Consider the following 113,093-nt stretch of genomic DNA (forward strand, 5'->3'; position numbering starts at 1 on the left):
TTCGGCACCGCGATCGTGCTTATCACCCACGACCTCGGCGTCGTGGCGGAGATGGCCGACGAGGTCGTCGTCATGTACTCCGGCTCGGCGATGGAGCGGTCGGCGCGCCGCACGATCTTCTACTCGCCGCACCACCCCTACACCCGCGGGCTGCTCGCCTCGCTGCCGACCGTCGGCAGCGGGCGCACCCGGCTGACCCCCATCGCGGGCACCCCGCCGTCGCTCATTGACCCGCCGCAGCGCTGCCCCTTCGCGCCGCGCTGCCGAGAGGCCTTCGACCGCTGCTGGTCGGAGCGCCCGCCGCTCGCGCCCGTCGAGGGGCCGGGGCACGTCTCGGCGTGCTTCCTGCCCGCCGACAGCCGAGCCGCGCTCACCGAGAGGAGCAGCGCATGACCGACACCCGCACCGAGCCGTCGGCACCGACGTCCCGGCACGAGCTGGGCCGTCCCCTGCTGGTGGCCGAGCACGTCACGAAGACCTTCCCCGTCCGCTCCTCCGGCTGGTGGCGCTCGACGGCCGGGGAGGTGCACGCCGTCGACGACGTGTCCCTCGAGATCCGGACCGGCGAGACCCTCGGCCTCGTCGGCGAGACCGGCTGCGGCAAGTCGACCCTCGCCCGGTGCCTCGCCCGCCTCTACGACCTCTCGGGCGGCACCGTCACCTTCGACGGCCGCGAGATCACCGACCTCGGCCGGCGACAGCTGCGCGAGGTGCGGCGTGACGTGCAGGTGATCTTCCAGGACCCGTACGGCTCCCTCAACCCACGCCGCCGGGTCGGCTCGATCATCGGGGACCCGTTCGCCATCCACGGCCAGGGCACCGGGGCCCAGGTGCGCCGCAAGGTGCAGGCCCTCATGGAACGCGTGGGGCTCAACCCCGAGCACTACAACCGTTTCCCGGCGGAGTTCTCCGGCGGGCAGCGACAGCGCATCGGGGTGGCGCGCGCCCTCGCCCTGCAGCCCCGGCTGCTCATCTGCGACGAGCCCGTCTCGGCCCTCGACGTCTCCATCCAGGCCCAGGTCATCAACCTGCTCATCGACCTGCAGGACGAGTTCGACCTGACGTACCTGTTCATCTCGCACGACCTGTCCGTCGTGCGGCACGTCAGCGACCGCATCGCCGTCATGTACCTCGGCCGCGTCGTCGAGGTGTCGCCCGCCGAGACGCTGTTCTCGGCCACGCGGCACCCGTACTCGCGGGCCCTGCTGTCGGCGCTGCCGGTGCCCGACCCGGACGTCGCCGACAGCCGTGAGCGCATCGTGCTGAGCGGCGACCTGCCCTCGCCCACCGACCCCCCGAGCGGATGCCGGTTCCACACCCGGTGCCCCCGTGCCACCCACGAGTGCTCCGTCACCGACCCCGGCCTCGCCTCGGTGCTCGGCGACGACGGGTCGCACCTCACCGCGTGCCTCCACCCGCTCGGGGTCGGCGAGAGCCTGGCCCGCCAGGGCGCCGACGGCGCCGACGACCACGGAGGTGAGGCCGCATGAGCACCACCCTTCCCGCCGACGAGGACGTCGCCGGCGCGGCGTCCGCACCCGGTCCGGAGGGCCACGCCGCCATCGAGGGACGCAGCCCGTGGCTGCTCGCGTGGCAGCGGCTGCGCCGCGACCGGGTCGCCATGGTGGCGCTGGTCGTCATCGTGCTCATCGTGCTGCTGGCGGTGCTCGCACCGCTCGTGGCCACCCTCACCGGGCACCCGGTCGACGAGCAGTACCGGCAGACCGGCCTCACCCCGGACGGCCTGCCCACCGCACCGTCGTCGCAGTTCTGGCTCGGCACCGACGACCTCGGCCGCGACATCCTCGTGCGCATCGCCTACGGGGCCAGGATCTCCCTCATCGTCGGCCTCTTCGCCACCCTCATCACGGTGGTGATCGGGGTCGTCATCGGGCTCGCCGCCGGGTTCCTCGGCGGGGTCGTCGACACGGTCCTCGCGCGGCTCATCGACGTCGTGCTGTCGGTGCCGTTCCTGCTCGTGGCCATCGCCCTCGTCTCGATCACGGGGCCGAGCCTGGTCGTGACGATCGTCGTCATCGGCTTCTTCAGCTGGGCCTCGGTCGCCCGCATCGTGCGCGGGCAGGTGCTGTCGCTCCGAGAGCGCGAGTTCGTCGAGGCCGCAAGGTCGCTCGGCGCGTCGGACGCCCGCATCATGTTCGTCGACATCCTGCCCAACGTGCTGGCGCCGGTCATCGTCTACACGTCGCTGCTCATCCCCGTCGTCATCGTCGTCGAGGCGACCCTGTCGTTCCTCGGGCTCGGTCTGCCGCCACCCACGGCCGACTGGGGCGGGATGATCAGCGAGTCGCAGAACTACTACACGACCGCGTGGTGGTTCGTCGTCTTCCCCGGCCTCGCGCTGCTCGTGACGACGCTCGCCTTCAACCTCTTCGGTGACGGGGTGCGTGACGCCTTCGACCCCCGCAGCGAGCAGCTCGTCGCCGCCTCCCGCAGCGGCCGCCGCCGCCGGCGCGACCGCAGCGCGGGTGAGGCCGCCCCGGGGACGCCACCCACCGGCATCCACCCGGACGACGGGGCGCGACGCGACGACAGGCAGGCCCGACCATGATCCGTTTCCTCGTGCGACGTCTCGTGCTCGGCCTGCTCGTGCTCTGGCTCATCACGGTGGCGGTGTTCGCGCTGTTCTTCGTCGCCCCCAACGACGTGGCCCGCACCCTCGCCGGGCGCCAGGCCACCCCGGAGACGGTCGCGCTCATCTCGCACCGGCTCGGGCTCGACCAGCCGGTGTGGAAGCAGTACCTCGACTTCGTGTGGAAGGCGCTGCACGGCGACCTCGGCTACGACTACTACCACCAGGTGCCGGTGACGACGATCATCGGGCAGGCCCTGCCGGTGACGTTGTCCGTCGTCGTCGGGGGTGCGGTCATCTGGCTCGTGCTCGGTGTCTTCAACGGCGTCGTCTCGGCCGTACGGCCCCGGTCGGTGGTCGACCGCTCGCTCACCGTCGTCAGCCTGTTCTTCTACTCGATGCCGACGTTCCTGCTCGGTCTGCTGCTGCTCTACCTGCTCTACTTCCGGCTCACGCTGGCGGGGGTGGCCGCCTTCCCGGCGGGGGGCTACGCCAACCTCGGCGACGGGCTCGGGCAGTGGCTGCTGCACATGGTGCTCCCATGGTTCACCCTCGCGCTCGTCTCGGCGGCCACGTACACCCGGCTCACCCGCGCCTCGATGCTCGACGTGCTCGGCGAGGACTTCGTGCGCACCGCGAGGTCCAAGGGCATCGGCGAGCGACGCGTCGTCGTGCGGCACGCCCTGCGCGCGGCGCTGACGCCGGTCGTGACGCAGTTCGGCATCGACGTCGGCACCCTGCTCGGGGGCGTCGTCGTCACCGAGACGGTGTTCTCGCTGCCGGGGCTGGGCAAGACCGCCATCGACGCCATCAACCAGCAGGACCTCCCCGTCATCATCGGGATCGTGCTGTTCGCGTCGGCCGCGGTGGTCGTGGCCAACATCGTCGTCGACGTGCTCTACGCCGTGCTCGACCCGCGGGTGCGCCTCCACTGACGCTGGCGCGCGGCTGCCACAATGAGGGGGCCGGCCGCGCGCCACCGCCGGCCCGACGGCCTCTGCCCACCCCACTCCCCCACGGACGGTCATGATCGACAGACCCACCTTCAGCGCCTCCCGCCGCGGCTACAGCCCGGAGGAGGTGGACGAGTTCATCGAGACCCAGAACCGCACGCTCCAGGCGGTCAAGAAGGATGCCGCGTCACGTTCCGTCGAGCTGTCCAAGCAGAACGCGGCCCTGGCCGACCTGCGCACGAAGGTGGCCCAGCAGGAGAAGGCGCTGGCCGAGCTGCGACGCCGGTCCGGCGCCACGCAGAGCCGCACGTACGCCGAGGTGGGTGAGCGCATCGGGCAGATGCTCTCCCTCGCCGAGGAGGAGGCGTCCGAGCTCGTCGCGCGTGCCTCCGCCGAGGCGCAGGCGCTGCGTGAGCGCGCGGCCGCCGAGGCCGACCAGCTGCGCAGCACGGCGACCCAGCAGGCACAGCAGGCCCGCCAGCGCGCCGAGGAGCAGTCGACCTCGCTCGTCGAGCAGGCCACCCGCGAGGCGCGCTCGATCGTGGCCGAGGCCCAGAGCCTCGTCGCGACGCAGCGCCAGGAGGCGGCCGCCGAGTACGAGGCCCACCGGGCCAGGGCGAGCACCGCCTCGGCCGATCTCGAGCAGACCCTGGCCGCGCGCCGCCAGCAGGCCGACGCCGAGTACGCGACCCGTCAGACCGCGATGGCCGAGGCCGTCGCCGCCGCCGAGCAGCACGCGACCTCGCTGCGCGACCGGGCGGAGCGCGACACCTCCGACATGCAGCAGCGCGCCCGTGGCGTCCTCGAGACCGCCCGCCAGCAGGCCGACCAGATCGTGGCCGAGGCCCGCGACCACGCCTCGCGGGTGCGGGAGGAGTCCGACCGGGAGCTCGCCGCCGCCGCGGCCCGGCGCGACAGCATCACCGCCCAGCTGACGAACGTGCGCCAGATGCTCGCCACCCTCGGCGGGTCGGCCGGCGTCGAGGGCGTCCCCGGGGTCCCCGTCCCGGACGCCACATCGGACGCCACGTCGACCGACGACGCGGACTCCGGACCGGCCGTCGGTGACGACGCCGACGCGACGGATGCCGCGGCGTCGGCTGACGAGGACGGCGACGTCCCCGACACCGCAGACAGGGATAGCGCAGCGCCGGAGTCGGCCGGCACCCCGTCACAGCAGGCGGCCCCGACCGAGGTCCTGCCCAAGGTCAGGTCGCGGCGGTAGCCCACGTACAGCCGACCCCGTGGAGGACCCTCGTCGCCCCGGCGGCGCAGATCCTCCACGGGGGTCGTGCCCCACCGCCGACGGGGGTCAGTCGGGGGGCTGCAGCTCGCCGGTGAGCAGGTCCGGGTGGCCGGGGTGCTGCTCGTCGGTCGTGGGCGCGTTCGTCGTGGGGTCCGCGTCGCTGAGCAGCCGCTCGAGCAGTGGGCCGGCGATGCGTCGGAACGTGCGCCGCGGGCGGTCGCGGTCGAGCACCGCCACCTCGAGCATCGAGGCGTCGAGGTCACGGCGCACGGCGGTGCCTGCGGACGGGGCACCGCCGTTGGCCACACCCGCCGTGCCCACCGCCGCGACAGCGGCCCCTCCACCGTTGGCCGCCGGCCCGGACGCGGCCGACCCGAGCACGTCGACGGCGACGCGCAGGGCCTCGCCGAGCGGCATCCCGGGGTGCCAGAGGCCACCGAGGCGCTCCTCGGCCTGGTCGCTGGCCCCGCCCATGGCCACGAAGCCCTGTTCGTCGGCGACCGAGCCGTCGTAGGTGAGCCGGAAGATCTGGTCGTCGGCGGACGACGCGCCGACCTCGGCCACGACGATCTCGATCTCGAACGGCTTCTGCTCCTGGGTGAAGACCGCGCCGATGGTCTGCGCGTAGCTGTTGGCCAAGGCCCGCGCCGTCACGTCGGCCCGGTCGTAGGAGTAGCCGCGCAGGTCGGCGTACCGGATGCCGGCGACGCGCAGGCTCTCGAACTCGTTGTACCGGCCGACGGCGGCGAAGGCGATGCGGTCGTAGATCTCCGACACCTTGTGCAGCGCCCGCGACGGGTTCTCGGCGACGAAGGCGATGCCCTTGTCGTAGCCGAGCACGATGACCGAGCGACCGCGCGCGATCCCCTTGCGCGCGAAGTCGGCCCGGTCCTTCATCAGCTGCTCGGGCGGGACGTAGTACGGCATGCTCATCGCGCACCTCCGGGGTTGTCACGGCGGGCGGCGACGACCTGGGCGACGTGCTCCTCGAGAACGGCGTCGCCGACGAAGCGGGCGCCCTCGACGTCGACGACGCTGACGGTCGGCCAGATCCGGCGGCCCAGGTCGGGCCCACCCGTGGCGGAGTCGTCGTCGGCGGCGTCGTAGAGCGCCTCGATCGCGACGTGCACGGCGTCCTGCTCGCTGAGGCCCGGACGCCACAGCTTCTTCAGCGCGCCGCGCGCGAAGAGCGAGCCCGAGCCGGTGGAGTGGTGCCCGCCCTCGACGTAGCAGCCGCCGGTGACGTCGTAGGAGTAGATGCGTCCGCGCGCGGACTCGAGGTCGAAGCCGGCATAGGTCGGCACGACGGTGAGCCCCTGCATGGCCAGACCGAGGTTGCCGCGGATCATCGACGCGAGCCGGTTGGCCTTGCCCTCGAGGGACATGATCGCGCCCTCGATCTTCTCGTAGTGCTCGAGCTCGACCTGGTAGAGCCGGACGAGCTCGATGGCGATGCCGGCCGTGCCCGCGATGCCGACCACGCTGTAGTCGTCGGCGAGGAACACCTTCTCCATGTCGCGGTTGGCGATGATGTTGCCCATCGTCGCGCGGCGGTCGCCGGCCATGATGACGCCGCTCTCGTGCAGCAGCGACACGATGGTCGTGCCGTGGGGCGCGTCGATGCTGGCCCCGGCGGGCAGGGCCCGGCCTGACGGCAGCAGCTCAGGCCGGATGGAGCCGACGAACTCCGCGAACGACGACGAGCCCGTGCTGAGGTAGGCGTCGTCGAGCCGACGGGCCGGTGAGGGGCGACCGGGCACCGGGGTCACTGGCCGCCCTTCTGCACGAAGCCGCGCACGAACTCCTCGGCGTTCGACTCGAGCACGCCGTCGATCTCGTCGAGCACGCTGTCGATGTCGTCGTCGAGGCCCTCCTTGACGGCCGCCCCGGCGGGCGCCGCGGGCGGGGCCTCGGGGGCCTCCGGCGGCTCCTCGTCACGGCGCTGCGGCTTGGCGTGTTCCTGACCCGGCATGACAACCTCCACTGGCGGTGCGGCGACTAGGAAACGACCCTAACCCGTGCGACTGCGCGAGCCGCGGAGGTGTCCGGGCCACGCCCGGCGCCCGACCCGCGTCCGACCCTGCTCAGTCCGGGGTGGCCAGCCCGCGCAGCAGCTCCTCGACGTCGACGGACTGCTCCAGCAGGGTGCCGACCTGCGCCCGGGTGCCGCGCTCCGGCTCGAGGATGGGGACCCGCTGCAGGTTCGAGCGGCCCGGGACGTCGAAGACGACCGAGTCCCAGCTCGCCGAGAACACGTGCTCCGAGAACCGGCGCACGCAGCTGCCGCGGAACCACGCGCGGGTGTCCTCGGGAGGGGTGCCCCGCGCTTCACGTACCTGCTCGGGCGTGACGAGGTCGACGAGGCGGCCCCGGTCGCGCAGCCGGTGCACGAGCCCCTTCTCCGGCCGCACGTCGGCCCACTGGATGTCGATGGCGGCGAGGCGGTGGTCGTCCCACGCCAGCCCGTCGCGCTGCCGGTAGCCCTCGAGCAGCTGCAGCTTGGCCACCCAGTCGAGCAGTCCGGCGCACGACATGACGTCGGTGCCGAGGCGGGTGAGCACCTGCTCCCACCACGACATCACCTCGGCGGTGGCCTCCTCCTCCGGGTCGTCGCCGCGGGCGTCGAGCCAGGCCCGGGCCGCCTCGAGGTACATCCACTGCACGTCGAGGGCCGTCACCGTGCGCCCGTCGGTGAGCTCGACCGTGGCCGTCAGAGTCGGGTCGTGCGACACCCGCTGCAGCGCCGACACGGGGCGTCGCACCGACCAGTCGTCGCGCAGCCAGCCGTCCTCGATCATGCCGAGCACGAGCGAGGTCGTGCCGGTCTTGAGCAGCGTCGCGACGTCGAGGTGGTTGGCGTCGCCGATGATGACGTGCAGCCGTCGGTAGCGGTCGGCGACCGCGTGCGGCTCGTCACGGGTGTTGATGATCGGCCGTTTCAGCGTCGTCTCGAGGCCCACCTCGGTCTCGAAGAAGTCAGACCGCTGCGACAGCTGGTACCCCGTCCCCCGGCTGTCGACGCCGATGCCCACCCGGCCGGCGCCGGTGACGACCTGCCGGGTGACGAAGAACGGGATGAGATGCTTGACGATCGCCGGAAAGGGGGTCCGGCGCGACATGAGGTAGTTCTCGTGCGTGCCGTAGCTCTGGCCCTTGCCGTCGGCGTTGTTCTTGTAGAGGTTCACCGGCTGCTGCCCGGGCCGTTCGGCGAGCAGCCGCACCGACTCGAGGGCGATGGCGTCGCCGGCCCGGTCCCACACGATCGCGTCGCGCGGGGTCGTGACCTCCGGCGAGCTGTACTCCGGGTGCGCGTGGTCGACGTAGTACCGCGCGCCGTTCGGCAGCACGACGTTGGCGAGGGTCGGGTCCTCGGCGTCGGTGAGCTGGCTCGGGTCGGCCGCCTGCCGGTCGAGCTGCCAGCCGCGGGCGTCTCGCAGCGGGTCCTCGAAGGCGTAGTCCCAGCTCGACTGGTTCGACCGGATGCCGTTGGCCGCGGCGTACACGCTGACGACCTGCCCCGACAGGAACATCGGGTTCGCCATCGGGTCGCCCGGCACCGAGATCCCGAACTCGGTCTCCAGGCCCATGATGCGGCGAACGGTCATGTGCCCGACAGTAACCCGCGCACCCGGGCGCACCTCGACGGCATCCACGGATGCCGGTGGGCCCGGGTGCGCGTCACGATGCGTCACGGCCCGGCTCGGGCGGTGGGCGGGGTGCACGGCAGCGGGACCCGCCCGCGACGTTCAGAGGGCCTTGACCTTCTGGAGCCGGTTGAGCGACCACCAGCCGAACGGGATCGGCAGCCAGTACGTCGCGAGGCGGTAGAGGAGCACCGCCGGCACGGCGATGGCGATCGGCACGCCGATGGTCGTCAGGCCGTAGCTGAGCGCGGCCTCGATGCCACCCAGACCCCCGGGCGTCGGGACGGCGGACCCGATGATGGCGCCCGCGAAGTAGACGACGGCGACAGCGGCCACGGAGGGCTCCTGACCGAACGCCCGGGTCGCGCACACGAGCGCCCCGACGAACGAGGCGTCGAGCAGCAGCGCGCCGCCGAGCAGCTTGACCGTGCGACGCGGGGTCTGGAAGACGGCCAGCACCTGCGGCACCGCCTGACGGATCTGCGGCAGCACCCGCTTCGAGACGAAGGCGCGCACCTTGGGCACGGCGAGCAGCCCGAGCACGACGATGACGACGACCGGGATGACGGCGACGAGCTTGGGCGACGGGCTGAACGACAGCTGCAGCCCGGTGCCGGCGAGCACGCTGCCGATGACGAGCAGCACGAAGTACGAGCAGAACTGGGCCGCCTGGGCGAGGCCGACGCTGGCCGCAGCGACGGCGGGCTTGAGGCCGGACCGCTGCAGGTAGCGGGTGTTGAGGGCGATGTTGCCGATGGCGGCCGGGGCGACGAGGCCACTGAAGGCGACGGCCAGCTGGGTCATCAAGGTGCGGTGGAAGCGCAGGGGCACGCTGGCCGCGCCCGACAGTGCGACCGAGGCCCCCGCGAACGTCGCGAAGGCGAAGGCGACACAGCCGAGGGCCCAGGCCCAGTTGGCCGAGCTGACGACGTCGCCGAGGTTGACCTGCGCGAGCTGGGTCAGCACGAAGTAGCCCGCCACACCGCCGCCGACGAGGGTGACGATGGTGCGCAGGGTGACCCGCCGCAGCTCGACGGTCTCAGGCTGCTCCGTCTCGGGCCGGAGCGACGCCAGTCGTTCGCGCAGGGCGCCGAGCAGGGGCTTGTGATCGTCGTCGCCCAGCAGCTCGCGGGTGCTCGGCGTCAGGGCGATCTTCTGCAGCAGCGGCAGCGCGCGCACGACGGCATCCTCACCGAGGACCGCGACCGCGGAGGCGACGGAACGCTCGGCGCCCACCTGCAGGGCGACGGTCGTCAGCAGCTGCGCGAGGTCGATGCGCAGCGTGACGTCGTCGGCCGCAAGGTCGCCGGCGCCGTTGCGGCGCAGGCCCGCCCGACCGTCGGGGGTGAGCAGCACCGCGTCGGGGCCGAGCGAGCGGTGCGCGATGTGCCGGCGCTGCAGCTCGGCGGCCATGGTCCACACCGCCCGCAGCTGCTCGTCGGTGAGGCCACCCTGCTCCTCGCGCAGCCGGTCGATGCGGGTGCCCACCGGCTCGACGAACGCGATGGCGGCCGCGAACGGCCCGACCTCGCACGACCCGACGGGGCGCGGTGCCGGGATGCCGGCCTGGTCGAGCAGCAGGCCCATGAGGGTGCGGTGCTCCAGCTCGGAGCGCAGCGTGAGCGAGGGGGCGCGGGTGAAGCCGTTGCGCAGCCGCAGCACGCGCAGCAGGCGTCGCCCGGAGGCGAGCCCGAAGGTGTCGCGGTCGATGACCCGCACGTCGACGGGGCCGGCGGGCACGTGCTCGCCGGGGTGCGGCTGGTCGTCGGCCGTCGTGGCGCCCAGGTAGCGCCGGTCGCCGTCGACGTTGGCGTCGACGAGCTCGAGCCGGGTGAGCGGGATGCCCGTGTCGACGAGGGCCTGGGCCACCTGGTCGCCCGGCGGGCGCGTCGACACCGCGCCGAAGCCGAGGCGGAAGGCGAGACCGATGAGCCAGCCGAGCAGCAGCGAGGTGAGCAGGGCGGCGAGTGTGACGGTCTGCGAGAGCATCGCGGTCACGACGGTGGCGACGACGACCGCGGTCGCGATGGGCGAGACCCACTTGCGGCCGACGATGTCGGCGACCGTGAGCAGCGCGACGAGGGAGACGATGACGACGTCGAGCGGGTCGGTGCGCCCGCCGGTCTCGGTCGGCCTGGTGAGCACGGTGCGCAGGAGGTCTGGGTGCCCGTCGAGGACGAGCTGCGACACGACGATGACGAGGATGCCGGCCAGCACCGCCGCCGCGAGCGCCTGCACGAGCTGCAGCGGGCGTCGCCGGAGCAGCAGGTCGGCGCCGACGCCGAACGGCAGCAGCACGATGCCGAAGCCGCTCACCCAGCCGAGCAGGGTGAGCAGCACGGCCGGGAGGCCGCTCGTGGCCTGGACGAGGTCCTGCTCGACGGCCCCCCGCGTGTCGACGCCGAACTCGGCGACGAGCAGCCCCAGCAGCATGAGCAGGGCGACCGCCAGCAGGCGCACGGCGTCAGCCGGTCGCCGCACTCGCGCGGGGATCGGCGGCTCGACGACCTCGACCCCATGACCGGACACGCCCCCCATAGTGCCCGACGGGGTCGCGAACCGGCCGCAGGCTTCCCGTCGACGGGTGTCGCGGGACCCACGGCGACCCTCCCGACCGCGGCGACCGGCCCCCAGTCGATCCGACCCGCCCGGACCGGCCCCGCCCGCCCAGCCACCGTGCAGCCCCGCCTGCGAGACTGCGCGGATGGCCTCCCGCACCCGCCGCGCCGCCGGCCTGCCCCTGCGCACCCGCCTGCTCGCCGCCGCCCTGACCCGGGCCCGTGGCCCGATCGACGACCTCGACGCCGCGCGCCTGGCCCGACTGAGGTCCGGCGACCTCCCGACGGTGCCGCCCTTCACGTGGGTGACCGGTGCCGTGCCGCGTGACCTCACCGTCGGCGGCGACGGCTTCACCGCCCGGGACGGGGTGACCGTCCCGGTGCGCACCTACCGCCCGTCGACCGCCCGGGCCGGTGACGCGCTGCCGGTGCTCGTGTGGTTCCACGGCGGCGGTTGGATGCTCGGCGACGCCAAGGGCTACGACCCGCTGTGCGCCCACCTGGCCCACGCCTGCGACGTCGTCGTCCTCAGCGTCGACTACCGCCGCTCGCCCGAGCACCGGGCGCCGAAGGCGGTGCTCGACTGCGTCGACGCGGTGCGGTGGGCGACCACCGAGGCCGGCCGTCTCGGCATCCGGGCCCACGACCTCGGGGTGGCGGGCGACTCCGCAGGCGGCAACCTGGCCGCCGTCGTCAGTGCCGTCGTGCGCGACGAGGGCGGGGCCCGCATCCGTCACCAGGCGCTGCTCTACCCCGCCACCGACGCGACGATGAGCCAGCCGTCGGTCCGCGAGAACGCCGACGCCGCGGTGCTGACCCGGCGCGACATGCAGGTGTACCTCGGCGCCTACCTCGGAACTGGCCCCGCGGCGCTCGCGGCCACCGACCCCCTCGTCTCGCCCCTGCACGCGCCCGACCACCGCGGGCTGCCGCCGACCCTCGTACAGACGGCCGACCTCGACCCGCTACGCGACGACGGGCGGGCCTACGCCCAGGCGCTGGAGCGTGCCGGCGTGCCTGTGCGCCTGACGAACTACCGCCGGATGCCGCACGGCTATGCGAGCTTCCCGCATCTCACGGCCGCCGGCCGCCAGGCCCGCGACGAGCTCGTCGACTGGGTGACCGACCACACGCGGGTCGGCTAGGGTGCGGGTGCCGTCGACCACTCGAGAGAGCTGACCCCAGTGAACGATGTCGTCGTCTTCAGCGGCTCGGCCCACCCGGCCCTCGCCGACCGCATCTGCAACCACCTCGGCGTGACCCGCTCCCCCGTCGACATCAAGCGGTTCAGCAACGACTGCCTGCAGGCGCAGCTGCTCGCGAACTGCCGCCAGCGCGACGTCTACATCGTGCAGCCGCTCGTGCCGCCGACGCAGGAGCACCTCATGGAGCTGCTGCTCATGATCGACGCGGCGCGCGGAGCCTCGGCAGCCCAGATCACGGCGGTCATGCCGCACTACGCGTACGCGCGGTCGGACAAGAAGGACGCCCCGCGTATCTCGCTCGGCGGACGGCTCGTCGCCGACATGATCTCGACCGCGGGCTGCCACCGGGTGCTGACGATGGCGCTGCACGCACCTCAGGTGCACGGCTTCTTCTCGACCCCCGTCGACCACCTCACGGCCATCGGCGTGCTCGCCGAGCACTTCCGCGGTCGCGACCTCGACGACTCGATCGTCGTCAGCCCCGACCTCGGCAACGCCAAGGTCGCCACCCAGTTCGCGCGACTGCTCGGGCTGCCGGTGGCCGCCGGCTCGAAGCAGCGGGTGGCCGACGACCGCGTCGTCATCGACTCGATCGTGGGCGACGTGTCGGGCCGGCGGGCCATCATCCTCGACGACGAGATCGCGACGGGCGGCTCGATGCTCGAGCTGCTCGACCGCCTCGCTGACGCCGGGGCGACCGAGGCCGCCGTCGTCTGCACCCACGGGCTGTTCGCCGGCAAGGCCGTCGAGCGCCTCCGGGGCCACCCCTTCGTCACCGAGGTCGTGACGACCGACACCGTGCCGCCACCCTCGGGCTGGCCCGAGCTGACCGTGCGATCGGTGTCGGCCCTGTTCGCCGAGGCGATCAGCCGCATCCACCAGGGTCGGTCGGTCAGCTCGCTCTTCGAGGGCGTCGACCCGACGCACGCACCGCCGCAGGCGAAGCTGCCGTTCGACGGGGCCTCGTGAGCGCCGAGCGTGGCGCTGACGGGTCGGTCGACGGCGGCTCCCGTCGTGCTCTGCGCCGGTCACCGGTCGAGGTCACGCCACCGGTCGCGCTGCTGGTCGACGTCGTGCTCGTCGTCGTCTTCGCGGCCGTCGGCCGGGCCTCGCACGAGGAAGGCAACCCGGTGCTCGGTGCGCTCGCGACGGCGTGGCCGTTCCTCGTCGGCACGCTCCTCGGCTGGGCCGTCGTGCGGGTCTCACGGCGGCAGTGGCCCCTCGGGGTCTCGCCCGGTGTGACCGTCTGGGTCGCCACCGTGCTCGTGGGCATGGTGCTGCGTCAGGCGACCGGGTCCGGCACGGCCCTCTCGTTCGTCGTCGTCGCGTCCGTCGTGCTCGCCGTCTTCCTGCTCGGCTGGCGCGCGGCCGCCGCTCTGCTCGGTCGACGGTCCGGCCGAAGCGCACACATCCAGGCCTGAGGCGCCGCCGGCTCGGTCCGGCGACCGCAGGCCCGCCGGCTCGGTCCGGCGACCGCAGGCCCGTCGGCCCGGTCCGGCGGAAGCCGGCCCACCGGCACCCGGCGCGCTTCACGCGACACGACGCCCCGGTGTGCGGGCACCGGGGCGTCGGGACGAGGCAGGGGCGGGACCCCTCCCGTCAGAGGTACTGGCCGGTGTTCGCCGTCGCGATGGAGCGGCCCGGCTCGGAACCGTCCTTGCCCTTGATGAGGGTGCGGATGTAGACGATGCGCTCGCCCTTCTTGCCGGAGATGCGCGCCCAGTCGTCGGGGTTCGTCGTGTTCGGCAGGTCCTCGTTCTCCTTGAACTCGTCGACGCAGCTGGCGAGGACGTGCTCGACGCGGATGCCCTTCTGGCCCGTCGTGAGGAAGTCCTTGATGGCCAGCTTCTTGGCGCGGTCGACGATGTTCTGGATCATGGCGCCGCTGTTGAAGTCCTTGAAGTAGAGGACCTCCTTGTCGCCGCCCTGGTAGGTGACCTCGAGGAACCGGTTCTCCTCGACCTCGGAGTACATCCGCTCGACGGCGGCGGTGATCATCTCCTGCACCGTCGCGTCACGGTCGCCCCCGTGCTCGGCGAGGTCGTGCTCGTGCAGCGGCAGCTGGTCGGTGAGGTACTTGCTGAAGATGTCGCGGGCGCTCTCGGCGTCGGGGCGCTCGATCTTGATCTTGGCGTCGAGCCGGCCCGGGCGAAGGATCGCCGGGTCGATCATGTCCTCACGGTTGGAGGCGCCGATGACGATGACGTTCTCGAGGCGCTCGACGCCGTCGATCTCGGCGAGCAGCTGCGGGACGATCGTCGTCTCGACGTCGCTGCTGACCCCCGACCCGCGCGTGCGGAACAGCGAGTCCATCTCGTCGAAGAAGACGACGACGGGCGTCCCCTCGGACGCCTTCTCGCGGGCGCGCTGGAAGATGAGGCGGATGTGCCGCTCGGTCTCCCCCACGTACTTGTTGAGCAGCTCGGGGCCCTTGATGTTGAGGAAGTAGCTCTTCTCGGTCTGCACGCCGGAGCGCGCTGCGATCTGCCGGGCGAGCGAGGCGGCGACGGCCTTGGCGATGAGCGTCTTGCCGCAGCCGGGAGGGCCGTAGAGCAGGACCCCCTTGGGCGGCTTGAGGGCGTGCTCGCGGAACAGCTCGGGGTGCAGGAACGGCAGTTCGACGGCGTCGCGGATCTGCTCGATCTGGCCGACGAGGCCACCGATGTCCTCGTAGGCGACGTCGGGCACCTCCTCGAGCACGAGCTCCTCGACCTCGAGCTTCGGGACGACCTCGTGGACGAAGTTCGACCTCGAGTCGAGGGTGAGGGAGTCCCCGACCCGGATGCGCTCGGACGCGAGGGGGTTGGCGAGGCGGCAGACCCGCTCCTCGTCGCCGTGGGTGACGACGACGACGCGGTCGTCGCCGAGACGGTCCTTGACGGTGACGACCTCGCCGACCCGCTCGAACCCGTGGGCCGAGACGACGTTGAGGGCCTCGTTGAGCATCACCTCTCGGCCGAGACCGAGGTCGGCGGAGTCGACGCTGGGGCTCACGGCCACGCGCATCTTGCGGCCACCGGTGAGGATGTCGACGGTGCCGTCCTCGGCGGTGTCGAGCACGATGCCGTAGGTGCTGGGCGGCTGGGCGAGGCGGTCGACCTCCTTCTTGAGGTTGACGATCTGCTCGCGCGCCTCCTTGAGGGTGCGCACGAGCCGCTCGTTCTGCGTCGACAGGGTCGACAGCGAGGTCTGCACGTGCGCGAGCCGGGCCTCGAGCTCACGGGTGCGCATCGGCGAGTGCCGGGCCGCCTCGCGCAGCGCCGCCACCTCCGAACGCAGGGCGTCGACCTCGTGGGCGCCGGTCTGCTCGCGGGGCTCGCCGGAACCGGCGTGCTCGCCGTGGTCAGGACCGCGGTGGACGTCGGACATGTCGGCCTCCTCATCCGTCACTGTGGCACCGTGACGTTTCGACCCTAACCCGCGCCCGCGGCGTTTAGTCGGACGTTCCAGCCACTGACCGCCGCAGGCGCCGGATCGTCTTGTCGCTCTTGACCCGTTCGCCCAGCGCCTCGGGGGTCCACGCGTCGACGGGCACGTCCATCGCGTTCGTCGAGCCGGGCGTCCGTGCCGGTCGCCCACGGTCGGAGGCCGTCTCGGACACGGTGTCGGACACGGTGTCCGACACCGAGTCGGATGCCGTGTCGGAGCCGTCCGTGAGGACGTCGGGACCGTCGGTACCGGAGTCGGGCTCACCGGTCGGGGCGGAGTCGCCGTACGCCCCCTTCGCCGGGCGGCGCTTGCGCTCGGGTGGGGTGACGCCGGGCGCCAGCCGCCGGGTGGTGATGAGGAACCCGGTGTGGCCGTGCATGCGGTGCTCCGGCCGGACGGCGAGCCCCTCGAGGTGCCAGCCGCGCACGAGCGACTCCCACGCCGACGGCTCGGTGTACCCGCCGTGCAGGCGGATCCCCTCGGCGACCCGGCTCAGCTGGGTGGTCGTGGCGACGTAGCAGATCAGCACCCCGCCGGGCACGAGCGCGTCCGCGACGGCCTCGAGACACTCCCAGGGGGCGAGCATGTCGAGCACGACACGGTCGACGCTGCCCGCCTCGACGTGCCGCGGCAGCGACTCGACGAGGTCGCCGACGGTCACGGTCCACGCCGGGTGGTCGCCCCCGAAGAAGGCCCGGCCGTTGCCCTGCGCGATGGCGGCGAAGTCGTCACGGCGCTCGAACGACAGGAGCCGGCCGTGCTCGCCGATGGCCCGCAGCAGCGACATCGACAGGGCGCCGGAGCCGACCCCGGCCTCGACGACCGTCGCCCCCGGGAAGATGTCGGCCATCTGCACGATCTGGCCGGAGTCCTTCGGGTAGACGACCGCCGCGCCGCGCGGCATCGACATGACGTAGTCGCTGAGCAGCGGCCGCAGGGCGAGGTACTCGACACCGGCCGTGTTCGTCACGACGGAGCCGTCGGGGGCACCGATGAGGTCGTCGTGGCGCAGGAACCCGCGGTGGGTGTGGAACTCACGGCCGGGCTCGAGCGTGATGGTGTGCAGCCGGCCCTTGGGGTCGGTCAGCTGCACCCGCTCGCCGACCTCCAGCACGCCTCGACGGGCGTGCGCCGCCGTCGCCGGAGCGGCCGTCCCCGGCTCGGCGGAGTCGGCCGGAGGTGTCGCGGCCCGGGTGGTGTCGGCGGTCATGGGAGCCGAGTCTAGGTGCCCACCGACGCTCCCCCGACCAGCCGACGGACGCTCGCCGCCTCGACCTCGTACCGGCTCTGGCGACCCGTCGGGCCGCCGTAGAACCGGCGCCGCAGCGAGCCCGTCACCTCGACGTCCTGCCCGGCCGGCAGCCGCAGCGCCGTCCGACGCGAGACCGCCGACCAGCACACGACGTCGATGGTGTCGACGCCCGGTGCCCGGGCGCGGGCAGGCCGTGCGACGACCACCCGCAGCGTCACGATGACGTCGCCGCTCGGTAGCTCGCGCTGTTCCGCCGCGGCGGACAGCCGCCCGTGCAGCACGATCTCGTTGCGCGACGGCCGCAGCACGTCGTCGCCCGCCTGCTCCCGCGCCCTGGCCGTCCGACCGACCCCAGCGCCCGGCTCCGGCTTCACCGTCCGTGTCCCCATGTCCCCTCCTGACCCGACCCCGGCGGGGTCGACCGGGTCAGTCCACCGCGCTCGCGCCACCGGGCGGCGCCGACGGACCTCCGCCTGTGGACGGCGCACCATCCGCCCGGCCAGGGGCCGGGGGTGTGGACGACGGGTCAGCCGCGCCCGCGGCGGGCGAGCTGGGCCCCGACGACCTCGTTGATGCGATGGGCCGAGGCCAGGCCCCGCACCCGGCGCGACTGCTCGTCGACGACGACGGCCACGGGCAGCTCGAGCTCGCTCATGACCCGCACGAGGTCGGTGAGCACGGCGTCGGGCGGTAGCGCGACCACCCACCCGCGCGGCTGGGCCACGACGACGGCGGACACCGGCACCGACGAGCGTCGCTCGGGCGGCACCCCGGCCACGGACGCCGGGTCGACGAGCCCGACCGGCCAGCCGCCCGTGTCGGTGGCGGCCACCCACGCGGGGAGGTCGGCGGCGGCGACCGGCGGGCGACCGGCATCCGCCGAGGTCGGCAACGCGGCCGCCCGGGTCACCGAGGGGTCGGCCTGCGCGATCGGCGTCGCCCCCGGCACGAGCAGGACGGGCTCGAGCACCGAGTCGACCGGCCCGGCGGTCGCGTCGTGGATGCGCCCCGCCCGGATGGACGCCGTGGCGCCCCGCCAGAGGAAGAAGGCGATCATGCCGGTCCACACGAGCGAGAGCGTCGTCGGCTGCTGGCCCTCGTAGAGCGGCTTGCCGACGAACCAGAGCACGCTGCCGACGGCGACGAGACGACCGAGCCACCCGGCCGCGGTCAGGCCCGTCCCCTTGCTGCCCGTCGCGCGCCAGACGAGCGAGCTGACGATCTGGCCGCCGTCGAGCGGCAGCCCCGGCAGCAGGTTGAAGAGGCCGACGAAGAGGTTGACGTACGCGCTGGCCCCGAGCAGGCTGCCGAGCAGGTCAGAGCCCACCAGCGGCTGCACGAGCCACGACAGCAGCGCCAGCACGAGGTTCGACAGCGGTCCGACGGCGGCGACGATCGCGGTCGTCACGGGCGTGACCGAGGTCGAGTCGTAGACGGTGTGCCCGCCCCACACGTCGGCGACGATGCGGTCGACGGCGTGCCCGCGCGCGCGGGCCGCGAGGGCGTGGGCGGCCTCGTGCACGAGGACGGACACGAGCAGCAGGATGCCGGTGCACGCGGCCACGAGCAGCGCGAAGCCGAGCGAGCGGCCGGACGAGGTGAGCGTCGGCGCGACGACGGCGAGGAGCACCACGACGATGACCGGCCAGGAGCGCGCGATGTAGACGGGGGTGCCGCCCACCCGCCCGATGCGCCAGCCGTGCGACCGGGCCGGCTGCGCCTGCGTGCTCATGGGTCGAGCCTAAGCCCCGGGCTGGGGGTCGCCCGTCCACAGCCCGTGGTCCGGCTGTGCGGTTGCTGGACGGTTTCCACAGTCGACCCGGCCGGGTTCGTGCCCTGTCGGTGGGTCGCCCTACAGTCGTCGCCATGGCCGCAGCACTGTCCCCGAGTCGCGCATCCGACTTCATGACGTGCCCGCTGCTCTACCGCTTCCGCGTCGTCGACCGCCTGCCGTCGAAGCCGACGACCGCCACCGCCCGGGGCACCCTCGTCCACGCCGTGCTCGAACGGCTCTTCGACCTCCCCAGCGACGAGCGCACCCTCGACGCCGCCGTCGGCCTCGTCCCGGGCGAGTGGCAGCGGCTCGTCGAGACCGAGCCGGAGATGCTCGAGCTGCTCGCCGACCGCGACGGTGACACGACCGAGTGGTTCGCCGGGGCCGGTTCGCTGCTGCGCACGTGGTTCGGCCTCGAGGACCCCACCCGTCTCGAGCCGGCCGAGCGCGAGCTCTACGTCGAGACCGAGATCGACGGGCTCACCCTGCGCGGCTACGTCGACCGGCTCGACGTCGCCCCGAGCGGGGCCATGCGGGTCGTCGACTACAAGACCGGGCGGGCGCCCTCGGAGCACTTCGAGGCCAAGGCGCTGTTCCAGATGAAGTTCTACGCCCTCGTGCTCTGGCGCCTGCGCGGCGAGATCCCCCGCCGGCTGCAGCTCGTCTACCTCGGCAACGGCGAGATCCTCGCCATCGAGCCCGAGGAGCGCGACCTGCTCGCCGTCGAGCGCAAGGTGAAGGCGCTGTGGGCGGCCATCCAGCATGCGGCCGAGACAGGTGACTGGCGGCCCAACCCGAGCCGGCTGTGCGACTGGTGCGACCACCGCGCCCTGTGCCCCGCGTGGGGCGGCACGCCTCCCCCGCTGCCCGACGACGCCGCCACCCGCGCGGTCGACCCCGCCCTGGCGGGCGCCGCGCAGGTCGTCGAGACCGGCGTCGACGCCTGACGCGGCAGCGACCGCAGGGGTCGCCACCCCGGACGGGTCACCCCCCGTCGGGCTCCTCACCGATGTCCTCGTTCCACACGTCCGGATGCCGGTGCACGAAGTCGGCCATCATCGCGACGCACCCCGGGTCGTCGAGCACCACGACCTCGACGCCGTGCTCGGCCAACCACTCGTGGCCGCCGCTGAAGGTGCGGGCCTCGCCGACGACGACCCGCGAGATGCCGAACTGCCGCACGAGGCCGGAGCAGTACCAGCACGGGGAGAGCGTCGTCACCATCGTCGTGCCGGCGTAGCTCGCCTGGCGCCCGGCCCGCCGGAAGGCGTCGGTCTCGCCGTGCACCGACGGGTCGTCGTCCTGCACCCGCCGGTTGCGTCCGCTCCCGAGCAGCTCGCCCGACGCCGAGAACAGGGCGGCTCCGATGGGCACGCCACCCTCGGCCTCGCCCTCCCGCGCCTGGGCGACCGCCACCTCGAGCCACCGTCGGGCGGTGTCGAGATCGAGCGTCGAGCGCGTCGGCGTGCTGCTGGTCGCGTCGGTCGTCTCGTCGGTCGCGGCACCCGTCGCCCCACCCGTCGCCCCACCCGTCGTCGTGCCGGTCGTCGTGCCGGTCGACGGGGGCGCCGACGGGCCGGCGTCGTCGGTCTCGTGGAACGAGGGCAGGTACGAGACGCCGACGAGCAGCCCCTCGGGGCTGAGCAGGCGTGCCGTGGTCTGGCCCCACGGTTCGACCTTCGCCTCCGCGACGACCTCGAGCCCGCGCCGACGCAGCTCGGCCGCCGCCTCCCCCACGGCCTCGGGCGTGGCCACCTCGAGCTCGAGCCAAGCCTGCGGCACCACCCGGTCGGCGGGCCACGACGTGGTGCCGAAGGTCGACTCGGCCGCCTGCGACAGCGGCCACAGGGCGAAGGTCCGGGCGCCGCCGAGGTCGCGGGCGTGGAAGTAGTCGGGCCCGACCTCGTCGAAGACGATGCCGAAGGCCTCGGCCCAGAAAGCCTGTGAGGCGGAGGAATCCGTGACGACGGGGCCGAACCCCGCGATGTACTCGACGTCCATGGACCGCCACGCTACCGAGCGGGTCGGCCCCGGGACAGTGGCCGGGCGTGCCGCACGAGGGCGCAGCCCGGCGGTGTCGCGGTGGCGTCGCGGTGGCGGTCCGGTTCCCGTGCCTCGGGCGACCCGGGTGACGCGCCGCGGCGACGCGCTCACGTGGCGGCCGCTCGGCTAGCCTCGGGTGTCCCCCACCCGTCCCCGGAAGGCACCCCATGAGCGAGCCGGCCCCGCCCTTCGAGGTGCGGTTCGTCGAGGGCGTGACGCCCGACAAGTGGCTGCGCATCTGGGCCGGGCGCCACCCCGACTCCCCCGTGCAGGCGCTGCCCGACGACGACCCGCTGCCCGCCCTCCGCGACGGCTCGGTCTCGATGGCCTTCGTGCGGCTGCCGGTCGACCGCGACGGCCTGCACGTCATCCCGCTCTACGACGAGGTGCCCGTCGTCGTCGCCCCCCGCGACCACCCGATCGCGGCCTTCGACACGGTCGCGGTCGCCGACCTCGCCGGCGAGTCGCTGCTGCAGCCGCCGTCCCAGGTGCCCGAGTGGCGGGAGGTCGCGGACGACGACCGCATCAGCGCCGCGGCAGCGGTCGAGCCCATGACGGTGCGCCAGGCGGTGGCCACCGTGGCCGCCGGGGTCGGCATCCTCGTGCTCCCCATGTCGGTGGCGCGCGTGCACCACCGCAAGGACGTCGTCAGCCGTCCCGTCGACGGTGTCGCCCCGTCGTCGGTCGGTCTGGCCTGGCGGGTCGACGACGAGGACCCGCGGGTGGAGGCGTTCATCGGGGTCGTCCGCGGACGCACCGAGCGCAGCAGCAGGGGCGGTGACGCATCCGCACCGACACGGCAGGACACCCGCGCCTCGGACGCAGCCACCCGGCATCCTCGCCCTTCGGCCCGTGGCGCGTCCGGCTCCGCCGGTCGCCACGGTGGCGGCCGCACGGGCGGCACGAGGGGCGGCACCCCGGGACGCAAGGGCACCAACGGCACCAAGGGCGGCGGGTCAGGCCGACGCGGACGCCGCTGAGGGCGGTCGACCCGGCCCCCGCCGGAGCCGCCCGTGCGTCACGGCCCGCTCAGGCGCCCCGACGGACCGACGCGACGATCGTCAGCAGGTCGTGCGCCCGGACCCCGTCGAGGCCGGTGACGCGGACGGCACCCTCGATGTCGGGCACGGGAACGACGTGCGGGATGGCGATCGTGGGCACCCCGGCGGCGGTGGCGGAGCGCACCCCGGTCGGTGAGTCCTCGAGGGCGACGCAGTCGGCGGGGTCGACCCCGACGAGGCGGGCGGCCGCGAGGTAGGGCTCCGGGTGGGGCTTGCCGTGGGCGACCTCGTCGCCGGTGACGAGGGCGCGGAAGGTGCCGTCGGGCAGGCCCCCGACGACCACGTCGGCGAGCGAGCGCCACGACATCGTCACGAGCAGGTTGGGCACCCCGAGCCCGTCGAGCTCGAGCAGCAGCTCGCGCGCGCCCGGCCGCCACGGCACCTCGCGCCGCACCTGGGCCACCACCCGACCGAGCAGACCGTCGATGATCTCGGGGACGGTGAGCGGGATGTGCGACTTGTCGATGATGAGCTGCGCCGAGACCTCGAGGGCGTTGCCGACGAGCTCGTGGGCGAACTCGTCGCTCCACTGCCCACCGTGCTCGGCGACGAGCTCGTGCTCGGCCTGGATCCAGTACGGCTCGGTGTCGACGAGCGTGCCGTCCATGTCCCACAGGACGGCGGCGGGCAGCCCCGCGTCGGCGTCGCCGTCGGTACGGGTGAGGGGGGCGGGCCGCACGTGCGGCTCGGTGTCACTGGTCACGCGGTTCAGTCCTCGGGGTCGTAGGCGAGGTTGGACGAGAGCCAGCGTTCGGCCTGGGCCAGCGTCCAGCCCTTGCGCTCGGCGTAGTCGGCGACCTGGTCGCGGCCGAGGCGGCCGACGACGAAGTACTGCGACTGCGGGTGGGAGTAGTAGAAGCCGGACACCGCGGCGCCGGGCCACATCGCCATGCTCTCGGTGAGCCGGATGCCGGTGTGCTCCTCGACGTCGAGCAGGCTCCAGAGCGTCAGCTTCTCGGTGTGCTCCGGGCACGCCGGGTAGCCGGGCGCGGGCCGGATGCCGGCGTAGCGCTCCTTGATGAGGTCGGTGTTGTCGAGGTGCTCGTCGGGCGCGTACCCCCAGAGCTCCGTGCGGACCCGCTCGTGCAGGCGCTCGGCGAAGGCCTCGGCGAGCCGGTCGGCGAGCGACTCGAGCAGGATCGCCTGGTAGTCGTCGTGCTCGGCGCGGAAGGCCTCGACCCGCTCGGCCACCCCGTGCCCGGCCGTCACGGCGAAACCGCCCACCCAGTCCGTGACGCCGGAGTCGCGCGGGGCGACGAAGTCGGCCAGCGACCGGTTGGGCACACCCTCGCGGTGCTGGCCCTGCTGGCGCAGGTGGTGCAGCACGGCGTGGACGTCGGTGCGCCGCTCGTCGGTGTAGACCTCGACGTCGTCGCCGACGGCGTTGGCCGGGAACAGCCCCACCACGCCCTTGGCGGTGATCCAGCGCTCGTCGACGATGCGGTCGAGCATCTGCTGCGCGTCCTCGTAGAGCCTGCGCGCCGTCGGTCCGCTCGCCGGGTTGTTGAGGATCTCGGGGAAGCTGCCCTTGAGCTCCCACGCGTTGAAGAACGGCTGCCAGTCGATGTAGGGGCGCAGCTCGGCGAGCGGGTAGTCGTCGAGCACCCGCACGTGCTGCGCCGGACCGCCCGGCTGCACCTCGACCGAGACGTCCTTCTCCTGCTGCAGCAGCAGGTGCGGCCTCGGCGGGTGGTAGCCGCTCCAGTCGAGCGGGGTGGCGTTGTCGCGGGCCTGCTCGAGCGGCAGCAGCGGGCGGTCGTGCTTCGTCGCGTGCCGGGCGCGGAGCGCGTCGTAGTCGGTCTGCACGCTCGAGAGCAGGGCCGGGCGCTGCTCGTCGCTGAGCAGGGCCGCCGCGGTCGGGACCGACCGTGAGGCGTCCTTGACCCAGACCACGGGGCCCTCGTAGCGCTGGTCGACCTTGACGGCCGTGTGGGCCCGTGACGTCGTGGCGCCGCCGATGAGCAGCGGGATGGACAGGCCCTGCCGCTGCATCTCGGTGGCGACGGTGACCATCTCGTCGAGCGAGGGCGTGATGAGCCCCGACAGCCCGATGATGTCGGCGTCGTGCTCGCGGGCGGCGTCGATGATCTTCTGCACCGGCACCATGACGCCGAGGTCGATGACCTCGTAGTTGTTGCACTGGAGCACGACCCCGACGATGTTCTTGCCGATGTCGTGCACGTCGCCCTTGACCGTGGCCATGACGATCGTGCCGTTGGTGTCCTTGGCGGAGGCGAGCTCGGGGTTGCCGGCCTTCTCCTCCTCGATGAAGGGGATGAGGTAGGCCACCGCCTTCTTCATGACGCGGGCGCTCTTGACCACCTGCGGCAGGAACATCTTGCCGGCGCCGAAGAGGTCGCCGACGACGTTCATGCCGTCCATGAGCGGGCCCTCGATGACCTCGATGGGGCGGCCACCCGCCTGCTCGATCTCGGCCCGCAGCGCCTCGGTGTCCGCCTCCACGTGGGCGTCGATGCCCTTGACGAGGGCGTGGGTGATGCGCTTGCGCAGCGGGAGCGACCGCCACTCCTGCTCGGCCGGGTCGGCCGCCTGACCGGCCCGGTTGTGGGCCTCGGCGACCTCGAGGAGGCGCTCCGCGGCATCCGGTCGACGGTCGAGCACGACGTCCTCGATGCGCTCACGCAGCTCGGGGTCGACCTCGTCGTAGACGGCGAGGGCACCGGCGTTGACGATGGCCATGTCGAGGCCCGCCGCGATGGCGTGGTAGAGGAACACGGCGTGGATGGCCTCGCGGACCGGGTTGTTGCCGCGGAAGCTGAACGACACGTTCGAGATGCCGCCGGAGACCTTGGCGCCCGGCAGGTTCTCCTTGATCCACCGCGTCGCCTCGATGAAGTCGAGGCCGTAGCGGTGGTGCTCCTCGATGCCCGTCGCGACGGCGAAGACGTTGGGGTCGAAGATGATGTCGTCGGCCGGGAAGCCGACCTCCTCGGTGAGGATGCGGTACGCGCGGCCGCAGATCTCCTGGCGCCGCGCGAGCGAGTCGGCCTGGCCCTGCTCGTCGAAGGCCATGACGACGGCGGCCGCCCCGTGCTTGCGCACGAGACGGGCGTGCTGGACGAAGGCCTCCTCGCCCTCCTTGAGGGAGATCGAGTTGACGATGGCCTTGCCCTGCACGCACTTGAGGCCGGCCTCGATGACCTCCCACTTCGAGGAGTCGACCATGACCGGGACGCGGCTGATGTCCGGCTCGCTCGCGACGAGCTTGAGGAAGCGGTCCATCGCCGCGACCCCGTCGATCATCCCCTCGTCCATGTTGACGTCGATGACCTGCGCGCCGCTCTCGACCTGCTGCCCGGCCACCGAGAGCGCGGTGTCGTAGTCGCCGTTCTTGATGAGGGTGCGGAAGCGGGCCGAGCCGGTGATGTTGGTGCGCTCGCCGACGTTGACGAAGAGACTGTCGTCGGCGATCGTGAACGGCTCGAGGCCCGAGAGCCGCATGGCCCCCGCGGACACCGGGGGCACGCGCACGTCCTGACCGTGGACGGTCTTGGCGATGGCGGCGACGTGCGCCGGCGTCGTGCCGCAGCAGCCGCCGACGAGGTTGACGAGGCCGGCCTCGGCGAACTCGCCGACGATGGCCGCGGTCTCCTCCGGCGCCTCGTCGTACTCGCCGAAGGCGTTCGGCAGACCGGCGTTGGGGTAGCACGAGACGAACGTGTCGGCGATGCGCGACATCTCGGCGATGTACGGCCGCATCTCCTTGGCACCGAGGGCGCAGTTGAGGCCGACCGCGAGGGGGCGCACGTGGCGCACCGAGTTCCAGAAGGCCTCGGTCACCTGACCCGACAGGGTGCGGCCGGACGCGTCGGTGATCGTGCCGGAGATGACGACCGGCCAGCGCCGACCGTGCTGCTCGAAGAGCGTCTCGAGGGCGAAGATCGCCGCCTTGGCGTTGAGGGTGTCGAAGATGGTCTCGACGACGAGCAGGTCGCTGCCACCGTCGACGAGCCCGCGCGCCGCCTCGAGGTAGGCCTCGACGAGCTGGTCGTAGCTGACGTTGCGCGCGCCCGGGTCGTTGACGTCCGGAGAGATGGATGCCGTGCGCGACGTCGGGCCGAGGGCGCCGGCCACCCAGCGGGGCCGGTCCGGGGTACGGGCCGTCATGGCGTCCGCCTCGCGGCGGGCCAGTCGGGCCGACTCGAAATTGAGCTCGTAGGCGAGCTCCTGCATGCCGTAGTCGGCGAGGGAGATGGCCTGGGCGTTGAAGGTGTTCGTCTCGATGACGTCGGCGCCGGCCTCGAGGTACTCGCGGTGGATGCCGGCGATGATGTCGGGCTGGGTCAGCGTGAGCAGGTCGTTGTTGCCCTGCAGGTCGCTCGGCCAGTCGGCGAACCGCTCGCCGCGGTAGCCGGCCTCGTCGGGCCGGTCGCGCTGGATGGCCGTACCCATCGCCCCGTCGAGCACCATGATGCGGCGGGCGAGGGTCTCGCGCAGGGCCTCGGTCGCATCAGGGCGCAGAGCGGTGTCGGGCATGGGCTTCTCCTCCGGCGCCCCGGCGGCCCACGAGTGCGGACCGGCCGGACGGGTGCCACGGTCGGGACCTCACGATTCTACGGAGTGCCCGCGACCCGGGCCGCACGCGTTCACGACGCGGGCCACCCACCTGCCTGCGCGTGCCCCGATGAGCTCCCCCGAGCCGCGACCGGGGCGGCGCTCGCGTGTGCGGGGACGGCCGAGGCATAGGCTGAGGTCTCCCACGAGAAGGAGGCAGGGTGCTGGAGTTCGAGGACGTCCCCGACCTGGTCGACCCCGTGCTCATCGCGGCGTTCGAGGGCTGGAACGACGCCGGTGAGGCGGCCACCTCGGTCGTGCGTCACCTCTCCGACGTGTGGGAGGCCGAGCTCGTCGCGGCCTTCGACCCCGAGGACTACTACGACTTCCAGGTCAACCGCCCGCGGGTGCTGCTCGACGAGGGACAGCGCGTCCTGTCGTGGCCGACCACCCGCATCCTCGTCGCCACCGAGACCGGCTTCGAGCGCGACGTCGTGCTCGTGCAGGGCATCGAGCCGTCGATGCGCTGGCGCGCCTTCTCGAACGAGCTGCTCGAGCTGGCCCGCCACTTCGGCGTGACGACAGTCGTGACCATCGGTGCCCTGCTCGCCGACGTGCCGCACACCCGGCCCATCCCCGTCACCGCCACGGCCGAGGACGACTCGGTCATGCACCGCTACGACGTCGAGCCCAGCCGCTACGAAGGGCCGACCGGCATCGTCGGCGTGCTCAGCCACACGGCATCCGAGGCCGGGCTCCCGACGCTGTCGGCGTGGGCGGCGGTGCCCCACTACGCCGGCGGGGCGCCCTCGCCCAAGGCGACGCTCAGCCTCGTGCGGCGGCTCGAGTCGCTGCTCGGGGTCACCGTGCCGCACGGCGAGCTCGAGGAGAACGCCCGGGCCTGGGAGCGCGGCGTCGACGAGCTGGCGCAGAGCGACGAGGAGGTCGCCGAGTACGTGCAGTCGCTCGAGGAGGCGCAGGACACCGCCGAGCTGCCCGAGGCCAGCGGCGACGCCATCGCCCGGGAGTTCGAGCGCTACCTGCGCGGCCGCGACGACGACCAGACGGGCAAGTAGCCGCCCTCGCACGCTCCGTCCGGAATCGGGCCGCGGCGGGAAAAGGGGCAGGGTCCGGCCGCATGGTTGTCCAGGATCGGGCCACGGCTGGGAAGAGAGCGTGGCCTGAAACCGAGCGTTGTCCGGAATCGGGCCGCGGCGGGAAAAGGAGCACGGGCCGCGCGCGGGCCGGGTCGAGGTGTGATGTCGCGCCGGAGCGCGGACCCCTACCTCGACCCGGCCGCGCGGTTGGCAGGCGTCAGAGGCGGATGCCGAGCAGCGCGTCGAGCGCGCGACCGAGCACTCCGGGGGCGCCGGGGTCGTCGCCACCGCGGGTGAGCATCTGGGTCGCCCAGCGGTCGACGGCGGCGAGGGCCGTGGGGCTGTCGAGGTCGTTCGCGAGGGCGGCGCGCACGTGCTCGACGGTCTGGTCGGCGACCGGCCCGCCGTTGCCCGACAGTGCCTTGCGCCAGGTGTCGAGCCGCTGCTGGGCCGCGACGAGCTGGTCGTCGTCGTACATCCAGTCGTCGCGGTGGTGGTGGGCAAGCAGCACGAGCCGGATGGCCATCGGGTCGACGCCCGCGCGGCGCAGGCTCGAGACGAGCACGAGGTTGCCCTTGCTCTTGCTCATCTTCTCGCCGTTCAGGCCGACCATGCCCTGGTGCACGAAGGCTCCGGCGAAGGTGTCGGTCCCGGCGAGGGCACGACCGTGGCCGGCGCTCATCTCGTGGTGCGGGAAGACGAGGTCGCTGCCACCGCCCTGCACGTCGATCGGGACGCCGAGGTGGTCGAGGGCCAGGCACGCGCACTCGATGTGCCAACCGGGCCGGCCGCGGCCGAGCGAGCCGCCGTCCCAGTCGGGTTCGCCCTCACGGTGCGCCCGCCACAGCAGCGCGTCGAGACGGCCTCGCTTGCCCTCGCGGTCGGGGTCGCCGCCGCGCTCGGCGAAGACCTCCAGCATGCCCGCCTCGTCGAGGTGGCTGACCGAGCCGAAGCGGGGGTCGAGGCCCACCTCGAAGTAGACGTCCGCGGCATCCTCGTCGGCGGCGTCGGGAGCGGGCACGCGGTAGGCGCGGCCCTGCTCGACGAGGCGCTCGACCGGCTCGACGAAGGTCGGGATGCTCTCGACCGCACCGAGGTAGGCGTCGGGCGGGATGACGGCGAGGGCGGTCATGTCCTCACGGAAGAGGTCGATCTCCCGGGTGGCGAGGTCGCGCCAGTCGATGCCGTCACGCTCGGCCCGCTCGAGCAGCGGGTCGTCGACGTCGGTGATGTTCTGCACGTACGTGACGGTGTGGCCGCTGTCGCGCAGCGCGCGCACGAGCAGGTCGAAGGTCACGTAGGTGGCGGCGTGGCCGAGGTGCGTCGCGTCGTAGGGCGTGATGCCGCAGACGTAGAGGGTCGCCCGACCACTGCGGCCGGCCCGCTCGGCGCGGTCGGCGTCGACGGCCGGCACGAGGGTGCCCGACGCCGTGTCGTGGACCATGACCTGCGGGGAACGACCGGGCAGCTCGGGCACGAACGGCTGGGGCCAACTCTTCACCCGCAGACTCTATATCGGCGCCGGTGGCGCCTCGTCCACGGCTCACCCCGCCGGACATGAGCGCGGCCGGGCGGCGGCGAGAACGGTGACCGGTCGCCGACAGTCGTCGGGCGGACCGATCTCAGAGGCCCGCGGTCAGAGCGGCGGCCAGGGCACCGCCGGCCACCCGGGTGCCGGGCGGGGGTGGCGACCGGTGCGCAGTAGCCGACGCACCCGGCCGACCAGGGCGGCGACGTCCCGTTCGGGCAGCAGCGCGCCGAGGGCGGCCTGCGCCTCCGGCTCAGCGAGCGCGGCCTCGAGCCGGGTCAGCCGGTCGAGCTCGGCCTCGGGCAGTCGCTTGCCCTCCCACCCCCAGAGGACGGTGCGCAGCTTCGGCTCGGCCGAGAAGCTGACGCCGTGGTCGATGGCCCACAACCGACCGGTGGCGTCGCGCAGGCAGTGCGAACCCTTGCGGTCGGAGTTGTTGATGGCGGCGTCGAGCACCGCCAGGCTGCGCACGTCGTCGGCCCCGGAGTGCACGACGCTGACGCCGGCCCCGGTGTGGGTCTCCCCGTCGAAGACGGCGTGCCAACCGCGCGGTACCTCCCCCGCCGGGACGAGGTCGACGACGGCGTCGTCGTCGACGGGTGCGAACGGGTCACCGACCCACTGCTGCAACGACCCCGGCCCCAGGGGGCCGTCGACGAGCACCGTGGGCGGGACGAGGTCCCAGCCACCGAGGTCGGAGACGACGCATGCGGCCACCTCGCGCCCGGCGAGGGTGCCGTCGGGGAAGTCCCAGAGGGGCCGCTCGCCGCGCACCGGCTTGTAGATGCCGTAGCGGGGATGCTCCACACCGGCCGCGAGCAGCCGGGCGAGCAGGCACAGGTTCGAGCTGCCCGACACCCGGCCGACGACCTCGATGTCGCCGGTGAGCAGGGCCGTCGGGTCGTCGGGCTGCGTCGTCGCCTCGTCAGCGCCGGTAGCCATTGGCGCGCGGACAGATGTGGCCGGCCGGGTCGAGGGGCCCACCGCAGAAGGGGCACGGCGGACGCCCGGCGGCGACGAGGGCGTTGCTGCGACGGGCGAAGGCACGCGCCTGCGCCGGGGTGAGGCTGACGCGGATCGTGTTGCGGCCCAACGGCCCCACCTCGTCCTCGCCCTCGTCGTCGACCTCGTCGGGGTCGTGGTCGTGGCACTCGATGACGACGCGGTCGTGGTCGTCGTCCCACGCGAGCGAGATGGTCTGGACCCGGAAGTCCTCGTCGAACGGCGTCTGCAGCGGATCGGTGTCCTCGTCCTCGCCACCGGGCAGGCCCGGCTCGACCGCGGCTCGCGGGGCGAGCTGGTCGAGGACGTCGTTGATGCGGTCGGCGAGGATCGACACCTGCTGCTTCTCGACCCCGACGGTGACGACGGTCATCGCGTCGCTGGCCTGCAGGTAGAACGCGCGCTGCCCGGCCGGTCCGACGGTGCCGGCGACGAAGCGACGGACGGGGTCGAAGTCGTGCACGGTCATGATTTCGAGCCTATCCCAGCCGGTTCAGGCACCCGCACCGCCGCCCACGACGGCGTCACCCGCAGGGGTGGTCGGCTTCTGCGGCGGCCGCAGCGAGGCGAGGTCGCCCCCGGTGTCGTTGAGCCGCAGCACGAAGGGCCGCGCTGGGGTGTAGCGCACGACGCTCACGGATGCCGGGTCGACCGAGATCCGCTGGAAGTCGTCGAGCTCGGCGCCCGCCGCCGCCGACAGGATGGACTTGATGACGTCGCCGTGCGACACCGCCACCCACACGGCCTCGCGGCCGTGCTCCGCCGCGATGCGCCGGTTGGTCTCGCGCACGGCCCGCAGGGCGCGGCGCTGCATCTGCAGCATCGACTCGCCCTCGAACTGCTCGGACCCCGGGAACCGTGCCTTGCTCGGGGTCTTCTGCACGACCTTCCACAGCGGCTCCTTGACGAGCTCGCCGAGCTTGCGGCCGGTCCACGCGCCGTAGCGGCACTCCCCCAGGCCGTCGTGCTCGCTGCGGCGCACGCCCTCGAGCGGGGCCGAGAGCCGGTCGGCGGTCTCGACGCACCGCGGCAGTGGCGAAGTCACCACCTCGACGACGGGGACACCCGCGGAGGCGAGACGCACCCCGACGGCGTCCGCCTGCGAGCGTCCGTGCTCGTCGAGCTCGACCCCCGGCATCCAGCCGGCGAGGACACCGGAGACGTTGGCGCTGGAGCGCCCGTGGCGCACGAAGATGACGGTGGGCACGGTCGCCAGCGTAGACGCAGCCCACCTCCCCCACCCGGGCACGGTCGACGTGGTGAAGTAGTGCCCGTGATCGTGGACAAGGCCATCTACCGCGACGGCTCGCGGCACGGGTGCGGCGACCTCAGCGACGAGCTCGCGTCGCTCCGTGAGCGGGGCGACGCCGGCAGCTTCATCTGGATCGGCCTCAAGGACCCCACCGACGAAGAGTTCGCCCTCGTCAACTCCGAGCTGCACCTGCACCCGCTCGCGGTCGAGGACGCCGTCAACGGCCACCAGCGCGCGAAGATGGAGGAGTACGAGCGCTCCCTCTTCGTCGTGCTCAAGACGCTGCGCTACGTCGAGGCCACGAGCGACGTCGAGACCGGTGAGGTCATGCTCTTCATCGGCGACCGCTTCGTCGTCACCGTGCGCCACGGCGACGGCAACCCGCTGCAGGGCGTGCGCCACCGGCTCGAGCTCGAGTCGGGCAAGCTGGCCCACGGCCCGCTGGCGGTGCTCCACTCGGTCATGGACTCCGTCGTCGACAACTACCTCGTCGTCGACCGCGAGATCCGCCGCGACCTCGAGCAGATCGAGGAGCAGGTGTTCGGCAGCGCCGCCGGTGGCGACGCGAACACGATCTACCGTCTCAAGCGCGAGGTGCTCGAGTTCCGGCGGGCCAGCCAGCCCCTCGCCGAGACCCTGCACATATACCTCGAGCGGGGTTCCGGGCGACACCTGCAGGACGACGCGCGCGTGTTCTTCCGCGACGTCGCCGACCACCTGCGCCTCGTCAACGACCACGTCGACAACTACGACCACCTGCTCACCGACATGCTCTCGGCGCACCTCGCCGCAGTCTCGGTGCGCCAGAACAACGACATGCGCCGCATCTCGGCGTGGGTCGCCATCGCGGCGGTCCCGACGATGATCGCCGGCGTCTACGGCATGAACTTCGAGTACATGCCCGAGCTGTCGGCGAGCGTGCACGTCGGCAGCGGCGAGTTCCGGTACGGCTACTTCGTCGTCCTGCTCGCGATGGGCGGCATCTGCGTGGGGCTCTACCGCGCGTTCCGACGTTCGGGCTGGCTCTGACCCGACGCAGGATGCCGGCAGGCGGGGCGGGTGCCCGCCCACCGGCATCCGGTGGTGGCGTCGGTCTCGGACGTCGGGTGCCTCAGGTGGCGCTGATGAGACCCGCCGCGAGGACGCCGGCGAGCACGACCCCGAGGGCTACGCGGTACCAGACGAACGGCAGGAGGCTGTTGCTCGCGACGAAGCGCAGCAGCCAGGCGATCGAGGCGTAGGCGACGACGAAGGCCACGACGATGCCGACGAGCACGGGGCCGACGCCGAAGGTGACGAGGTTGTCACGCTCGTCGACGGCCTGGAAGAGGCCCGCGGCGGTGAGCGCCGGGATGGCGAGGAAGAAGCTGAGGCGGGTGGCAGTGAGGCGGTCGATGCCGCGCGCGATGCCCATCGAGATCGTCGCTCCCGAGCGCGAGACGCCGGGGATGAGCGAGAAGCACTGCACGAGCCCGATGACGACGCCGTCGACCGGGGTCACCGAGTGCTCACCGCGGGTCGTGCCCGCCTTCTCGTGGCGGGCGTAGACCCGCTCGGAGACGACCATGACGACGCTCCACAGCAGCAGGGCGGCGGCGACGACCCAGAGGCTGCGCAGCCCGCCGGAGATGAGGCCGCGCAGGGCGAAGCCCACGATGCCGACCGGGATGGAGCCGATGACCACCGCCCAGGCGAGGCCGTAGTCGGGGTCGCGGCGGGCGTCGGCATTCGCGAGCCCGCGGAACCACGCACGGGCGAACCGGATGATGTCCTTGTGGAAGAACAGCAGCGTCGCCGCGATGGCGCCGAGCTGGATGACCGCCGTGTAGGCCGTCACGGCCGGGTCGTTCACCTCCAGCCCGAGCAGCTTCTCGGTGATGGTCAGGTGACCGGTCGAGCTGACGGGCAGGTACTCCGTGAGTCCTTCGACGACGCCGAGGATGACGGAGTCGAGGTAGCTCAGGTCGGCCATGGCTGCGGGTGCTTCCTGGGTGGGGACGGGCGCCCGCGGGTGCGGGTCGGACGTGCAGGAGGCCGCCCGGGGGCGGCCTCAGTGCAGGGGGGAGCCTATCCCGTGGGCCCGCCGGGGGGTCGCACCTGCGCCAGCGCCCGGAGCGTCGCCACCGCCTGCTCGCGGGTCATGCCGCCGCCCACCGCGACGGCGAGGGTCGTCACCCCGGCCTGCTCGTAGCGCTCGAGGCGTCGGGCCACGCGCTGCGGCGAGCCGAGCAGGGCCGTCTCGTCGATGAACTCGAGCGGCACGGCGTCGGCGGCCGCGCGGTGGCGCCCGGCGAGGTAGAGCTCCTGCACCTGCTCGGCCTCGGCGTCGAAGCCCATGCGCCTGGCGAGCTGGTTGTAGAAGTTCTGCTCCTTCGAGCCCATGCCGCCGATGTAGAGCGCGCAGTAGTCGCGGACGTGGGCCGCGGCCTCCTCGACGTCGTCGACGAGCACGACGGGGGTGGAGGCGACGACGTCGAACCCGGCGAGTGGCCGGTCGGGCTCACCGTGCCCGCCGGTGCGGCGGCCCCGCTCGATGACGGCGAGCTGCTCGGCCGCGTGCTCGGGGCTGAAGAAGATGGCGAGCCACCCGTCGGCCACCTCGCCGGCGAGCTCGAGGTTCTTCGGCCCGACGGCGGCGAGGTAGACGGGGATGTCGGGACGCAGCGGCCGGGTGCCGAGCTTGAGGGCCTTGCCGGGGCCGTCCGGCAGGGGCAGCGTGAAGTGGCGGCCATCGTGGCGGACGGTGTCGCGGCGCACGGCCGCGCGGACGATCTCGACGTACTCCCGGGTGCGGCCGAGAGGGCTGGCGAAGCGCACGCCGTGCCAGCCCTCGCTCACCTGCGGACCGGACACGCCGAGGCCGAGCCGGAAGCGGCCGCCGGACATCGTGTCGATGGTGACGGCCGTCATGGCCGTCATGGCCGGGGTGCGGGCCGGGATCTGCATCACGGCCGCGCCCAGGCCGATGCGCTCGGTGCTCGCCCCGATCCAGGCGAGCATCGACGGGCTGTCCGAGCCGTAGGCCTCCGCGACCCAGGCGCTGTCGTAGCCGAGACCGTCGGCCTCACGGGCGACGGCGACCATGTCGTCGCCGGTCGTTCCGCGCCCCCAGTAGCCGAGGTTGACGCCCAATCGCATGCCGGGTCCCATGCCGGGCAGGCTAGCGTTCCGAGGCATGCGCCGACGTCTGGGCTCCTCGGGCCTCACCATCACGCCGCTCGCCCTGGGCACGATGACGTGGGGCCACGCGGTCGACCGGCACGACGCCGCCGACCACCTCGCCGCCTTCGTCGACGCGGGGTGCTCGCTCGTCGACACCGCCTACGGCTACGGCGGCGGTGACGCGGAGACCATCCTCGGGTCGCTGCTCGGCAGCCGGGTGCCGCGCGACGAGGTGCTGCTCTGCTCGAAGGCGGGTATCTCGCGCGAGAGCGGCGACCGGGTCGTCGACGTCTCGCGGCGCACCCTCATGAGCCAGCTCGACACGTCGCTGCGACGGCTGGGCACCGACCACGTCGACCTCTGGCTCGTGCACACGTGGTCGGACGACGCGCCGCTCGCCGAGACCCTCTCGGCCCTGGAGTGGGCGGCCTCGACGGGTCGGGCCCGCTACGTCGGCGTGTCGAACTACAACGGGTGGCAGACGGCGCGGGCGTTCTCCCTGCTGGAGCAGAGCCGGGTTCCGTTGGTGGTCAACGAGATCGAGTACTCGCTCGTCGAACGCTCACCCGAGGTCGAGGTGGTGGGCGCCGCGGTCGCGCTGGGCGTGGGGCTGCTCGCGTGGTCGCCGCTGGGTCGCGGCGTGCTCACGGGCAAGTACCGCTCGGGTACACCGGCGGGCTCGCGCGGGGCCTCGGCCGACTTCCCGGGCTTCGCCGAGCGCTTCCTCGGCGCGGACGCCCGGTCGGTCGCGGATGCCGTCACCACCGCGGCCCGCGGGCTGCAGTGCCGCCCCGCCGAGGTCGCGCTCGCGTGGGTGCGCGACCGGCCGGGGGTGGGCGCGCCCGTCGTCGGTGTGCGAACCGAGGCGCAGCTGCGGTCGGCCCTGGCCAGCCTCGACCTCGTGCTGCCTCCGGAGATCATCGCCGCCCTCGACGACGTCTCCGCGGGCTGAGCCGTGACCGCGACCGGTCAGATGCGGTTGGCCGGGGCGCTCTCGCCGTCGTCCTCGTCGTCGTCCTCGTCATCGAGGTCGTCATCATCGTCGTCCTCGTCGTCGAGGTCGTCGTCGAGGTCGTCGTCGTCCTCATCGTCGTCGAGGTCCTCGTCCTCGTCGTCCTCGTCGTCCTCGTCGTCGTCCTCGTCGTCGTCCTCGTCGTAGTCACCCGTGTCGAGACCCGCGTAGACGCCCCCGTCCTCGACCGCGGCGGGCGCCTCGACGACCGCCTGCTCGTCGTCGTCCTCCTCGAACTCCTCGCCGAAGATCGCGAGCGGGGTGGCGACGTCGGTGGCGGTGTAGAGCGCCTCGTCGTAGTCGTCGAAGGCCTCCGCGAGGTCCTGCGCCGCCGCCATGACCATCGGGTGGTCGGGGTTGCGGCTCGACTGGGCGGCCTCTAGGTGCCGCTCGAGGGCGACGATGAGCTGCTCCAGCGCGGAACGCGGTTCGACGGTCATGCCCCGACCGTAGTGGACCCCGTGCCGCGGGGACAGCAGCGGTCGGTGACCGTCGGGTGAACGCCGCCGGCCGCGGAGCACGAGGCTCCGCGGCCGGCGGGAGGACCCCGGAGGGCCGAGGGTGTGGCGTCAGGTCACATGGTGCCCTTGACGGTCTGCGAGGCGGGCGGGGCCGTGATGTCGACGGGCTCGCCGTACTTGCCCATCATCACCGTCGCCTTGACGCCGGCCACGTCGAAGTCGACCTTGCGCATGTGGTCCTTCGAGTCGACCCAGACGTCGTAGGTGATCGTCGACGGCATCGAGCCGGCGGCGGCACCCGCCGCGCCGGCGCCCGCGGCGCCGAGGGCCTTCTTCGTGTCGAGGGTGAGCTCGTAGCGCTCCATGTCCTCGCCGTCGACCTTCTCGGTGCCGACCTTGGTGACCTTCGAGGCGCCCTGCTCGAAGGCGTCGAACATCTTCTTCGGGTCGGCTGAGTCGGCCGAGGACGCCATCTGCTTGGCGATCGAGCTCTTCTCGTCGAAGACGGCCCACTTGCCGGCGGCCACGCCCGGGAAGCCCTTCATGTAGACCTTCTTGTCGAGCACGACCATGTCGATGTCCATGCCGGCCATCGACATCGACATCTTCATCGCCTGGTCACCGCTGCTGAGGCGGGTGTCGCCCTGGACGCTGACCTTCTGGCCCTGCCCCGACATCTGCATGTCGACGTGGGCGCTCGACACCCCGGCCATGGCCGACTTGAGGCGGCCGATGAACTCGGCCTTGTCGACCTCGCCGGCGGCCTGGCCGCCCGAGACGTCCCCGGCATCCGAGGACGTCGGCGCGGGCGTCGCGCTCGTCGCGGGGGCCTCGCTCGTGGTGCCGGCGCTCGCCGAGGGCGACGCGCTCTGCGTCTGGCCCGCGACGGGCGCGGTGGTGGTCGTGTCCGCCTTGCCGCACGCGGCGGCGAGCAGGACTGTCGGTGCGATGAGAACGGCTGCCGCGGCGCGGCTGAACTTCGTGGTCATGGTGGAACCTCCTGTAGCCCGCTGACGCACCGTGCACCGGTCCGGTTCCGGGCGCGTCACCCCTGAGTCGACCCCGCGGAGGATGCCGCGGACGGTCGGGTGGTCGTGCTCGACGATAACGCGCCCACCTCGGGGTGCCGGTGAGAACCGCCGACCCGGGCGTGGGCAGGCCGACGCCGGTGCAAGAATGCGGGTGATGACCGAGTACGAGTACCGCGTGCTGACCTTCGACCGGCACACGACCAAGACCGCCGCCCGTCAGGCCGTCCGCGAGCACGCGGAGTACGGCCGGTGGGAGCTGTCCCGCTCGGTCATCTACGAGGGCGGCGTGCGCCGCATCTGGCTGCGCCGCCGCATCATGCGCGTCGAGCGCACCGCGTGACACCCGCCGCGTGACACCCGCCGCGTGACACCCGCCGCGTGACACCCGCCGCGTGACACCCGCCGCGTGACACCCGCCGCGTGACACCCGCCGCGTGACACCCGCCGCGTGACACCCGCCGCCTGACGCCCGCTGTCCGATGCCCGCCGGAGCGACCGCGCGTCAGCAGGTGCGCAGGAAGTCGCCGAGCACCCGGGCGCCGAACTCGAGCGACTCCACGGGCACACGCTCGTCGATGCCGTGGAACATCGGCGCGAAGTCGAGGTCGGCGGGCAGGCGCAGCGGGGCGAAACCGTAGCCGTCGATGCCGAGACGGCCGAGGGCCTTGTTGTCGGTGCCGCCGGACAGGCAGTACGGCAGCACGGCGGCGCCGGGGTCCTCCCGCAGCAGCGACTGCTTCATCGCCTCGACGATGTCGCTCTCGAAGGGCGCCTCGAGGGCGACGTCGCGGTGCACGACCTCGACGTCGACGTGCTCGCCGGCCAGCTCACGCACCGTCTGCATGAGCTGGTCCTCGTGCCCGGGCAGGAAGCGGCAGTCGAGCGAGGCGCTCGCCGACTGCGGGATGACGTTGTGCTTGTAGCCCGACTCGAGCATCGTGAGGTTTGCGGTGTCGCGCAGCGTGCCGCGCACGAAGCCCTGGGCCCCGCCGATGGTCGCGAGCAGGTCCTCGAGGTCGTCGTCGGCCCATGGCACCGCCGTCAGCTCGCTGAGGCCGTCGAGCAGCTGGCGCACCGAGGCGATGTACTCCTGGGGCCACGGGTGGGCGGCGATGCGCCCGACGGCGCCGGCGAGGTGCACGATCGCGTTGTCGTCGTTCGGCACGGAGCCGTGCCCGGCCCGGCCGTGGGCGCGCAGCCGCAGCCACGCGATGCCTTTCTCGGCCGTCTGCAGCAGGTAGGCGCGGCGCTCACCCTGCGGCGTCGGCAGCGTGACGCTGTACCCGCCGACCTCGCTGATGGCCTGGGTCACGCCGTCGAACCACTGCGGGTGGTTGTCGACGAGCCACGCGCTGCCGTACGTGCCCCCGGCCTCCTCGTCGGCGAAGAAGGCGAAGGTCGTGTCGCGCGCGGGCTTGGTCCCGGTGCGGGCGAACTCACGGATGTTGGCCAGGATCATGGCGTCCATGTCCTTCATGTCGACAGCGCCGCGGCCCCAGATGCAGCCGTCGCGCTCCTCCCCGCTGAAGGGGTCGACCTGCCAGTCGGCGGCGTTGGCGGGGACGACGTCGAGATGGCCGTGCACCGCGAGACCGGGCCGACCGGCATCCTCACCCTCGAGGCGCACGACGACGGTGGCGCGCCCGGGCTCGCTCTCGAGCAGCACGGGGTCCAGGCCCACCTCGGTGAGCTCGGCCATGACGTACTCGGCCGCCTCGCGCTCCCCCGGGCCCGAGCCGTCGCCGTAGTTCGTCGAGTCGATGCGGATCAGCTCGGCGCACAGGCGCGCCACCTCGCTCTCGGCCGTGACGGCGGAGGTGCTCGCTGCTGACGTCGGCTTCGGCTGCTCGCTCATGGCCGTCAGCGTATGCCGGGGAGGTGGCCCCCGCAGGGCCGCCCGGTTCGTGTTCCGCGTGAGCGTCGTGCTAACGTTTCGCCTCGCTGGAGGGGAGAACACAACCCTCGCGGCGCACCTTGTCGGGGTGGCGGAATGGCAGACGCGCTAGCTTGAGGTGCTAGTGCCCTTAACGGGCGTGGGGGTTCAAGTCCCCCCCTCGACACAGAACACGGGCGGAGGCCCCCACCGGGGGCCTCCGCCCGTTCTCGTGTGCGACCTCCCTAGGCTGCAGCGATGAGCTCCTTCGTCTACGGCGCCGTCCGCACCCCGTTCGGCCGCTTCGGCGGCGCGCTCGCGGGGGTGCGCCCCGACGACCTCGCGGCCCACGTCATCCGGGTGCTGCTCGAGCGGAGCCCCCGTCTCGACCCCGGCCGCGTCGACGACGTCGTCTGGGGCAACGCCAACGGCGCCGGCGAGGAGAACCGCAACGTCGGGCGCATGGCCGCCCTGCTGGCCGGGATGCCGGTGGGCGTGCCGGGCACGACGGTGAACCGCCTCTGCGGCTCGAGCCTCGACGCCGTCATCATGGGCTCACGGGCGATCGACAGCGGCGACGTCGACGTCGTGCTCACCGGAGGCGTCGAGTCGATGACCCGGGCCCCGTGGGTGCTGCCCAAGCCGTCGCGGGCCTTCCCCGCGGGCGACCTCGCGGCGGTGTCGACGACGCTGGGCTGGCGGATGGTCAACCCGCGCATGGACCCCGCCTGGACGGTCTCGCTCGGCGAGGCCAACGAGCAGCTGCAGCAGCGGTTCGGCATCTCCCGTGAGCGCCAGGACGAGTTCGCCGCCCGCTCGCACCGCCTGGCCCACGAGGCGTGGGAGGCGGGCTTCTACGACGAGCTCGTGGTCCCGGTGCCGGGCACCGACCTCACCCGCGACGAGAACGTGCGCCCCGACAGCACGGTGTCGACGCTGGCCACGCTGAGGCCGTCGTTCCGGCCCGACGGCACCATCACGGCCGGCAACGCCTCGCCGCTCAGCGACGGGGCCGCCGCGGTGCTGCTCGGATCGGAGGGCGCCGCGGCGACCATCGGGCGGGACCCCCTCGCCCGGGTCGCCGGCCGGGCCGCCTTCGCCCTCACCCCCCAGGAGTTCGGCTACGCGCCCGTCGAGGCGGCGAACCGGGCCTTGGAACGCGCCGGCGTCCCCTGGGACGCCGTGGGGGCCGTCGAGCTCAACGAGGCGTTCGCGGTGCAGTCGCTCGCGTGCGTCGACGCATGGCCGGTCGACCCCGAGGTCGTCAACACCCGCGGCGGGGCCATCGCCCTCGGCCACCCCCTCGGGGCCTCCGGGGCCCGGGTCGTCGGGACGCTCGCCGCCGTGCTGCGCGAGCGCCGGGAGCGCTGGGGCGTGGCCGCCGTGTGCATCGGGGTCGGCCAGGGTCTGGCGGTCGTCCTCGAGAACGTCGACGCCCCCGCCTGACCCGATTGACCCCCGACCGGCTTCTGGCCGTCCCCCTGGCCGTCCACAGGCGCGGCGGATACCCGCCGGAGGATGCCGGGCCGCCCCCTACAGTGACGCCGTGACGTTCCTGCGAGCCCTGGCGGCGCTGCTGCGCGTGTCCGGTTTCCGCCGGTTGTTCGTCAGCCGCATCACCTCGCAGGGCAGCGACGGCGTCTTCCAGGCCGCCCTCGCCAGCCACGTCCTCTTCAACCCCGAGCAGGCGACCGACGCCCGCGGCATCGCCCTCGCCTTCGGCGTGATCCTGCTGCCGTACAGCCTCATCGGCCCCTTCGCCGGGGTGCTGCTCGACCGCTGGCCCCGTCGGCGGGTGCTCGTCGTCGCCCAGACGCTGCGCCTGGTCACCGTCCTCGCCGTCGCGGCCGTCACCGTGTCGTCGTCGACGAGCACGGCCTTCTTCGTCCTCGTCCTGCTCGTCTTCTCGCTCAACCGGTTCGTGCTCGCCGGGTTCTCGGCCTCGCTGCCGCACGTCGTCACGCCGCGGCAGCTCGTGAGCGCCAACTCCGTCTCGCCGACCTGCGGCACCCTCGCCTACCTCCTCGGCGGGGCGGCCGGCGCCGGTCTGGCCGCCGCCGGACCGGACGTCGTCGTCGTCCTCGTCGCGGCGGCGGGCGTGGCCCTCGCCGTCACGGCCGCCGCCCGGCTGCCCTTCGTCGGCCCCGACGACGCGAGCGGCGCGCCGGCGCTGCGCGGCGTGCTCGCCAGTGTGGCGTCCGGGTTCGCGGAGGCCGCCCGCACCCTCCCCCGCCGCGCCCGGCTGCTGCTCGCCCTCGTGCTCGTCACCCGGCTGCCGTTCGGCCTGCTGCTGCTGCAGACGCTGCTGCTCTTCCGCGGCCCCTTCGACACCGGCTCGGGGGTGCTGGGCTTCGGCCTCGCCGCCGCCGCGTCGGGCGCCGGCTTCGCCGTGGCCGCCTTCGTCACCCCGTGGCTGCTGCCCCGCCTCACGGCCATCCCCTTCGTCGTGCGCGCCTTCCTGCTCGGCGTGCTGGCGTGCGCGCTCCTCGGGCCGCTGCTCACCCCGTGGAGCATGAGCGCGCTCGGGTTCGCCGTCGGCGCCGTCTCGCAGGTCACGAAGATCACGGTCGACACGCTGCTCCAGGCCCACGTGCCCGACCACCTGCTCGGCCGCGCCTTCTCGGTGTACGACGTCATGTACAACGCCGGCCTCGTCGTCTCGGCGGCCGCGGGCGCCCTGCTGCTCCCGGCATCCGGTCTCGTCGTCTGGCCGGGCGTCGCGCTCGCCGTGCTCTACCTCGCGCTCTCGCTGGCGCTGCCGCGCCTGTGGCGTCGGGCGAGCGAGGCCGACGACCGTGCGCCACTAGGCTGACCGCGTGCTCCCCCAGCTGCTGGCGACCCGGTACGTGACGCCGCTGCGGGAGGGCGGGTCGCTGCCCGGCATCGTCGAGGCCGACGACGACGGCACGTACGTGCTCAAGTTCCGGGGCGCCGGCCAGGGCCTCAAGGTGCTCGTGGCCGAGGTACTCGTCGCCGGGCTCGCCGCGCTCGTCGACGTGCCGGTGCCCGACCTCGCCGTCATCAGCCTCGACGAGCGGATCGCGCGCTACGAGGCCGACGAGGAGGTGCAGGACCTGCTCACCGCCTCGGTCGGCACCAACCTCGGCATCGACTTCCTGCCCGGTGCGCTGGGGTACGACGGCGCCCACCCGCCCGACGCCGACCTCGCCGAGCGCATCCTGTGGCTCGACGCCCTGACCGCCAACGTCGACCGCACGTGGAGCAACCCCAACCTGCTCGTGTGGCACGGCCGCACGTGGGCCATCGACCACGGCGCCGCTCTCTACTTCCACCACTCGTGGCCGGGCCGTGCCCCCTCCCCCGAGCGCTTCGCCGCCCAGCCCTTCGACGCCTCGACGCACGTGCTGCGCGAGGTGGCCGGTGACGTCACGGTGCGGCACGCCGAGCTCGCCGCCCGCCTCGACGCCGACGCGCTCGCCCGGGTGGTCGACGACGTGCCCGAGGAGTGGCTCGAGACGACGCCCCACCTGCCCGACGCGGATGCCGTGCGCGCCGCCTACCGCTCGATGCTCGCCGCCCGCCTCGGCTCGCCCGAGGCGTGGCTGCCCCGCGGGGCCGGGGCCTCGCGGTGATCGCCTACCAGTACGTCGCGCTCCGGCTCGTGCCGCGCGTCGACCGGGAGGAGTTCGTCAACGTCGGCGTCGTGCTCTACGCCCAGGAGACCGACTTCCTCGACGCCGCCTGGGCGCTCGACGAGCACCGGGCCCGGGCCCTCGCCCCGGCGTGCGACCTCGACGGGGTGCGGGCCATGCTCGAGCAGGTGCGCGCGGTCTGCCGCGGCGAGCCCGGCCGGGGGCGGCCGAGCCTGGACCGGCTCGGGCAGCGCTTCGGCTGGATCATCGCGCCGCGCTCGACGGTCGTGCAGCCCGGGCCGGTCCACGGCGGACTGTGCGCCGACCCGGCATCCGAGCTGGGCCGCCTGCTGCAGCGACTCGTCCTCCCGCCGACCTGACCGCCGCCGCCCGCCCGACCCGCCCGACCCGCCGGGCGAACACACCGAGCACTGCGCAGATCCGCGGGTTGTAACCCGTGGACCTGCGCATTGCTCAGTGTGTTCGCCGACCGGAGGGCCGCCGGGGGCCACGGTCGGCCGGGGGGCAGCGGGGGTCAGCGGCGCTCAGTGGTTCAGGGGTCAGCGGGGGCGCAGGGCCCACATGGCGACGGCCGAGGCGGCGGCGACGTTGAGCGAGTCGACGCCGCCGGCCATGGGGATGCGCACGGTGAGGTCCGCGGCCGCGACGGTGCGGGCCGTCAGCCCGTCGCCCTCCGCGCCGAGCACGAGGGCGAGGCGCTCCGGCGGGTCCGCCTCGAGCCGGTCGAGCGGCACGGAGTCGTCGGTGAGGGCCATGGCGGCGACGGTGAGGCCGGCGTCGTGCAGCAGCGACAGGCCCTGGGGCCACGGGTCGATGCGGGTCCACGGCACCTGGAACACCGTGCCCATCGACACGCGGATCGAGCGGCGGTAGAGGGGGTCGGCGCAGCGCGGGGTGACGAGCACGGCGTCGACGCCGAGGGCGGCCGCGCTGCGGAACACGGCCCCGACGTTGGTGTGGTCGACGACGTCCTCGAGCACGACGACCCGGCGGGCGTCACGGAGGAGGTCGACGGCATCCGGCAGCACGGGGCGCTGCATCGCGGCCAGCGCACCCCGGTGGAGGTGGAAGCCGGTCAGCGACTCGATGACGTCGTGCTCGCCGGTGTAGACGGGGATGCCGTCGGCCTCGGCCTGCGCGACGAGGTCGGCGAGGTCGGTGACCCATCGCGTCGCCATGAGGTACGACCGCGGCCGGTGCCCGGCCCGCAGCGCCCGCCGGATGACCTTCTCGCTCTCGGCGATGTACATCCCGCGCTCGGGCTCGGCGCGGCGCCGCAGCACGACGTCGGTGAGCGACACGTAGTCGGCGAGGCGCGGGTCCGCGGGGTCGGTGATCGAGATCGGCACGGGCGACAGGCTAGACGCCGCCCCCGCCCCGCCCGTCAGGGGAACCAGACGAGCTTGACGACGGCGACGAGGCCGATGGTGATGATGAGGCCGCGCAGCACCGCGGGCGGGATGCGCCGCCCCACCCGCGCCCCGACGATGCCGCCGACGAAGGCGCCGCCCGCGATGAGCACGACGATGAGCCAGTCGATGGAGTCGCGCGCGAAGAGGAGGAACACGCCCGCAGCGACGAAGTTCACGACGAGCGCGAGCACGTTCTTGTACCCGTTCAGCCGTTGCAGCGGCTCGCTGCTCAGGGCGCTGAACAGCCCCATGAGCAGCACGCCCTGGGCCGCGCCGAAGTACCCGCCGTACATGCCCGCCACGAACACCCCCACCGCGATGACGGGGGCGTGCCAGCCGGGCCTCCCGCCGTCACCCGCCTCGCGGAGCGCAGCCCGGGCCTGAAGACGGGGGCCGACGAGCACGAGGACGAGGGCGACCACGATGAGCACCGGCACGATGGCGCGGAAGGCCTCGGCGGGCAGGACGAGCAGCAGGGTCGCACCGACCACCGCCCCGACGAACGACAGCGGCATGAGCCGGCGCAGCGTCGCCGCCTGCCCGTCCAGCTCGTGGCGATAGCCCCACGAGCCGGTGACGCCGCCCGCGACGAGGCCGATGTTGTTCGAGACGTTGGCGACGAGCGGGTTGACCCCGAAGAAGAGCAGGGTCGGGAAGGTGATGAGGGTGCCCGACCCGACGATGGTGTTGATGAGCCCGGCCCACGCACCCGAGAGCGCGATGAGGACGACGGACCAGACGGACACGCCGTCACCCTACTGAGCCTTCCAGGGCCCCCGACGCGCAGGACCGCCCGGTGCGCGTGCGCACCGGGCGGTCCCGTGGGTGTTCGGTGGGTATCCGGTGGGTGTACCGCGCCCTGTCTCCCGGGCCGGATGCCGGTGGGCTCAGCCCCGCTGACCCTGACCGTCCGCCGTGGGGTTCTCGGGCAGGTCGACGACGGGGGCGTCGTCGGGGACCATGCCACCGTCGCCCGCCCCGGGCGAGACGGGCGGGGCCGAAGAGCCGGACCGGGCCAGCCGCGACGGGTCGACCGTCGTCATGGGGGAGGCCGGTGCGACGTCGGCCGCGCCACCTCGGACGGGCTGCGCCCGACCGACCGGAGCGGCGTGCTCCGTCGACTCGGCGCTGGCCTGGGCGGCCTGTCCGCGGGCCTCGGCGAGGGCCTTGGCCGGGTCCTCGAGCACCGTCTCCGCGAAGGCGTTGTCGTGGTCGTCGCCGGTGTCGAGCCACTGCTCGTCGTCACCGGAGGGCGCCTGCTCCTGGCCGCCCAGCGCGGTGCCGATGCCCTTGAGGGCGTCGGTCAGCTCGGACGGGATGATCCACATCTTGTTCGAGTCGCCCCGGGCGAGCTGGGGCAGCACCTGGAGGTACTGGTAGGCGAGCAGCTTCTGGGTGGGCTTGCCGCGGTGGATGGCGGCGAACACCTGCTGGATGGCACGGGCCTGGCCCTGGGCCTCGAGGATGCGGGCCTGCGCCGAACCCTCGGCGCGAAGGATCTGGCTCTGCTTCTCGCCCTCGGCCGTGAGGATGGCCGACTGCTTGAAGCCCTCGGCCGTGAGGATCGCGGCGCGACGGTCACGCTCGGCGCGCATCTGCTTCTCCATCGTCTCCTGCACCGAGTGGGGCGGGTCGATGGCCTTGAGCTCGACGCGGTTGACGCGGATGCCCCACTTGCCGGTGGCCTCGTCGAGCACCCCGCGCAGCTGGCCGTTGATCTGGTCACGGCTGGTGAGGGCCTGCTCGAGGTCGAGCGAGCCGATGACGTTGCGCAGCGTGGTGACGGTCAGCTGCTCGATGCCCTGGATGAAGTTGGCGATCTCGTAGACGGCCGCCTTGGCGTCGGTCACCGAGTAGTAGATGACGGTGTCGATGTTGACGACGAGGTTGTCGCTCGTGATGACGGGCTGCGGCGGGAAGGTGACGACCTGCTCACGCAGGTCGATGTTGGCGCGCACCTTGTCGACGAACGGGATGAGGAAGTGGATGCCCGCCGTCAACGTCTTGTTGTAGCCACCGAGGCGCTCGATGATCTGGGCGGTCTGCTGCGGCACGATGCGCACCGTGCGCAGCACGATGACGAGCGCCACGACGATGAGCAGCAGCGGGATGATGAGGACCGGGTCCACGTGGTTCTCCCTGTTCTCCGCGACCCCTGATCGCGGGTGGGTGGGTGGCGCACCGGTCGGCACGCCGGAGGGCTTGAGGAGGGGGACGCCCCTCAGCGGTCGATGGCGGGCACGCGGCTGACGACCGCGGTGGCGCCGTCGATGCGGTCGACGACGACCTCCTCGCCCGGCTCGATCGTGCCGGCGGCGGTACGGGCGGTCCACGTCTCACCGGCGAGCTTCACGGTGCCCGACGCGTCGCTGACGCGGTCGATGACGACGGCCGAGCGACCGAGGTTGGCCGAGACCCCCATGTGGTGGTCGAAGCGGCTGGCGAAGCGGCGCTTGAGGTAGGGCCGGACCGTGAAGAGCAGGCCGACCGCGACGACGGCCGCGACGACGGCCTGCACGGCGAACGGCGCACCCAGCGCGGAGGCGACCGAGCCGCCCAGCGCCCCGCCGGCGAGCATGAGGAAGACGAAGTCGACGGTCGCGGCCTCGACGGCGACGAGCACCAGTGCGATCCCCAGCCAGACGAGCCAGATGTGTGAGTCGAACACCGTTGCCACCGTTGCCTTTCACGGGGCGTCGACGGATCTCGCCGTACGCGCCTTACCTGTCAGACGTTCGACAGTCTCTCTCAGTTCCCCCACAGGGGGACCCGCTCCGTGCAGATGTCGGGTGACGGTGCGGTCACGTCTCGCGTACCCACCCGAGGCAGCCCTGACCGGGGTCAGACGCGGGCGCGGGCGGCCCACCGCTCCCCGTGCTGCTCGAGAACGAGGGGCAGCCCGAAGGTCTCGGACAGGTTCTCCTCGGTGAGGGCCAGGCCGATCGGGCCGGCGGCGACGACCCGGCCACCGCGCAGCATGAGCACATCGGTGAACGACGGGGGGATCTCCTCGACGTGGTGGGTGACGAGCACGAGCGCCGGGGCCTCGGTGTCGGCGGCGAGGTCGCCGAGCCGGCGAACGAGGTCCTCGCGGCCACCGAGGTCGAGGCCGGCGGCCGGCTCGTCGAGCAGCATGAGCTCGGGGTCGGTCATGAGCGCGCGGGCGATCTGGACGCGCTTGCGCTCGCCCTCGCTCAGGGTGCCGTAGCGACGGTCGGCGAGGTGCTGGGCGCCGAGGGTGGCGAGCAGCGTCATGGCCCGCACGTAGTCGGTGTGGTCGTAGCTCTCGCGCCAGCGCCCGACGATGCCGTAGGAGGCGGTGACGACGACGTTGCCGACGAGCTCGTCGGGCGGGATGCGCTCGGCCATGGCCGCGCTGGCCAGGCCGATGCGCGGGCGCAGCTCGAAGACGTCGACGGCGCCGAGCACCTCGCCGAGCACGCCGACGACGCCCGTCGTGGGGTGCATGCGGGCCGCGGCCAGCTGCAGCAGCGTCGTCTTTCCTGCGCCGTTCGGGCCCAGGACGACCCACCGCTCGCCCTCCTCGACCTCCCACGTCACGTCGTCGAGCAGCAGCGACCGGCCGCGCTTGACCGTCACTCCGGCGAGGGCGAGGACGTCACTCATGGTGCGACCCTATGGCACCCCTCCACCCGCCCCGCGGCCACCGCGCGGGCTCGACGCGCACGTGCGCGTCGAGCGCGGTCGCAGGCCGGTGCGCGTCCGACCGCGCGGTCGGGCCGCCCTACGATGGAGGGATGCCCGAGCTGCCCGCGTCGGTCCGCCTCGCACTGTGGATGACGCACTCGTGGAACGGCGGACCGTCGACGATCGAGGCCCTGACCCGCTCCTTCCCCGACCTCGACCACGTCGCCGGCGACCTCACCCGCCTCGACACCTGGCGCGACCTCGGCGAGCGGGCGCTCTTCGTCGCCCTCCCCCGCCCCGGTGACGTCAGCCGGATGCCGCCCGGCTCGGTCGCGGCCGCCGCCGAGGCCACCGACGCGGGCGAGTGCGTCTTCGTCGCCGGCATCGGGGGCGTCCTCGTGCCGCGCCTCAGCGAGTTCGGGCCGGAGAACGACACCGGCACCCGCGTCGACTGGAGCGCCCACGAGGCCGACCCCGTCCCCCGTCACCGCCTCGAGATGCTCGACCTGCGCCAGGTGCACCGCACCCTGCTCGCGGCCATGGCCTCGCACGCCGACCACTTCGAGCGGGTCGGCGGCGCCCCGTGGGGCCCGGGCACGCGATCGGAGGTCGAGGTGGGCACCGAGGCCCGCAGCTGGGGCGTACCGCCCGCGACGCCGGCCCGGCCGCTGCACACGATGGCGCTCGCCGCCTCCGTCTCGCGCATCGCGGACCGCACGGCGGGCCTGCGGGGGCTCGGCTCCGGCGGTCTCGACGCCGCCACCGCCACGTCGCGCGGGATGCTGCTGCGCTCGCTCGCTGCCGACGCCGACGACGCGCTCACCGACGCCACGAACATCGCCGTCATGACGCTGGCGGGCTGGCGGCCGGCCTGACCCGACCTCCCGCCAGCAATGCGTACGAGCGGCGCGTCGCCGGAACGGGAAGGGGGCGGGGCCGCGGCGACCTACGCGCCGGGCTCCCCGGCATCCTCACGACGGCGCAGCAGCGCCCGCGCGTAGGCCCGCTCGGCGTCGATGTCGACGCACCGCTCCACCTCGCCGGACGTGAGGCGTAGCGACACGACGAAGCCCCCCTCGAGCTGTTCGAGGCCGACGAAGTGGGGGCCGAGGGCATCGCGCAGCTGGTCCTCGCGGGGCAGCCAGACGACCTTGCTCTGCTCGACGCTGTCGAGGGCCCACTCGGTCGTGCCGTTGAAGCCGAGGACGTCGCCGCCGGTGAAGTGGTGCACGTCGATGGTGAGGTCGCTGATGACGAAGACCTCCTCCTCCATGCCCGACACGGTGAGGACGAACCGGTCGCCGCGGGACGGCTTCCACTCGGGGCCGGTGTCGGCGAGGCGGCGGGCGAGCTCGATGGACAGCATGGGTCCATCTTCACCCCGCGACGGCCGACGCTGCTTGGATGGCGCCATGACGAGCGAGAGCCGGGCCGACGGGCGCAGTGAGGCGAACGGGACGAGCGGCACTGAGGGCGCTGGCGACGCGGGCCGGCCGGGCGGTGTGCTCACCGCGCTCGACGACTCGGGCGTCGAGCGGGTGCTGTGCGTCGCCGCGCACCCTGACGACCTCGAGTACGGGGCGGCCGCGGCGGTCGACCGCTGGACCAGGGCCGGCAAGACGGTGACGTACCTGCTCGTCACCCGCGGCGAGGCCGGCATCGACACGATGCACCCCGACGAGTCGGGGCCGGTGCGCGAGCAGGAGGAGCGCGACGGCGCGGCCGAGGTCGGGGTGACGGTCGTCGAGTTCCTCGACGGGTTCGCCGACGGCACGGTGGAGCACTCCCTCGACCTGCGCCGGGCCATCGCCCGCGAGATCCGGGTCCGGCGACCCGACCTCATCGTCTCGCTCACCCACGCCGACCAGTTCGCCGGTGGCGGCGTCAACCAGGCCGACCACCGGGCTGTCGGCCTCGCGGTGGTCGACGCGCGGGCCGACGCCGGCAACCGCTGGATCTTCCCCGAGCTCGTCGAGGAGGGCCACGAGCCCTGGTCGGCGCCGCAGGTCTTCGTCACCGCCGACCCCGCCCCCACCCACGTCGTCGATGTGTCCGGTCACCTCGAGGCGGCCGTGCGGTCGCTCGCCGCCCACGCCCGCTACCTCGAGGCGCTCGGCCCCGACTACCCCTCGCCCCGCGAGCTGCTCACCGGCATCCTCGACGGTCGCGCCGCGGGGAGGGAGTCCGGGCACGCCCTGGCGGGGCGGCTGCTCGGCTGAGACGTCAAGTGCCAGTAGACGCCCGACCCGGCCGGGTCGCCGGCGTCAGGACCCGAGCACCTGCCGGTAGACCTCGAGCGTGCGGTCACCGATGGTCGACCACGAGAACGACTCGACGGCCCGGGTGCGGCCGGCCCGGCCGAACGCCGCGGCGCGGTCGGCGTCGGACACGGCGTCGGTGAGGGCGGCGGCCAGGTCGGCGACGAAGGCGTCGGGGTCGACGGGGGTTCCGGTGCCGTCCTGGACCTGCTCGATGGGAACGAGCCAGCCCGTCTCGCCGTCGACGACGACCTCGGGGATGCCGCCGGTCGCCGTCGCGACGACGGGCAGCTCGCACGCCATCGCCTCGAGGTTGACGATGCCGAGCGGCTCGTAGACGGAGGGGCACGCGAAGACGGTGCCGTGGCTGAGAAGCGAGACCACCTCGGCCCGGGGCAGCATGTCGGCGATCCACACGACGCCCTCGGGGCGTGATCGCCGCAGCTCGGCCATGAGCCCCTCGACCTCGGCGAGGATCTCGGGGGTGTCGGGCGCGCCGGCGCAGAGCACGAGCTGCACCTCGGGCGGCAGCTCGGCGCAGGCGCGCAGCAGGTAGGGCAGGCCCTTCTGACGGGTGATGCGGCCGACGAACACGACCGACGGACGGTCGGGGTCGATGCCGTGCCGCTCGACGGTGCGGCGGGCCTCGTCGCTGCGGTCGGCCTGCCACAGCTGCGAGTCGATCCCGTTGTGCACGACGTGGACCCGCTCCGGGTCGAGCGTCGGGTAGCTGCGCAGGATGTCCTCGCGCATGCCCGCGCTCACGGCGACGACGGCGGCCGCCCCCTCGTACGAGGTGCGTTCGGCGAACGAGCTGACGCGGTAGCCACCGCCGAGCTGCTCGGCCTTCCACGGTCGCATGGGCTCGAGGGAGTGGGCCGTGACGACGTGCGGCATGCCGCCGAGCAGCGAGGCGAGGTGCCCGCCGAGGTTGGCGTACCACGTGTGCGAGTGCACGATGTCGGCGCCGACGCAGTCGCCGGCCATCGTCAGGTCGACCCCGAGCGTGCGCAGCGCCGCGTTCGCGTCGGCGAGGTCGGGCAGGTCGGCGTAGGCGGTCGTGCCCGCCTCGTCGCGTGGCTCGCCGAAGCAGCGCACCTGCACGTCGAGGTCGCCGCGCTCGCGCAGGGCGCGCACGAGCTCGGCCACATGGACTCCCGCTCCTCCGTAGATGGCCGGCGGGTACTCCTTGCTGAGAATGTCGACGCGCACGGGACCGACCCTAGTGCCGGGGCGCCCTCGCCGCCGGGGTTGCACGCGCACCGTCTCGGCGGATGCCGGGTGGCCGGACGCCGCCCGCGACGCGACACGTCGGGGGGCTCGTGGGCGTGCCCTGTCGGGCGGGCCGCTGCTGCCCTAGGGTGACGGCATGGCCCGACGAAGCGCACAGGCTGGTCCGAAGGTTCTCGCGATCGTGCTCGCGGGCGGTGAGGGAAAACGCTTGATGCCGTTGACCGCCGACCGCGCCAAGCCCGCGGTGCCATTCGGCGGCATCTACCGTCTGATCGACCTCGCCCTGTCGAACGTCGTCAACTCCGAGTACCGCAAGGTGGTCGTGCTGACGCAGTACAAGTCGCACAGCCTCGACGCGCACGTGACGAAGACGTGGCGCCTGTCGACGTTGCTCGGCAACTACATCACCACGGTCCCGGCCCAGCAGCGCGTCGACAAGAACTGGTACCTCGGCAGCGCCGACGCCATCTTCCAGAGCCTCAACCTCATGCACGACGAGAAGCCCGACATCGTCGTCGTCGTGGGCGCCGACCACGTGTACCGCATGGACTTCAGCCAGATGGTCGAGCAGCACATCGAGTCGGGCGCCGCGTGCACCGTGGCCGCGATCCGCCAGCCCATCGCCATGGCCGACCAGTTCGGCGTCATCGAGGTCGACCCCGACGACCCGCAGCGCATCGCGGCCTTCCGCGAGAAGCCGTCCGACCCGCAGGGCCTGCCCGACAACCCCGAAGAGATCCTCGCCTCGATGGGCAACTACGTCTTCACCGCCTCGGCACTCGAGGAGGCGGTCAAGCGCGACCACGACCGCGAGGACAGCAAGAACGACATGGGCGGCGACATCGTCCCCGACTTCGTCAGCCGCGGCGAGGCCGCCGTGTACGACTTCGGCGTCAACGAGGTGCCCGGCGCCACCGACCGCGACCGCGGCTACTGGCGGGACGTCGGCACCATCGAGTCGTACTACGACGCGCACATGGACCTCATCTCGATCCACCCCGTCTTCAACCTCTACAACTACGACTGGCCGATCTACACGAGCCACAGCCCCTACCCCCCGGCGAAGTTCGTGCACGGCAGCGGCGACCGCATCGGCGAGGCGCTCAACTCGGCCGTCTCCCCCGGCGTCGTCGTGTCGGGTGCGCACATCTACTCGTCCGTGCTGTCGCCGCTCGTGCGCGTGCACTCGTACGCGAGCATCCAGGGGTCGGTCATCCTCGACGGCGTCACCGTGCACCGGCACGCGCAGATCCGGCGGGCGATCATCGACAAGGAGGTCGTCGTGCCCGAGGGCGCCCAGATCGGCATCGACCACGAGCACGACCGGGCCCGCGGGTTCCACGTCACCGAGACGGGGATCGTCGTCGTCGGCAAGGGCCAGACCGTCGAGCGCTGAGCTCCTCCCGGTGCCGATGCCGGTGTCGGTGCCGCCCTCGCGGCCTCGACACCGGGCGCCCGACGCCCGCCCGTCCTAGGCTGGCGGCATGAGCGAGCACCCCGACGAGACAACCGAATCCGCCCCGGCCAGCGCGGCCGACCCGAGGCCGGCCCGCGTCGGCATCCAGGTGCCGCCCCAGCACGCGTCGTACGACGACATCCGTCGGCTCGTCGCCACCCTCGAAGACCTCGGCGTCGACCTCCTCTTCAACTGGGACCACTTCTACCCGCTGAGCGGCGACCCCGACGGGCTGCACTTCGAGTGCTGGACGATGCTCGCCGCCTGGGCCGAGGCCACCGAGCGGGTCGAGATCGGTGCGCTAGTCTCGTGCAACAGCTACCGCAACCCGAACCTGCTCGCCGACATGGCCCGCACGGTCGACCACATCAGCGACGGCCGGCTCGTGCTCGGCATCGGGTCGGGCTGGTTCGAGCGCGACTACGACGAGTACGGCTACGACTTCGGCACCGCCGGCGGCCGCCTCGACGCGCTCGACCGCGACCTGCCGGTCATCCGCGACCGGTGGAGCCGCCTCAACCCGGCGCCCACCCGCGACATCCCGATCCTCATCGGCGGCGGGGGCGAGAAGAAGACGCTGCGCATCGTCGCCGAGCACGCGAGCATCTGGCACGGCTTCGGCGACGAGGCCCAGATCGCCCACAAGCACCGGGTGCTCGACGAGTGGTGCGCCCGTCGCGGCCGCGACCCGCTCGAGATCGAGCGCTCGGCGGGCGTCGCCTTCAAGCCCGGCCGCGACCCCGACCAGTCGGGCGACTACGCCGGCAACGCCCAGCGGCTGCACGACATCGGCACGCGGCTCTTCACGGCGAGCATCGCCCCCTCCTCGCCCGACCTCGGCCAGGTGCGCGAGCTGCTGGCCTGGCGCGACGAGGTCAACGCCCGGGCCTGACCGGGCTCGACCGGGCTTCGTGGCCCACGGGGGCACCCGCCGACTCCGGTCGGGGCTCCCGTGGGTCGCATGCCGGATGCCGGGTGGCCGGCCCCGCGCCCCTCACTAGCGTGTGCGGGGTGACCGACGAGAACGCGCCGACCCTCAGCCTGACCGTCACCGGCGAGGACCGTCCCGGCGTGACCGGCTCGCTGCTCGGCGCGCTGTCGGGCGTGGGGGCCGAGGTGCTCGACGTTCAGCAGGTCGTCGTCCACGGCCACCTCACCCTCGCCCTCGTCCTGCGGCCCGGCGACGGCGGCGTCGACGGGCTGCGCGACCTCGCGGCCGTGGCCGCCCACCGGCTCGGGCTCGCCCTCACGGCGGTCGAGACGAGCGGCGACAACGCCCGGCCCCGCCACGGCCGGGCGGCGGTCGTGGTGCTCGGCTCGCCCCTGTCGGCCGACGCCGTCTCGCTCGTCACGAGCCGCATCGCCGACCACGGCGCCAACATCGACCGCATCCGCCGGCTCTCGCGCTACCCCGTCACGACGGTCGAGTTCGACATCTCCGGGGCCGACGTGCCCGCCCTGCGCGGCGAACTGGCCGTCACGGCGTCGGAGGCCGGCATCGACGTCGCCGTCTCCCCCGGTGGGCTGGCCCGGCGGGGCCGGCGCCTCGTCGTCCTCGACGTCGACTCGACCCTCATCCAGCAGGAGGTCATCGAGATGCTCGCGGCCCACTGCGGCCGCGAGGCGGAGGTGGCCGCCGTGACGGCCCGGGCCATGGCGGGCGAGCTCGACTTCGAGGAGTCGCTGCGGGCCCGTGTGGCGACGCTCGCCGGCCTCCCGGCATCCGTGCTCGACGACGTGCGCCGCGACGTGCAGCTCACGCCCGGCGCCCGCACCCTCGTCCGGACCCTCAAGCGCCTCGGCTTCACCGTCGGGCTCGTCAGCGGCGGGTTCATCGAGATCGTCGGGGTGCTCGCCGACAGCCTCGGCATCGACCACGCCCGGGCCAACCGGCTCGAGATCGTCGACGGCGTGCTCACCGGGCGCGTGCTCGGCGAGGTCGTCGACCGGGCCGGGAAGGCACGCGCCCTGCGCGAGTTCGCCGAGCGGGAGGGTCTGCCGCTCAGCCGCACCGTCGCCATCGGCGACGGTGCGAACGACCTCGACATGCTCGACGTCGCCGGTCTCGGGGTCGCCTTCAACGCCAAGCCCCTCGTGCAGCAGCAGGCCCAGGCCTCGGTGAACGTGCCCTACCTCGACCCGGTGCTCTACCTGCTCGGCATCTCGCGCGAGGAGATCGAGGAGGCCGACGCCATGGACGAGGCGGTCGCGGCCGACACGGACCACGAAGCCGGCGCGAGGGCGGGAACGCCTGCGGTGCAGGGCGAAACGCCGACCCTGGCTCCGAGCACCGTCACACCCGGTCACTAGGCTGGGACGATGCCGAGCGCAGCAGCAGCGAGCGAAGCGGACGATCCCACCCCGGTGAGTCCCGCCGACGTCCGGCGAACCCTGCTCATCATCGGCGGGGCCGAGGACCGCATCGGCCGGTCCGTCGTGCTCAAGCGCTTCGTCAAGCTGGCGGGCGGTCGGCGCTCCCGCCTCGTCATCATCCCGACGGCGAGCTCGTTCGCCACCGAGGTGGCCGAGGCGTACCGCGACGTCTTCACGCGGCTGCGCGGCGGCGAGATCGCCGTCGTCGACCCGCGCACCCGACGTGACTCCGGCGACGCGCAGATGATCGCCGACCTCGACGCCGCCACCGGCGTCTTCCTCACCGGCGGGAGCCAGGTCAAGCTCTCGCAGAACATCGTCGGTACACCGGTGGGCGAGGCCGTGCTCCGCGCGTACGCCCGTGGCGCCGTCGTGGCCGGCACGTCGGCCGGGGCCTCGATCATGAGCCGCTTCATGATCTCGCTCGGCGAGGAGGGGGTCACGCCCCGCCAGCGCTCGAGCCAGATCTCCGCCGGGCTCGGTCTCGTCGAGGACATCATCATCGACCAGCACTTCGACCAGCGTGGTCGCTACGGCCGCCTGCTCGCCATGGTCGCCGCCTCGCCGAACCTGCTCGGCATGGGCATCGACGAGAACACCGCCGCCGAGATCCGCGACGACCGCCGCATGACCGTCGTCGGCGCCGGCGCCATCTTCCTCGTCAACGCCCGCAACGCCATCACGGATGCCGCGGAGGCGCGGCGAGGTGCCCCGCTGCTCGTCTCGGGTGCCGTCGTGCACACCCTGCCGACCGGCAGCACGTTCGACCTCGACGCCGTCGAGCTGACCGACTTCGTCGAGCGCCACCCCGACATCGAGGGGGCCGTCGTGCCCGCCACGGTGCGGGCGGCCCGCACCGCCGCACACTGAGCCCCCCGGCATCCGACGTCGCGTGACGCGGGCGCCGACCGCGCCCACGACTCGTGGCGGGCACCGCGCGCCCCGGCGGGCGGCGGGGCAATAGGGTCGTGGCCGAGGCCGGGTCAGCCGGACGCGGTCTCGTCAGTGAGCAGGAGGTTCTGATGGCCGTCGAGGTCCCCACCCCCAGCGGGCCGGCCCGCCCCGAGCTGCGCATCGTCGAGACGCGGGTCTACCGCGGGCCGAACGTGTGGAGCTACCAGCAGGCGATCCACCTCGTCGTCGACCTCGGCATCCTCGAGCAGTACCCCACCGTCGCGCTGCCGGGCTTCACCGACCGGCTCCTCGAGCTCGTGCCCGGCGTCGGGCGCCACTCGTGCTCGACCGGGCGCAAGGGCGGCTTCGTCGACCGGCTCCGCGACGGCACGTGGCTCGGACACGTCGCCGAGCACGTCGCCCTGCAGCTGCAGACGATGGCCGGCCACGACCAGCGTCGCGGCAAGACCCGCAGCGTCAAGGGCCGCCCGGGCCACTACAACATCGTCTACGGCTACACCGACGAGACGGTGGGCGTCGCCGCGGGTCGCCTCGCGGTGCGCCTCATGAACGACCTCGTCGAGCACGACGAGGCCTTCGACTTCGAGACCGAGCTCAACGCCTTCCTGCGCCAGGCCGAGCGGGTGGCCTTCGGCCCGTCGACCGCCGCCATCCTCGAGGAGGCCGCCTCCCGGGACATCCCCTTCATCCGGCTCAACAACGCCTCGCTCGTCCAGCTCGGGCAGGGCGTCTACGCCCAGCGCATCCGGGCGACGATGACCTCGAAGACGGGCGCGCTCGCCGTCGACATCGCCGGCGACAAGGACCTCACGACGACTCTGCTCGGCGCGGCCGGCCTCCCGGTGCCGAAGCAGGAGGCGGTGCGCACCCTGCAGGGCACCCTCGAGGCGGCCCGGCGCATCGGCTTCCCCGTCGTCGTCAAGCCGCTCGACGGCAACCACGGTCGCGGCGTCTGCCTCGACCTGCAGGACGACGCCGCCGTCGAGAAGGCCTTCGACATCGCCAAGGCGGAGTCGAAGCGCGGCACCATCATCGTCGAGTCGTTCGTCACCGGGCGCGACTACCGCTGCCTCATCGTCGGCGGCCGCATGCAGGCCATCGCCGAGCGCGTACCGGCCCACGTCGTCGGTGACGGGTCGAGCACCGTGGCCCAGCTCGTCGAGGTGACGAACTCGGACCCGCGCCGCGGTGTCGGTCACGAGAAGGTGCTGACGAAGATCAAGGTCGACGACGCGGCCCGCGAGGTGCTCGCCGGGCAGGGGTACACGCTCGAGTCGGTGCCGCCCGAGGGCGAGATGGTCAAGCTGGCCCTCACCGGCAACATGTCGACCGGCGGCATCTCCATCGACCGCACCTTCGACGCGCACCCCGACAACGTCGAGATCGCCGAGGAGGCCGCCCGCATGGTCGGGCTCGACGTCGCCGGCATCGACTTCATCTGCCCCGACATCACCTTCCCGGTGCGCGAGACCGGCGGCGCCATCTGCGAGGTCAACGCGGCGCCCGGGTTCCGCATGCACACGCACCCGACGGTCGGCGAGCCGCAGTTCATCGCCAAGCCCGTCGTCGACCTGCTCTTCCCGCCGGGGTCGCAGTCGCGCGTGCCGATCGTCGCCGTGACCGGCACCAACGGCAAGACGACGACCTCGCGCATGATCGCCCACATCTTCAAGGGCCTCGGGCGCAAGGTCGGCATGACCTCGACCGACGGCGTCGTCATCGACGAGCGGCTCGTCATCAAGGCCGACGCGTCCGGCCCCCGGTCGGCCCGCATGGTGCTGCAGAACCCGCGCGTCGACTTCGCCGTCATGGAGGTCGCGCGAGGCGGCATCCTGCGTGAGGGCCTCGGCTACGACCGCAACGACATCGCCGTCGTCACCAACATCGCGCCCGACCACCTCGGGATGCGCGGCATCGACACGCTGCGCCAGCTGGCCGACGTCAAGGCCGTCATCGTCGAGGCGGTGCCCCGCAACGGCTTCGCGGTGCTCAACGCCGACGACCCGCACGTGCGCAACATGCGCCGCCGCTGCTCGGGCGAGGTCATCTGGTTCTCGCTGGCGGAACCGGGCAGCGAGACGCGCGAGATGATCGACGACCACTGCCGCCGCGGCGGGCGGGCCGTCGTGCTCGAGGCCACGGACCGCGGCGAGATGATCGTCATCAAGCACGGCCGACGCAGCATGCAGCTGGCGTGGACGCACCTGCTGCCCTCGACCTTCGGCGGTGCGGCGCGCTTCAACGTCGCCAACTCGCTCGCCGCCGCCGGTGCGGCCTTCGCCGCCGGCGCCCCGCTGCACGACATCCGCCAGGGCCTGCGCACCTTCGCGACGACCTACTACCTCTCCCCCGGCCGCCTCAACCTCATCGAGGTCGGCAACGCGGACGTCTTCCTCGACTACTGCCACAACGCGGCCGGCATGAAGGAGCTCGGCGCCTTCGTCGACCGCTACGCCGAGCAGAAGGCGCGCAAGAACGACCACGCCCGCATGTCGCGCATCGGCATGATCGGCGCGGCCGGTGACCGCCGCGACGACGACATGCGCGAGCTCGGCGCGGTCGCCGCCCAGTACTTCGACGTCATCGTCATCCGTGAGGACGAGCGCCTGCGTGGCCGGGCCACCGGCGAGACGGCCGAGCTCGTCGCGGAGGGCGCCCGCCAGGCCATGGCCGAGGGCGCGCGCTGCCGCCAGGTCGAGATCGTGCTCGACGAGCTGGACGCCACCCGGCACGTGCTCGCGCGCACCAACCCCGGCGACCTCGTCGTCATGTGCGTCGACAAGCACGCGATGGTGGCCGCCGAGCTCGAGGAGCGCACGAAGCACGCCCAGGCCGGTGCCCGCGTCGGCCAGAAGGGCGACGCCGTCAGCGACCCCGACCTCGACCCGAACACGCTGACCGTGTCCGCCGAGGCCGAGGGCAGCGAGGCGTCAGACGAAGCCCTCACCGCCGCCGACGCCGAGCCCGAGACGGTCGACGACACGGCCGTCTGAGCCGGATGCCGGGTCGCGCGGCGCGCGCGACCCGGCCGCCCGGCATCCTGCCCCTTTTCCAGCCGCGGCCCGGTTTCGGACACCCTGACCCCCGGGATCGTGCCCCTTTTCCAGCCCTGGCCCGATTCCGGACGCCGTGCGCCCGGATCCGTGTCCGTCATCGGGCCGTGGCGGGAAAAAGGGCGGGCGGATGCCGGTCCGCGCGGTCCGCGCGGTCCGCGCGGTCCGCGCGCGTGGGCACGACGCGCGCCCTGCGCGCCCACCGGCATCCGGCTCAGGACGTCGGGGCGGCGATCTCGTCGGCGTAGGCCCGCAGCGCCCGGCGGTAGCTCTGGGTGTCGACGTCGGTCGTGGCGTCGAGGGCGGCCCGGATGAGGTCGGCGACGGCCTGACGCTCCTGGCCGAGGTCGGCCTGCACCAGGGCGCGGAACATCATCGCCGCCGTGTTCGTCGGCCGCTCGGCCAGCACACCCGCGACGAGCGTCGCGGCCTCGGGCGCCCGCCCGACGACCCGCAGGCTCGAGGCGAGCTGCAGCTGGGCGCGGTGGCGGTATGGCTCCCGCAGGCCGCTGCCGAGCGCCTGCTCGTAGAGGCCGATCGCGGTCGCGGCGTCACCGGCGCTGTCGTGCACCCCGGCGAGCTCGAAGACGAGGCGGGCGTCGCCCGGGTGCCCCTCGACGAGCCGCTGCGCCCGCTCGATGCGCCGGGCGTCGTCGGTCAGCTCCCAGACCGCCGTGATCTCGCCCTCGAGCTCGTGCTCGCCGCGGGCGGCGACGACCTTGCGGCGGATGGAGTCGGCGTCGTCGACGGTGCCGCCGTGCGCACGGATCCAGGCGTCGACCTCGAGCCGCTCGGCGTGCGTCATGACGGCGAGCACGTCGCCGTCGAGGGTGTGCGGGTAGAGCGCCTCGAGGGCGCCGAGCTCGGTGTCGTAGCCGGGCACGTCGAGCACCCCGACCTTGGCCAGGCCCTCGCGGAAGAGCCCGAGCAGCTCGTCGCCCTCGCGCCCCCGCAGGTAGTGCTCGGTGTAGCGGACGACGATGTCGTCGGCGCCACGACCGGCCAGCTCGCCCATGGCTACGATGGCGTCGTCGGCCCGGTCGCCGGCGCAGCCGAGACCCAGCCGCACGGCCCCGCCGGGGGCGGTGAGGCCGCGGGCGACCGTGAGCAGGGCCTCCAGCCCGGCCTCGTTGTGGGCCATGTCCATGACGACCGTGGCCCGGCCACCGCCCTCGAGCGGCAGCGTGTACGTGTTGAGCCGGCCCCAGTTGTGCTCGGGATCGGGCGCGAAGCTGCGCAGCCCGTCGACGACGGCGGCGCGCGTGACGCCGAGCCCGAGGCAGGCCGCTGCCCCCGCGAGCGCGTTCGCGATGTTGTTGTCCGACAGCCCCGAGAGCGTCATCGGTACGTCGACGATGCGCACGAGCCGGTCGGGGTCGCCGTTGGGCGAGAGCACGACGATCTCGCCGTCGAGCACGGTGATGCCGCGTCCGCCCTGGTTGATCGACTCCCACAGCGCCGGGCTGGCGGGGTCGAGGCTGAACGCCCACGGCTTGGCCTTGATGCCGTGCCGCATCGCCCACACGCGGGGGTCGTCGCCGTTGAGCACGACCCACCCCTCGGGACGGGTCACCGTCGTCACGATGGCCTTGACCTCGGCGAGCTGGTCGAGGGTGTCGATCCCCTGCATCCCGAGGTGGTCGGCGCTGACGTTGGTGACGACGCTGACGTCGTTGCGCGTCACGCCCATGCCGCGCAGCAGCATGCCGCCGCGGGCGGTCTCGAGGATGCCGATGTCGAGCCCGGGCGTCTCGAGCACCCCACGGGCGCCCGCGGGCCCGGAGAAGTCGCCCGACTCCTTCGTCTCGCCCATGACGACGACGCCGTCGGTCGAGCTCCAGGCGGTGGTCAGGCCCGCGGCCATGCAGATGTGGGCCATGAGCCGGGTCGTCGTCGTCTTGCCGTTCGTGCCCGTCACCGACGCGACCGGGACCGTCGGGGTGAGCACCGACGGCCCGGGACCGTCGGGCGAGGCGATGACGGCGGCCGCGGCCTCGTCGAAGACCTCGTCGACGGCGCGGCTGCGCTCGAGCAGACCGGCGAGCACGCGACCGACCTGCTCACCGGCGGTCTGGCCCTTCGTGCGGTGCACCCACGGGAAGGCGAGCACCACCTCGGCGGGGTGGCCGCCGGCCCGCACCCGAACGCCGAGGCGCCCGGCGCCGATCTCGGTGCCGAGGCGCCGCGTCACGTGGCGCACGAGGCGCATGACGAACCGCTGGCGCAGCGCCGAGCGACGCTTGCCCGGCCGCACCGCGCGCATCCCGAGGCGGGCGGCGAGCCGCTCGCACTCGGTGCGCCGCAGCCCGAGGTAGCCGGGCAGGTCGAGCGTGACCTTGATGGCAGGGCGGGCGAAGTAGAGGTTGGGGCCGTCGAGCACCCGCACCTCGTCGACGCGGACAGCGGGCAGCGTGGCGCCGGCTTCAGACATGGGCGAGAGCCTAGCGATGCCGCGGTCCCGGCCGAGCCCGGCTACGCCGTCACTGCCCCATGGCGTGCACGCCGCCGTCGACGTGCACGATCTCGCCCGTCGTCGCGGGGAACCAGTCGGAGAGCAGCGCCGCGCACGCCTTGGCCGCGGGTACCGGGTCGTTGACGTCCCAGCCGAGGGGCGCGCGCTCGTCCCAGATGCGCTCGAACTGCTCGAAGCCCGGGATCGACTTCGCCGCCGTCGTGCGGATGGGGCCGGCGGCGACGAGGTTGCACCGCACATGACGCGCGCCGAGGTCACGGGCGAGGTAGCGGTTGGTCGACTCGAACGCGGCCTTGGCCACGCCCATCCAGTCGTAGACGGGCCACGCGAACTTCGCGTCGAAGGTCAGCCCGACGACACTGCCTCCCCGCTGCTCGTCCATGAGCGGCAGCGCCGCCGCCGCCAGCGCCTTGAGGCTGTAGGCCGACGCGTGCAGGGCGGTCGAGACGTCCTCCCAGGTTCCCTCCATGAAGTTGAAGGCACCCTGGGGGGCGAAGCCGATCGAGTGCAGCACGCCGTCGAGGCCGTCGACGTGCTCGCGCAGCCGCTCGGCGAGGGTGTCGAGGTGCTCGCCGTCGGTGACGTCGAGCTCGAGCACCGGCGGGGTCTCGGGCAGCCGCTTGGCGATCGTCTGGGTGATGCGCATCGTGCGCCCGAACGAGGTGAGCACGACCTGCGCGCCCTCCTCCTGCGCGAGCTTGGCGACGTGGAACGCGATCGAGCTGTCCATGAGGACGCCGGTGACGAGCAGCTTCTTGCCTTCGAGGATTCCCATGCCAGTGTCCTTCTCGGGTGTGCGGGGTGGGTGGTCGGATGCCGGTGGGCGGGCCGGTGCGTCGGCGGCCGGGGCCGCGCAGGTCGAGTCAGTACGGGTGCTTCTGCGCCAGCCGGGGGCTCAGTGCCCCATGCCGAGGCCGCCGTCGACGGGGATGACGGCCCCGGTGACGTAGGCCGCGTCGTCGCTCGCGACGAAACGCACGACCGACGCCACCTCCTCGGGGGTGGCGAAGCGGCCGGCGGGGATGTTCGCGAGGTAGGCCTTGCGCTGCTCCTCGGGCAGGACCGCGGTCATCTCGGTGTCGATGAAGCCGGGGGCGACGACGTTGGCGGTGATGCCCCGCCCGCCGAGCTCGCGCGAGATGGAGCGGGCCAGGCCGACGAGCCCGGACTTGGAGGCGGCGTAGTTCGTCTGGCCGGGCGAGCCGTAGAGCCCGACGACGCTGCTGATGAGCACGATGCGCCCGCGTCGGGCCCGGATCATCCCCTTCGAGGCCCGCCGCGCGCAGCGGAAGGCGCCGGTGAGGTTCGTGTCGATGACGGAGTCGAACTCCTCGTCGCTCATGCGCATGAGGAGGGTGTCGCGGGTGATCCCGGCGTTGGCGACGAGCACCTCGACCGGGCCGCCGAAGATCTCCTCGGCGGCGGTGAACGCGGCGTCGACCGAGGCGGTGTCGGTGACCTCGCAGAGGACGCCCTCGAGGCCCTCCGGCGGCTCCCCCGACCGGTGGGTGATGACGACGTGGTGGCCGGCCTCGGCGAAGGAGCGGGCGATCGCGAGGCCGATGCCCCGGTTGCCCCCCGTCACGAGCACGTTGCGTCGCTCGGGCGTCGCCGCCGCTGTCGTCTCTGCCGTCACTGCCACCGTCTCCTCGTGTCGTCCGTCACGTCGTCACCGCCTCGCCGTCGCCTTCCCGAGAGCCCTCGGGACGTCGTCGTGCGGGCCGTGTCCGTCGTTATCGGAACGTGTCGAACCTTCGTTGCCAAGCCGAAACCTAACGGACTACTTTCGGGTAGTGCGCAGGCCTCTCGGCCGCCGCACGTCCGGCTGTGCGGACGTAGGGTGGGACCATGCGCACAACGAAGCAGCCGATGGTGTACAGCGTGACCACGGCCGCCACGTCGAGTACGGCCGACCAGGACTCCCGCATGAAGCGGTACCTCATCATGATGGGGATCCGCATCGCGTGCTTCGGCCTCGTCTTCGTCACGACCGGCTGGCTCCGCTGGGCCTGCATCGCCGGCGCCGTGCTGCTGCCGTACTTCGCGGTCATCGTCGCCAACGCCGTGCAGCCCCGTACGGTCGGCTCCCTGCAGCGGGTGACCCCGCAGGACGACACGACCCACCGCCTCGAGCGGTGAACCTCCTCACCGGAGCAGGCCTGGGCGGACTGGACCCCGCGGCGACACGTGCCGCCGGCAGCGGCGTCGACGCCGACCGGCGCGTCTGCAGCGCCAAGGGATGCCGGGCCGACGCCGAGCACGCGGTCGTCTGGCGCAACCCCAAGCTGCACGTCGAGGGTCGCCGCAAGGTGTGGCTCGCCTGCGGTGAGCACCGCGCGTCGCTGGCCGACTTCGTCAGCGCCCGTGGGTTCCTCATCGAGGTCGTGGGCGTCGACGCCCTCACCGCCGCCGACGGCTGAGCCTTCGACCGCAGTCTCGGCTCCCGTGCGTCGACGGTTCGTCACCGGCACACCGACCCCTGTCACCCGGCATCCGGTCACGTCCGTGACGGCACCGGATGCCGTGTCGCTCAGCCCCCGATGGACGACATCGGACGCTCGGGCTGGGTGAACCCCGGCTCCCCGATGCCGTGCCCGGCCCGCTTGCGCCACATCTCGCCGCGCAGCAGCCCCAGCAGCTCGTCGTCGGTCGCCCCCTCGCGCAGCGGCGTGCGAAGGTCGGTCTCGGTCTGGGAGAACAGGCAGTTGCGCACCTGCCCGTCGGCGGTCAGGCGCGTGCGGTCGCAGGCGGCGCAGAAGGGCGCCGTGACGCTGGCGATGATGCCGACGGTGGCCGGGCCGCCGTCGACGAGGAAGCGCTCGGCGGGGGCGCTGCCACGGTCCGTGGCGGGCAGCGGGGTGAGGGTCCAGCGCTGAGAGAGCCGGTCGCGGATCTCCTCGGCCGTGACCATGTCGACGCGGTCCCAGGCGTGCTGTGCGTCGAGCGGCATCTGCTCGATGAAACGTAGCTCGTAGCCGCGCTCGAGGCACCAGGCGAGCACGTCGGCGACGGCGTCGTCGTTGACGCCGCGCATCGCGACGGCGTTGACCTTGACGGGCGTGAGGCCCGCCTCGGCGGCGGCACGCAGGCCCGCCTCGACGTCGCCGAGTCGGTCGCGACGCGTGAGGGTCGTGAAGGTGTCGGCGTCGATGGTGTCGAGGCTGACGTTGACGCGGTCGAGGCCGGCGGCGGCGAGCGCCCCGGCGACCCGCTCGAGCCCGACCCCGTTGGTCGTCATGGCGATGCGGGGCCGCGGGCGCAGCGACGCGATGCCCTGCACGAGGTCGACGAGCGAGCGGCGCAGCAGCGGCTCTCCGCCGGTCAGGCGCACCTGGGTCACCCCGTCGCGGACGAACAGGCCGATGACGCGCAGCAGCTCCTCATCGGTGAGCATCTCCGAGCGGGGCATCCACGGCAGGCCCTCGGCCGGCATGCAGTACGTGCACCGCAGGTTGCACCGGTCGGTCACGGACACCCGGAGGTCGCGGGCACGCCGGCCGAACTGGTCGACCAGGCCGACCCGGTCGCCCTGGCGGACCGTGATCGGCCCCACGTGCACGCTCGTCATGCGCCCACTGTAGGCCGGGGTACCGTCGAGTCGTGCTTCGGCTCTGGCTCACCCGGCGGTGGATCGTGGCGACCCTCGTCGCGGTCACCTTCGGCGTCGCCTGCTACCACCTCGGCCTCTGGCAGTGGCACCGCCACGTCGAGCAGCAGACCAAGGTGACCGCCATCGCCACGAACTACGACAGCGCGCCTCGCCCCCTCTCGGACCTCGCGGGCCGGCTGGCTGACCTGCCCGCCGAGCGCCAGTGGACCCGGGTCACCCTCACCGGCACCTACGCCGAGGGGTCCGACCTGCTCGTGCGCAACCGCACGCTCGACGACAACCCGGGCTTCGAGGTCGTCACCCCCTTCACGACCGACGGGCGCACCCTCCTCGTCGACCGGGGCTGGGTGCCCAGCGGTGAGGATGCCGCGGTGACCCCTGTCGCGGACCCGCCCCCCTCGGGGTCGGTCGAGGTCACCGGCTGGGTGCGCACGGCCGAGCCGAGCCTCGGCCGTGACCTGCCCGCACCGCAGCTCGCGAGCGTCAGCGTGCAGGACGCACGTCGCCTCGTGCCGGGCCTCGACACCGCCGACGTGTACGTCGTGCTCGGCTCACAGCAGCCCCCGGCCGCGGTGGGGTCGCACCCGCTGCAACTGCTGCCGCGCCCGACCGAGGACCTCGGCCCGCACCAGGCCTACGCCTACCAGTGGTGGCTGTTCATGCCGGGCGGGCTCGTCTTCGTCGTCCTCGCCCTGCGCCGCGAGGCGGCGGCGGCCGCCGAGCCGGGCGACCCGGCATCCGGTGACGTCGGGCCGACGGATGACGGAGGCCTGGGCCCGACCGGTGACCAGACCGGTGACGGTCGCCGGACCCCTGTCGCGGCCGGCGCGACGCCGCGGACCCGGCCGGCCAAGCCGAAGAAGGTCCGCATTTGGGACGAGGAGGACGGCTGAGACCGTCCGGTCGCCGAGCTCGCCGAACGCGCGGGCTCAGCCGGTCGTGTCCCGTCGGGTCTCGTCGCGGCGTCGCTCGAGATGGGCTCGTTCGGCCGCGTTCCCCGTCAGGGACAACGCCCGGTCGTACGCACCCCGGGCGTCCTCCGGTCGACCGACCCGGCGCAGCACAGCTCGGCCCGGGTCACGTGCAGCGCATGGTAGCCGTCCAGCACGGGGTGGGCGGCGAGCAGCCGCTCCACCTCGGCCAGGCCGGCGGCGGCGCCCTCCGCCTCGGACACCGCGACCGCGCGGTTGAGCAGCACGACCGGCGAGGGGTCGAGCCGGGCGAGCGCGTCGTAGAGGGCGAGGACGGCCCGCCAGTCGGTGTCCTGCGCCCGGGCGGCCGACGTGTGCACCGCCGCCACGGCTGCCTGCAGCTGGTAACGGCCGGGTCGCGGCCCGCCGGCGGCCACCACGCGGACCCGCTCGTCCACCAGGGCGTGGCCCTCGGCTAGCAGGGTGCGGTCCCAGCGGCTGCGGTCCTGCTCACCGAGGGTGACGAGCTGCCCGGTCGCGCTCGTGCGGGCCGGGCGGCGCGCCTGGGTGAGCAGCATGAGGCCGAGCAGGCCGGCGACCTCGCCGTCGTCGGGCAGCAGCTCGCGCAGCAGCCGGCCCAGCCGCACCGCCTCGTCGGCGAGGTCCGGCCGGTCGAGGGCTGCGCCCTGCCCCGCCAGGTAGCCCTCGTTGAAGACGAGGTAGACGACGGCGAGCACCGCGGCGAGTCGGTCGTCCACGTCGGTGTCCGTGGGCACGCGGAAGGGGATGTGCGCCGCCCGGATCTTGGCCTTGGCCCGGGTGATGCGCCGGGCCGTCGTCGTCTCGGGGACGAGGAACGCGCGCGCGATCTCGGCGACCGTGAGCCCGCCGAGCAGGCGCAGGGTCAGGGCCACGCGCGCCTCCGGCGACAGCGCCGGGTGGCAGCAGGTGAAGACGAGCCGCAGGCGGTCGTCGGCCACGGGGCCCGTCGGGGCGTGGGGGGTCTCGTCGCGCAGCATGTGGGCCGCCTCGTGCTTCGCCTCTCGCCGCGACTCGCGTCGCAGCCGGTCGACGGCCTTGCGGGTGGCGGTCGTCATGAGCCACCCACCCGGGTTGGCCGGGACGCCCTCGCGGGGCCAGCGCTCGGCCGCGACGGCGAAGGCCTCTGCGGCCGAGTCCTCGGCGACGTCGAGGTCACCGGTGCGGCGGGCCAGCGAGGCGACGACCCGGGCCCACTCGTCGTGGTGGGCGCGGGTCAGGGCGCCGAGGGCGCCGGGGTCGTCGTCGGCCAGGGCGATCAGCTCCCCAGCAGGGCGGCGACCGACTCGGCGCTGCGGAACGGGCGCACCTCGACGGGCCCGCGGCAGGCCTTCGACCCGTCGGCGGCGAGCTCGAGGGCGACGTCGAGGTCGGGGGCCTCGACGACCCAGAACCCACCGAGGTGCTCCTTGGTCTCGAGGTAGGGCCCGTCGGTCAGGGCCGGCCGCTCGCCCCTGCCGTCGACGGTCGTCGCGGTCGACGGGGGTTCGAGGCCGTCGGCCATGACGAGGTACCCGTCGCGCTCGAGTCGCGCGGTGAAGACGCCGGTGTCGGCCAGCGACTCGCTCATGGCGTCCTGGGACGGGTACGGGCCGAGGTCGCCGGCGTCGGCCGGGGTGAAGACGGACAGCAGGTAGCGAGGCACCGTGGTCACTCCCCCGCGCCGCGGCCGTGACCGGACACGCCGGGCACGCCGGGCACGCTGGACATGCCCCTGCCCTCGAAGCGGTGCACCTCCTGGGGCCAGTCGAGCACCGCCGCCAGCCGGCCCGCCCAGTGGCGGGCGGTCTCGTCGTCGTCGACCTCGATGGCGCAGAAGCCGCCGAGGTGCTCCTTCGTCTCGACGTAGGGCCCGTCGGTGAAGAGCGGCTCACCGTCGCGCAGGGTCACGCTGCACAGCGCCGTCGTGGCGTCCAGGCCGCCGTGGGTGAACAGCAGCACGCCTGCCTGCTGCATCTCGGCGACGACGGCGCGGCTGGCCGCGCCCTTGTCGACGAGCTGGTCGTCGGTCTGGGCCGGGACCCACTCGTCGTTGAAGCTGATGAGGTACTGGGGCATCGTGACTCCTCGCGGCCGGCATCCGGTCGCCGTCGGGATGGGCGTCGGCGGTCGGGTCGACCGCCGCTCACCCACTCCACGAACGGCCCGGCACGGATACGACACCACGCCGACCGTGACTTGTCACGGCCTCCCGGCCGGGGCCACGTCGAGCCCGAGGTCGTCGTCGGCGGCGGCGTCGCCGTCGAGGTCGGGCGCGCCCGACGCGGATGCCGCCGACCCGTCGGGCCGCGTGTCGAACTGCGTCGCGTGCAGCAGGGCGTAGAGGCCCCCACGGCGCAGGAGGTCGGCGTGGCGGCCGGTCTCGATCACCCGACCGTGCTCGAGCACGACGATGAGGTCGGCCTGGCGGATGGTCGAGAGCCGGTGCGCGATGACGATCGACGTGCGCCCGTGCAGGGCGGCGTCGAGCGCACGCTGCACCGCGCTCTCGCTCTCGGAGTCGAGGTGCGCGGTCGCCTCGTCGAGCACGACGACGTCGGGCGCCTTGAGCAGGATGCGCGCGATGGCGAGGCGCTGCTTCTCGCCGCCGCTGAGGCGGTGGCCCCGGTCGCCGACGACGGTGTCGAGGCCCTCGGGCAGCTCGTCGACGAGGCCCCGGATCTGCGCGGCGTCGAGGGCCGCCTCGATGTCGGCCTCGGTGGCGTCGGGGCGCGCGTAGAGCAGGTTGGCCCGGATCGTGTCGTGGAAGAGGTGGGCCTCCTGGGTCACGACCCCGACCCGCTCGCGCAGCGAGGCGCTGAGGACGTCGCGCAGGTCGAGACCGCCCACCCGCACCGATCCCGCCGTCGGGTCGTAGAGGCGGGCCACGAGCGAGGTGAGGGTCGTCTTGCCGGCACCCGAGGGACCCACGAGGGCGACGAGCTGGCCGGGCTCGGCCCGCAGAGTCACGTCGTGCAGCACGGGCCCGCCGCTGCGGCGGTCACCGGTGGCGGTGGCCTCGAGCGAGGCCAGCGACACCTCGTCGGCCGACGGGTAGTGGAAGTCGACGTGGTCGAGCTCGACCGCCAGCGGCCCCTTGGGCAGCGGGCGGGCGTCGGGGCGGTCGGCGACGAGGGGCTCGAGGTCGAGCACCTCGAAGACGCGCTGGAACGACACGAGCGCGGTCATGACGTCGACGCGCACGTTCGACAGCGCCATGAGGGGCGCGTAGAGCCGACCCAGCAGGGCCGCCAGCGCGAGCAGCGTGCCGACGGTGAGGGTGCCGGTCACGGCCATCGCGCCGCCGAAGCCGTAGACCATCGCCGTCGCGAGGGCGGCGACGAGGGTCAGGGCGGCCATGAAGATCGAGCGGTTGACCGAGATGAGCACACCGACGTCGCGCACGCGCGCTGCGCGCTCGTTGTACTCGGCCTCCTCGCGCTCGGGCACGCCGAAGAGCTTGACGAGCAGGGCGCCGGCGACGTTGAACCGCTCGGTCATGCGGGTGCCCATGTCGGCGTTGAGCTTCATCTGCTGGCTGGCCAGCCCGGCGAGGCGACGACCCATGAGCCGCGCCGGCACGAGGAAGAGCGGGACGAGCAGCAGCGAGCCCAGGGTCAGCTGCCACGACAGCGCGAGCATGGCGGCGACGAGCAGCGTGACCGAGACGATGTTGCTGACGACGTTCGACAGCACCGAGGTGAAGGCCTGCTGCGCGCCGATGACGTCGTTGTTGAGGCGCGACACGAGCGAGCCGGTCTGCGCCCGGGTGAAGAACGCGACGGGCTGGCGCAGCACGTGCGCGAAGACCTGGTTGCGCAGGTCGCTGATGAGGCCCTCGCCGATCTTCGAGGAGTACCACCGCGACACGATCGTCAGCACGGTGTCGACGACCGCGATGAGCGCGACGACGAGGGCCAGCTCGACGACGACGCCGGTGTCGCGCGGGATGACGCCTCGGTCGACGATCTCCTTGAGCAGCAGGGGCACCGCCACCACGAGGGCGGAGTCGACGACGGTCACGGTGAGGAAGGCGATGATCGCGGTGCGGTAGGGCCCGGCGTACGACAGCACCCGTCGCCACAGCCCGGGCGTCAGCCTCTCGGCCGTCACACCGGCGTCACGTGACATCGACCGCATCGCGGCCCACGGCTGCATCCCCACGGGGTCCCCTCTCGTCCTGCTCCATCGAACCCCACGGCACCGACGGTGATTCCCGCACGGCGACCCCGGGACGACCCCGGGGCTGCGCCCGGGCGCCGGATGCCGGTGGGCGGCGGTCAGCCGAGCCCGTCGACGAGGGCGGTGAGCAGGGGCCCCTGCGCCCGGCGCTCGCGGGCGAGCTGGGCCTCGCGGGAGGGGTCGTCGACGGCCGCCCGCAGCAGCGGCTTGAGGGCGCGGACCGCCTCGTCGGGCGCGGAGAGGATGCCGCCGACGAGCGAGTACGTCGCCGCGTCGAGGTCGGCCGCGGGCACGATCGAGTTGACGAGGCCCATGGCGTGGGCCTCGGGGGCGCTGACCGGACGGCCCGTGGCACACATCTCCAGCGCCCGGGCGTAGCCCACGAGGTGCACGAGCGGGCCGGTGCCACCGAGGTCGGGCACGAGGCCGAGACCGGTCTCACGCATCGCGAACCAGGCGTCGAGGGCGGCGACGCGCAGGTCGGCCGCGAGGGCGAGCTGGAAGCCGGCGCCGATGGCGTGCCCGTGCACCTGGGCCACGACGACCGCCGGGCACTGCGCCCAGGCGGTGAAGCCCTCCTGGTAGGTGGCGATGGCCGCGTCGACGGCATCCTCACCCCGGGCCACGAGGCCCTTCATGCTCTCCTCGCCGGCGACCCCCTCGGCGCTGAACATGGCCGTGTCGATGCCGGCCGAGAACGACGCACCGGCGCCCTTGAGCACGACGACCCGGATGTCGTCACCCAGCGAGCGCGCCTCGTCGGCGAGCGCCGCCCACAGGGAGGGAGTCTGGGCGTTGCGCCGCTCGGGCTGGTCGAGGGTCAGGGTGCGGACGGGGCCGTCGGTCTCGACCAGCAGGTGCGGGTGGCTCATGCAGGCAGGCTACCCACGGCCCCCGGAGGCACCCGCCGCCGACGCCCCGACCGCGCGCAGCACGCCCCAGCCCGCGACGGAGGCCGGCACCGCGGTCTCGACCCGGAACACCCGGCAGCACCCGAGGCACGACCACAGCGAGGTGGGGTCGGGGAACGGGTTCACGTCGTCGCCCGAGCAGTAGGGGCAACGCAGCTGGTGGCGGGGCATGCGCCGAGTGTGGCGACGGCCCACGTGACCCGTCAATAACCATCCATTATGCGAGCGAGAACGTGAGGTTATCCTCGCAGAGGTGCGGACTAGGCGAGGTTGACGAGGTCCTTGTAGTCGGGGCCCCACAGGTCCTCGACGCCGTCGGGGAGCAGCAGGATGCGCTCGGGCTCGAGCGCGTCGACGGCCCCCTCGTCGTGGGTGACGAGGACGACCGCCCCCTCGAAGGTCGACAGCGCGCCGAGGATCTCCTCGCGCGAGGCCGGGTCGAGGTTGTTGGTCGGCTCGTCGAGCAGCAGGACGTTGGCCGCGCTGACGACGAGCAGGGCGAGGGACAGGCGCGTCTTCTCGCCACCGGAGAGCACCCCCGCCGGCTTGTGCACGTCGTCGCCGGAGAAGAGGAAGGAGCCGAGCACCTTGCGCACCTCGGTCTCGCCGAGGTCGGGTGCGGCCGACTTCATGTTCTCGAGCACGGTGCGCCCGACGTCGAGGTTCTCGTGCTCCTGCGCGTAGTACCCGAGCCGGAGCCCGTGGCCGGGCTCGACCTGGCCGGTGTCGGGGACGTCGACGCCGGCGAGCATCCGCAGCAGCGTCGTCTTGCCCGCACCGTTGAGGCCGAGCACGACCACCTTGCTGCCCCGGTCGATGGCGAGCGTGACGTCAGTGAAGACCTCGAGCGAGCCGTAGGTCCGCGAGAGGCCCCTGGCGCGCAGCGGTGTCTTGCCGCACGGCGCCGGCTTGGGGAAGCGCAGCTTGGCCACCTTGTCCTGCTGGCGCTCGCCCTCGACGCCGGCGAGCAGCCGCTCGGCGCGCTTGGCCATGTTCTGGGCCGCCGTGGCCTTCGTCGCCTTGGCCCGCATCTTGTCGGCCTGGGCCAGCAGGGCGCCGGCCTTCTTCTGGGCGTTCTGAAGCTCGCGGCGGCGGCGCTTCTCGTCGGTCTCGCGCGCCTGCAGGTAGGTCTTCCAGCTGACGTTGTAGATGTCGAGGGCCGAGCGGTTCGCGTCGAGGTGGTAGACCTTGTTGACCACCGCGTCGAGCATGTCGGCGTCGTGGCTGATGATGATCAGCCCGCCCTTGTAGGCCCGCAGGTACTCGCGCAGCCAGACGATCGAGTCGGCGTCGAGGTGGTTGGTCGGCTCGTCGAGCAGCAGGGTCTCGTTGCCGGAGAACAGGATCCGCGAGAGCTCGACGCGTCGGCGCTGACCGCCCGAGAGCGTCCCGAGGGGCTGTCCGAGCACGCGCTCGTCGAGGGCGAGGGCGCTCGCGATCGAGGCGGCCTCAGACTCGGCGGCGTAGCCGCCCTGGGCCTCGAACTCGACCTCGAGCGAGGCGTAGCGGCGCATCGCCTTCTCGCGCACCTTCTCGTCGTCGCTGCCCATGCGCTCCTCGGCCTGGCTGCGACGGCGCACGATGTCGTCGAGCCCGCGGGCCGAGAGGATGCGGTCGCGGGCGATCATCTCGAGGTCGCCGGTGCGCGGGTCCTGCGGCAGGTACCCGACCGCGCCGGTGCGCGTCACGGTGCCGGCGGCGGGTTGGCCCTCCCCCGCGAGCACCTTCGTCAGGGTCGTCTTGCCGGCGCCGTTGCGCCCGACGAGACCGATGCGGTCGCCCGCGTCGATGCGGAAGCTGGCGTCCTCGACGAGCAGGCGGGCACCCGCACGCAGCTCGATGCCGGTGGCGACGATCACGGCTGTTCCTCTCTGGTGCCGCACTACGTCAGCGGCCGGATTGACCCCTCCATTCTGCCAGCGTGCGACCCGTGCTTACGACCACGTTCAGCCACACTCACCCTCGTTCACGGCACAGCAGCACGACGACGCTGCCGACGAGCGAGACGGCGGCGGTGACGAGCACGGCCGCGTTCCACCCGGCCACGAGGCCCGCAACGCCGTCGGATGCCGGTGCGCCCGATGGCTGCGCGGCCACCGCGGCGACGACGACCGACACGACGGTGACCCCCACGGCCGACCCGACGTAGCGGGCGGTGTTGTTGGCGCCGCTGCCCATCGCGCCGCGCCCGTCGGGCACGCTGGCCACCGCCTCCCGGCCGAGGGCGGAGTTGAGCACGCCGCTCGCCACCCCCGCGACGAGCAGGCCGGGCACGAGACGCCCCCACGACGAGCCGGTCCCGACGCCGCCGAGGGCGAGCTGGCCCACGCCGACGAGAGCCAGCGAGGCGGCCAGCTGCAGGCGACCGGTGAACCGGGCGGGCAGCCGACGCGCGAACAGCGCCACGACGACGCTCGTGCCCGACCACGCCACGAAGACGAGGGCGGTCGTCGTGGCCGGCACCCCCAGCGCGAGGCCGAGGAAGCCCGGCAGGTACGACATCACGGCGATGATGCCCGCACCCGTCACGAAGGCCGCCGTCGTCGCGGCCACGAAGCGCGGCGCGCGGAAGAGCTCCAGCGGCACCATGGCCGACGCGCTGCGCGCCTCCACGGCGACGAAGCCGAGGCCGGTGACGACGGCGGCCCCGGCGAGGCCGAGGACGAGGGTCGAGGTCCAGCCCTGACGCCCCTCGACCATCGCCGCGAGCAGGCAGGTGAGGGACGCCGAGAGCAGTGCCGCACCCGCGAGGTCGAGACCCCGCGGCGTCGCGGACCGGTTCTCCTCGAGCCGCAGCCGACCGTGGGCCGCGACGGCCAGCGAGCCGACGACGAGCACCCAGTAGGCGTCACGCCACGTCAGCCACCGCTCGAGGAACGTCGAGAGCAACGGGCCGAGGGTGATGCCACCCCCGACGCTCGCGCCCCAGACTCCGGCGGCGCGCGCCCGTGCGGGTCCGGGCTCGTACCAGTGCGCCACGAGCCCAAGGCTCGCCGCGACGACGGCGGCGCCGCCCACGCCCTGCACGACCCGGGAGGCGACGAAGAGGCCGGTGGAGCCGGCGAGCGCCGACAGGGCCGACCCGGCCGAGAGCACGAGCAGTCCCCACACGACGAGGCGCCGGCGACCGAGGTCGTCGGCGAGCGCCCCCGCGGTCAGGAGGGTCGCGCCCAGCCCGACCCCCATCGAGCTGAGCATCCACGTCCGCCCCGCCACGTCGGCATCCAGCTCGGCGGCGACCGCGTTGACCGTCGCCAGGGGCGCGGTGAAGGCGACCAGGGTCAGGACCGTGCCGAGCGAGGCGACGACGAGCGCCCTCGACCGGGCCCGACCCACGTTTACGGCTGCGACACACACGTGCCCCATCATGGCGCTCATGGACAGCCCCGCCCCCGGCCGACCGCGCAGCGCGGAGCACTCCCGCCTCGGCGAGTGCGACGGGCCCGCGGCGCCGTGGCGGCTGTGGGGCCCGTACCTCGCCGGGCGCCAGTGGGGCACCGTGCGCGAGGACTACACCGCCGACGGTGACGCGTGGGCCGGCTTCCCCTTCGACCACGCCGTCTCGCGGGCCTACCGCTGGGGCGAGGACGGCCTCGGCGGCATCAGCGACCGCTACGGCTTCCTCAACGTCGCCGTGTCGCTGTGGAACGGGCGCGACCCGATCCTCAAGGAGCGGCTCTTCGGCCTCACCAACACCGAGGGCAACCACGGCGAGGACGCCAAGGAGTACTGGTGGGCCCTCGACGGCACGCCCACCCACAGCTGGATGCAGTGGCTCTACCGCTACCCGCAGGCCGAGTTCCCCTACGAGCAGCTGCGCCGCGAGAACGCCGAGCGCACCCGCGACGAGCGCGAGTTCGAGCTAGGCGACACCGGCCTGCTCGACGACGGGGAGTTCTTCGACGTCACCGTCACCTACGCCAAGGCCGACCCCACCGACATCTGCATCCGGGTCACCGCCACCAACCACGGCCCCGCGGCCGCGCCGTTGCACCTGCTGCCGACGGTCTGGCTGCGCAACACGTGGTCGTGGGGCACCGACCCGCGCATCACCGAGCTGCACGAGGTGCGTCGCAACGGGCGGCCGCCCCGCGGCTACCGCGCCGCCGAGGTGCGACACGGCTTCCTCGGCTCGTACGTCCTTGCAGCACAGGGCAACCCGCAGATCCTCTTCTGCGACAACGAGACCAACGCCGCCAAGCTGTGGGGCAGCACGAGCGCCCAGTCGCTCTACCCGAAGGACGGCATCAACGACCGCGTCGTGCACCGGCGTCGCAACGCCGTCAACCCGAAGGGCTACGGCAGCAAGGCCGCGTTCTGGTACCAGTGGGATGCCGTGCAGCCGGGTGAGACGGTCACCGTCGACCTGCGTCTCGGCCCGTCGGACCGTGGCCTCGCGGCCTTCGGCGAGCCCTTCGACGCGGTGGTCGCGGCGCGCTCGGCCGAGGCCGACGAGTTCTACGGCCACGTCATCCACCCCTCGCTGACGCCCGACGAGCGGCACGTCGCCCGCCGGGCCTACGCCGGCCTGCTGTGGGGCAAGCAGCTCTACCGCTACGACGTCGGGCAGTGGCTCGCGGGCGACCCCGTGGGGCCCAAGCCGCCGGGCTCGCGGGCCGGCATCCGCAACGAGCGGTGGAAGCACCTCGCCCTCGCCGACGTCGTCTCGATGCCCGACGAGTGGGAGTACCCGTGGTTCGCCGCGTGGGACCTCGCCTTCCACACCATCCCCCTCGCGCACGTCGACCCCGACTTCGCGAAGGAGCAGCTCGTGCTCATGTGTCGCGAGTGGGCGATGCACCCGAACGGGCAGCTGCCCGCGTACGAGTGGGAGTTCGGCGACGTCAACCCGCCGGTGCACGCGTGGGCGGCCTGGCACGTCTACCGCATCGACGGCTACCGCGACCGTGAGTTCCTCACCCGGGTCTTCACCAAGCTGCTGCTCAACTTCGCGTGGTGGGTCAACCGCAAGGACGAGGCCGGGAGCAACCTCTTCGAGGGCGGCTTCCTCGGCATGGACAACATCGGCCTGTTCAACCGCTCGGCCCCGCTGCCGCCCGGGTTCCGTCTCGAGCAGAGCGACGCGACGAGCTGGATGGCCTTCTACTGCCAGCAGATGCTCAAGATCGCGCTCGAGCTGGCGCGCACCGACAAGGCCTACGACGACCTCGCGACGAAGTTCCTCGAGCACTTCCTCTCGATCGCCCAGGCGGTGCGGCACTTCGGCTCGAGCGACAAGTCGCTGTGGCACGAGGGCGACGGGTTCTTCTACGACGTGCTCGTGCAGCCCGACGGCCGCGCGCCGCACATGCGGGTGCGCTCGATGGTCGGCCTGCTGCCGATCCTCGGCACGACCGAGATCCCGGCGTGGGTGGCCGACGAGCTGCCCGACGTCACCGCCCGTCTCGCGTGGCTGCAGGAGCGTCGCCCCGAGCTCACCGAGCCCGTCGTCACCCGCGAGGCCGACGGCAAGATCCTGCTCACGCTCGTCGAGCCGGACCGGCTGCGGCGCCTGCTCGAGCGCATGTTCGACACCGAGGAGTTCCTCTCCCCCTTCGGCATCCGCTCGCTGTCGGCCGCCACCCGGCAGGCCGTCACGGCGACCGTCGGCGACGAGACCGTCTCGATCGCCTACGAGCCCGGCGAGTCGCGCACCGCGATGTTCGGCGGCAACTCCAACTGGCGTGGGCCCGTGTGGTTCCCGGTCAACGTCCTGCTCGCCGACAAGCTGCGCACGTACGGCCGCTTCTTCGGCGACGAGGTCCAGGTCGAGATCCCCCGCGGGTCCGGTCACTGGGGCACGCTCGAGGACGCCGCCGACGTCATCGACCACGGCCTCACCGACCTCTTCCGACCCGTCGACGGCCGCCGCCCCGCCGACGGCAAGCGCATCGAGTCGCGCGACGACCCGCTGTGGTCGGCCCACCCGACGTTCTCGGAGTACTTCGACGGCGACACGGGCGAAGGCCTCGGCGCGACGCACCAGACCGGGTGGACGGCCCTCGTCGCGCACCTGCTCAACCCCCGCCTGCCCCCGGACCCGCGCGACATGGGGTGGGGCTGACGGCATCCGGCGACGGTCGGCGATCGTGGGCGCCGCGCTGTCGACGGTGGGCGCCGCGTCGTCGACGGATGCCGGGTGGCCGGCGGTGCTCGGGTAGCGTGACCCCCCGTGACCGAGCCCATCACCGTCGCCCCCATCAGCGCGGACCAGCACCTCGCCTGGGTCCGTGACCAGCGGGCGGTGAGCTTCCTGCAGACCCCGGCGTGGGCACAGGTCAAGACCGACTGGCGCACGGAGTCCGTCGGCTGGTTCGAGGGCGAGCGCCTCGTCGGTGCCGCCCTCGTGCTCTACCGGCCGCTGCCGCGCATCGGCCGGTCGCTCGCGTACGTGCCCGAGGGGCCGGCGATCGACTGGTCCTCCCCCCGTCTCGTCGAGATGCTCCGGGCCCTGCGCGACCACGTCCGGCGCCGCAAGGCCTTCGTGCTGCGCCTCGGCCCGCCCGTGGCGACGCACCGCTGGCACGCGCTGACGATCAAGGACGGCATCAGCGACCCGCGCGTCGGCCGCTACGACGAGGCGACGCCCGACGTCGTCGAGCCGGAGGGGACGGCGGTGGTCGACCAGCTGCGGCGCCTCGGCTTCCGGCACCTCTCGGCCGACGACGGCTTCACCGCCGGCCAGCCGGAGTACGTCTTCCGCATCCCGCTCGCCGGGCGGTCGGAGGCCGACGTCCTCGCCGGCATGAACCAGCTGTGGCGGCGCAACATCAAGAAGACCGAGAAGAACGGCGTGCAGGTGCGCGTCGGCGGGGCGCAGGACGTCGCCGCCTTCCACCGTGTCTACGTCGAGACCGCCGAGCGCGACCGGTTCACCCCGCGCGGGCGCGAGTACTTCGAGCGCATGTACGCCGCGCTGTCGGCGGAGGACCCCGACCGCATCCGGGTCTACCTCGCCGAGCACGAGGGCGACGTCCTCGCGGCCACCGTCTTCGTCCGCGTCGGCGAGCATGCCTGGTACTCCTACGGTGCGTCGACGGCGGCGAAGCGCGAGCTGCAGGGCTCCACCGCGATCCAGTGGCGGATGCTGCGTGACTCGATCGCGGCCGGCGCGTCGGTCTACGACCTGCGCGGCATCACCAACACCCTCGACACCGAGAACCCTCACATCGGTCTCATCCGCTTCAAGGTGGGCACCGGTGGCGAGGCGGTGCGGCTCGTCGGCGAGTGGGACCTTCCCCTGAACCCCCTTCTCTACCGGGCGTTCTCGCTCTACATGAACCGGCGGTGAGCTGATGTCGTTCGTGCTCCACGTCGACGCCGCGCGGTGGCGTGCCGCCCAGGACGCCGCCGCGGCCCGGTACCCCGGTGTCGTCCCCGTCGTGAAGGGCAACGGCTACGGCTTCGGGCGCGACCTGCTCTGCGCCGAGGCCGGTCGGCTCGGCGCCAGCACCGTGGCCGTCGGGCTCTACGCCGAGCTCGGCCCCGCCCTCGACGCCTTCGCGGGCGACGTCCTCGTCATGGAGCCGTTCCGGGCCCGCGTGCACGACGACCTCGCCCGCCTCGACGCCCGCCAGCAGGCGGACGCCGGCCGCGGCGTGCACACCGTCACGAGCGCGGTCGACCTCGAGGCGCTGCGGGAGGTCGCCCCGCGGGCCCGGGTCGTCGTCGAGGCGCTGACGTCGATGAACCGCTTCGGTGCCCCGGTCGCCGAGGTCGCCGACCTCGCCCACCGGGCGGACGCCGAGGGCGTCACCCTGCACCTCCCGCTCGGCACCGGCCACGTCGAGGAGATCAGCCGGTTCGTCGACGCCGCCCCCGACGTGCGGCGCTGGTACGTCTCGCACACCTCCCCCGGCGAGCTCGCCGAGCTGGCCCGCCGGCATCCGGGCCGCGAGCTGCTCCCGCGCGTCGGCACCTCGCTCTGGCTCGCCGACCCTGCGGCCCACGAGGTGCGGGCCCACGTGCTCGACGTGCGCCCGGTCGGCAAGGGCGAGCACGCCGGCTACCGGCAGCGCCCCCTCGCCCCCGGCCACGTCGTCGTCGTCAGCGGCGGCACCTCGCACGGCGTCGCGATGGAGTCGCCCGCCTCGGCGGCCACCCCCCGCGCCCGCGCGGTCGCCGTCGTCGAGGGGCTGCTCGAGGCGGCGCACCGCGTCACCTCGCCCTTCACCGTCGGCGGGCGACGGGTGCGCTTCGCCGAGCCGCCGCACATGCAGTGCAGCCTCCTGTCGCTGCCCGCCGGGGGCGCCGTGCCCTCCGTGGGCGACACCGTGCCGGTGCGCATGCGCCTGACGACCGCCTACCCGGATGCCGTCGAGCTGCACTGAGGCAGTGGCCCGGCCGCGCCCGGTGACCTCGAACCCCTACCGCTCCAAGCCCCTCCGGCCCTAGCCTGCGGAGCGACGCACGCGGGGGCGTGCGAGACAGGCGGTCGCCATGCTCAGGTCCAGCGCGTCCCGGGCGGTGGTGGCCACCGTCGCGACCGCCGTCGTCACCCTGACCGTCGGCGTCGCGCCGGCGTCGAGCGCCGCGCCATCGAGGCAGGCACCGACGCGGGCACCGTCGGCCGCGGCGCGGGTCGTCGAGGTGCGCCCGGGCACCGGCACCCTGCAGCGGGCCGTCGACCTCGCCCGGCCGGGCGACGTCCTCGCGCTGCACGCCGGCACCTACCGGGGCCGGGTCTTCGTCGCGGTGTCGGGCACCGAGGCGGCGCCGATCGTCGTGCGGCCCTTCGGCGACGGGGCGGTCACCGTGACCGAGAGCTTCGAGCCGGCCGACTGCGCGGCCACCCAGCCCAACGTCAACCGCACCCTCATGCTGCGCGAGGGGGTCGACTGGTGGACCTTCGAGGGCCTGCGGGTCGTCGGCGGCGTGTGGGTCTCGGGCACGAACTTCTCCGCGCCGGCCGCGTGGATCAAGGAGATGACGAAGCGCAAGGGAGACTGGCAGACCCGACGGTCGCTGCCGGGCCGGGGCTACGTCGGCGGGCGTACCGCCGTGCCCGACCCCGCCGCCGCCCCGGGCGTCTACGCCGCACTGTCGCGCACCCTCGGCGTCCCGCTCGACCCGGCGACCGGCATCCGGCTGCTCGACAACGACATCAGCGGGCGCGGCATCCACGTCGCCCTCGGCACCCGGGGGGCGATCACCGGCAACACGGTGCACGACGTCGAGTGCGGCATCGGCCCCGGCATCTGGCTCAACACCTACAGCGACTTCTGGGACATCAGCCGCAACACCGTCTCGCGCGTCGCCGACTCGCGGTGGCTGCACTACATGCAGGAGGGGATCCGCACCGGCTCGGCCTCGTCGTACAACACGGTCTCCGACAACGTCGTCACCGAGCTGCCGACCGACGGGCGGGGCATCACGACCGACATCGACGCGAGCTTCAACACCTTCAGCCACAACACGGTCCGCGGGGTCGACATCGGGCTCAACGACCAGGAGTCCGGCTGGGGGAACGTGTGGCGGGGCAACCTCGTGGTCGACAACCGGGGCGCCGGCATGGTCTTCCGCGGCGCGGACGCCAAGCTGCGCCAGCCCTCGCTCAACAGCTCGACGCTCGCCGCCGTCGTCGTCTGCAACGTCGCCCCCACCTCGAGCCTCGCGGCCGGGGCGCTCATGTCGTCGACCTTCACGGACAACACCTTCCGGCAGGTGTCGCTGGCGACGAACCTCACCTCCTACTGGGGCAGGTACGGCAATACGTGGAACGGCCGCACGGCCCTACCCCCGGCCCGGCCGAAGCCCGCCCCTCCCGGCGCGTGCCCGCCGGCCGGCGCGCGCACCGGCGCCCCGGCCCCGGCCGCGGGCTAGGGTGGCCCTGACCGGACCGTGAGACCCGTCGCAGGTCCTCGTCCGAGAACGGTCCCCGGCCTGCAGGAGCACATCCCATGACGTTCAACGACAACGCCCAGCTCGACACGTCGCAGGTGCAGAGCGGCGGGTCGTCGGGCGGCGGTGGCGGCGGCGGTGGCTTCCCCGGCGGGATCCAGGTCGGCGGCGGCATCGGCGGCCTCATCCTGCTCGTCCTCGGGCTCATCTTCGGCGGCGGCCAGCTGCTCGGCGGCGGGGGCGACACCGGCACGACGGGCGGCCTGCCCTCGCAGCAGCTGCAGCGCGACCAGGTGTCCGCGGCGGGCCAGGTCAGCTCGGGCGACTTCTCGCAGTGCCGCACCGGCGCCGACGCGAACAAGGACGACGTCTGCCTCGTCATCGCGACGGTCAACAGCGTGCAGGACTACTGGACCAAGACGCTGCCCAAGTACGACATGACGTACGAGCCCTCCCTGACCGTGCTCTACTCCGGCCAGACCCGCTCGGGCTGCGGCACGGCCAACAGCCAGGTCGGCCCCTTCTACTGCCCGCTCGACAAGAAGGTCTACATCGACGCGAGCTTCTTCGACGAGCTGCAGTCGCGCTTCGGCGCCGACGGGGGCAACCTCGCCAAGGAGTACGTCGTCGCCCACGAGTACGGCCACCACATCCAGGACCAGCTCGGGCTGCTCGACCGGGCGCAGCAGGACCCGCAGGGAGCCAACTCGGGCGCGGTGCGGGTCGAGCTCATGGCCGACTGCCTCGCCGGCACGTGGGTCAAGCACGCCTCCGAGACCACCGACTCGAACGGCACGCCGCTGCTGAAGCCCATCACGCAGCAGGACATCGACTCCGCCCTCTCGGCGGCGGCGGCGGTCGGTGACGACCGCATCCAGAAGGCGGCCCAGGGCCGGGTGACGCCGGAGTCGTGGACCCACGGCTCGGCCCAGGCGCGCCAGAGCTGGTTCACGCAGGGCTACGAGACCGGCGACATCAACCAGTGCAACACCTTCGGCGTCGACCGCGTCAGCTGAGCACCGACGGCCGAGCGCCATCGGCCGAGCGCCGTCGGCCGAGCGCCGTCGACCGGCCGGCGTCAGGGGTCGGTGACGGTGATGCGCACGGCCCGGCCGCGGCGCAGGGCCGCCTCGAGCACGTCACGTCTCGGATCGGGCAGGTCGTAGAGCTCGCGCCGCGGCAGGCCGCCGAGCGCCCGCAGGGCCGGAGCGTCGAGGACCTCGCGCACGAGGATGCGGTCGCCACCGACGACGAGCCCGCGCGGCACGTGCGGCGCACCCGCCGGGGGCGACTCGTCGTCGCCGAGCAGCAGTCGCCGGGTGTGGGCCACGACGGCGTCGACGAGCTCGTCGGCCTGCTTGCCGCGCCGACGTGCGAAGCGCTGCTGCGACCACCCGCCCGCGGCCGTGCGCGACTGCACGTGGCGGGTCCCCACCTTGGATGCCGTCAGGGCCGCCCCGTGGGCGAGGCCGACGGCGTACCCGCCCCGGCGCACGAGCACGACCCCCAGCGGGTCGTGCCCGAACGGCTCGGTGCGGGCCGTCGCACCGTCAGCGGCCCGGGCGTCACGGACGACGCCACCGGGAGTGCTCTCCTCGGTGGCGTCGTAGGGTCCGTGGCGCTCCGCGAAGCCGGCGAACCAGCGGTCGAGCCGCTGGGGGTCGACCTCGACGGTGCGCGCGCGACCGATGGGAGGACCGGTCAGAGGTTGAAGCCGAGGGCGCGCAGCTGCTCGCGGCCGTCCTCGGTGATCTTGTCGGGACCCCACGGCGGCATCCAGACCCAGTTGACGCGGTAGGAGGCGACGAGGCCCTCGAGCGCCTGGGCCGTCTGGTCCTCGATGACGTCGGTCAGCGGGCAGGCGGCCGAGGTGAGGGTCATGTCGAGCACCGCGTGGCTCTGGGCGTCGACGGTGATGCCGTAGACAAGGCCGAGGTCGACGACGTTGATGCCGAGCTCGGGGTCGACGACGTCGCGCATGGCCTCCTCGACGTCGGCGACGTTGGGCGGGGTGGTGGTCTGGCTCATGAGCGAACTCCCTGGGTGGAGGTGGTGGTGGTGGCGCCGGTGGGCGCGATGTCGACACCGGCCCGGGCGAGGGCGTCGGTGAAGGCGGTCCAGCCGAGCAGGGCGCACTTGACCCGGGCCGGGTACTTCGAGACGCCGGCGAAGGCGACCCCGTCGCCGATGACCGCCTCGTCGCCGGGGACGGTGCCCCGCGAGGTGAGCATGGCGCGCATGGCCTCGAACGTCGTCAGCGCCTCCGAGACCGGGCGGCCGATGACCTCCTGGGCGAGCACGGAGCTGCTGGCGACGGAGATCGAGCACCCCTGGGCGGCGTACGAGACGTCGGTGACGACGGCATCCGGCCCGGTGCCCTCGACGTCGACGCGCAGGGTGACCTCGTCGCCGCAGGTCGGGTTGACGTGGTGCACCTCGGCGTCGAACGGCTCACGCAGCCCCGCGTGGTGCGGGCGCTTCGAGTGCTCGAGGATCAGCTCCTGGTAGAGGTCCATCAGCTCGCCTCCCGCTCCGGCTCGAGGCCGAACACGACCGGGACGCGGTCGAGGGCCTGCACGAGGGCGTCGACGTCGTCGGGGCCGTTGTGCACCCCGAACGAGGCCCGGGTGGTGGCGGCCGCCCCGAGGGTGCGGTGCAGCGGCCACGCGCAGTGGTGGCCGACGCGGACGGCGACGCCCGCGTCGTCGAGCACCTGGCCGACGTCGTGGGCGTGGACGCCGTCGACGACGAACGCGACGGCTCCGCCCCGCTCGACGCCGGCGGGCGGCCCGACGACCCGCACCCACGGCCGCGCCTCGAGCGCACGCAGCAGGCGGTCGACGAGGGCGGCCTCGTGCTCGTGGATGCGGTCGAGGCCGAGGTCCTGCACCCAGCGCACGGCGGCCGCGAGACCGACGGCCTGGGCGGCGTTCGGCACGCCCGCCTCGAACTTCTGGGGCGCCGGCGCGTACGTCGAGCGCTCCATCGTGACGACCTCGATCATCGAGCCGCCGGTCAGGAACGGGGGCATGACCTCGAGCAGCTCGGCCCGGCCCCACAGCACCCCGACGCCCATGGGCCCGTAGATCTTGTGGCCGCTGAAGGCGATGAAGTCGGCCCCGAGGGTGGACACGTCGACCGGCAGGTGCGGCACCGACTGGCAGGCGTCGACGACGACGAGGGCGCCGACGGCGTGGGCCTTCTCGGCGAGCTGCGTCACCGGGTTGACGGTGCCGAGCACGTTGGAGACGTGGGTGAGCGCGAGCACCTTGGTACGTGCGGTGAGCAGGGCGTCGAGGTCGGTGAGGTCGAGCGACCCGTCGGCCGCGACGGGCACCCAGCGCAGGGTGGCGCCGGTGCGGCGGGTCAGCTCCTGCCACGGCACGAGGTTGGCGTGGTGCTCCATCTCGGTGACGAGCACCTCGTCGCCCGGGCCGAGCACGAAGCGGTCGTCCTTCGGGCCGTCGGTCGGCGACGCGTTCGAGAACGCGTAGGCGACGAGGTTGAGCGCCTCGGTGGCGTTCTTGGTGAACACGACCTCGTGCGCGGGCGCGCCGACGAGACCGGCCACGGTGGCGCGGGCGGCCTCGAAGTCGTCCGTCGCCTCCTCGGCCAGCTGGTGGGCGCCCCGGTGCACGGCGGCGTTGTGCTGCTCGTAGAACGCCCGCTCGGCGTCGAGGACGGCGGTCGGCTTGTGCGACGTGGCCCCCGAGTCGAGGTAGACCAGGGGCCGGCCGTCACGCACCGTGCGCGACAGGATGGGGAACTGGCCGCGCAGCGCGGCCAGCTCCTCCGGCGTGAAGGGCACGGCCCCCGGCATCCGGCTCAGGCCCCCGTGCCGCTCGTGCCGGCGGCACCGCTCGCGGCGACAGCGGGGGCGCCGAGGTAGCGGTCGTAGCCCTCGTCCTCGAGGCGGTCGGCCAGCTCGGGGCCACCCTCCTCGACGACCTTGCCCTCGACGAAGACGTGGACGAAGTCGGGCTTGATGTAGCGCAGGATGCGCGTGTAGTGAGTGATGAGCAGGACGCCGACGTTGCTGGCCTCCTTGGCGCGGTTGACGCCCTCGGAGACGATCTTTAGCGCGTCGACGTCGAGGCCGGAGTCGGTCTCGTCGAGGATGGCCACCTTGGGCTTGAGCAGCTCCATCTGGAGGATCTCGTGGCGCTTCTTCTCGCCGCCGCTGAAGCCCTCGTTGACGTTGCGCTCGGCGAACGCGGGGTCCATGCGCAGCTCGCCCATGGCCTGCTTGACGTCCTTGACCCACGTGCGCAGCTTGGGCGCCTCGCCGTCGATGGCGGTCTTGGCGGTGCGCAGGAAGTTGCTCACGGTCACGCCGGGGACCTCGACGGGGTACTGCATCGCGAGGAAGACACCGGCGCGGGCGCGCTCGTCGACGGTCATCGCGAGGACGTCCTCGCCGTCGAGCGTGACGGTGCCACCGGTGATCGTGTACTTCGGGTGGCCGGCGATGCTGTAGGCCAGCGTCGACTTGCCCGAGCCGTTGGGGCCCATGATGGCGTGCGTCTCACCGGAGCGGAGCGTGAGGTCGACGCCGCGGAGGATCTCCTTGGGGCCGTCCTCCGTCTGGACGGAGACGTGCAGGCCGGTGATCTGCAGGGTGTGCTGGGCGCTCTGGTCGGTCATGCTCGGTTCTCCTCGGTGGTGCTGGGGGTCTGCTGCGTCGGGGCGGCGTACGCGGTCGACGCGAGCTCCTCCTCGATGGCGGCGGTGATCTCGTCACGCAGGTCGGACAGCGGGATCTCCCGCACGATGTCGGCGAAGAAGCCGCGCACGACGAGGCGCTTGGCCTCCTCCTCGGTGATGCCGCGCGACTGCAGGTAGAACAGCTGCAGGTCGTCGAAACGGCCCGTGGCGGAGGCGTGCCCGGCACCCTCGATCTCACCGGTCTCGATCTCGAGGTTCGGCACCGAGTCGGCGCGCGCCCCGTCGGTCAGCACGAGGTTGCGGTTCAGCTCGTAGGTGTCGGTGCCCTCGGCCTCGGCGCGGATGAGCACGTCGCCGACCCACACGGTGCGGGCCGTCTCGCCCTGCAGCGCGCCCTTGTACGTGACGAGGCTCTTGCAGTGCGCGGCGTTGTGGTCGATGTACGACCGGTGCTCGAGGTGCTGGCCGGCGTCGGCGAAGTACACGCCGAGCAGGGTGGCGTCGCCGCCCGGACCGGCGTAGCGCACGTTCGCGTTGACGCGCACGACCTGGCCGCCGAGCGACACCGACAGGTGGCGGTAGCGGGCGTCGCGGCCGACGAGGGCGTCGTGCTGGGCCAGGTGCACGCCGTCGTCGTCCCACCGCTGGGTGGACACGACGGTGAGGTCGGACCCGTCGCCGGTGACGACGGAGACGAGCTCGGAGAGCGCACCGGTGCCACTGTGCTCGACGACGACGGTGGCCTTCGAGAAGCGGCCCGCCCGCACGACGACGTGGGCGTAGGCGGCCTCGGCGCCGGTGCCGGTCAGGCGCAGGCGAACCGGGCCGTCGAGCTCGGCCTCGGCGGGGACGTCGAGCAGCAGCACCTCGGCGCTGCCGGCGGCGGCCACGACGGCGGCCCGGTCCTGCGGGGGCAGGATGCCGAGCTCGCGGGCCTCGTCGAGGGTGAGCACCGACGAGGTGGCCTCCCCCGGCAGGTCGAGCTGCTGCTCGACCTGCCCGGTGGCCTCGCCGGCGAGCAGCGTCTTGAGCCGGCGGACCGGCGTGAAGCGCCAGTCCTCCTCACGGCCGGTGGGCACTGGGAAGTCGGCGACGTCGAAGCCGGTGCGACGCTCGGCCCGCGACTGCTCGGGGACGAAGCCCCCGGCGGCCGCGGTCTGCGGGTCGACGTGGCTGCCGGCCGACGCGGGGTCGGTCACGGCGAGGGCGTCCTCGATTTGCGCGGCGTCCTCGGCGGTGTCGGTGCTGACGGTGTCGGCAACGGTCATCAGCCGACGGCTCCTTCCATCTGGAGTTCGATGAGGCGGTTGAGCTCGAGGGCGTACTCCATCGGCAGCTCACGCGCGATGGGCTCGATGAACCCGCGCACGATCATGGCCATCGCCTCGTCCTCGGCCATGCCGCGGGACATGAGGTAGAACAGCTGGTCCTCGCTCACCTTCGAGACCGTGGCCTCGTGACCCATCGAGACGTCGTCCTCGCGGATGTCGACGTAGGGGTAGGTGTCGCTGCGGCTGATGGTGTCGACGAGCAGCGCGTCGCAGCGCACCGTCGACGCCGAGTGCGAGGCGCCCTCGAGCACCTGCACGAGGCCGCGGTAGCTGGCCCGGCCGCCACCGCGGGCGACGGACTTGCTGATGATCGAGCTCTTCGTGTTCGGGGCGGCGTGCACCATCTTGGAGCCGGTGTCCTGGTGCTGGCCCTCGCCCGCGAAGGCGATCGACAGCGTCTCGCCCTTGGCGTGCTCGCCCATGAGGAACACGGCCGGGTACTTCATCGTCACCTTCGAGCCGATGTTGCCGTCGACCCACTCCATCGTCGCGCCCTCCTCGCAGGTGGCGCGCTTGGTGACGAGGTTGTAGACGTTGTTCGACCAGTTCTGGATGGTCGTGTAGCGCACGCGGGCGTTCTTCTTGACGATGATCTCGACGACCGCCGAGTGCAGCGAGTCGCTCTTGTAGATCGGCGCCGTGCAGCCCTCGACGTAGTGCACGTAGGAGTCCTCGTCGGCGATGATGAGGGTGCGCTCGAACTGGCCCATGTTCTCGGTGTTGATCCGGAAGTAGGCCTGCAGCGGGATGTCGACGTGGACGCCCTTGGGGATGTAGATGAACGAGCCACCCGACCACACGGCGGTGTTGAGCGCGGCGAACTTGTTGTCGCCCGCGGGGATCACCGTGGCGAAGTGCTCACGGAAGATGTCCTCGTGCTCGCGCAGCGCCGTGTCGGTGTCGAGGAAGATGACGCCCTGCGCCTCGAGGTCCTCACGGATCTGGTGGTAGACGACCTCCGACTCGTACTGCGCGGCGACGCCGGAGACGAGACGCTGCTTCTCGGCCTCGGGGATGCCGAGCCGGTCGTAGGTGTTCTTGATGTCCTCGGGCAGGTCGTCCCACGTGGCCGCCTGCTTCTCGGTCGACTTCACGAAGTACTTGATGTTCTGGAAGTCGATGCCGGTGAGGTCCGAGCCCCACGACGGCATGGGCTTCTTGCCGAAGAGCGACAGGCTCTTCAGACGCAGCTTCGTCATCCACTCGGGCTCGCCCTTGCGCGAGGAGATGTCGCGTACGACGTCCTCGTTGAGGCCACGGCGGGCGTTGGTGCCGGCGGTGTCGCTGTCGGCCCATCCGTACTCGTAGGTGCCGATGCCCTTGAGGCCCGGGTTGAGCTCTTCGATGTTCGTGCTCATGACGGTGAACCTTCCTCGTCCGTGACGGGGTCGTGCTGGTCTGGGTGCCGTTCCGCGGGGTGCGGATGCCGGTCGGCGGGCCGGGTGGCCGCGGCGGGTGGTGGCCCGGCCGGGCGCAGTGCGGGGGTCTCGAGGGCGACAACAGCGGAACCGCGCCCAGGCTTCCGCCCCGCGCCGGTCGGCCCACCTGTCGGGACGAACGTCGTGCACACGTGGTGGCCGCCCGCCAGGGTGGCCAGCCGCTGCACGTGCACACCGAGCAGCCGCGAGAACGACTCGGTCTCGGCCTCGCAGAACTGCGGGAACTCCTCGGCGACGTGCTGCACGGGGCAGTGACCCTGGCAGAGCTGGATGCCGGTCGGGGCGCCGGTGCCCACCGGACGGGCCGTCGCGGCGAAGCCGTCGCGGCCGAGTAGGTGCACGAGGGCCTCGGCCCGGTCGGCGGGGTCGTCACCGACCGCCGCCAGCTCGGTGGCGTACCGCTGCTCGCTCTCGGCGGTGCGGGAGCGGGCGAAGTCGGCGACGGCCTCGGGGCCGGCGTGGGTCGCGAGGTAGCGCAGCACCTCGACGGCGAGGGCGTCGTAGTCGGCCTCGAGCGCGGCGTGGCCGCTGTCGGACACGACGTAGGCGCGGGCGGGGCGGCCGCGACCGCGCGAGGACCGGGCGCCGCCGTTCGGCTCGTGCGCCTCGACGAGGCCCTGCTCGACGAGGGCGTCGAGGTGGCGGCGTACCGCGGCCGGCGTCAGGTCGAGCCCACGACCGAGCTGCACCGCCGTGACGGGACCGTCGACCGAGACCATGTGCAGCACCCGCTCACGGGTCCGCGACTCCGACGGCGGGGCGGTCTCGGCCACCCGGCCCGGCGTCTGCGGCCCGCTCGTCGCGTGCGCAGCGATAAACACCACACCATTGTGACGTAATTGCGCGAGCCCGTTCCAGTAAGGCTTTCCTTACCGTCCGGCGGGGCCCGCCACGCCGCCCCGGGCGTCGTCGCCCAGCCCCTGGGTCGAGTCCTCCGGCGGGTCCTCGATCGGCATGATCACGGACGGCAGGCGGCGGCGCGGGGGCGCGACGGCATCCTCACCGAACCAGCGACGACGCACGGGGGCCGTGAGCCACCCGAGGGGGCACGTGAGCACGTAGCCGAACGCCAGCACCATGCCGGTCACGCCGGGCCAGAAGAAGAGGCCGACGGCGACGAGCACGGCGAGGGGCACCGTGAGGCGCAGGTGCCGCGGCGAGAGCAGGTCGCGGAAGGAGCGGAAGCGGAACGAGCTGGCCATGAGGGCGGCGGGCAGCACCCCGGCGACGACGGGCAGCAGCGGGTCGTAGTCGTAGAGCGGCTCCCCGATCGCGAGCACGGTGGCGATGACGACGCCGGCGGCGCCCGGGCTGGCGAGGCCGACGAAGTAGCGCTTGTCGGCGAGGGGGTCGATGGTGACGTTGAACCGCGCGAGGCGGTAGGCGGCGCACGAGAGCCAGAACATCGCGCCCGCCCACGCCCAGACGGGGTAGGCCGGCAGGGCCCACGTGTAGACGAGCACGGCGGGGGCGATGCCGAACGAGATGAGGTCGGCGAGCGAGTCGAACTGCAGGCCGAAGGGGGTGATGGCCCCGACCGCCCGGGCGACGGCCCCGTCGGCGATGTCGAGCACGATCGAGACGGCCACGAGCACGGCCGCGACGCGGAACCGGCCCTGGAACGACAGGAGCACCGACGAGAAGCCGCAGATCATGTTGCCGAGCGTGAAGAGGCTGGGGAGCATCACCCGCGCCCGCACCCGGGGGTTGAGGCGGCTGAGCGGGACGACGCGGGCCCCGCTGGCCGAGACGAGCCGCATCCCGCGGGACATGCGGTCGCGGCCGCGGTCGCGCCACCGGGCGGAGTCGTCGGGCGTCATCGCGCGCTCACCGCCCACCGGCCGACGGGAAGCGGCCGAGCACCGTCTCCCCCGCCACCGACCGGGTGCCCTTGGTCACCTCGAGCACGACCTCGGGCGGGACGAAGACGTCCATGCGCGAGCCGAACTTCATCAGGCCCATCCGAGCACCGGTGCCGACCTCGTCGCCGGGCTCGAGACGCGTGACGATGCGGCGGGCGAGCTGGCCGACGAGCTGGCGGTAGACGACCCGGCGGGTCCGCCCGTCGACGACGCGCTCGACGGTGATCTCGCTGCGCTCGTTCTTCGTCGCGCTCGCGGCCCGGTAGGCGGCGAGGAAGCGGCCGGGCGTGTGGGTGACCTCGGTCACGCGGCCGCCGTAGGGCGAGCGGTTGACGTGCACGTCGAGCAGCGACAGGAAGATGCTCACCTGCTGCCAGTCGCCGGGGGGCGCGACGCCCTCCTGCGGCTCGCCGACGTGCACGACCATGCCGTCGGCAGGGGCGAGCACGACGTCGGGGTCGCTGACGCGCGAGCGGTCGGGCGTGCGGTCGGGGTCGCGGAAGAAGAGCGTCACCCCGGCCGTCAGCAGGCCGAGCACGGCGGTGGTGCGCGGTCGTCGGGCGAGCGCTGCCACGACCGTCGGCACGAGGGCCAGGGCGGTGAACGGGCGGGCGCTGGGGTCGATCTTCAGGTCGGCCATCAGGGGAGGTGTCCTCGGCTGGGGATCGGAGGGCGGAGCGGGCACCGCACGGGGCACCCAGATCCCGAGCCTAGACTCATCGGCCATGACCGCCGCCGCGCCCAGCGCCGTGACGCTGACCGACGTCAGCCGCCGCTACGGCAGCGGCAGCGCCGCCGTCACGGCCCTCGACGGCGCGTCGTGGTCGGCCCCCACCGGTGCCGTCACCGCCGTCCTCGGCCCGAACGGGGCGGGCAAGACGACCGCGGTCGAGTGCGCGGTCGGGCTGCGCCGGCCGGATGCCGGGAGCGTGACGGTCCTCGGGGTCGACCCCGCCACCGCCGGGGCCGAGCACCGGGCCCGCGTCGGGGTCATGCTCCAGTCGGGCGGGCTGCCCAACGGCACGCGGCCGCTGCGCCTGCTCGAGCACCTGGCCCACCTCTACGCCGACCCCGCCGACGTGGGCGAGACCGCCCGCCGGCTCGGCATCCACGACTTCGCCCGCACGACGGTGCGCCGGCTCTCCGGCGGCCAGAAGCAGCGGCTGGCCCTGGCCGCCGCGCTGCTGGGCCGCCCGGACGTGCTCTTCCTCGACGAGCCCGCGGCGGGCCTCGACCCGCACGGCCGCCTCGACGTGTGGGACATCGTCGAGGAGCAGCGCGACCGCGGGGTCACCGTCGTCGTCACGACCCACTCGTTCGAGGAGGCCGAGCGTCTGGCCGACCACCTCGTCATCATGAGCGCCGGGCGCACCGTCGCCGCGGGTCCACCGGCCGAGGTGACCCGCGACGCACCGCTCGAGAACGTCTACTTCGGGCTGACCCGGAAGGGGCGGGCATGAGCACCGACGCGAGCACCGGGTCCGTCGCGCGGGGGGCCCGACCGGCATCCGGAACGGTCCGGGCGGCGAGCGCCGTCCGTCGCGTGCGCAGCCAGGCGGGCTTCGAGGTGGGCACGCTGCTGCGCAACGGTGAGCAGCTGCTCGTCTCGGTCGTGCTGCCCGTGATCGCGCTCGTCGGGCTCGCCCTGACGACGGCGCCGTCGCTCGGCGACGGGCGGCGCATCGACCTCGCCGTGCCCGGCATCCTCGCCCTCTGCGTCATCAGCTCGGCCTTCACGTCGCAGGCCATCTCGACCGCCTTCGACCGGCGCTACGCGGTGCTCCGCTACCTCGGCGTCACCCCGCTCGGCCGGTCCGGGCTGCTCACGGCGAAGGTCGTGGCGACGCTCGCCGTCGAGGTCGTGCAGGTCGTCGTCGTCGGGGCGCTCGGGCTCGTGCTCGGGTGGCGGCCCTCGGTGGTGGGACTGGTCGTCGCGGTGCCGCTGCTCGTGCTCGGCACGTGGGCGTTCGTGGCCCTCGCCCTGCTGCTCGCCGGCACGGTGCGGGCCGAGGCGGTCCTCGCCGCGGCGAACCTGCTGTGGGTGCTCTTCCTGGTCGCCGGGGTCGTCGTGCCGCGCACCCAGCTGCCCGGCGCGGTCTCCGGGGTGGTGGCGGCGCTGCCGTCCTCGGCCCTGGCCGACGGGCTGCGCAGCGCGCTCGTCGACGGGGTGGTGAACCCGGTGGCGGTCCTCGTCGTCCTCGCGTGGGCGGCGCTCGCCTCGGTGCTCGCGGCCCGCTGGTTCCGCTTCGACGACTGACGTCCGCCCCTCGGTCTCCGGTCGACGACCCTGGCTCCGGCCGGTCTACTGGCCGCACCGACCGACCGCACTGACCGACCGACCGACCGACCGACCGCACCGACCCCATGCCCCTGGAGGCACGATGTTCGACTACTTCCTCGGCCTGCCGATGCACGCGCTCGTCCTGCACGCGGTCGTCGTGCTCGTCCCCCTCTCGACGCTCGTCGCCCTCGCGTTCGCCGCCCGACCGGCGTGGCGACGCGCGCTGCGCTGGCCGCTCGTGGCCGGGTCCCTCGTCTCGGGGGTCACCGCCTGGGTCGCCGCCGAGAGCGGCGAGGCCCTCGAGAAGCGTGTCGTCGTGACCCGGGCCAGCTCGACCAACCTCGAGCTGCTCTCGGAGCACACCGAGTGGGGCGACCGGGCCGAGATCGTCTGCGCCGTCTTCCTCGTCGTCGGAGTCCTGGCGGCGTTCCTGCTGCGCGCCCCCCGGCGTGGGGTGACCGACACGGGTTCGAGTTCGGGCACGGGTGCGGGTGCGGGTTCCGGCGGGGTGGCCACGCGGTCCGGGCTGCAGGTCGGCGTCGCCGTCGTGCTCGCGGTCGTTGCCGTGGCGGCGCTCGCCGCGGTCGCCGTCGCCGGGCACGCCGGCTCGGCGGTCGTCTGGGACGGCCTCGCCTGACCCCCACCGCCTGACCGTCGAGGGGCCACCTCGCGACGCCCCCTGCTGACCGTCGAGCGGCCACGTCCCGGCATCCGCGCGACCCGTCGTGAGGCCGTCGACAACCGGCCTATCGACGGGTGGTTCCGGGGTGAGGTCGGACACACCCGGCCCCGGCGGGCGGTCAGGGCGGCTCGTGGGGCGGGCGACGGCCGGGGCACCGCTTACCCTGAAGGGGTGTCGCACACGCCCACCCGCGCCCCCGCTCCCGCCGGACCGGTCCGTCCGGCGCCGGCCAACGTCCTGGCCCGGCTGCTGCAGCGGGTGCCCGCGGCCCCGGCCTCGTGGGTCCGGCCCATCGTCGTCGTCAACCTCGTCGTCGAGGTGGGCATCGTGCTCACCGGCGGCGTCGTGCGCCTGACCGGCAGCGGTCTCGGCTGCACGACGTGGCCCGAGTGCATGCCCGGCTCGTTCACCCCGACCCGGGTCGACGCGACGAGCTACCACGACCTCGTCGAGTTCGGGAACCGCACGCTGACCGGCCTCGTCGGCATCGTCGCCCTGCTGACGATCTGGGCGGTCGTCACCCGCTGGCCCCACCGGACCCGCATGCACGTGCTCGCGCTCGGCACGCTCGGCGGCATCGTCGCGCAGGGCGTCCTCGGCGGCATCACCGTGCTGACCGGCCTCAACCCGTGGTTCGTCATGGGCCACTTCCTGCTCTCGATGGTGCTCGTCGCCGTCGCCACCGCGCTGCTGCGCGGCACGGCCGACGAGCAGGGCGGCCCCGGACCGCTCACCGTGCACCCGCTGGCCCGACGCCTCGCCCAGGCCACGGCTCTCGTGGGCGCGGTCGTGCTCGCACTCGGCACGGTCGTGACCGGCAGCGGACCGCACTCCGGCGACGCCGAGGTGCCCAACCGCACCGGCTTCGACCCCAAGACGATCTCGTGGCTGCACGCCGACGTCGTCATGCTCTTCTCCGGCCTCGTCATCGCGACCCTCGTGGCCGTGGTGCTCTCGTCGCAGCGGCACCGGGTGGAGGCCCGGGTCGGGGGCGCCGACGACGGTGCGGCGACGCCGACCCGCGCCTGGTTCGCCCTGCCCGGCCGCGACGACCGCGCCCGGCGCTCCTGGTACTGGGTGCTCGTCGTCACCCTGCTCCAAGGCGTCGTCGGCTACGCCCAGTACTTCACCGGGCTGCCGATCCTGCTCGTGCTCCTGCACATGCTCGGTGCCAGCCTGCTGACGGTCACCCTGACCCGCGGGGTGCTCGACACCCGCGAGCGGCCGGTCTGAGCCGCCGCCGCACCTCCTAGGCTGGGGCGGTGCCCTTCGACGCCGTGACCCTGCCGCCCGGCGAGCAGCCGACCCTCGTCGACGGCGAGCTGGTGCTCCGGCCGTGGCGGGCCGAGGACGCCGACGCGACCCGGCCCCTGCACGACGCCGTCATGGCGCGCTGGTTCGACTCCCCCGCCGTCGTGCCCGACCGCGACGACCACCTCGCCTGGGTCGAGCGCACGCACGCCGAGTGGCGGGAGGGCAGCAAGGCAACGTTCGTGCTCCAGTGGCGCGGCGAGGCCGTCGGCTCCGTCGACGTGCGGCACCGCTCACCGGGCGTCGGAGCCCTGTCGTGGGCCGTCTTCGCCCCGTATCGCGGGCGGGGCCTGTCGTCGACGGCCGTGCGGCGCCTCGTGCGGTGGTGCTTCACCGCGGTCGACGCCCCGGAACCCGGTCTGGGCCTGCGACGCGTCGAGGCCGAGGTGAACCCGCTCAACCGCTCGTCGATGAACACCGCGCTGCGCTCCGGACTGCGCCGCGAGGGCGTGCTGCGGGGCAACACCCTGCTCGGCGACGAGGTGCACGACACGGTGCTGCTCGGCCGCCTCGCCACCGACCCCGAGCCCGGCACGCGTGAGGGCTTCACCGCCATGCTCGACTCGCAGCTGCCGACGAAGCGCGTCATCGGCCAGGGCCTGGTCCGCAACGGCGCCGGCGAGCTGCTGCTCTGCGAGCTGGCCTACAAGCGCGAGTGGGACCTCCCCGGTGGCGTCGTCGACCCCGGCGAGTCACCGGCCACGTGCGTCGTGCGCGAGATCCGTGAGGAGCTCGCGCTCGACGTGTCCGTCACGCGCCTGCTCGCCGTGAACTGGCTCAAGCCCTGGCTCGGCTGGGGCGACGCCGTCCTCTTCGTCTTCGAGGTCGCGCCCGTCGGCGACGACCTCACGGACCGGGCCACGCTGCTCGAGCGCGAGGTGCGCGCCCTGCACTGGGTGAGCCCGACCGACGCGCCCGAGCACGTCGCGCCGTACAACGCCCGGATGCTCGCCTCCCTCGGTGCCGCGGAGGCGGCCGGCGACACCGGCACCCTCGTCCTCGAGGACGGCCTCCCCCGTCGAGAGGGCGCGTAGACCCCGTCGAGCGGTCACGGTTCGCCGTCCGGAGGCGGGCCACGGCTGGGAAAAGTGCGGCCCGGGGTCGATCCCGCGTCCGAAATCGGGCCACGGCTGGAAAAGGAGCAGGTCCACGGACGGTCCCGCGTCCGAGATCCCGCCGTGGCGGGAAAGAGTCCACGGCTAAGGGGGGTCGAGGTGGCTGCGCCGGATGCCGTGGGGCCGGGTCGGTCACGACGCGCACACCGCGCGTGGCCGCGTCACCGAACCACCCGGCATCCCCACGGACGCCAAAGCGGCCACGGCCGTCAAGGCACCCAAGGGCGACGACCGCCCGGGGCGGGGGGTCAGCGCAGGCCGGGCAGGGCCAGGTGCCAGATCGGGTCGAGGGCCACGCCGACGAAGAGGACCGTCAGGTACGTGATCGAGAAGTGGAACAGGCGCATCGGGCGCAGGACGTCCTCGCCGGCGCCGGCCTTGGCCCGCCCGAGCAGGCGGTGCGCCTCGGCGAGGAACAGCCCGCCCGACACGACGGCGGCGACGAGGTAGACCCAGCCCATCCGCTGCAGCGGCACGAGCGCGAGCGACGCCGCGACCATGGCCCACGAGTAGAGGACGATCTGCTTCGCGACGACGACGAAGCGCTCGACGACGGGCAGCATCGGCACGTGGGCCGTGGCGTAGTCGTCCTTGTAGCGCATCGACAGAGGCCAGTAGTGCGGCGGCGTCCAGAAGAAGATGACCATGAAGAGCGCGAAGGCCGACCAGCTGAGCGAGTCGGTCACCGCGGACCAGCCGATGAGCACCGGCATGCAGCCCGCCGCGCCACCCCAGACGATGTTCTGGGCCGTGCGCCGCTTGAGCAGCAGGGTGTAGCCGACCACGTAGAAGAGCAGGGCCCCGAGGGCGAGCCAGGCGCTCAGCCAGTTGACGAGCAGACCCAGCCACAGCGTCGACACGACGGTGAGCACGAGGCCGAAGGTGAGCGCGCCGCGCGGGCTGACCGTGCCGGTGACGAGGGGGCGCTTGCTCGTGCGGTGCATGACCGCGTCGATGTCGCGGTCGAGGTAGCAGTTGAGGGTGTTCGCGGCCCCGGCCGACATCGTGCCGCCGACGAGCGTGACGAGCACGAGCAGCAGGTCGGGCACTCCGCCCTGCGCGAGGAACATGACGGGGATCGTCGTGATGAGCAGCAGCTCGATGATCCGCGGCTTCGTCAGGGCGACGTACTGCCCGACGGTGAACCTGAGGCCACTGCCACCGGGACCGGTGAGTGCCGACAGGTCGGCACGTGGGTCCACCGTTGTCACTGAGATCCTCGCCGCTCGTCCGTCGCCTCCCCCTGCGGGTACGAGGCATGTACGTGTTCGAGTCTAGACCGTCGGGTCCGGTGGTCCGGGACGCGCCCCGAGCGATCCAGGTCACTCCCGGCCACCCGCGACCGTCGTTCGCGGGGCGCCCGTGGGCCACCTGCACGCCGCCTGTGCGCGAGCCGTCCGGATGCCGGTGGGCCACCGTCACGCCGGACCGTGCAGGGGGTACGGGGTGCCCTCGGACGCCCTGACCAGCGGGCACCCCGTGGGACTAGGCTCGCCCTAGCAGAAGTGGACCCGTACGTGAAGCCTTTCCGGACGAAGGAGAACCGTTCCGTGACCAGCACCGCCACCGCGGCGAAGAAGACCGCCCGCTCGAAGTCCTCGGCCTCGGCCAAGGGGGTGCTGGCCGGCCGCGATCCGCGGCTGCCGATGCCCGTCGTCAAGAAGGCCGGCTGGAACGACCTCGACATCCGGGCCGTGGACACCGCCCGACTGCTCGCCGCCGACGCGGTGCAGAAGGTCGGCAACGGCCACCCGGGCACGGCGATGAGCCTCGCGCCCCTCGCCTACCTGCTCTACCAGAACGTCATGACGCACGACCCGAGCGACCCGGCGTGGCTCGGTCGCGACCGCTTCGTGCTCTCGTGCGGTCACTCGAGCCTGACCCAGTACGTGCAGCTGTACCTCTCGGGCATCGGCCTGGGCCTCGACGACCTCAAGTCGCTGCGCACGTGGGGCTCGCAGACCCCCGGCCACCCCGAGGTCCACCACACCAAGGGTGTCGAGATCACGACCGGCCCGCTCGGCTCGGGCCTCGCCTCGGCCGTCGGCATGGCCATGGCCCAGCGCCGCCAGCGCGGCCTCTTCGACCCCGACGCGAAGCCGGGCACGAGCCCCTTCGACCACCACGTGTACGTCATCGCCTCCGACGGCGACATGCAGGAGGGCGTGACGCACGAGGCGTGCGCGCTCGCCGGACACCAGGAGCTCGGCAACCTCACCGTCGTCTACGACGCCAACCAGATCTCCATCGAGGACGACACCGACATCGCCTTCAGCGAGGACGTCGCGGCCCGGTTCGAGGCCTACGGCTGGCACGTGGTCGAGGTCGACTGGCGCGGCGACGCCGACGGTGACGAGTACGTCGAGGACGTCGACGCCCTCCTGGCCGCCATCCGCTCCGGCGACAAGGTGCGCGACAGGCCGACGCTCGTCGTGCTGCACACGATCATCGCCTGGCCCGCCCCGACGAAGCAGAACACCGGGAAGGCCCACGGCTCCGCCCTCGGCGACGAGGAGATCGGCGGCACCAAGGAGCTGCTCGGGTTCGACCCCAAGAAGAGCTTCGTCGTCGAGCCCGCGGTGCTCAAGCGCGCCCGCGAGGTCGTCAAGCGTGGCAAGGCCGCCCACAAGGAGTGGGACAAGGGCTTCAAGGCCTGGCGCAAGGCGAACCCGGACCGCGCCGCCCTGCTCGACCGGATCCTCGAGGGCCGGGCCCCCGAGGGCCTCTCGAAGGCGCTGCCCACGTTCCCGGCCGACGCCAAGGGCCTGGCCACCCGCGCGGCATCCGGCAAGATCCTCACCGCGCTCGCCGACGTCATGCCCGAGCTGTGGGGCGGGTCGGCCGACCTCGCCGAGTCGAACAACACGACGATGGAGGGTGAGCCCTCCTTCATCCCCAGCAGCAAGCAGACCAACGCCTGGAAGGGCGGGCCCTACGGCCGCACGCTGCACTTCGGCATCCGCGAGAACGGGATGGGCATGATCCTCAACGGGATCGCGCTCGAGGGCCTCACCCGCCCCTACGGCGGCACCTTCCTCGTCTTCTCCGACTACATGCGCCCGGCCGTGCGCCTCGCCTCGATCCAGCAGGCGCCGGTCACCTACGTGTGGACGCACGACTCGATCGGCCTCGGCGAGGACGGCCCGACGCACCAGCCGATCGAGCACCTCGCGGCGCTGCGCGCCATCCCGGGCCTCGACGTCGTGCGCCCGGCCGACGCCAACGAGACCGCGGTGGCGTGGGGGCAGATCCTCACCAACAGCCACGGCCCGGCCGCGATGTGCCTCACCCGCCAGAACGTGCCGACGTTCGACCGCTCCACCTACGGCAAGGCGGCCGGCGCGGCCAAGGGCGGCTACGTCCTCGTGCAGGAGTCGCGTGCCGGTGACCCCGACCTCATCCTCGTGGCGACCGGCTCCGAGGTGCACCTCGCCGTCGAGGCCGCGGAGAAGCTCGAGAAGGCGAAGATCTCGACCCGCGTCGTGTCGATGCCGTGCATCGAGTGGTTCGCCCGCCAGACCAAGGGCTACCGCGAGAAGGTGCTGCCCTCGGCCGTGCGTGCCCGGGTCAGCGTCGAGGCGGGCATCTCGATGGGCTGGCGCGACATCGTCGGCGACGCCGGTCGCAGCGTGAGCATCGAGCACTTCGGTGCCTCCGCCGACGCCGCCACCCTCTTCCGCGAGTTCGGCATCACGACGGATGCCGTCGTCAGGGCGGGCAAGGACTCCGTCAAGGCCGCGCGCGCCACCGCGGGCACGCCGGTCGCCGCCGACGTCCTCGAGACCGCGCCGCGCCGCGAGCAGGACGGCTCCGACACCGACGTGTCCGGCGGCGACGTCGCGCAGGGCGCGGCGTCGGGCGACGCCACGAAGGCCGACGCGCAGACCACCGGCCAGAGCGATGGCCAGACCGACGGCCGCACCGACGGCCAGACCGAAGGAAAGTGACCGCATGACGAACGAGAACACCCAGGCCCTGTCCGACGCAGGCGTCTCCATCTGGCTCGACGACCTGTCGCGCGAGCTGCTCGAGACCGGCGCCATCGCCGAGCTCGTCAAGGAGCGCAACGTCGTCGGGCTCACCTCGAACCCGTCGATCTTCCAGGCCGCGATGAGCAAGGGCGACCGCTACAACGCGGACCTCGAGCGGCTGACGAAGGAGGGCAAGGACGTCGACGAGGTCGTGTTCGAGCTGACGACCTCCGACGTGCGCGAGGCGTGCGACCTGTTCATGCCGACCTACGAGTCCAGCGGGGGCGTCGACGGCCGCGTGTCGATCGAGGTCGACCCGCGCCTGGCCCACGACACCGACGGCACGGTCGAGCAGGCGAAGAAGATGTACGACACCGTGGGCCGCGAGAACGTCCTCATCAAGATCCCCGCGACGAAGGCCGGCCTGCCCGCCATCGCCGCGACAATCGGTGCGGGCATCAGCGTCAACGTCACGCTGATCTTCTCGCTCGACCGCTACCGCGCCGTCATGAACGCCTACCTCGAGGGCCTCGAGACGGCGCACGCCGACGGCAAGGACCTCTCGAAGATCCACTCCGTCGCCTCGTTCTTCGTCTCCCGCGTCGACACCGAGATCGACAAGCGCCTCGACGCCATCGGCACCGACGAGGCCACCGCGCTCAAGAGCAAGGCGGGCCTGGCCAACGCGCGTCTCGCCTACCAGGCCTTCGAGGAGGTGTTCTCCACCTCGCGCTGGAGCACGCTCGAGGCCGCCGGTGCCAACAAGCAGCGCCCGCTGTGGGCCTCGACCGGCGTCAAGGACCCGGCCCTGCCCGACACGCTCTACGTCACCGAGCTCGTCGCGCCCCAGGTCGTCAACACGATGCCGGGCAAGACGCTGGATGCCGTCTCCGACCACGGCGACGTGCACGGCGACACCGTGACCGGCACGTACGAGGAGAGCTCGAAGGTGCTCGACGACCTCGACGCCGTCGGCGTCTCGTACTCCGAGGTCGTCGACCTGCTCGAGGACGAGGGCGTCGACAAGTTCGAGAAGGCGTGGGGCGAGCTGCTCGACGGCGTCCGCGCCGAGATGGACAAGGCCACCACCCCCGCCTGACGCACGGCTTCGGTGCGGCCCGCGCCCCACGCAGGCGCGGGCCGCACCGGCCGGGCCACCCGGCATCCGGGCCGTGACGACCCGGACGCCGGTGGCTCACCGCCCGGGCGGCTCAGCGCTCACCGACCACACCGTCGAGCCCCGCTCGACCCGACACCCGACCTCAGGGACGGACGACGACGTCCGCATCCACAGCACGCAAGTCTCAGGAGGACCTGAACGTGACCGGACGCGAAACCCACCTCGTCCGCCCCCGCCTTGGAGGCCGGCGATGAGCCCGGCCAAGGTGGCGGCCGGCAGCAACCCGCTGCGCGACGCCGCCGACCGGCGCCTGCCGCGCATCGCCGGCCCGTGCGGGCTCGTGATGTTCGGGGTGACGGGTGACCTGGCCCGCAAGAAGCTCATGCCCGCGATCTACGACCTCGCCAACCGGGGTCTGCTGCCGCCGGGCTTCTCGCTCGTCGGCTTCGCACGCCGCGACTGGGCGACCCAGGACTTCGGCCAGGTCGTGCACGACGCGGTCAAGCAGCACGCGCGCACTCCCTTCAGCGAGGACGTCTGGCGCAACCTGTCGGAGGGCTTCCGCTTCGTGCCCGGCACCTTCGACGACCCGGCCGCCTTCGACCTGCTCGCCAAGACGGTGGAGGAGCTCGACCGCGACCGCGGCACCGGCGGCAACCACGCCTTCTACCTCAGCATCCCGCCCGGCTTCTTCGCCGAGGTCTGCCAGCAGCTCGAGCGGTGCGGCCTGACCCACGCCGAGGGCGACCACTGGCGCCGGGTCATCATCGAGAAGCCGTTCGGCCACGACCTCGAGAGCGCCCAGCAGCTCAACGGGATCGTCGAGGGCGTCTTCCCGCCCGACTCGGTGTTCCGCATCGACCACTACCTCGGCAAGGAGACGGTGCAGAACCTGCTGGCGCTGCGCTTCGCGAACCAGCTGTTCGAGCCCGTGTGGAACGCCAACTACGTCGACCACGTGCAGATCACGATGGCCGAGGACATCGGCATCGCGGGCCGCGCCGGCTACTACGACGGGATCGGCGCCGCGCGCGACGTCATCCAGAACCACCTGCTGCAGCTGCTCGCGCTGACGGCGATGGAGGAGCCGGTCTCCTTCGACGCCAAGGACCTGCGCGCCGAGAAGGAGAAGGTGCTCTCGGCCGTGCGGCTGCCCGCCGACCTCGACAAGGGCTCGGCCCGCGGCCAGTACGTGCGCGGGTGGCAGGGCGCCGAGGAGGTGCCCGGCTACCTCGAGGAGGACGGCGTCGACCCCGAGTCGACGACCGAGTCCTTCGCCGCCGTCGAGCTCGAGATCGACACGCGCCGCTGGGCGGGCGTGCCGTTCTACCTGCGCACCGGCAAGCGCCTCGGCAAGCGCGTCACCGAGATCGCCGTCGTCTTCAAGAAGGCGCCGCACCTTCCCTTCGAGCACACCGCGACCGAGGAGCTGGGCAAGAACGCCATCGTCATCCGCGTGCAGCCCGACGAGGGCGTCACGCTGCGGTTCGGCTCCAAGGTCCCGGGCGCACAGATGGAGGTGCGCGACGTGACGATGGACTTCGGCTACGGCAGCTCGTTCACCGAGGCCTCCCCCGAGGCCTACGAGCGCCTCATCCTCGACGTGCTGCTCGGTGACCCGCCGCTCTTCCCCCGCCACGAGGAGGTCGAGCTCTCGTGGAAGATCCTCGACCCCCTCATCCGCTACTGGGAGAAGGGCGGCAAGCCCGACGAGTACGAGGCCGGCACGTGGGGACCGCCCTCTGCCGACGCCATGCTCGAGCGCAACGGACGAACGTGGAGGATGCCGTGATCCGTGACCTGACCGACACCACGACGACCCAGGTCAGCAAGACCCTGGTGCGGCTGCGCAACGAGGTCGGGGCCATGGCCCTCGGCCGCGTGCTCACGCTCGTCGTCGTCACCGACGACACGATGGCCGCCGAGGCCATCGAGGTCTCCAACCAGGCGAGCCGCCAGCACCCCTGCCGCATCATCGTCGTCATCCCCGGCGACCGCCGCGGCAAGAACCGCCTCGACGCCCAGATCCGCCTCGGCGGCGACGCGGGCGCGAGCGAGATCGTCGTGCTGCGCCTCTACGGCGCCCTGGCCAAGCACGCCCCCAGCGTCGTCGTCCCGCTGCTGCTGCCCGACTCCCCCATCGTGGCCTGGTGGCCAGGCGAGGCGCCCGACGACGTCGCCGGTGACCCCATCGGTGCGATGGCGCAGCGGCGCATCACCGACGCCGCCCAGCACCGCAACCCGCGACTCATGCTCAAGAAGCGCGCGGACAGCTACGCCGCGGGTGACAGCGACCTCGCGTGGACCCGGGTGACGCACTGGCGTGGCCTGCTCGCGGCTGCGCTCGACCAGCCGCCGTACGAGCAGATCACCGGTGCGGTCGTGGCGGGGGCGCCCGACTCGCCGTCGTCCGAGCTGCTCGCGGCCTGGCTGACCCACCGGCTCAAGGTGTCGGTGCGCAGGGTGTCGACCCCGAAGGGCTCGGGCATCAGCTCGGTGCGCCTCGAGCGCAAGAGCGGCACGATCGACCTCGTGCGCCCCGGCGACTCGGTGGCGACGCTGTCGCAGTCGGGCCAGCCCGACCGCCGCATCAGCCTGCCCCGTCGTGAGCTGCCCGAGTGCCTCGCCGACGAGCTGCGCCGCCTCGACCCGGACGACACGTACGAGGACGCGCTGCTGCGCGGGATCGAGAAGCTCGCCCCCGCGCGCCAGTCGCTCGCGGCGGCGGTGTCGTCGGGCACCGCCCCCGACCCCGAGGCCTCGCGCCGGCTCGCCGCGCGCATCGGGCGCGACAGCTCGGCCCAGGAGGCGTCGGCGATGATCACCGCGCCACCGGCCCCCGAGTCCGGCGACACCGACGAGGTCAAGAAGGCGACCGCCCGCAAGCTCGCCGGCAAGCGCACGCCGCGCGAGAAGGAGGCCCAGGCCGAGGCTCGCCAGGCGGCCGAGGACGCCAAGCACGAGAAGGAGACCGGCTCGTCCGGGTCCGACAGCTCGGGCGGCTCGGGCGGCTCGTCGAAGCCGGCCGCGACGGCGGCCAGGACCGCCGCCAGGACCGCGAGCAAGACGGCCAGCAGGACCGCCGGCAAGGCCGCGTCCTCGTCGTCGACCACCGCCAAGAAGGCGCCCGAGAAGAAGACACCGGCCAAGAAGACACCGGCCAAGCGGGCGCCGGCGAAGCGCGCCACGACGACGGGTGGCGGCGGCGCGGCGGCGGGCGCGACGGCATCCGGTCAGGGCTCCTGATGGCGACGTCCGCACCACGCGTCGTCGTCCACGCCGACAAGCAGACGCTGGCCGACGCCGCCGGTGCGCGCCTCGTCACGGCGCTCGTCGACGCGCAGACGCGCTCGCCCGAGGCCCAGGTGGCGCTCACCGGGGGCTCGATGGGGTCGGCCATCATCGCGTCGGTGCTGGCGACGCCCGGTCGCTCGGCGGTCGACTGGTCGCGCGTGCGGGTCTGGTGGGGCGACGAGCGCTACCTGCCCGCGGGTGACCCGGAGCGCAACGACACCCAGAACGACGAGGCCGGGCTGCGTGAGCTGGGGCTCGACCCGCAGAAGGTGCACCGCGTCGCCGGTCCCGACGGGTCCGACAGCGCGGAGGCGAGTGCCGAGGCCTACGCGGAGTCCGTCCGCCGGCACGGTCAGGGCGGCTGGGACGTCGTGCTCTTCGGGGTCGGCCCCGACGGGCACGTCGCCTCGCTGTTCCCCCACCACCCTGCGCAGCGCATCACCGACGAGATCGCCGTCGCGGTGCACGACTCGCCCAAGCCGCCGCCCGACCGGGTCAGCCTGACGTTCGAGTGCTTCGAGCGCAGCCGCGAGGTGTGGTTCCTCGTCTCCGGGGCCGACAAGGCGGATGCCGTCAAGGCCGCCCTCGCGTCGGACGCCGACCGCTGGGACGTCCCGGCCTCGGCGCCGAAGGGCACGGAGGCCACGCTGTGGCTGCTCGACCGCGCCGCGGCCGCCGAGCTCGACCCGGGCGACCCCACGGCCTGACCGCGACCACGACGCAGCGAGCCCCCGACCCGGACGGGTCGGGGGCTCGTGTGCTGAGCGGGCGCGTTACTTGATGAGGCCGCGGTCGCGGAGCGTGCTGAGCGCCTCGTCGAGGATGGCCGCACCGTCGGCGTCGCTGCGCCGCTCCTTCACGTAGGCCAGGTGCGTCTTGTAGGGCTCGACCTTCGGTGCCGCCGGGGGGTTCTTCTGGTCCTGACCGGCGGGCAGGCCGCAGCGGGGGCAGTCCCAGGTCTCGGGGAGCACCATGCCGGGCTCCTCGGCGAAGCTGGGGCGCGTCTCGTGCCCGTTGCTGCACCAGTAGGAGATGTGCACGCGCGGGGCGGTGTCGCCACGCTCGGCCTCCCCCATCGGGCCGGCACCGACCCGGCTGCCACGGATGGCGTTACCGCTGGCCATGTCGTCTCCTCAGCTCGCGAAACGGGCCAGCAGGCCCAGTCCGATGATGGCGGCCGCCCACACGACGGCGACGGCGACCGTGAACCGGTCGAGGTTGCGCTCGGCGACCGACGACCCGCCCAGGGAGGTCGACATGCCGCCGCCGAACATGTCGGAGAGGCCACCGCCCTTGCCCTTGTGCAGCAGGATGAACAGCGTCAGGACGCCGCTGGACAGCACCAGCAGGACCTGCAGCACGATGCGAACCACGTCCACGCGGGTCACTCCAAATCGTCGGTCGTCTCGTCGTCAGCCGGTCACCGGGTCACCCCGGTCGACGGGCTCGGGTCAGGATACCCGCTACGGGCGACAGCGCGGAACTCGTCGACACGGTCGCCCGCGGGGGGTCAGCTCGTGGCGAGGTGGTCGCGGTAGCGGCAGATGCTCGCGAACTCCGCCGGGTCGATGGAGGCCCCACCGACGAGGGCCCCGTCGACGTCCTCCTGCGCCATGATCGCGGCCACGTTGTTCGCCTTGACGCTGCCGCCGTAGAGCACGCGGACCCCGTCGGCGATGTCGGCGCCGTAGAGCTCGGCCAGGAGGCTGCGGATGGCCGCACACACCTCCTGGGCGTCGTCGGGGGTGGCGACCTCGCCGGTGCCGATGGCCCAGATGGGCTCGTAGGCGATGACGACGGACGCCGCCTGCTCCGGCGTGACGCCGTCGAGCGCGGCCCGCAGCTGGGCCACGACGTGCGCCACCTGACCGCCCTCGCGGCGCACCTCGAGGCCCTCGCCGCAGCAGAGGATCGGGGTCAGCCCGTGGGCGTAGGCGGCCTTGACCTTGGCCGCGACGACCTCGTCGGTCTCACCGTGACCGTCGCGACGCTCGCTGTGGCCCACGGCGACGTAGGTGCAGCCGAGCTTGGCGAGGAACGCGCCGGAGATGTCACCGGTGTAGGCACCGGAGGTGTGCGGCGAGAGGTCCTGCGCGCCGTACTTGAGCTCGAGCTGGTCGCCCTCGACGAGGGTCTGCACCGAGCGCAGGTCCGTGAACGGCGGGAGCACCGCGACCTCGACGGCCGCGTGGTCGTGCTTCGCGTCCTTGAGGGTCCAGTCGAGCTTCTGCACGAGGTGGGTGCCCTGGAGGTGGTCGAGGTTCATCTTCCAGTTGCCGGCCATGAGCGGCACGCGACCCGCGGGGGCCGTCTGGGTGCGGGCGGCCATCAGGCGTCCTTCCCGTCCGAGACCTCGTCGGAGACCTCGTCCGAGTCGAGCACGGTGAGCCCGGGCAGCTCCTTGCCCTCGAGGTACTCGAGGCTCGCACCACCGCCGGTCGAGATGTGCCCGAACTGTGAGTCGTCGAAGCCGAGCTGGCGCACGGCCGCGGCGGAGTCGCCGCCACCGACGACGGTGAGGGCGCCACCGGCCGTGATGTCGGCGAGGGTCTTGGCCAGGGCCCGGGTGCCCTCGGCGAAGGGCTCCATCTCGAACGCGCCCATGGGGCCGTTCCAGAAGACGGTGCGGCAGTCGGCGAGCTTCTCGGCGAACAGCTCGTTCGACCGCGGGCCGATGTCGAGGCCCATGCGGTCGGCCGGGATGGCGTCGGCGGCCACGACGTCGTGGGCGGCGTCGGCGCTGAAGGAGTCCGCGGCGACGACGTCGACGGGGAGGACGATCTCGACGCCCTCCTTCTCGGCGCGCTCGAGGTAGCCCTTGACGGTGTCGACCTGGTCGGCCTCGAGCAGGCTCGTGCCGACCTCATGCCCCTGGGCGGCGAGGAAGGTGAAGACCATGCCGCCGCCGACGAGGAGGCGGTCGGCGGTGCCGAGCAGGTTGCCGATGACGCCGAGCTTGTCGCTGACCTTCGCGCCGCCGAGCACGACCGCGTAGGGCCGCTCCGGCTCGGCGGTGAGGCGACGCAGCACGTTGACCTCGGACTCGACGAGACCGCCCGTCGCGTGCGGCAGCAGCTTGGCGACGTCGTAGACCGACGCCTGCTCGCGGTGCACGACCCCGAACCCGTCGGAGACGAAGACGTCGGCGAGGGCGGCGAGGCGGCCGGCGAACTCGGCCCGCTCGGCATCCGTCTTGCCCGTCTCGCCCTTGTTGAAGCGGAGGTTCTCGAGCAGCAGCACGTCGCCGTCCTCGAGCGCCGCCACGGCAACCTCGGCGGCGGGCCCGACGGTGTCCTCCGCGAAGGCGACCGGCGTGTTGACGATCTCGCTCAGGCGCCGGGCGACCGGGGCGAGGGAGTACTTCGCTTCGGGCTCGCCCTTGGGGCGGCCGAGGTGGGCGCAGACGACGACGCGCGCCCCCATCTGCGACAGCATCGTGATCGTCGGCGCGGACGCCCTGATGCGTCCGTCGTCGGTGATGCTCTGGCCGTCGAGCGGCACGTTGAGGTCGGAACGCACGAGCACGCGCTTGCCGCGCAGGTCACCGAGGTCGGCGATCGTCTTCACGGATAAGGCCCTTCGGAGGTGGGGTCGGTCGGTGGTGCACCCGGATGCCGGGTGGCCCGGATGCCGGGTGGCCCGGCGGGCGGGCACGCTGGTCACCGCCCCCGGGCGGGGGCGGTGACCGGGGACGTCAGAGCTTCGCGCCGACGAGCTTGACGAGGTCGACGAGGCGGTTGGAGTAGCCCCACTCGTTGTCGTACCAGCCGACGACCTTGACCTGGTTGCCGATGACCTTGGTGAGGCCGGCGTCGAAGATGCACGAGGCCGGGTCGGTCTCGATGTCCTTGCTGACGATCTCGTCCTCGGTGTAGACGAGGTAGCCCTTGAGCGGGCCCTCGGCGGCGGCCTTGACCGCGGCGTTGACCTCCTCGACGGTGGTCTCGCGGCCGGCCTCGAAGGTGAGGTCGGTGGCGGAGCCGGTGGGCACCGGGACGCGGAGGGCGTAGCCGTCGAGGCGGCCCTTGAGCTCGGGCAGCACGAGCGAGACGGCCTTGGCCGCACCGGTCGTCGTCGGCACGATGTTGAGGGCCGCGGCGCGGGCGCGACGGAGGTCCTTGTGCGGGGCGTCCTGCAGGTTCTGGTCCTGCGTGTACGCGTGGATCGTCGTCATGAGGCCCTTGACGATGCCGAACTCGTCGTTCAGCACCTTGGCCATCGGGGCGAGACAGTTCGTCGTGCACGAGGCGTTGCTGATGATCGTGTGCTGCGCGGGGTCGTACAAGGAGTCGTTGACGCCCATGACGATGGTGATGTCCTCGTTCTTCGCCGGGGCGGAGATGATGACCTTCTTGGCGCCACCGTCGATGTGGGCCTTGGCCTTCTGCGCGTCGGTGAAGAAGCCGGTCGACTCGACGACGACGTCGGCGCCCACGCCGGTCCAGTCGATGTTCGCCGGGTCGCGCTCCTCGAAGACGCGGATGGCCTTGCCGTCGACCACGATCGAGGTGTCGTCGTAGGTGACCTCGCCGGGGAAGCGACCGAGGATCGAGTCGTACTTGAGCAGGTGGGCGAGGGTCTTGTTGTCCATCAGGTCGTTGGTGGCCACGACCTCGATGTCGGCTCCGGACGCCACGACGGCGCGGAAGAAGTTGCGGCCGATGCGGCCGAAGCCGTTGATGCCTACGCGAACGGTCACTGCTGTGCACCTCTTCGGGGTGGGACTGGTGTGGACTGCACTACGGGATCATGTGCGTGGTTGACGGACCGGCCGACGCCACGCGGGCACGCCCGGTCAGTCGCCTCGTTGCGGCCAACCGAAACCACCCTAGCCCGTCGTCCCGGGGGGTGTGATCCCGGTCTCAGGCGGTGGCCGGACCCCGGCTGGGGCCCTTGGTCGGGCCCCTCGTCGGGGCCCGCCGGAGCGGTCAGCTGTCGAGCATCTCGGGCGTGAGGTTGGCGTCGGTGCCGGCCAGCCCGAGCTCCTCGGCACGCTTGTCGGCCATGGCGAGCAGGCGACGGATGCGGCCGGCGACGGCGTCCTTCGTCATCGGCGGCTGCGCCAGCTGGCCGAGCTCCTCGAGGCTGGCCTGCTTGTGCTCGACGCGCAGCACCCCGGCCTCGCGCAGGTGGTCGGGGATCTCGTCGCCGAGGATCTCCATCGCCCGCTCGACGCGGGCCCCGGCGGCGACGGCGGCCCGAGCCGAGCGGCGCAGGTTGGCGTCGTCGAAGTTGGCCAGGCGGTTCGCGGTCGCGCGCACCTCACGGCGCATGCGGCGCTCCTCCCACGCCATGACGGCGTCGTGGGCGCCGAGGCGGGTGAGCATCGCCCCGATGGCGTCGCCGTCGCGGATGACGACGCGGTCGACCCCGCGCACCTCGCGCGCCTTGGCCGGGATGCCGAGGCGGCGGGCGGCCCCGACGAGGGCGAGGGCGGCCTCGGGCCCCGGGCAGGTGATCTCGAGGGACGACGAGCGGCCCGGCTCCGTGAGCGAGCCGTGGGCGAGGAAGGCGCCGCGCCACGCGGCCTCCGAGTCGCACGCCGCGGCGCTGACGACCTTGGGCGGCAGGCCGCGCACGGGCCGACCCCGGGTGTCGACGAGCCCCGTCTGGCGGGCGAGGGTGGCGCCGTCCTCGACGACGCGCACGACGTAGCGCGAGCCGCGGCGCAGCCCGCCGGCGGCCAGCACGAGGACGTCGCTGCGATGGCCGTAGACCTCGGCGATGTTGCGACGCAGGCGACGCGCGGCGTTCGCGGTGTCGAGCTCGGCCTCGACGACGATCTGGCCGCCGATCATGTGCAGCCCGCCGGCGAAGCGCAGCATGGTGGACACCTCGGCCTTGCGACAGCACGGCTTCGTCACGTCGAGACGGGAGAGCTCGTCCTTCACCTTCGCTGTCATCGCCATGGCGACATCCTGCCACTGGCTCGGCCCGCTCCCGCCCGCGCGCCGGAGAGCCGGTGGCCGGGAGCCTGTGGTAGGCCGCGGATGCCGGGTGGCGGGCTCAGCCGATGACGTCGCGCAGCGCCGCGGCGAGCCGGAGCGAGTCGTGCACACCCGGACGACGCCGTTCGGCCACCGGCGCGATGCTGAGCTCGGCGCCGAGATCGGCTGCGGCGGAACGCAGCCCGCGCTCGTCGTCGACGACCGTCGGGTCGGCCAGGACGACGTCGAGGCGCAGGTCGGGCGCGTGGCGGTGGAACGACGCGAGGTGGTCGACGGCCCGGAAGTCGCGGGTCTCGCCCTTGTGCACCTCAAGGTTGAGGTTGAGCAGCCGCCGGGCCGGGGTGGCGGTGAGGGCGTCGACGAGGTCGGGCACGAGCAGGTGCGGCATGACGGAGGTGAACCACGAGCCGGGCCCGAGCATCACCCAGTCGGCCTCGGCCACGGCGGTCAGCGCCTCGGGGCAGGGCCGGGGGCAGGTCGGCACGATCCCGATGCTCTCGACCCGCCCGCGGGTGGAGGCGACGAGGTGCTGGCCGTGCACGGTGCTGCGGTCGTCGGGCCGGTCGGGTTCGTGGCCGACGATCTCGGCGACGATCTCGAGGGGCTCGCCGGCCATGGGCAGCACCCGGCCGCGGGCGCCGAGCAGGCGGCCGACGAGGTCGAGCCCGGCGACGGTGTCGCCGAGCAGCTCCCAGATCGAGACGATCATGAGGTTGCCGAGGGCGTGGCCCTGCAGCTCGCCGGTGCCGTCGAACCGGTGCTGCAGCACGTCGCGCCAGGTGCGGCCCCAGTCGCTGTCGTCGCACAGCGCCGACAGCGCCATGCGCAGGTCACCCGGGGGCAGGACGTCGAACTCCTGTCGCAGGCGCCCGCTCGAGCCGCCGTCGTCGGCCACGGTGACGACCGCGGTCACCGCGTCGGTGAGCAGGCGCAGGGCGGTGAGTGCCGCGGCCAGGCCGTGGCCGCCGCCGAGCGCGACGACGCGACGGTGACGGGGCGTGGACGCGAGCAGCGTCGGCGGGGTGGGGGCGGCCACCGGCTACTCGCGCCCGAGGTCGCGGTGCACCGTGAACGTGTCGACCCCGTCGAGGGCGTCGAGACGCGCGCTCAGCGCGTCGGCGGTGGCCACCGACCGGTGCTTGCCGCCGGTGCAGCCCACGGCGACGGTGACGTAGCGCCGGCCCTCGCGGACGTACCCGCCGATCATCGTGCGCAGCAGCTGCTCGGAGCGGTCGAGGAACTCCTCGGCCCCCTCCTGCGCCATGACGAACTCGGCGACCGGGCCGTCTCGACCGGTGAGCGGACGCAGCTCGGGCACCCAGAACGGGTTGGGCAGGAAGCGCATGTCGAAGACGACGTCGGCATCGAGGGGCAGGCCGTACTTGAACCCGAACGACATGACGGCCATGCGCAGCTGCGAGCGGCTGTCGCCGGTGAAGAGCGACGACAGCTTGGCGCTCAGCTGGTGCACGTTGAGGCCGGACGTGTCGATGACGACGTCGGAGCGGGACCGCAGGTCGAGCAGCATCTGCCGCTCCCGCTGGATCCCGTCGAGCAACCTTCCACCGCCCTGCAGCGGGTGCGGGCGCCGCACGCTCTCGAAGCGGCGGACGAGGGCCTCGTCGGTCGAGTCGAGGAAGAGCAGGCTCGGGCGCAGACCTCGGTCGCGGGCGGCGTCGATGGCGTCGTCGAGCTCCTGGAACCACACCCGGGAGCGGACGTCGACGACGACCGCGACGTGCTGGCTGGCCGCCTCGGGGTGGCGCCCGAGGGCGGCGTCGCGCAGGTCGGCGAGGTTGGCGAGCAGCTGCGGCGGCAGGTTGTCGACGACGAGCCAGCCGAGGTCCTCGAGGACGTTGGCCGTCGTGCTGCGGCCCGCGCCGCTCATGCCGGTGACGATGACGAGCGGTGCCTCGTCGAGCCGGGTCGACGACCGGCGTCGGTCGCCCCGGGACGGGCGGTCGACCTGGGGGCCGTCGGGCTGCATGCCGCCGTCCTCCGCCCGCTCGGCCGGCCCGTCGGGCACCGCGTCGGGCACGGCGTCGGGCGCGGCGTCGGACGCGGCGTCGGGCACGGGGCCTGACGCAGGGTCGGACGGTCCGGGGTGGGCGTCGGTCTCGTCGTGCTGGCTCGTCATTCGAGCACTTCTCCCGTCGTGAGGTTCACGGCTGGCTCCTGGGGTGCCCCTTCAGCCAAGTGGCTGACGATGACGGACGCAAGCGACGGGCCGATCCCCGGTACCTCCGTGATCGCACCGGCGTCCGCCTGCCGCAGGCGCTTGACCGAGCCGAAGTGCTTGAGCAGCGCCTTCTGCCGGGTGGCGCCGAGGCCCGGGATGCCGTCGAGCTGGGACGTCGTCATGGCCTTGCTGCGGCGCTGGCGGTGGAACGTGATGGCGAAGCGGTGGGCCTCGTCGCGCAGACGCTGGAGCAGGTAGAGGCCCTCGCTCGTGCGCGGGAGGATGACGGGGTGCTCCTGGCGCGGCAGCCAGACCTCCTCGAGCCGCTTGGCCAGGCCGACGAGGGCGACCTCCTCGATGCCGAGCTCGTCGAGCACGGCCTGGGCCGCGTTGACCTGCGGTAGGCCGCCGTCGACGACGACGAGGCTCGGGGGGTAGGCAAACCGGCGCGGGCGCCCCGTCTCGGGGTCGATCGGGCCCCCGGCCGACGGCCCGTCCTCGTCGTCGCCCCCGTCACGGCTGTCGTCACCGCGGCCCTCGGGCGCCCCGCTGCCGTTCACCGGACCACCGGGGAGGCCGGCGCCGACGGGGACGACGGGGGTCGACTCGCCCACCACCCCGGTCGACAGGTCGAGGTCGCCGGCCCCCTCGGCATCCTCGAGGTAGCGGCGGAAGCGACGGGTCAGCACCTCGCGCATGGCGGCGGTGTCGTCGACGGTGACCTCGCCGTCGACGACGACACCTCGCCCGGCGGGCGTGACGGGCTCGCCGCCGACCTGCGTGCCGCGCACGATGAAGCGTCGGTACTCGCTCTTGCGGGCGAGGCCGTCCTCGAAGACGACCATGCTCGCCACGACGTTGGTGCCCTGCACGTGGCTGACGTCGTAGCACTCGATGCGCAGGGGCGCCTCGTCGAGGTCGAGGTACTCCTGCAGCTCCTGCAGGGCCTTGCTGCGCAGGGTGAGGTCACCGGCCCGGGCCACCTTGTGGCGGGCCAGGGACTGGTCGGCGTTGCGCCGCACCGTCTCCATGAGGGTGCGCTTGTCGCCCCGCTGCGGCACGCGCACGCTGACGGCCGAGCCCCGGACCGACGAGAGCCACTCCCCCACCGAGTCGGGGTCGACCGGCAGGGTGGGGACGAGCACCTCGCGGGGCACCGAGTCGCGGTCGGCGTCGCCGTAGACCTGGAGCAGGAGGTGCTCGACGAGCTGCGGGAGGTCCTCGCTCTCCTTCTCCACGACCCAGCCCCGCTGGCCGCGGATGCGCCCGCCTCTGACGTGGAAGACCTGCACCGCCGCCT

General features: G+C 73.1%; 103 protein-coding genes and 1 tRNA gene (2 of these 104 only partly in view). 44 read left to right on the plus strand and 60 right to left on the minus strand.

Annotation, left to right across the window (positions count from 1 at the left end):
• From DFJ68_RS07380 to DFJ68_RS07400, 5 genes are all read left to right on the plus strand, one after another.
• On the plus strand, positions 1 to 393 hold the 3' end of the coding sequence (locus tag DFJ68_RS07380) for an ABC transporter ATP-binding protein (protein WP_121032192.1). Its footprint begins 603 nt before the window's first position; 393 of the gene's 996 nt are visible here — the last part of the coding sequence; the start codon falls outside the window, past its left edge; the stop codon is at positions 391 to 393.
• A complete protein-coding gene (locus DFJ68_RS07385; protein ID WP_121032193.1) occupies positions 390 to 1,490 on the plus strand; it encodes an ABC transporter ATP-binding protein in 1,101 nt (366 codons plus the stop codon). Before DFJ68_RS07380 ends, DFJ68_RS07385 begins: the two co-directional genes overlap by 4 nt.
• Entirely contained in the window at positions 1,487 to 2,569 is a 1,083-nt protein-coding gene (locus tag DFJ68_RS07390; protein WP_121032194.1) for an ABC transporter permease, read from the plus strand. The genes DFJ68_RS07385 and DFJ68_RS07390 overlap by 4 nt, the downstream gene beginning before the upstream one ends.
• The gene (locus tag DFJ68_RS07395) at positions 2,566 to 3,525 is read left to right on the plus strand and encodes an ABC transporter permease (RefSeq protein WP_121032195.1); all 960 of its coding nucleotides are present in this window, start codon (positions 2,566 to 2,568) and stop codon (positions 3,523 to 3,525) included. The genes DFJ68_RS07390 and DFJ68_RS07395 overlap by 4 nt, the downstream gene beginning before the upstream one ends.
• Positions 3,526 to 3,616: 91 nt before the next feature.
• Positions 3,617 to 4,768 carry a coiled-coil domain-containing protein gene (locus DFJ68_RS07400; RefSeq protein ID WP_121032196.1) on the plus strand — a complete coding sequence of 384 codons (1,152 nt, stop codon included), beginning with the start codon at positions 3,617 to 3,619 and terminating at the stop codon, positions 4,766 to 4,768.
• 87 nt (positions 4,769 to 4,855) lie between these two features.
• On the opposite strand, the gene prcA is transcribed toward DFJ68_RS07400, so the two are convergent.
• The 5 genes from prcA to DFJ68_RS07425 form a co-directional block, all read right to left on the minus strand.
• Entirely contained in the window at positions 4,856 to 5,722 is an 867-nt protein-coding gene (prcA, locus tag DFJ68_RS07405; RefSeq protein ID WP_121032197.1) for a proteasome subunit alpha, read from the minus strand.
• Positions 5,719 to 6,549: a proteasome subunit beta gene (prcB, locus tag DFJ68_RS07410; RefSeq protein WP_121035185.1), complete on the minus strand. Its 831-nt coding sequence runs from the start codon at positions 6,547 to 6,549 to the stop codon at positions 5,719 to 5,721. The genes prcA and prcB overlap by 4 nt, the downstream gene beginning before the upstream one ends.
• 5 nt (positions 6,550 to 6,554) lie before the next feature.
• Entirely contained in the window at positions 6,555 to 6,761 is a 207-nt protein-coding gene (locus DFJ68_RS07415; RefSeq protein ID WP_121032198.1) for a ubiquitin-like protein Pup, read from the minus strand.
• Between the two features lie 112 nt (positions 6,762 to 6,873).
• Positions 6,874 to 8,394, minus strand: a complete 1,521-nt coding sequence (gene dop, locus DFJ68_RS07420) for a depupylase/deamidase Dop (RefSeq protein ID WP_121032199.1) — start codon at positions 8,392 to 8,394, stop codon at positions 6,874 to 6,876.
• Between the two features lie 141 nt (positions 8,395 to 8,535).
• Complete coding sequence (locus tag DFJ68_RS07425) at positions 8,536 to 10,971, minus strand: lysylphosphatidylglycerol synthase transmembrane domain-containing protein (protein ID WP_121032200.1); 2,436 nt, start codon at positions 10,969 to 10,971, stop codon at positions 8,536 to 8,538.
• Between the two features lie 166 nt (positions 10,972 to 11,137).
• Between DFJ68_RS07425 and DFJ68_RS07430 the strand changes: the two genes are divergently transcribed.
• From DFJ68_RS07430 to DFJ68_RS07440, 3 genes are read left to right on the plus strand one after another with little or no spacing between them, the layout of a single operon-like run.
• On the plus strand, positions 11,138 to 12,136 hold the full coding sequence (locus DFJ68_RS07430) for an alpha/beta hydrolase (protein WP_121032201.1): 999 nt from the start codon (positions 11,138 to 11,140) through the stop codon (positions 12,134 to 12,136).
• A gap of 39 nt (positions 12,137 to 12,175) precedes the next feature.
• Positions 12,176 to 13,165 (plus strand): ribose-phosphate diphosphokinase, encoded by a 990-nt coding sequence (locus tag DFJ68_RS07435; protein WP_121032202.1) that lies wholly within the window; start codon positions 12,176 to 12,178, stop codon positions 13,163 to 13,165.
• Positions 13,162 to 13,617, plus strand: coding sequence for a DUF3054 domain-containing protein (locus DFJ68_RS07440; RefSeq protein WP_338067412.1), 456 nt, complete (start codon positions 13,162 to 13,164; stop codon positions 13,615 to 13,617). Before DFJ68_RS07435 ends, DFJ68_RS07440 begins: the two co-directional genes overlap by 4 nt.
• A gap of 178 nt (positions 13,618 to 13,795) precedes the next feature.
• Here the strand turns inward: DFJ68_RS07440 and arc are convergent, their stop codons facing one another.
• The 4 genes from arc to DFJ68_RS07460 form a co-directional block, all read right to left on the minus strand.
• Positions 13,796 to 15,565: a proteasome ATPase gene (gene arc, locus DFJ68_RS07445; RefSeq protein WP_121035187.1), complete on the minus strand. Its 1,770-nt coding sequence runs from the start codon at positions 15,563 to 15,565 to the stop codon at positions 13,796 to 13,798.
• A 64-nt stretch (positions 15,566 to 15,629) separates the two neighbouring features.
• Positions 15,630 to 16,835, minus strand: coding sequence for a tRNA (adenine-N1)-methyltransferase (locus DFJ68_RS07450; protein WP_121032203.1), 1,206 nt, complete (start codon positions 16,833 to 16,835; stop codon positions 15,630 to 15,632).
• An 11-nt stretch (positions 16,836 to 16,846) separates the two neighbouring features.
• On the minus strand, positions 16,847 to 17,266 hold the full coding sequence (locus DFJ68_RS07455) for a single-stranded DNA-binding protein (RefSeq protein WP_121032204.1): 420 nt from the start codon (positions 17,264 to 17,266) through the stop codon (positions 16,847 to 16,849).
• A 137-nt stretch (positions 17,267 to 17,403) separates the two neighbouring features.
• Positions 17,404 to 18,609: a site-2 protease family protein gene (locus tag DFJ68_RS07460; RefSeq protein ID WP_121032205.1), complete on the minus strand. Its 1,206-nt coding sequence runs from the start codon at positions 18,607 to 18,609 to the stop codon at positions 17,404 to 17,406.
• Between the two features lie 134 nt (positions 18,610 to 18,743).
• Between DFJ68_RS07460 and DFJ68_RS07465 the strand changes: the two genes are divergently transcribed.
• A complete protein-coding gene (locus DFJ68_RS07465) occupies positions 18,744 to 19,598 on the plus strand; it encodes a RecB family exonuclease (RefSeq protein ID WP_121032206.1) in 855 nt (284 codons plus the stop codon).
• A gap of 37 nt (positions 19,599 to 19,635) precedes the next feature.
• Here DFJ68_RS07465 and DFJ68_RS18675 read toward each other — a convergent pair whose 3' ends face one another.
• A complete protein-coding gene (locus DFJ68_RS18675; RefSeq protein ID WP_121032207.1) occupies positions 19,636 to 20,652 on the minus strand; it encodes a deaminase in 1,017 nt (338 codons plus the stop codon).
• Between the two features lie 209 nt (positions 20,653 to 20,861).
• Between DFJ68_RS18675 and DFJ68_RS07475 the strand changes: the two genes are divergently transcribed.
• Positions 20,862 to 21,674 (plus strand): LysR family substrate-binding domain-containing protein, encoded by an 813-nt coding sequence (locus DFJ68_RS07475; RefSeq protein ID WP_121032208.1) that lies wholly within the window; start codon positions 20,862 to 20,864, stop codon positions 21,672 to 21,674.
• Positions 21,675 to 21,723: 49 nt separating this feature from the next.
• On the opposite strand, the gene DFJ68_RS07480 is transcribed toward DFJ68_RS07475, so the two are convergent.
• Positions 21,724 to 22,434, minus strand: coding sequence for an HAD family hydrolase (locus DFJ68_RS07480; RefSeq protein WP_372498859.1), 711 nt, complete (start codon positions 22,432 to 22,434; stop codon positions 21,724 to 21,726).
• 29 nt (positions 22,435 to 22,463) lie between these two features.
• Positions 22,464 to 26,252, minus strand: a complete 3,789-nt coding sequence (metH, locus tag DFJ68_RS07485) for a methionine synthase (protein ID WP_121032209.1) — start codon at positions 26,250 to 26,252, stop codon at positions 22,464 to 22,466.
• Between the two features lie 239 nt (positions 26,253 to 26,491).
• On the opposite strand from metH, the gene DFJ68_RS07490 reads away from it, so the two are divergent.
• Positions 26,492 to 27,346 carry a PAC2 family protein gene (locus tag DFJ68_RS07490; RefSeq protein WP_121032210.1) on the plus strand — a complete coding sequence of 285 codons (855 nt, stop codon included), beginning with the start codon at positions 26,492 to 26,494 and terminating at the stop codon, positions 27,344 to 27,346.
• A 238-nt stretch (positions 27,347 to 27,584) separates the two neighbouring features.
• On the opposite strand, the gene mshC is transcribed toward DFJ68_RS07490, so the two are convergent.
• The 4 genes from mshC to DFJ68_RS07510 form a co-directional block, all read right to left on the minus strand.
• Positions 27,585 to 28,868 carry a cysteine--1-D-myo-inosityl 2-amino-2-deoxy-alpha-D-glucopyranoside ligase gene (gene mshC, locus DFJ68_RS07495; RefSeq protein WP_121032211.1) on the minus strand — a complete coding sequence of 428 codons (1,284 nt, stop codon included), beginning with the start codon at positions 28,866 to 28,868 and terminating at the stop codon, positions 27,585 to 27,587.
• Positions 28,869 to 29,003: 135 nt separating this feature from the next.
• Positions 29,004 to 29,837 (minus strand): SCO1664 family protein, encoded by an 834-nt coding sequence (locus DFJ68_RS07500; RefSeq protein WP_121032212.1) that lies wholly within the window; start codon positions 29,835 to 29,837, stop codon positions 29,004 to 29,006.
• Positions 29,821 to 30,366: a DUF3090 domain-containing protein gene (locus tag DFJ68_RS07505; protein WP_121032213.1), complete on the minus strand. Its 546-nt coding sequence runs from the start codon at positions 30,364 to 30,366 to the stop codon at positions 29,821 to 29,823. The genes DFJ68_RS07500 and DFJ68_RS07505 overlap by 17 nt, the downstream gene beginning before the upstream one ends.
• Before the next feature lie 24 nt (positions 30,367 to 30,390).
• Positions 30,391 to 31,104 carry an MSMEG_4193 family putative phosphomutase gene (locus DFJ68_RS07510; protein WP_121032214.1) on the minus strand — a complete coding sequence of 238 codons (714 nt, stop codon included), beginning with the start codon at positions 31,102 to 31,104 and terminating at the stop codon, positions 30,391 to 30,393.
• Between the two features lie 66 nt (positions 31,105 to 31,170).
• Between DFJ68_RS07510 and DFJ68_RS07515 the strand changes: the two genes are divergently transcribed.
• Complete coding sequence (locus DFJ68_RS07515; protein WP_121035189.1) at positions 31,171 to 32,178, plus strand: magnesium and cobalt transport protein CorA; 1,008 nt, start codon at positions 31,171 to 31,173, stop codon at positions 32,176 to 32,178.
• Between the two features lie 82 nt (positions 32,179 to 32,260).
• Here DFJ68_RS07515 and DFJ68_RS07520 read toward each other — a convergent pair whose 3' ends face one another.
• Both DFJ68_RS07520 and DFJ68_RS07525 read right to left on the minus strand, forming a co-directional pair.
• Positions 32,261 to 33,121, minus strand: a complete 861-nt coding sequence (locus tag DFJ68_RS07520) for an undecaprenyl-diphosphate phosphatase (protein WP_121032215.1) — start codon at positions 33,119 to 33,121, stop codon at positions 32,261 to 32,263.
• A 95-nt stretch (positions 33,122 to 33,216) separates the two neighbouring features.
• Positions 33,217 to 34,287, minus strand: coding sequence for an LLM class F420-dependent oxidoreductase (locus DFJ68_RS07525; RefSeq protein WP_121035190.1), 1,071 nt, complete (start codon positions 34,285 to 34,287; stop codon positions 33,217 to 33,219).
• A 37-nt stretch (positions 34,288 to 34,324) separates the two neighbouring features.
• On the opposite strand from DFJ68_RS07525, the gene DFJ68_RS07530 reads away from it, so the two are divergent.
• Positions 34,325 to 35,263, plus strand: a complete 939-nt coding sequence (locus DFJ68_RS07530) for an aldo/keto reductase (RefSeq protein WP_121032216.1) — start codon at positions 34,325 to 34,327, stop codon at positions 35,261 to 35,263.
• 17 nt (positions 35,264 to 35,280) lie between these two features.
• On the opposite strand, the gene DFJ68_RS18245 is transcribed toward DFJ68_RS07530, so the two are convergent.
• Both DFJ68_RS18245 and DFJ68_RS07540 read right to left on the minus strand, forming a co-directional pair.
• A complete protein-coding gene (locus DFJ68_RS18245) occupies positions 35,281 to 35,763 on the minus strand; it encodes a hypothetical protein (protein WP_170165717.1) in 483 nt (160 codons plus the stop codon).
• Positions 35,764 to 35,897: 134 nt separating this feature from the next.
• Complete coding sequence (locus DFJ68_RS07540; RefSeq protein ID WP_121032217.1) at positions 35,898 to 36,773, minus strand: SCO4651 family lipoprotein; 876 nt, start codon at positions 36,771 to 36,773, stop codon at positions 35,898 to 35,900.
• A 196-nt stretch (positions 36,774 to 36,969) separates the two neighbouring features.
• On the opposite strand from DFJ68_RS07540, the gene DFJ68_RS07545 reads away from it, so the two are divergent.
• Complete coding sequence (locus DFJ68_RS07545) at positions 36,970 to 37,155, plus strand: DUF5703 family protein (protein ID WP_121032218.1); 186 nt, start codon at positions 36,970 to 36,972, stop codon at positions 37,153 to 37,155.
• Between the two features lie 162 nt (positions 37,156 to 37,317).
• Here DFJ68_RS07545 and DFJ68_RS07550 read toward each other — a convergent pair whose 3' ends face one another.
• The gene (locus tag DFJ68_RS07550; RefSeq protein WP_121032219.1) at positions 37,318 to 38,670 is read right to left on the minus strand and encodes a M20/M25/M40 family metallo-hydrolase; all 1,353 of its coding nucleotides are present in this window, start codon (positions 38,668 to 38,670) and stop codon (positions 37,318 to 37,320) included.
• 121 nt (positions 38,671 to 38,791) lie between these two features.
• Here DFJ68_RS07550 and DFJ68_RS07555 point away from each other — a divergent pair.
• From DFJ68_RS07555 to DFJ68_RS18465, 5 genes are all read left to right on the plus strand, one after another.
• Positions 38,792 to 38,875, plus strand: a tRNA-Leu gene (locus DFJ68_RS07555).
• Positions 38,876 to 38,946: 71 nt separating this feature from the next.
• On the plus strand, positions 38,947 to 40,134 hold the full coding sequence (locus tag DFJ68_RS07560; RefSeq protein WP_121032220.1) for a thiolase family protein: 1,188 nt from the start codon (positions 38,947 to 38,949) through the stop codon (positions 40,132 to 40,134).
• A 100-nt stretch (positions 40,135 to 40,234) separates the two neighbouring features.
• Entirely contained in the window at positions 40,235 to 41,500 is a 1,266-nt protein-coding gene (locus DFJ68_RS07565; RefSeq protein WP_121032221.1) for an MFS transporter, read from the plus strand.
• A gap of 4 nt (positions 41,501 to 41,504) precedes the next feature.
• Positions 41,505 to 42,281 carry a HipA family kinase gene (locus DFJ68_RS07570; RefSeq protein WP_121032222.1) on the plus strand — a complete coding sequence of 259 codons (777 nt, stop codon included), beginning with the start codon at positions 41,505 to 41,507 and terminating at the stop codon, positions 42,279 to 42,281.
• On the plus strand, positions 42,278 to 42,661 hold the full coding sequence (locus tag DFJ68_RS18465; RefSeq protein WP_121035191.1) for a DUF3037 domain-containing protein: 384 nt from the start codon (positions 42,278 to 42,280) through the stop codon (positions 42,659 to 42,661). The genes DFJ68_RS07570 and DFJ68_RS18465 overlap by 4 nt, the downstream gene beginning before the upstream one ends.
• A 180-nt stretch (positions 42,662 to 42,841) precedes the next feature.
• On the opposite strand, the gene DFJ68_RS07580 is transcribed toward DFJ68_RS18465, so the two are convergent.
• The 5 genes from DFJ68_RS07580 to DFJ68_RS07600 all read right to left on the minus strand — a co-directional run bounded on the left by DFJ68_RS07580 (position 42,842) and on the right by DFJ68_RS07600 (position 47,341).
• The gene (locus DFJ68_RS07580) at positions 42,842 to 43,651 is read right to left on the minus strand and encodes a TrmH family RNA methyltransferase (protein ID WP_121032223.1); all 810 of its coding nucleotides are present in this window, start codon (positions 43,649 to 43,651) and stop codon (positions 42,842 to 42,844) included.
• 35 nt (positions 43,652 to 43,686) lie between these two features.
• The gene (locus DFJ68_RS07585; RefSeq protein ID WP_121032224.1) at positions 43,687 to 44,460 is read right to left on the minus strand and encodes a sulfite exporter TauE/SafE family protein; all 774 of its coding nucleotides are present in this window, start codon (positions 44,458 to 44,460) and stop codon (positions 43,687 to 43,689) included.
• A gap of 141 nt (positions 44,461 to 44,601) precedes the next feature.
• Positions 44,602 to 45,843 (minus strand): SPFH domain-containing protein, encoded by a 1,242-nt coding sequence (locus tag DFJ68_RS07590; protein ID WP_245963523.1) that lies wholly within the window; start codon positions 45,841 to 45,843, stop codon positions 44,602 to 44,604.
• Between the two features lie 92 nt (positions 45,844 to 45,935).
• Complete coding sequence (locus DFJ68_RS07595) at positions 45,936 to 46,382, minus strand: NfeD family protein (RefSeq protein WP_121032225.1); 447 nt, start codon at positions 46,380 to 46,382, stop codon at positions 45,936 to 45,938.
• Between the two features lie 173 nt (positions 46,383 to 46,555).
• The gene (locus DFJ68_RS07600; protein ID WP_121032226.1) at positions 46,556 to 47,341 is read right to left on the minus strand and encodes an ABC transporter ATP-binding protein; all 786 of its coding nucleotides are present in this window, start codon (positions 47,339 to 47,341) and stop codon (positions 46,556 to 46,558) included.
• Between the two features lie 131 nt (positions 47,342 to 47,472).
• Here DFJ68_RS07600 and DFJ68_RS07605 point away from each other — a divergent pair, with 131 nt between their 5' ends.
• Complete coding sequence (locus DFJ68_RS07605) at positions 47,473 to 48,237, plus strand: hypothetical protein (RefSeq protein ID WP_121032227.1); 765 nt, start codon at positions 47,473 to 47,475, stop codon at positions 48,235 to 48,237.
• Between the two features lie 71 nt (positions 48,238 to 48,308).
• Here DFJ68_RS07605 and DFJ68_RS07610 read toward each other — a convergent pair whose 3' ends face one another.
• The gene (locus DFJ68_RS07610; protein ID WP_121032228.1) at positions 48,309 to 48,728 is read right to left on the minus strand and encodes a pilus assembly protein CpaE; all 420 of its coding nucleotides are present in this window, start codon (positions 48,726 to 48,728) and stop codon (positions 48,309 to 48,311) included.
• A 46-nt stretch (positions 48,729 to 48,774) separates the two neighbouring features.
• Here DFJ68_RS07610 and DFJ68_RS07615 point away from each other — a divergent pair, with 46 nt between their 5' ends.
• Complete coding sequence (locus DFJ68_RS07615) at positions 48,775 to 49,581, plus strand: PIG-L deacetylase family protein (RefSeq protein ID WP_121032229.1); 807 nt, start codon at positions 48,775 to 48,777, stop codon at positions 49,579 to 49,581.
• A gap of 45 nt (positions 49,582 to 49,626) precedes the next feature.
• On the opposite strand, the gene glgA is transcribed toward DFJ68_RS07615, so the two are convergent.
• Positions 49,627 to 50,832, minus strand: a complete 1,206-nt coding sequence (glgA, locus tag DFJ68_RS07620; RefSeq protein ID WP_121032230.1) for a glycogen synthase — start codon at positions 50,830 to 50,832, stop codon at positions 49,627 to 49,629.
• 157 nt (positions 50,833 to 50,989) lie between these two features.
• Between glgA and glgC the strand changes: the two genes are divergently transcribed.
• From glgC to cphA, 5 genes are all read left to right on the plus strand, one after another.
• Positions 50,990 to 52,249 (plus strand): glucose-1-phosphate adenylyltransferase, encoded by a 1,260-nt coding sequence (glgC, locus tag DFJ68_RS07625; protein ID WP_121032231.1) that lies wholly within the window; start codon positions 50,990 to 50,992, stop codon positions 52,247 to 52,249.
• 88 nt (positions 52,250 to 52,337) lie between these two features.
• On the plus strand, positions 52,338 to 53,201 hold the full coding sequence (locus DFJ68_RS07630) for an LLM class F420-dependent oxidoreductase (RefSeq protein WP_121032232.1): 864 nt from the start codon (positions 52,338 to 52,340) through the stop codon (positions 53,199 to 53,201).
• A gap of 119 nt (positions 53,202 to 53,320) precedes the next feature.
• Positions 53,321 to 54,619: a phosphoserine phosphatase SerB gene (serB, locus tag DFJ68_RS07635; RefSeq protein WP_121032233.1), complete on the plus strand. Its 1,299-nt coding sequence runs from the start codon at positions 53,321 to 53,323 to the stop codon at positions 54,617 to 54,619.
• 54 nt (positions 54,620 to 54,673) lie between these two features.
• A complete protein-coding gene (locus DFJ68_RS07640) occupies positions 54,674 to 55,552 on the plus strand; it encodes a cyanophycinase (RefSeq protein WP_245963524.1) in 879 nt (292 codons plus the stop codon).
• A 152-nt stretch (positions 55,553 to 55,704) separates the two neighbouring features.
• Positions 55,705 to 58,590 carry a cyanophycin synthetase gene (gene cphA, locus DFJ68_RS07645; protein WP_121032235.1) on the plus strand — a complete coding sequence of 962 codons (2,886 nt, stop codon included), beginning with the start codon at positions 55,705 to 55,707 and terminating at the stop codon, positions 58,588 to 58,590.
• A 274-nt stretch (positions 58,591 to 58,864) separates the two neighbouring features.
• Here the strand turns inward: cphA and DFJ68_RS07650 are convergent, their stop codons facing one another.
• The 3 genes from DFJ68_RS07650 to fabG all read right to left on the minus strand — a co-directional run bounded on the left by DFJ68_RS07650 (position 58,865) and on the right by fabG (position 62,759).
• Positions 58,865 to 61,081 (minus strand): tetratricopeptide repeat protein, encoded by a 2,217-nt coding sequence (locus DFJ68_RS07650; RefSeq protein WP_121032236.1) that lies wholly within the window; start codon positions 61,079 to 61,081, stop codon positions 58,865 to 58,867.
• 49 nt (positions 61,082 to 61,130) lie between these two features.
• Positions 61,131 to 61,898 carry an enoyl-ACP reductase FabI gene (gene fabI / locus DFJ68_RS07655; RefSeq protein WP_121032237.1) on the minus strand — a complete coding sequence of 256 codons (768 nt, stop codon included), beginning with the start codon at positions 61,896 to 61,898 and terminating at the stop codon, positions 61,131 to 61,133.
• Between the two features lie 120 nt (positions 61,899 to 62,018).
• Positions 62,019 to 62,759: a 3-oxoacyl-[acyl-carrier-protein] reductase gene (fabG, locus tag DFJ68_RS07660; RefSeq protein WP_420823671.1), complete on the minus strand. Its 741-nt coding sequence runs from the start codon at positions 62,757 to 62,759 to the stop codon at positions 62,019 to 62,021.
• A gap of 212 nt (positions 62,760 to 62,971) precedes the next feature.
• Here fabG and DFJ68_RS07665 point away from each other — a divergent pair, with 212 nt between their 5' ends.
• Both DFJ68_RS07665 and DFJ68_RS07670 read left to right on the plus strand, forming a co-directional pair.
• A complete protein-coding gene (locus DFJ68_RS07665; protein ID WP_121032238.1) occupies positions 62,972 to 63,262 on the plus strand; it encodes a DUF3099 domain-containing protein in 291 nt (96 codons plus the stop codon).
• Positions 63,259 to 63,543, plus strand: a complete 285-nt coding sequence (locus DFJ68_RS07670) for a hypothetical protein (RefSeq protein WP_308331679.1) — start codon at positions 63,259 to 63,261, stop codon at positions 63,541 to 63,543. Before DFJ68_RS07665 ends, DFJ68_RS07670 begins: the two co-directional genes overlap by 4 nt.
• A 110-nt stretch (positions 63,544 to 63,653) precedes the next feature.
• Here DFJ68_RS07670 and moaA read toward each other — a convergent pair whose 3' ends face one another.
• Positions 63,654 to 64,691, minus strand: coding sequence for a GTP 3',8-cyclase MoaA (moaA, locus tag DFJ68_RS07675; protein ID WP_121032239.1), 1,038 nt, complete (start codon positions 64,689 to 64,691; stop codon positions 63,654 to 63,656).
• A gap of 32 nt (positions 64,692 to 64,723) precedes the next feature.
• Between moaA and DFJ68_RS07680 the strand changes: the two genes are divergently transcribed.
• A complete protein-coding gene (locus DFJ68_RS07680; protein ID WP_121032240.1) occupies positions 64,724 to 65,626 on the plus strand; it encodes an SURF1 family cytochrome oxidase biogenesis protein in 903 nt (300 codons plus the stop codon).
• Positions 65,627 to 65,733: 107 nt separating this feature from the next.
• Here the strand turns inward: DFJ68_RS07680 and DFJ68_RS07685 are convergent, their stop codons facing one another.
• The 8 genes from DFJ68_RS07685 to DFJ68_RS07720 all read right to left on the minus strand — a co-directional run bounded on the left by DFJ68_RS07685 (position 65,734) and on the right by DFJ68_RS07720 (position 74,112).
• On the minus strand, positions 65,734 to 67,011 hold the full coding sequence (locus DFJ68_RS07685) for an RNA polymerase sigma factor (protein ID WP_338067434.1): 1,278 nt from the start codon (positions 67,009 to 67,011) through the stop codon (positions 65,734 to 65,736).
• Positions 66,942 to 67,328 (minus strand): YciI family protein, encoded by a 387-nt coding sequence (locus DFJ68_RS07690; RefSeq protein WP_245963525.1) that lies wholly within the window; start codon positions 67,326 to 67,328, stop codon positions 66,942 to 66,944. The genes DFJ68_RS07685 and DFJ68_RS07690 overlap by 70 nt, the downstream gene beginning before the upstream one ends.
• Before the next feature lie 5 nt (positions 67,329 to 67,333).
• On the minus strand, positions 67,334 to 67,741 hold the full coding sequence (locus DFJ68_RS07695; RefSeq protein WP_121032241.1) for a YciI family protein: 408 nt from the start codon (positions 67,739 to 67,741) through the stop codon (positions 67,334 to 67,336).
• Positions 67,742 to 67,864: 123 nt separating this feature from the next.
• A complete protein-coding gene (locus DFJ68_RS07700; RefSeq protein ID WP_245963773.1) occupies positions 67,865 to 69,802 on the minus strand; it encodes an ABC transporter ATP-binding protein in 1,938 nt (645 codons plus the stop codon).
• Positions 69,803 to 69,942: 140 nt separating this feature from the next.
• The gene (locus tag DFJ68_RS07705; RefSeq protein ID WP_121032243.1) at positions 69,943 to 70,716 is read right to left on the minus strand and encodes an enoyl-CoA hydratase/isomerase family protein; all 774 of its coding nucleotides are present in this window, start codon (positions 70,714 to 70,716) and stop codon (positions 69,943 to 69,945) included.
• Positions 70,717 to 70,725: 9 nt separating this feature from the next.
• Positions 70,726 to 70,926: a hypothetical protein gene (locus DFJ68_RS07710; protein ID WP_121032244.1), complete on the minus strand. Its 201-nt coding sequence runs from the start codon at positions 70,924 to 70,926 to the stop codon at positions 70,726 to 70,728.
• Positions 70,927 to 71,015: 89 nt separating this feature from the next.
• A complete protein-coding gene (locus DFJ68_RS07715; protein ID WP_121032245.1) occupies positions 71,016 to 72,614 on the minus strand; it encodes an ABC-F family ATP-binding cassette domain-containing protein in 1,599 nt (532 codons plus the stop codon).
• 97 nt (positions 72,615 to 72,711) lie between these two features.
• Positions 72,712 to 74,112, minus strand: a complete 1,401-nt coding sequence (locus DFJ68_RS07720) for an MFS transporter (protein ID WP_245963526.1) — start codon at positions 74,110 to 74,112, stop codon at positions 72,712 to 72,714.
• Between the two features lie 19 nt (positions 74,113 to 74,131).
• Between DFJ68_RS07720 and DFJ68_RS07725 the strand changes: the two genes are divergently transcribed.
• From DFJ68_RS07725 to ypfJ, 5 genes are all read left to right on the plus strand, one after another.
• Complete coding sequence (locus DFJ68_RS07725) at positions 74,132 to 76,819, plus strand: MGH1-like glycoside hydrolase domain-containing protein (protein ID WP_121035195.1); 2,688 nt, start codon at positions 74,132 to 74,134, stop codon at positions 76,817 to 76,819.
• A gap of 108 nt (positions 76,820 to 76,927) precedes the next feature.
• Positions 76,928 to 78,046, plus strand: coding sequence for a lipid II:glycine glycyltransferase FemX (locus tag DFJ68_RS07730; protein WP_121032247.1), 1,119 nt, complete (start codon positions 76,928 to 76,930; stop codon positions 78,044 to 78,046).
• Positions 78,047 to 78,050: 4 nt separating this feature from the next.
• Positions 78,051 to 79,085 carry an alanine racemase gene (locus tag DFJ68_RS07735; protein WP_121032248.1) on the plus strand — a complete coding sequence of 345 codons (1,035 nt, stop codon included), beginning with the start codon at positions 78,051 to 78,053 and terminating at the stop codon, positions 79,083 to 79,085.
• A gap of 109 nt (positions 79,086 to 79,194) precedes the next feature.
• Complete coding sequence (locus tag DFJ68_RS07745) at positions 79,195 to 80,577, plus strand: right-handed parallel beta-helix repeat-containing protein (RefSeq protein ID WP_147431529.1); 1,383 nt, start codon at positions 79,195 to 79,197, stop codon at positions 80,575 to 80,577.
• 77 nt (positions 80,578 to 80,654) lie between these two features.
• Positions 80,655 to 81,611, plus strand: coding sequence for a KPN_02809 family neutral zinc metallopeptidase (gene ypfJ, locus DFJ68_RS07750; protein ID WP_121032251.1), 957 nt, complete (start codon positions 80,655 to 80,657; stop codon positions 81,609 to 81,611).
• 62 nt (positions 81,612 to 81,673) lie between these two features.
• Here ypfJ and DFJ68_RS18945 read toward each other — a convergent pair whose 3' ends face one another.
• Genes DFJ68_RS18945 through DFJ68_RS07800 form a run of 10 tightly spaced genes read right to left on the minus strand, consistent with a single transcriptional unit; the run spans position 81,674 to position 90,532 of the window.
• Positions 81,674 to 82,363 carry an acVLRF1 family peptidyl-tRNA hydrolase gene (locus tag DFJ68_RS18945; protein WP_276330696.1) on the minus strand — a complete coding sequence of 230 codons (690 nt, stop codon included), beginning with the start codon at positions 82,361 to 82,363 and terminating at the stop codon, positions 81,674 to 81,676.
• On the minus strand, positions 82,297 to 82,623 hold the full coding sequence (locus DFJ68_RS07760; protein WP_121032252.1) for a metal-sulfur cluster assembly factor: 327 nt from the start codon (positions 82,621 to 82,623) through the stop codon (positions 82,297 to 82,299). Before DFJ68_RS07760 ends, DFJ68_RS18945 begins: the two co-directional genes overlap by 67 nt.
• On the minus strand, positions 82,620 to 83,111 hold the full coding sequence (gene sufU, locus DFJ68_RS07765; protein ID WP_121032253.1) for a Fe-S cluster assembly sulfur transfer protein SufU: 492 nt from the start codon (positions 83,109 to 83,111) through the stop codon (positions 82,620 to 82,622). The genes DFJ68_RS07760 and sufU overlap by 4 nt, the downstream gene beginning before the upstream one ends.
• Positions 83,111 to 84,415: a SufS family cysteine desulfurase gene (locus DFJ68_RS07770; RefSeq protein WP_121032254.1), complete on the minus strand. Its 1,305-nt coding sequence runs from the start codon at positions 84,413 to 84,415 to the stop codon at positions 83,111 to 83,113. Before DFJ68_RS07770 ends, sufU begins: the two co-directional genes overlap by 1 nt.
• A 5-nt stretch (positions 84,416 to 84,420) precedes the next feature.
• Positions 84,421 to 85,239 (minus strand): Fe-S cluster assembly ATPase SufC, encoded by an 819-nt coding sequence (gene sufC / locus DFJ68_RS07775; protein ID WP_121032255.1) that lies wholly within the window; start codon positions 85,237 to 85,239, stop codon positions 84,421 to 84,423.
• Positions 85,236 to 86,528, minus strand: a complete 1,293-nt coding sequence (gene sufD / locus DFJ68_RS07780; protein WP_121032256.1) for a Fe-S cluster assembly protein SufD — start codon at positions 86,526 to 86,528, stop codon at positions 85,236 to 85,238. Before sufD ends, sufC begins: the two co-directional genes overlap by 4 nt.
• Positions 86,528 to 87,949 carry a Fe-S cluster assembly protein SufB gene (gene sufB, locus DFJ68_RS07785; RefSeq protein ID WP_121032257.1) on the minus strand — a complete coding sequence of 474 codons (1,422 nt, stop codon included), beginning with the start codon at positions 87,947 to 87,949 and terminating at the stop codon, positions 86,528 to 86,530. The genes sufD and sufB overlap by 1 nt, the downstream gene beginning before the upstream one ends.
• The gene (locus DFJ68_RS07790) at positions 87,946 to 88,851 is read right to left on the minus strand and encodes a helix-turn-helix transcriptional regulator (protein WP_245963528.1); all 906 of its coding nucleotides are present in this window, start codon (positions 88,849 to 88,851) and stop codon (positions 87,946 to 87,948) included. Before DFJ68_RS07790 ends, sufB begins: the two co-directional genes overlap by 4 nt.
• 48 nt (positions 88,852 to 88,899) lie before the next feature.
• Positions 88,900 to 89,850 carry a CDP-alcohol phosphatidyltransferase family protein gene (locus tag DFJ68_RS07795; RefSeq protein ID WP_121035197.1) on the minus strand — a complete coding sequence of 317 codons (951 nt, stop codon included), beginning with the start codon at positions 89,848 to 89,850 and terminating at the stop codon, positions 88,900 to 88,902.
• 7 nt (positions 89,851 to 89,857) lie between these two features.
• Complete coding sequence (locus DFJ68_RS07800) at positions 89,858 to 90,532, minus strand: phosphatidylserine decarboxylase (protein WP_245963529.1); 675 nt, start codon at positions 90,530 to 90,532, stop codon at positions 89,858 to 89,860.
• A gap of 85 nt (positions 90,533 to 90,617) precedes the next feature.
• On the opposite strand from DFJ68_RS07800, the gene DFJ68_RS07805 reads away from it, so the two are divergent.
• From DFJ68_RS07805 to DFJ68_RS07825, 5 genes are all read left to right on the plus strand, one after another.
• A complete protein-coding gene (locus DFJ68_RS07805; protein WP_121032258.1) occupies positions 90,618 to 91,352 on the plus strand; it encodes an ABC transporter ATP-binding protein in 735 nt (244 codons plus the stop codon).
• Entirely contained in the window at positions 91,349 to 92,149 is an 801-nt protein-coding gene (locus DFJ68_RS07810) for an ABC transporter permease (protein WP_121032259.1), read from the plus strand. Before DFJ68_RS07805 ends, DFJ68_RS07810 begins: the two co-directional genes overlap by 4 nt.
• Positions 92,150 to 92,273: 124 nt before the next feature.
• Positions 92,274 to 92,810 (plus strand): DUF2231 domain-containing protein, encoded by a 537-nt coding sequence (locus tag DFJ68_RS07815; protein ID WP_121032260.1) that lies wholly within the window; start codon positions 92,274 to 92,276, stop codon positions 92,808 to 92,810.
• A 216-nt stretch (positions 92,811 to 93,026) separates the two neighbouring features.
• A complete protein-coding gene (locus DFJ68_RS07820) occupies positions 93,027 to 94,088 on the plus strand; it encodes a COX15/CtaA family protein (protein ID WP_245963530.1) in 1,062 nt (353 codons plus the stop codon).
• 29 nt (positions 94,089 to 94,117) lie between these two features.
• Positions 94,118 to 95,200, plus strand: a complete 1,083-nt coding sequence (locus DFJ68_RS07825; RefSeq protein WP_245963531.1) for an NUDIX hydrolase — start codon at positions 94,118 to 94,120, stop codon at positions 95,198 to 95,200.
• Between the two features lie 329 nt (positions 95,201 to 95,529).
• Here DFJ68_RS07825 and DFJ68_RS07830 read toward each other — a convergent pair whose 3' ends face one another.
• The gene (locus DFJ68_RS07830; protein WP_121032261.1) at positions 95,530 to 96,492 is read right to left on the minus strand and encodes a heme o synthase; all 963 of its coding nucleotides are present in this window, start codon (positions 96,490 to 96,492) and stop codon (positions 95,530 to 95,532) included.
• 435 nt (positions 96,493 to 96,927) lie between these two features.
• On the opposite strand from DFJ68_RS07830, the gene tkt reads away from it, so the two are divergent.
• The 5 genes from tkt to pgl all read left to right on the plus strand — a co-directional run bounded on the left by tkt (position 96,928) and on the right by pgl (position 104,373).
• Positions 96,928 to 99,228 (plus strand): transketolase, encoded by a 2,301-nt coding sequence (tkt, locus tag DFJ68_RS07835; RefSeq protein ID WP_245963775.1) that lies wholly within the window; start codon positions 96,928 to 96,930, stop codon positions 99,226 to 99,228.
• 4 nt (positions 99,229 to 99,232) lie between these two features.
• Positions 99,233 to 100,351 (plus strand): transaldolase, encoded by a 1,119-nt coding sequence (tal, locus tag DFJ68_RS07840; RefSeq protein WP_121032263.1) that lies wholly within the window; start codon positions 99,233 to 99,235, stop codon positions 100,349 to 100,351.
• A 271-nt stretch (positions 100,352 to 100,622) separates the two neighbouring features.
• Entirely contained in the window at positions 100,623 to 102,164 is a 1,542-nt protein-coding gene (gene zwf / locus DFJ68_RS07845) for a glucose-6-phosphate dehydrogenase (RefSeq protein WP_121032264.1), read from the plus strand.
• Positions 102,161 to 103,618 (plus strand): glucose-6-phosphate dehydrogenase assembly protein OpcA, encoded by a 1,458-nt coding sequence (gene opcA, locus DFJ68_RS07850; protein ID WP_121035200.1) that lies wholly within the window; start codon positions 102,161 to 102,163, stop codon positions 103,616 to 103,618. The genes zwf and opcA overlap by 4 nt, the downstream gene beginning before the upstream one ends.
• Positions 103,618 to 104,373 (plus strand): 6-phosphogluconolactonase, encoded by a 756-nt coding sequence (gene pgl / locus DFJ68_RS07855; RefSeq protein ID WP_121032265.1) that lies wholly within the window; start codon positions 103,618 to 103,620, stop codon positions 104,371 to 104,373. The genes opcA and pgl overlap by 1 nt, the downstream gene beginning before the upstream one ends.
• A 66-nt stretch (positions 104,374 to 104,439) precedes the next feature.
• Here the strand turns inward: pgl and DFJ68_RS07860 are convergent, their stop codons facing one another.
• The 9 genes from DFJ68_RS07860 to uvrC all read right to left on the minus strand — a co-directional run.
• Positions 104,440 to 104,790 (minus strand): RNA polymerase-binding protein RbpA, encoded by a 351-nt coding sequence (locus tag DFJ68_RS07860; RefSeq protein ID WP_121032266.1) that lies wholly within the window; start codon positions 104,788 to 104,790, stop codon positions 104,440 to 104,442.
• A 9-nt stretch (positions 104,791 to 104,799) separates the two neighbouring features.
• Positions 104,800 to 105,045 carry a preprotein translocase subunit SecG gene (secG, locus tag DFJ68_RS07865; protein ID WP_121032267.1) on the minus strand — a complete coding sequence of 82 codons (246 nt, stop codon included), beginning with the start codon at positions 105,043 to 105,045 and terminating at the stop codon, positions 104,800 to 104,802.
• Positions 105,046 to 105,176: 131 nt separating this feature from the next.
• On the minus strand, positions 105,177 to 105,995 hold the full coding sequence (gene tpiA / locus DFJ68_RS07870) for a triose-phosphate isomerase (RefSeq protein ID WP_121032268.1): 819 nt from the start codon (positions 105,993 to 105,995) through the stop codon (positions 105,177 to 105,179).
• Positions 105,995 to 107,233, minus strand: a complete 1,239-nt coding sequence (locus DFJ68_RS07875) for a phosphoglycerate kinase (protein ID WP_121032269.1) — start codon at positions 107,231 to 107,233, stop codon at positions 105,995 to 105,997. The genes tpiA and DFJ68_RS07875 overlap by 1 nt, the downstream gene beginning before the upstream one ends.
• Before the next feature lie 127 nt (positions 107,234 to 107,360).
• A complete protein-coding gene (gap, locus tag DFJ68_RS07880; RefSeq protein ID WP_121032270.1) occupies positions 107,361 to 108,365 on the minus strand; it encodes a type I glyceraldehyde-3-phosphate dehydrogenase in 1,005 nt (334 codons plus the stop codon).
• Between the two features lie 229 nt (positions 108,366 to 108,594).
• On the minus strand, positions 108,595 to 109,575 hold the full coding sequence (gene whiA / locus DFJ68_RS07885; protein ID WP_121032271.1) for a DNA-binding protein WhiA: 981 nt from the start codon (positions 109,573 to 109,575) through the stop codon (positions 108,595 to 108,597).
• A gap of 97 nt (positions 109,576 to 109,672) precedes the next feature.
• A complete protein-coding gene (locus tag DFJ68_RS07890; protein WP_245963532.1) occupies positions 109,673 to 110,650 on the minus strand; it encodes a gluconeogenesis factor YvcK family protein in 978 nt (325 codons plus the stop codon).
• 3 nt (positions 110,651 to 110,653) lie between these two features.
• Positions 110,654 to 111,502 carry an RNase adapter RapZ gene (gene rapZ, locus DFJ68_RS07895; RefSeq protein WP_245963776.1) on the minus strand — a complete coding sequence of 283 codons (849 nt, stop codon included), beginning with the start codon at positions 111,500 to 111,502 and terminating at the stop codon, positions 110,654 to 110,656.
• 245 nt (positions 111,503 to 111,747) lie between these two features.
• A protein-coding gene (uvrC, locus tag DFJ68_RS07900) for an excinuclease ABC subunit UvrC (protein WP_121032272.1) crosses the window boundary here: on the minus strand, positions 111,748 to 113,093 show its 3' portion. The gene runs 802 nt beyond the window's last position; the window shows 1,346 of its 2,148 coding nt (coding positions 803-2,148); the start codon falls outside the window, past its right edge; its stop codon occupies positions 111,748 to 111,750.

Origin of the sequence: Terracoccus luteus (assembly GCF_003635045.1) — a bacterium.
Taxonomy (GTDB): Bacteria; Actinomycetota; Actinomycetes; order Actinomycetales; family Dermatophilaceae; genus Terracoccus; species Terracoccus luteus.

What these genes read in the sequence shown, in the direction of transcription:
- fabI (WP_121032237.1), bottom strand. Translation starts at nt 61,898, where the DNA reads ATGGGAATCCTCGAAGGCAAGAAGCTGCTCGTCACCGGCGTCCTCATG.
- DFJ68_RS07505 (WP_121032213.1), bottom strand. Translation starts at nt 30,366, where the DNA reads ATGACCGTGCACGACTTCGACCCCGTCCGTCGCTTCGTCGCCGGCACC.
- sufC (WP_121032255.1), bottom strand. Translation starts at nt 85,239, where the DNA reads ATGACCGACCAGAGCGCCCAGCACACCCTGCAGATCACCGGCCTGCAC.
- DFJ68_RS07630 (WP_121032232.1), top strand. Translation starts at nt 52,338, where the DNA reads ATGAGCGAGCACCCCGACGAGACAACCGAATCCGCCCCGGCCAGCGCG.
- tkt (WP_245963775.1), top strand. Translation starts at nt 96,928, where the DNA reads ATGCCCGTCGTCAAGAAGGCCGGCTGGAACGACCTCGACATCCGGGCC.
- DFJ68_RS07615 (WP_121032229.1), top strand. Translation starts at nt 48,775, where the DNA reads ATGACGAGCGAGAGCCGGGCCGACGGGCGCAGTGAGGCGAACGGGACG.
- DFJ68_RS07795 (WP_121035197.1), bottom strand. Translation starts at nt 89,850, where the DNA reads ATGACGCCCGACGACTCCGCCCGGTGGCGCGACCGCGGCCGCGACCGC.
- moaA (WP_121032239.1), bottom strand. Translation starts at nt 64,691, where the DNA reads ATGACGAGCGTGCACGTGGGGCCGATCACGGTCCGCCAGGGCGACCGG.
- DFJ68_RS07560 (WP_121032220.1), top strand. Translation starts at nt 38,947, where the DNA reads ATGAGCTCCTTCGTCTACGGCGCCGTCCGCACCCCGTTCGGCCGCTTC.
- DFJ68_RS07530 (WP_121032216.1), top strand. Translation starts at nt 34,325, where the DNA reads ATGCGCCGACGTCTGGGCTCCTCGGGCCTCACCATCACGCCGCTCGCC.
- DFJ68_RS07385 (WP_121032193.1), top strand. Translation starts at nt 390, where the DNA reads ATGACCGACACCCGCACCGAGCCGTCGGCACCGACGTCCCGGCACGAG.
- DFJ68_RS07810 (WP_121032259.1), top strand. Translation starts at nt 91,349, where the DNA reads ATGAGCACCGACGCGAGCACCGGGTCCGTCGCGCGGGGGGCCCGACCG.
- DFJ68_RS07455 (WP_121032204.1), bottom strand. Translation starts at nt 17,266, where the DNA reads ATGGGGACACGGACGGTGAAGCCGGAGCCGGGCGCTGGGGTCGGTCGG.
- DFJ68_RS07415 (WP_121032198.1), bottom strand. Translation starts at nt 6,761, where the DNA reads ATGCCGGGTCAGGAACACGCCAAGCCGCAGCGCCGTGACGAGGAGCCG.
- DFJ68_RS07475 (WP_121032208.1), top strand. Translation starts at nt 20,862, where the DNA reads ATGAGCGAGCCGGCCCCGCCCTTCGAGGTGCGGTTCGTCGAGGGCGTG.
- DFJ68_RS07500 (WP_121032212.1), bottom strand. Translation starts at nt 29,837, where the DNA reads ATGGCTACCGGCGCTGACGAGGCGACGACGCAGCCCGACGACCCGACG.
- DFJ68_RS07460 (WP_121032205.1), bottom strand. Translation starts at nt 18,609, where the DNA reads ATGAGCACGCAGGCGCAGCCGGCCCGGTCGCACGGCTGGCGCATCGGG.
- DFJ68_RS07665 (WP_121032238.1), top strand. Translation starts at nt 62,972, where the DNA reads ATGCGCACAACGAAGCAGCCGATGGTGTACAGCGTGACCACGGCCGCC.
- DFJ68_RS07725 (WP_121035195.1), top strand. Translation starts at nt 74,132, where the DNA reads ATGGACAGCCCCGCCCCCGGCCGACCGCGCAGCGCGGAGCACTCCCGC.
- rapZ (WP_245963776.1), bottom strand. Translation starts at nt 111,502, where the DNA reads ATGAGCGGCGCGGGCCGCAGCACGACGGCCAACGTCCTCGAGGACCTC.
- DFJ68_RS07525 (WP_121035190.1), bottom strand. Translation starts at nt 34,287, where the DNA reads ATGCGATTGGGCGTCAACCTCGGCTACTGGGGGCGCGGAACGACCGGC.
- DFJ68_RS07695 (WP_121032241.1), bottom strand. Translation starts at nt 67,741, where the DNA reads ATGCCCCAGTACCTCATCAGCTTCAACGACGAGTGGGTCCCGGCCCAG.
- DFJ68_RS07450 (WP_121032203.1), bottom strand. Translation starts at nt 16,835, where the DNA reads ATGACCGCCGACACCACCCGGGCCGCGACACCTCCGGCCGACTCCGCC.
- DFJ68_RS07610 (WP_121032228.1), bottom strand. Translation starts at nt 48,728, where the DNA reads ATGCTGTCCATCGAGCTCGCCCGCCGCCTCGCCGACACCGGCCCCGAG.
- arc (WP_121035187.1), bottom strand. Translation starts at nt 15,565, where the DNA reads ATGTCCGACGTCCACCGCGGTCCTGACCACGGCGAGCACGCCGGTTCC.
- DFJ68_RS07650 (WP_121032236.1), bottom strand. Translation starts at nt 61,081, where the DNA reads ATGTCTGAAGCCGGCGCCACGCTGCCCGCTGTCCGCGTCGACGAGGTG.
- prcA (WP_121032197.1), bottom strand. Translation starts at nt 5,722, where the DNA reads ATGAGCATGCCGTACTACGTCCCGCCCGAGCAGCTGATGAAGGACCGG.
- DFJ68_RS07395 (WP_121032195.1), top strand. Translation starts at nt 2,566, where the DNA reads ATGATCCGTTTCCTCGTGCGACGTCTCGTGCTCGGCCTGCTCGTGCTC.
- DFJ68_RS07805 (WP_121032258.1), top strand. Translation starts at nt 90,618, where the DNA reads ATGACCGCCGCCGCGCCCAGCGCCGTGACGCTGACCGACGTCAGCCGC.
- DFJ68_RS07545 (WP_121032218.1), top strand. Translation starts at nt 36,970, where the DNA reads ATGACCGAGTACGAGTACCGCGTGCTGACCTTCGACCGGCACACGACC.
- pgl (WP_121032265.1), top strand. Translation starts at nt 103,618, where the DNA reads ATGGCGACGTCCGCACCACGCGTCGTCGTCCACGCCGACAAGCAGACG.
- zwf (WP_121032264.1), top strand. Translation starts at nt 100,623, where the DNA reads ATGAGCCCGGCCAAGGTGGCGGCCGGCAGCAACCCGCTGCGCGACGCC.
- sufB (WP_121032257.1), bottom strand. Translation starts at nt 87,949, where the DNA reads ATGAGCACGAACATCGAAGAGCTCAACCCGGGCCTCAAGGGCATCGGC.
- DFJ68_RS07815 (WP_121032260.1), top strand. Translation starts at nt 92,274, where the DNA reads ATGTTCGACTACTTCCTCGGCCTGCCGATGCACGCGCTCGTCCTGCAC.
- ypfJ (WP_121032251.1), top strand. Translation starts at nt 80,655, where the DNA reads ATGACGTTCAACGACAACGCCCAGCTCGACACGTCGCAGGTGCAGAGC.
- tal (WP_121032263.1), top strand. Translation starts at nt 99,233, where the DNA reads ATGACGAACGAGAACACCCAGGCCCTGTCCGACGCAGGCGTCTCCATC.
- DFJ68_RS07540 (WP_121032217.1), bottom strand. Translation starts at nt 36,773, where the DNA reads ATGACCACGAAGTTCAGCCGCGCCGCGGCAGCCGTTCTCATCGCACCG.
- DFJ68_RS07700 (WP_245963773.1), bottom strand. Translation starts at nt 69,802, where the DNA reads ATGCGGTCGATGTCACGTGACGCCGGTGTGACGGCCGAGAGGCTGACG.
- DFJ68_RS07770 (WP_121032254.1), bottom strand. Translation starts at nt 84,415, where the DNA reads ATGCCGGGGGCCGTGCCCTTCACGCCGGAGGAGCTGGCCGCGCTGCGC.
- DFJ68_RS07800 (WP_245963529.1), bottom strand. Translation starts at nt 90,532, where the DNA reads ATGGCCGACCTGAAGATCGACCCCAGCGCCCGCCCGTTCACCGCCCTG.
- cphA (WP_121032235.1), top strand. Translation starts at nt 55,705, where the DNA reads ATGGCCGTCGAGGTCCCCACCCCCAGCGGGCCGGCCCGCCCCGAGCTG.
- DFJ68_RS07600 (WP_121032226.1), bottom strand. Translation starts at nt 47,341, where the DNA reads ATGAGTGACGTCCTCGCCCTCGCCGGAGTGACGGTCAAGCGCGGCCGG.
- metH (WP_121032209.1), bottom strand. Translation starts at nt 26,252, where the DNA reads ATGCCCGACACCGCTCTGCGCCCTGATGCGACCGAGGCCCTGCGCGAG.
- DFJ68_RS07760 (WP_121032252.1), bottom strand. Translation starts at nt 82,623, where the DNA reads ATGAGCCAGACCACCACCCCGCCCAACGTCGCCGACGTCGAGGAGGCC.
- glgC (WP_121032231.1), top strand. Translation starts at nt 50,990, where the DNA reads ATGGCCCGACGAAGCGCACAGGCTGGTCCGAAGGTTCTCGCGATCGTG.
- DFJ68_RS07860 (WP_121032266.1), bottom strand. Translation starts at nt 104,790, where the DNA reads ATGGCCAGCGGTAACGCCATCCGTGGCAGCCGGGTCGGTGCCGGCCCG.
- DFJ68_RS18245 (WP_170165717.1), bottom strand. Translation starts at nt 35,763, where the DNA reads ATGACCGTCGAACCGCGTTCCGCGCTGGAGCAGCTCATCGTCGCCCTC.
- sufU (WP_121032253.1), bottom strand. Translation starts at nt 83,111, where the DNA reads ATGGACCTCTACCAGGAGCTGATCCTCGAGCACTCGAAGCGCCCGCAC.
- DFJ68_RS07735 (WP_121032248.1), top strand. Translation starts at nt 78,051, where the DNA reads ATGTCGTTCGTGCTCCACGTCGACGCCGCGCGGTGGCGTGCCGCCCAG.
- DFJ68_RS07710 (WP_121032244.1), bottom strand. Translation starts at nt 70,926, where the DNA reads ATGCCCCGCCACCAGCTGCGTTGCCCCTACTGCTCGGGCGACGACGTG.
- DFJ68_RS07390 (WP_121032194.1), top strand. Translation starts at nt 1,487, where the DNA reads ATGAGCACCACCCTTCCCGCCGACGAGGACGTCGCCGGCGCGGCGTCC.
- DFJ68_RS07465 (WP_121032206.1), top strand. Translation starts at nt 18,744, where the DNA reads ATGGCCGCAGCACTGTCCCCGAGTCGCGCATCCGACTTCATGACGTGC.
- DFJ68_RS07705 (WP_121032243.1), bottom strand. Translation starts at nt 70,716, where the DNA reads ATGAGCCACCCGCACCTGCTGGTCGAGACCGACGGCCCCGTCCGCACC.
- DFJ68_RS18675 (WP_121032207.1), bottom strand. Translation starts at nt 20,652, where the DNA reads ATGGACGTCGAGTACATCGCGGGGTTCGGCCCCGTCGTCACGGATTCC.
- DFJ68_RS07400 (WP_121032196.1), top strand. Translation starts at nt 3,617, where the DNA reads ATGATCGACAGACCCACCTTCAGCGCCTCCCGCCGCGGCTACAGCCCG.
- DFJ68_RS07425 (WP_121032200.1), bottom strand. Translation starts at nt 10,971, where the DNA reads ATGGGGGGCGTGTCCGGTCATGGGGTCGAGGTCGTCGAGCCGCCGATC.
- tpiA (WP_121032268.1), bottom strand. Translation starts at nt 105,995, where the DNA reads ATGGCCGCCCGCACCCAGACGGCCCCCGCGGGTCGCGTGCCGCTCATG.
- DFJ68_RS07605 (WP_121032227.1), top strand. Translation starts at nt 47,473, where the DNA reads ATGCCCGAGCTGCCCGCGTCGGTCCGCCTCGCACTGTGGATGACGCAC.
- whiA (WP_121032271.1), bottom strand. Translation starts at nt 109,575, where the DNA reads ATGGCGATGACAGCGAAGGTGAAGGACGAGCTCTCCCGTCTCGACGTG.
- DFJ68_RS07745 (WP_147431529.1), top strand. Translation starts at nt 79,195, where the DNA reads ATGCTCAGGTCCAGCGCGTCCCGGGCGGTGGTGGCCACCGTCGCGACC.
- sufD (WP_121032256.1), bottom strand. Translation starts at nt 86,528, where the DNA reads ATGACCGTTGCCGACACCGTCAGCACCGACACCGCCGAGGACGCCGCG.
- DFJ68_RS07520 (WP_121032215.1), bottom strand. Translation starts at nt 33,121, where the DNA reads ATGGCCGACCTGAGCTACCTCGACTCCGTCATCCTCGGCGTCGTCGAA.
- dop (WP_121032199.1), bottom strand. Translation starts at nt 8,394, where the DNA reads ATGACCGTTCGCCGCATCATGGGCCTGGAGACCGAGTTCGGGATCTCG.
- DFJ68_RS07430 (WP_121032201.1), top strand. Translation starts at nt 11,138, where the DNA reads ATGGCCTCCCGCACCCGCCGCGCCGCCGGCCTGCCCCTGCGCACCCGC.
- DFJ68_RS07550 (WP_121032219.1), bottom strand. Translation starts at nt 38,670, where the DNA reads ATGAGCGAGCAGCCGAAGCCGACGTCAGCAGCGAGCACCTCCGCCGTC.